At 72.8% G+C, this 115,343-nt stretch carries 87 protein-coding genes and 2 pseudogenes (2 of these 89 cut by a window edge); 60 read left to right on the top strand and 29 right to left on the bottom strand.

All coding sequences use genetic code 11. The annotated features are described in order from the left end of the window. Both ACH4ZX_RS01085 and ACH4ZX_RS01080 read right to left on the bottom strand, forming a co-directional pair. Positions 1 to 733: the 5' portion of a carbohydrate-binding module family 20 domain-containing protein gene (locus tag ACH4ZX_RS01085; protein WP_398265478.1), read on the bottom strand. The gene continues 968 nt to the left of window position 1, outside the view; the window shows 733 of its 1,701 coding nt (coding positions 1-733); the start codon lies at positions 731 to 733; the stop codon falls past the left edge of the window. Positions 734 to 1,460: 727 nt separating this feature from the next. Then, positions 1,461 to 2,129 (bottom strand): TetR/AcrR family transcriptional regulator, encoded by a 669-nt coding sequence (locus ACH4ZX_RS01080; protein WP_398265475.1) that lies wholly within the window; start codon positions 2,127 to 2,129, stop codon positions 1,461 to 1,463. A 203-nt stretch (positions 2,130 to 2,332) separates the two neighbouring features. Here ACH4ZX_RS01080 and ACH4ZX_RS01075 point away from each other — a divergent pair, with 203 nt between their 5' ends. From ACH4ZX_RS01075 to ACH4ZX_RS01065, 3 genes are all read left to right on the top strand, one after another. Continuing rightward, positions 2,333 to 5,203: an amino acid permease gene (locus ACH4ZX_RS01075; RefSeq protein ID WP_398266647.1), complete on the top strand. Its 2,871-nt coding sequence runs from the start codon at positions 2,333 to 2,335 to the stop codon at positions 5,201 to 5,203. Continuing rightward, complete coding sequence (locus ACH4ZX_RS01070) at positions 5,196 to 6,023, top strand: SDR family NAD(P)-dependent oxidoreductase (RefSeq protein WP_398265473.1); 828 nt, start codon at positions 5,196 to 5,198, stop codon at positions 6,021 to 6,023. Before ACH4ZX_RS01075 ends, ACH4ZX_RS01070 begins: the two co-directional genes overlap by 8 nt. 131 nt (positions 6,024 to 6,154) lie before the next feature. Further along, entirely contained in the window at positions 6,155 to 7,195 is a 1,041-nt protein-coding gene (locus ACH4ZX_RS01065) for a patatin family protein (protein WP_398265470.1), read from the top strand. Between the two features lie 43 nt (positions 7,196 to 7,238). Here the strand turns inward: ACH4ZX_RS01065 and ACH4ZX_RS01060 are convergent, their stop codons facing one another. Next, complete coding sequence (locus ACH4ZX_RS01060) at positions 7,239 to 9,128, bottom strand: propionyl-CoA synthetase (RefSeq protein WP_398265467.1); 1,890 nt, start codon at positions 9,126 to 9,128, stop codon at positions 7,239 to 7,241. Positions 9,129 to 9,223: 95 nt separating this feature from the next. After that, positions 9,224 to 9,646 (bottom strand): YjbQ family protein, encoded by a 423-nt coding sequence (locus ACH4ZX_RS01055; RefSeq protein ID WP_398265464.1) that lies wholly within the window; start codon positions 9,644 to 9,646, stop codon positions 9,224 to 9,226. Positions 9,647 to 9,744: 98 nt separating this feature from the next. On the opposite strand from ACH4ZX_RS01055, the gene ACH4ZX_RS01050 reads away from it, so the two are divergent. Then, the gene (locus ACH4ZX_RS01050) at positions 9,745 to 10,824 is read left to right on the top strand and encodes an NAD(P)-binding domain-containing protein (RefSeq protein ID WP_398265462.1); all 1,080 of its coding nucleotides are present in this window, start codon (positions 9,745 to 9,747) and stop codon (positions 10,822 to 10,824) included. A 39-nt stretch (positions 10,825 to 10,863) separates the two neighbouring features. Here the strand turns inward: ACH4ZX_RS01050 and mltG are convergent, their stop codons facing one another. Both mltG and ACH4ZX_RS01040 read right to left on the bottom strand, forming a co-directional pair. Next, complete coding sequence (mltG, locus tag ACH4ZX_RS01045) at positions 10,864 to 11,703, bottom strand: endolytic transglycosylase MltG (protein WP_398265459.1); 840 nt, start codon at positions 11,701 to 11,703, stop codon at positions 10,864 to 10,866. A 43-nt stretch (positions 11,704 to 11,746) separates the two neighbouring features. Then, on the bottom strand, positions 11,747 to 13,567 hold the full coding sequence (locus ACH4ZX_RS01040) for an ABC transporter ATP-binding protein (protein ID WP_398265456.1): 1,821 nt from the start codon (positions 13,565 to 13,567) through the stop codon (positions 11,747 to 11,749). A gap of 95 nt (positions 13,568 to 13,662) precedes the next feature. Between ACH4ZX_RS01040 and ACH4ZX_RS01035 the strand changes: the two genes are divergently transcribed. Continuing rightward, the gene (locus tag ACH4ZX_RS01035; RefSeq protein WP_398265453.1) at positions 13,663 to 14,118 is read left to right on the top strand and encodes a MarR family winged helix-turn-helix transcriptional regulator; all 456 of its coding nucleotides are present in this window, start codon (positions 13,663 to 13,665) and stop codon (positions 14,116 to 14,118) included. Between the two features lie 184 nt (positions 14,119 to 14,302). Here the strand turns inward: ACH4ZX_RS01035 and ACH4ZX_RS01030 are convergent, their stop codons facing one another. Further along, the gene (locus ACH4ZX_RS01030; RefSeq protein ID WP_398265450.1) at positions 14,303 to 15,043 is read right to left on the bottom strand and encodes a L,D-transpeptidase family protein; all 741 of its coding nucleotides are present in this window, start codon (positions 15,041 to 15,043) and stop codon (positions 14,303 to 14,305) included. Positions 15,044 to 15,325: 282 nt separating this feature from the next. Here ACH4ZX_RS01030 and ACH4ZX_RS01025 point away from each other — a divergent pair, with 282 nt between their 5' ends. The 3 genes from ACH4ZX_RS01025 (at position 15,326) to ACH4ZX_RS01015 (ending at position 19,779) form a co-directional block, all read left to right on the top strand. Further along, positions 15,326 to 17,263 carry an ABC transporter ATP-binding protein gene (locus tag ACH4ZX_RS01025; protein ID WP_398265447.1) on the top strand — a complete coding sequence of 646 codons (1,938 nt, stop codon included), beginning with the start codon at positions 15,326 to 15,328 and terminating at the stop codon, positions 17,261 to 17,263. Further along, positions 17,260 to 19,041, top strand: coding sequence for an ABC transporter ATP-binding protein (locus tag ACH4ZX_RS01020; RefSeq protein WP_398265444.1), 1,782 nt, complete (start codon positions 17,260 to 17,262; stop codon positions 19,039 to 19,041). Before ACH4ZX_RS01025 ends, ACH4ZX_RS01020 begins: the two co-directional genes overlap by 4 nt. Before the next feature lie 267 nt (positions 19,042 to 19,308). Further along, on the top strand, positions 19,309 to 19,779 hold the full coding sequence (locus tag ACH4ZX_RS01015; RefSeq protein ID WP_398265441.1) for a DUF5709 domain-containing protein: 471 nt from the start codon (positions 19,309 to 19,311) through the stop codon (positions 19,777 to 19,779). A gap of 218 nt (positions 19,780 to 19,997) precedes the next feature. Here ACH4ZX_RS01015 and ACH4ZX_RS01010 read toward each other — a convergent pair whose 3' ends face one another. Further along, complete coding sequence (locus tag ACH4ZX_RS01010; RefSeq protein ID WP_398265438.1) at positions 19,998 to 20,792, bottom strand: metal-dependent hydrolase; 795 nt, start codon at positions 20,790 to 20,792, stop codon at positions 19,998 to 20,000. A 145-nt stretch (positions 20,793 to 20,937) separates the two neighbouring features. On the opposite strand from ACH4ZX_RS01010, the gene ACH4ZX_RS01005 reads away from it, so the two are divergent. Both ACH4ZX_RS01005 and ACH4ZX_RS01000 read left to right on the top strand, forming a co-directional pair. Then, positions 20,938 to 23,451 (top strand): DUF3516 domain-containing protein, encoded by a 2,514-nt coding sequence (locus tag ACH4ZX_RS01005; protein ID WP_398265435.1) that lies wholly within the window; start codon positions 20,938 to 20,940, stop codon positions 23,449 to 23,451. A gap of 37 nt (positions 23,452 to 23,488) precedes the next feature. Further along, on the top strand, positions 23,489 to 24,355 hold the full coding sequence (locus ACH4ZX_RS01000) for an acyl-CoA thioesterase (RefSeq protein ID WP_398265432.1): 867 nt from the start codon (positions 23,489 to 23,491) through the stop codon (positions 24,353 to 24,355). On the opposite strand, the gene ACH4ZX_RS00995 is transcribed toward ACH4ZX_RS01000, so the two are convergent. Together ACH4ZX_RS00995 and ACH4ZX_RS00990 are read right to left on the bottom strand one after the other, a co-directional pair. Next, on the bottom strand, positions 24,292 to 25,260 hold the full coding sequence (locus ACH4ZX_RS00995; RefSeq protein ID WP_398265429.1) for a DUF6397 family protein: 969 nt from the start codon (positions 25,258 to 25,260) through the stop codon (positions 24,292 to 24,294). The two genes, ACH4ZX_RS01000 and ACH4ZX_RS00995, sit on opposite strands and share 64 nt — an antisense overlap. Before the next feature lie 128 nt (positions 25,261 to 25,388). Further along, on the bottom strand, positions 25,389 to 25,802 hold the full coding sequence (locus tag ACH4ZX_RS00990; RefSeq protein ID WP_398265426.1) for a roadblock/LC7 domain-containing protein: 414 nt from the start codon (positions 25,800 to 25,802) through the stop codon (positions 25,389 to 25,391). A 93-nt stretch (positions 25,803 to 25,895) separates the two neighbouring features. On the opposite strand from ACH4ZX_RS00990, the gene ACH4ZX_RS00985 reads away from it, so the two are divergent. Next, a complete protein-coding gene (locus ACH4ZX_RS00985; RefSeq protein WP_398265423.1) occupies positions 25,896 to 26,324 on the top strand; it encodes a PPOX class F420-dependent oxidoreductase in 429 nt (142 codons plus the stop codon). Between the two features lie 111 nt (positions 26,325 to 26,435). Then, on the top strand, positions 26,436 to 27,035 hold the full coding sequence (locus tag ACH4ZX_RS00980) for a class I SAM-dependent methyltransferase (RefSeq protein WP_398265420.1): 600 nt from the start codon (positions 26,436 to 26,438) through the stop codon (positions 27,033 to 27,035). A 249-nt stretch (positions 27,036 to 27,284) separates the two neighbouring features. Here the strand turns inward: ACH4ZX_RS00980 and ACH4ZX_RS00975 are convergent, their stop codons facing one another. Next, the gene (locus ACH4ZX_RS00975) at positions 27,285 to 28,181 is read right to left on the bottom strand and encodes an oxygenase MpaB family protein (RefSeq protein WP_398265417.1); all 897 of its coding nucleotides are present in this window, start codon (positions 28,179 to 28,181) and stop codon (positions 27,285 to 27,287) included. Positions 28,182 to 28,712: 531 nt separating this feature from the next. On the opposite strand from ACH4ZX_RS00975, the gene ACH4ZX_RS00970 reads away from it, so the two are divergent. Beyond that, the gene (locus ACH4ZX_RS00970) at positions 28,713 to 29,591 is read left to right on the top strand and encodes a hypothetical protein (RefSeq protein WP_398265414.1); all 879 of its coding nucleotides are present in this window, start codon (positions 28,713 to 28,715) and stop codon (positions 29,589 to 29,591) included. 189 nt (positions 29,592 to 29,780) lie between these two features. Further along, positions 29,781 to 31,175, top strand: a complete 1,395-nt coding sequence (locus ACH4ZX_RS00965) for a tannase/feruloyl esterase family alpha/beta hydrolase (protein ID WP_398265411.1) — start codon at positions 29,781 to 29,783, stop codon at positions 31,173 to 31,175. A 4-nt stretch (positions 31,176 to 31,179) separates the two neighbouring features. Here the strand turns inward: ACH4ZX_RS00965 and ACH4ZX_RS00960 are convergent, their stop codons facing one another. Further along, complete coding sequence (locus ACH4ZX_RS00960) at positions 31,180 to 31,362, bottom strand: hypothetical protein (protein ID WP_392193317.1); 183 nt, start codon at positions 31,360 to 31,362, stop codon at positions 31,180 to 31,182. A gap of 151 nt (positions 31,363 to 31,513) precedes the next feature. Here ACH4ZX_RS00960 and ACH4ZX_RS00955 point away from each other — a divergent pair. Continuing rightward, positions 31,514 to 31,711, top strand: a pseudogene (locus ACH4ZX_RS00955) (esterase-like activity of phytase family protein); the annotation flags it as partial. A gap of 55 nt (positions 31,712 to 31,766) precedes the next feature. Here ACH4ZX_RS00955 and ACH4ZX_RS00950 read toward each other — a convergent pair. After that, positions 31,767 to 32,075 (bottom strand): hypothetical protein, encoded by a 309-nt coding sequence (locus ACH4ZX_RS00950; RefSeq protein ID WP_398265407.1) that lies wholly within the window; start codon positions 32,073 to 32,075, stop codon positions 31,767 to 31,769. A 378-nt stretch (positions 32,076 to 32,453) separates the two neighbouring features. Further along, positions 32,454 to 33,620, bottom strand: a complete 1,167-nt coding sequence (xylA, locus tag ACH4ZX_RS00945; protein WP_360747186.1) for a xylose isomerase — start codon at positions 33,618 to 33,620, stop codon at positions 32,454 to 32,456. A gap of 176 nt (positions 33,621 to 33,796) precedes the next feature. Here xylA and xylB point away from each other — a divergent pair, with 176 nt between their 5' ends. The 5 genes from xylB (at position 33,797) to adh (ending at position 40,314) form a co-directional block, all read left to right on the top strand. Further along, on the top strand, positions 33,797 to 35,242 hold the full coding sequence (gene xylB / locus ACH4ZX_RS00940; RefSeq protein ID WP_398265404.1) for a xylulokinase: 1,446 nt from the start codon (positions 33,797 to 33,799) through the stop codon (positions 35,240 to 35,242). 12 nt (positions 35,243 to 35,254) lie between these two features. Further along, a complete protein-coding gene (locus ACH4ZX_RS00935) occupies positions 35,255 to 36,463 on the top strand; it encodes an ROK family protein (RefSeq protein ID WP_398265402.1) in 1,209 nt (402 codons plus the stop codon). Positions 36,464 to 36,692: 229 nt separating this feature from the next. Further along, positions 36,693 to 37,292, top strand: a complete 600-nt coding sequence (locus tag ACH4ZX_RS00930; protein WP_398265400.1) for an N-acetylmuramoyl-L-alanine amidase — start codon at positions 36,693 to 36,695, stop codon at positions 37,290 to 37,292. A gap of 107 nt (positions 37,293 to 37,399) precedes the next feature. Continuing rightward, positions 37,400 to 38,734, top strand: a complete 1,335-nt coding sequence (locus ACH4ZX_RS00925; RefSeq protein WP_398266644.1) for a GAF domain-containing protein — start codon at positions 37,400 to 37,402, stop codon at positions 38,732 to 38,734. Between the two features lie 56 nt (positions 38,735 to 38,790). After that, positions 38,791 to 40,314 (top strand): aldehyde dehydrogenase, encoded by a 1,524-nt coding sequence (gene adh / locus ACH4ZX_RS00920; protein ID WP_360747172.1) that lies wholly within the window; start codon positions 38,791 to 38,793, stop codon positions 40,312 to 40,314. A 107-nt stretch (positions 40,315 to 40,421) separates the two neighbouring features. Here adh and ACH4ZX_RS00915 read toward each other — a convergent pair whose 3' ends face one another. Together ACH4ZX_RS00915 and ACH4ZX_RS00910 are read right to left on the bottom strand one after the other, a co-directional pair. Then, complete coding sequence (locus ACH4ZX_RS00915; protein ID WP_398265397.1) at positions 40,422 to 41,843, bottom strand: ricin-type beta-trefoil lectin domain protein; 1,422 nt, start codon at positions 41,841 to 41,843, stop codon at positions 40,422 to 40,424. 151 nt (positions 41,844 to 41,994) lie between these two features. Further along, complete coding sequence (locus ACH4ZX_RS00910) at positions 41,995 to 42,621, bottom strand: LuxR C-terminal-related transcriptional regulator (protein WP_398265395.1); 627 nt, start codon at positions 42,619 to 42,621, stop codon at positions 41,995 to 41,997. A gap of 313 nt (positions 42,622 to 42,934) precedes the next feature. Between ACH4ZX_RS00910 and eccCa the strand changes: the two genes are divergently transcribed. From eccCa to ACH4ZX_RS00850, 12 genes are all read left to right on the top strand, one after another. Then, the gene (gene eccCa, locus ACH4ZX_RS00905; RefSeq protein WP_398265393.1) at positions 42,935 to 46,921 is read left to right on the top strand and encodes a type VII secretion protein EccCa; all 3,987 of its coding nucleotides are present in this window, start codon (positions 42,935 to 42,937) and stop codon (positions 46,919 to 46,921) included. Then, positions 46,918 to 48,315 carry a type VII secretion integral membrane protein EccD gene (gene eccD, locus ACH4ZX_RS00900; protein ID WP_398265391.1) on the top strand — a complete coding sequence of 466 codons (1,398 nt, stop codon included), beginning with the start codon at positions 46,918 to 46,920 and terminating at the stop codon, positions 48,313 to 48,315. Before eccCa ends, eccD begins: the two co-directional genes overlap by 4 nt. 11 nt (positions 48,316 to 48,326) lie before the next feature. Continuing rightward, positions 48,327 to 49,619, top strand: a complete 1,293-nt coding sequence (gene eccB, locus ACH4ZX_RS00895) for a type VII secretion protein EccB (RefSeq protein ID WP_398265389.1) — start codon at positions 48,327 to 48,329, stop codon at positions 49,617 to 49,619. 5 nt (positions 49,620 to 49,624) lie between these two features. Beyond that, on the top strand, positions 49,625 to 52,330 hold the full coding sequence (locus ACH4ZX_RS00890; RefSeq protein WP_398265387.1) for a hypothetical protein: 2,706 nt from the start codon (positions 49,625 to 49,627) through the stop codon (positions 52,328 to 52,330). After that, on the top strand, positions 52,327 to 55,650 hold the full coding sequence (locus tag ACH4ZX_RS00885) for a right-handed parallel beta-helix repeat-containing protein (protein ID WP_398265384.1): 3,324 nt from the start codon (positions 52,327 to 52,329) through the stop codon (positions 55,648 to 55,650). The genes ACH4ZX_RS00890 and ACH4ZX_RS00885 overlap by 4 nt, the downstream gene beginning before the upstream one ends. A 127-nt stretch (positions 55,651 to 55,777) precedes the next feature. Continuing rightward, positions 55,778 to 56,113: a WXG100 family type VII secretion target gene (locus ACH4ZX_RS00880; protein WP_398265381.1), complete on the top strand. Its 336-nt coding sequence runs from the start codon at positions 55,778 to 55,780 to the stop codon at positions 56,111 to 56,113. Between the two features lie 31 nt (positions 56,114 to 56,144). Continuing rightward, positions 56,145 to 56,435: a WXG100 family type VII secretion target gene (locus ACH4ZX_RS00875; protein ID WP_398265378.1), complete on the top strand. Its 291-nt coding sequence runs from the start codon at positions 56,145 to 56,147 to the stop codon at positions 56,433 to 56,435. Between the two features lies 1 nt (position 56,436). Beyond that, a complete protein-coding gene (locus ACH4ZX_RS00870; RefSeq protein ID WP_398265375.1) occupies positions 56,437 to 57,126 on the top strand; it encodes a hypothetical protein in 690 nt (229 codons plus the stop codon). Positions 57,127 to 57,173: 47 nt separating this feature from the next. Further along, complete coding sequence (locus tag ACH4ZX_RS00865) at positions 57,174 to 59,456, top strand: WXG100 family type VII secretion target (protein ID WP_398265372.1); 2,283 nt, start codon at positions 57,174 to 57,176, stop codon at positions 59,454 to 59,456. A gap of 47 nt (positions 59,457 to 59,503) precedes the next feature. Then, positions 59,504 to 59,935: a YbaB/EbfC family nucleoid-associated protein gene (locus tag ACH4ZX_RS00860; RefSeq protein ID WP_398265369.1), complete on the top strand. Its 432-nt coding sequence runs from the start codon at positions 59,504 to 59,506 to the stop codon at positions 59,933 to 59,935. After that, positions 59,928 to 60,299 carry a WXG100 family type VII secretion target gene (locus tag ACH4ZX_RS00855; protein ID WP_398265366.1) on the top strand — a complete coding sequence of 124 codons (372 nt, stop codon included), beginning with the start codon at positions 59,928 to 59,930 and terminating at the stop codon, positions 60,297 to 60,299. Before ACH4ZX_RS00860 ends, ACH4ZX_RS00855 begins: the two co-directional genes overlap by 8 nt. Before the next feature lie 52 nt (positions 60,300 to 60,351). Continuing rightward, entirely contained in the window at positions 60,352 to 71,289 is a 10,938-nt protein-coding gene (locus ACH4ZX_RS00850; RefSeq protein ID WP_398265363.1) for a hypothetical protein, read from the top strand. Here the strand turns inward: ACH4ZX_RS00850 and ACH4ZX_RS00845 are convergent. Next, positions 71,286 to 72,155 carry a BTAD domain-containing putative transcriptional regulator gene (locus ACH4ZX_RS00845; protein WP_398265360.1) on the bottom strand — a complete coding sequence of 290 codons (870 nt, stop codon included), beginning with the start codon at positions 72,153 to 72,155 and terminating at the stop codon, positions 71,286 to 71,288. The genes ACH4ZX_RS00850 and ACH4ZX_RS00845 overlap by 4 nt on opposite strands. A gap of 304 nt (positions 72,156 to 72,459) precedes the next feature. Here ACH4ZX_RS00845 and ACH4ZX_RS00840 point away from each other — a divergent pair, with 304 nt between their 5' ends. The 8 genes from ACH4ZX_RS00840 (at position 72,460) to ACH4ZX_RS00805 (ending at position 80,828) form a co-directional block, all read left to right on the top strand. Then, positions 72,460 to 73,212, top strand: coding sequence for a response regulator transcription factor (locus tag ACH4ZX_RS00840; protein WP_398265357.1), 753 nt, complete (start codon positions 72,460 to 72,462; stop codon positions 73,210 to 73,212). Beyond that, a complete protein-coding gene (locus ACH4ZX_RS00835; protein ID WP_398265354.1) occupies positions 73,202 to 75,022 on the top strand; it encodes an ATP-binding protein in 1,821 nt (606 codons plus the stop codon). Before ACH4ZX_RS00840 ends, ACH4ZX_RS00835 begins: the two co-directional genes overlap by 11 nt. A gap of 94 nt (positions 75,023 to 75,116) precedes the next feature. After that, positions 75,117 to 75,782 (top strand): nicotinamide riboside transporter PnuC, encoded by a 666-nt coding sequence (pnuC, locus tag ACH4ZX_RS00830; RefSeq protein WP_398265351.1) that lies wholly within the window; start codon positions 75,117 to 75,119, stop codon positions 75,780 to 75,782. After that, positions 75,779 to 76,897 carry an AAA family ATPase gene (locus ACH4ZX_RS00825; RefSeq protein ID WP_398265348.1) on the top strand — a complete coding sequence of 373 codons (1,119 nt, stop codon included), beginning with the start codon at positions 75,779 to 75,781 and terminating at the stop codon, positions 76,895 to 76,897. The genes pnuC and ACH4ZX_RS00825 overlap by 4 nt, the downstream gene beginning before the upstream one ends. A 275-nt stretch (positions 76,898 to 77,172) precedes the next feature. Beyond that, positions 77,173 to 77,772: a hypothetical protein gene (locus tag ACH4ZX_RS00820; RefSeq protein WP_398265345.1), complete on the top strand. Its 600-nt coding sequence runs from the start codon at positions 77,173 to 77,175 to the stop codon at positions 77,770 to 77,772. Next, positions 77,756 to 78,850, top strand: a complete 1,095-nt coding sequence (locus ACH4ZX_RS00815; protein ID WP_398265342.1) for a hypothetical protein — start codon at positions 77,756 to 77,758, stop codon at positions 78,848 to 78,850. Before ACH4ZX_RS00820 ends, ACH4ZX_RS00815 begins: the two co-directional genes overlap by 17 nt. Beyond that, positions 78,847 to 79,575, top strand: coding sequence for an ABC transporter ATP-binding protein (locus tag ACH4ZX_RS00810; protein WP_398265339.1), 729 nt, complete (start codon positions 78,847 to 78,849; stop codon positions 79,573 to 79,575). Before ACH4ZX_RS00815 ends, ACH4ZX_RS00810 begins: the two co-directional genes overlap by 4 nt. Continuing rightward, on the top strand, positions 79,572 to 80,828 hold the full coding sequence (locus ACH4ZX_RS00805) for an ABC transporter permease (RefSeq protein ID WP_398265336.1): 1,257 nt from the start codon (positions 79,572 to 79,574) through the stop codon (positions 80,826 to 80,828). The genes ACH4ZX_RS00810 and ACH4ZX_RS00805 overlap by 4 nt, the downstream gene beginning before the upstream one ends. Positions 80,829 to 80,878: 50 nt before the next feature. Here ACH4ZX_RS00805 and ACH4ZX_RS00800 read toward each other — a convergent pair whose 3' ends face one another. Then, on the bottom strand, positions 80,879 to 82,174 hold the full coding sequence (locus ACH4ZX_RS00800) for a hypothetical protein (RefSeq protein ID WP_398265333.1): 1,296 nt from the start codon (positions 82,172 to 82,174) through the stop codon (positions 80,879 to 80,881). A 728-nt stretch (positions 82,175 to 82,902) separates the two neighbouring features. Here ACH4ZX_RS00800 and ACH4ZX_RS00795 point away from each other — a divergent pair. The 6 genes from ACH4ZX_RS00795 to ACH4ZX_RS00770 all read left to right on the top strand — a co-directional run bounded on the left by ACH4ZX_RS00795 (position 82,903) and on the right by ACH4ZX_RS00770 (position 91,293). After that, on the top strand, positions 82,903 to 84,267 hold the full coding sequence (locus tag ACH4ZX_RS00795) for an ABC transporter substrate-binding protein (protein WP_398265330.1): 1,365 nt from the start codon (positions 82,903 to 82,905) through the stop codon (positions 84,265 to 84,267). A gap of 134 nt (positions 84,268 to 84,401) precedes the next feature. Continuing rightward, positions 84,402 to 85,349 (top strand): carbohydrate ABC transporter permease, encoded by a 948-nt coding sequence (locus ACH4ZX_RS00790; protein WP_398265327.1) that lies wholly within the window; start codon positions 84,402 to 84,404, stop codon positions 85,347 to 85,349. Beyond that, on the top strand, positions 85,346 to 86,257 hold the full coding sequence (locus tag ACH4ZX_RS00785) for a carbohydrate ABC transporter permease (RefSeq protein WP_398265324.1): 912 nt from the start codon (positions 85,346 to 85,348) through the stop codon (positions 86,255 to 86,257). The genes ACH4ZX_RS00790 and ACH4ZX_RS00785 overlap by 4 nt, the downstream gene beginning before the upstream one ends. Continuing rightward, a complete protein-coding gene (locus tag ACH4ZX_RS00780; RefSeq protein ID WP_398265320.1) occupies positions 86,254 to 88,293 on the top strand; it encodes a beta-galactosidase in 2,040 nt (679 codons plus the stop codon). Before ACH4ZX_RS00785 ends, ACH4ZX_RS00780 begins: the two co-directional genes overlap by 4 nt. Positions 88,294 to 88,297: 4 nt before the next feature. Then, on the top strand, positions 88,298 to 89,107 hold the full coding sequence (locus tag ACH4ZX_RS00775) for a DeoR/GlpR family DNA-binding transcription regulator (protein ID WP_398265317.1): 810 nt from the start codon (positions 88,298 to 88,300) through the stop codon (positions 89,105 to 89,107). Then, a complete protein-coding gene (locus ACH4ZX_RS00770) occupies positions 89,104 to 91,293 on the top strand; it encodes an alpha-galactosidase (RefSeq protein ID WP_398265314.1) in 2,190 nt (729 codons plus the stop codon). Before ACH4ZX_RS00775 ends, ACH4ZX_RS00770 begins: the two co-directional genes overlap by 4 nt. An 81-nt stretch (positions 91,294 to 91,374) precedes the next feature. On the opposite strand, the gene ACH4ZX_RS00765 is transcribed toward ACH4ZX_RS00770, so the two are convergent. The 4 genes from ACH4ZX_RS00765 to ACH4ZX_RS00750 all read right to left on the bottom strand — a co-directional run bounded on the left by ACH4ZX_RS00765 (position 91,375) and on the right by ACH4ZX_RS00750 (position 94,929). Then, complete coding sequence (locus ACH4ZX_RS00765) at positions 91,375 to 92,277, bottom strand: glycine betaine ABC transporter substrate-binding protein (RefSeq protein ID WP_398266641.1); 903 nt, start codon at positions 92,275 to 92,277, stop codon at positions 91,375 to 91,377. A gap of 198 nt (positions 92,278 to 92,475) precedes the next feature. Next, complete coding sequence (locus ACH4ZX_RS00760; RefSeq protein ID WP_398265311.1) at positions 92,476 to 93,252, bottom strand: ABC transporter permease; 777 nt, start codon at positions 93,250 to 93,252, stop codon at positions 92,476 to 92,478. Further along, positions 93,249 to 94,286, bottom strand: coding sequence for an ABC transporter ATP-binding protein (locus ACH4ZX_RS00755; protein ID WP_398265308.1), 1,038 nt, complete (start codon positions 94,284 to 94,286; stop codon positions 93,249 to 93,251). The genes ACH4ZX_RS00760 and ACH4ZX_RS00755 overlap by 4 nt, the downstream gene beginning before the upstream one ends. Beyond that, positions 94,279 to 94,929 carry an ABC transporter permease gene (locus ACH4ZX_RS00750; RefSeq protein WP_398265305.1) on the bottom strand — a complete coding sequence of 217 codons (651 nt, stop codon included), beginning with the start codon at positions 94,927 to 94,929 and terminating at the stop codon, positions 94,279 to 94,281. The genes ACH4ZX_RS00755 and ACH4ZX_RS00750 overlap by 8 nt, the downstream gene beginning before the upstream one ends. Before the next feature lie 117 nt (positions 94,930 to 95,046). On the opposite strand from ACH4ZX_RS00750, the gene ACH4ZX_RS00745 reads away from it, so the two are divergent. Next, the gene (locus tag ACH4ZX_RS00745) at positions 95,047 to 95,895 is read left to right on the top strand and encodes an IclR family transcriptional regulator (protein WP_398265302.1); all 849 of its coding nucleotides are present in this window, start codon (positions 95,047 to 95,049) and stop codon (positions 95,893 to 95,895) included. Between the two features lie 123 nt (positions 95,896 to 96,018). Here the strand turns inward: ACH4ZX_RS00745 and ACH4ZX_RS00740 are convergent, their stop codons facing one another. Next, a complete protein-coding gene (locus ACH4ZX_RS00740; protein ID WP_398265298.1) occupies positions 96,019 to 97,155 on the bottom strand; it encodes a glycoside hydrolase family 5 protein in 1,137 nt (378 codons plus the stop codon). A gap of 550 nt (positions 97,156 to 97,705) precedes the next feature. Between ACH4ZX_RS00740 and ACH4ZX_RS00735 the strand changes: the two genes are divergently transcribed. Beyond that, entirely contained in the window at positions 97,706 to 98,794 is a 1,089-nt protein-coding gene (locus ACH4ZX_RS00735; protein WP_398265295.1) for a MerR family transcriptional regulator, read from the top strand. Positions 98,795 to 98,802: 8 nt separating this feature from the next. Here the strand turns inward: ACH4ZX_RS00735 and ACH4ZX_RS00730 are convergent, their stop codons facing one another. The 4 genes from ACH4ZX_RS00730 to ACH4ZX_RS00715 all read right to left on the bottom strand — a co-directional run bounded on the left by ACH4ZX_RS00730 (position 98,803) and on the right by ACH4ZX_RS00715 (position 101,129). Then, positions 98,803 to 99,141 carry a deoxyxylulose-5-phosphate synthase gene (locus ACH4ZX_RS00730; RefSeq protein WP_398265292.1) on the bottom strand — a complete coding sequence of 113 codons (339 nt, stop codon included), beginning with the start codon at positions 99,139 to 99,141 and terminating at the stop codon, positions 98,803 to 98,805. Positions 99,142 to 99,239: 98 nt separating this feature from the next. Continuing rightward, entirely contained in the window at positions 99,240 to 99,749 is a 510-nt protein-coding gene (locus tag ACH4ZX_RS00725; protein WP_398265289.1) for a hypothetical protein, read from the bottom strand. Positions 99,750 to 99,790: 41 nt separating this feature from the next. Next, positions 99,791 to 100,318: an ATP-binding protein gene (locus ACH4ZX_RS00720; protein ID WP_398265286.1), complete on the bottom strand. Its 528-nt coding sequence runs from the start codon at positions 100,316 to 100,318 to the stop codon at positions 99,791 to 99,793. Positions 100,319 to 100,448: 130 nt separating this feature from the next. Further along, the gene (locus ACH4ZX_RS00715) at positions 100,449 to 101,129 is read right to left on the bottom strand and encodes a hypothetical protein (RefSeq protein WP_398265283.1); all 681 of its coding nucleotides are present in this window, start codon (positions 101,127 to 101,129) and stop codon (positions 100,449 to 100,451) included. Between the two features lie 172 nt (positions 101,130 to 101,301). On the opposite strand from ACH4ZX_RS00715, the gene ACH4ZX_RS00710 reads away from it, so the two are divergent. The 12 genes from ACH4ZX_RS00710 (at position 101,302) to ACH4ZX_RS00655 (ending at position 113,318) form a co-directional block, all read left to right on the top strand. Then, a complete protein-coding gene (locus ACH4ZX_RS00710) occupies positions 101,302 to 102,162 on the top strand; it encodes a helix-turn-helix transcriptional regulator (RefSeq protein ID WP_398265280.1) in 861 nt (286 codons plus the stop codon). After that, complete coding sequence (locus ACH4ZX_RS00705; protein WP_398265277.1) at positions 102,159 to 102,365, top strand: DUF397 domain-containing protein; 207 nt, start codon at positions 102,159 to 102,161, stop codon at positions 102,363 to 102,365. The genes ACH4ZX_RS00710 and ACH4ZX_RS00705 overlap by 4 nt, the downstream gene beginning before the upstream one ends. Before the next feature lie 106 nt (positions 102,366 to 102,471). Further along, positions 102,472 to 103,677 (top strand): glycoside hydrolase family 3 N-terminal domain-containing protein, encoded by a 1,206-nt coding sequence (locus ACH4ZX_RS00700; RefSeq protein ID WP_398265274.1) that lies wholly within the window; start codon positions 102,472 to 102,474, stop codon positions 103,675 to 103,677. 184 nt (positions 103,678 to 103,861) lie between these two features. Continuing rightward, the gene (locus ACH4ZX_RS00695; protein ID WP_398265271.1) at positions 103,862 to 104,944 is read left to right on the top strand and encodes a Gfo/Idh/MocA family protein; all 1,083 of its coding nucleotides are present in this window, start codon (positions 103,862 to 103,864) and stop codon (positions 104,942 to 104,944) included. After that, on the top strand, positions 104,938 to 105,849 hold the full coding sequence (locus tag ACH4ZX_RS00690; protein ID WP_398265268.1) for a redoxin domain-containing protein: 912 nt from the start codon (positions 104,938 to 104,940) through the stop codon (positions 105,847 to 105,849). Before ACH4ZX_RS00695 ends, ACH4ZX_RS00690 begins: the two co-directional genes overlap by 7 nt. Positions 105,850 to 105,877: 28 nt before the next feature. Then, a complete protein-coding gene (locus ACH4ZX_RS00685; protein ID WP_398265265.1) occupies positions 105,878 to 107,437 on the top strand; it encodes a GMC oxidoreductase in 1,560 nt (519 codons plus the stop codon). Positions 107,438 to 107,541: 104 nt separating this feature from the next. Beyond that, complete coding sequence (locus ACH4ZX_RS00680) at positions 107,542 to 109,083, top strand: GMC oxidoreductase (protein WP_398265262.1); 1,542 nt, start codon at positions 107,542 to 107,544, stop codon at positions 109,081 to 109,083. A gap of 2 nt (positions 109,084 to 109,085) precedes the next feature. Continuing rightward, positions 109,086 to 109,478: a DUF6379 domain-containing protein gene (locus ACH4ZX_RS00675; protein WP_398266638.1), complete on the top strand. Its 393-nt coding sequence runs from the start codon at positions 109,086 to 109,088 to the stop codon at positions 109,476 to 109,478. After that, positions 109,475 to 110,380, top strand: coding sequence for a sugar phosphate isomerase/epimerase family protein (locus ACH4ZX_RS00670; protein WP_398265259.1), 906 nt, complete (start codon positions 109,475 to 109,477; stop codon positions 110,378 to 110,380). The genes ACH4ZX_RS00675 and ACH4ZX_RS00670 overlap by 4 nt, the downstream gene beginning before the upstream one ends. Then, positions 110,380 to 111,390: a sugar phosphate isomerase/epimerase family protein gene (locus ACH4ZX_RS00665; RefSeq protein ID WP_398265256.1), complete on the top strand. Its 1,011-nt coding sequence runs from the start codon at positions 110,380 to 110,382 to the stop codon at positions 111,388 to 111,390. The genes ACH4ZX_RS00670 and ACH4ZX_RS00665 overlap by 1 nt, the downstream gene beginning before the upstream one ends. Before the next feature lie 9 nt (positions 111,391 to 111,399). After that, on the top strand, positions 111,400 to 112,350 hold the full coding sequence (locus tag ACH4ZX_RS00660) for a sugar phosphate isomerase/epimerase family protein (RefSeq protein WP_398265253.1): 951 nt from the start codon (positions 111,400 to 111,402) through the stop codon (positions 112,348 to 112,350). After that, a complete protein-coding gene (locus tag ACH4ZX_RS00655) occupies positions 112,347 to 113,318 on the top strand; it encodes a sugar phosphate isomerase/epimerase family protein (protein WP_398265250.1) in 972 nt (323 codons plus the stop codon). Before ACH4ZX_RS00660 ends, ACH4ZX_RS00655 begins: the two co-directional genes overlap by 4 nt. A 428-nt stretch (positions 113,319 to 113,746) precedes the next feature. Here the strand turns inward: ACH4ZX_RS00655 and ACH4ZX_RS00650 are convergent. Both ACH4ZX_RS00650 and ACH4ZX_RS00645 read right to left on the bottom strand, forming a co-directional pair. Further along, positions 113,747 to 114,373, bottom strand: a pseudogene (locus ACH4ZX_RS00650) (TIM barrel protein); the annotation flags it as partial. A 2-nt stretch (positions 114,374 to 114,375) separates the two neighbouring features. Further along, positions 114,376 to 115,343 carry the 3' portion of a sugar phosphate isomerase/epimerase family protein gene (locus ACH4ZX_RS00645; protein ID WP_398265247.1) on the bottom strand. The gene runs 58 nt beyond the window's last position, so only the last 968 of its 1,026 coding nucleotides appear in the window; its start codon lies beyond the right edge, outside the window — the gene reads right to left on this strand; its stop codon occupies positions 114,376 to 114,378.

Here is a 115,343-nt window from a genome sequence, read left to right as displayed (position 1 = left end):
CCGACGGCTGGACCGCCTCGCCGGAGGCGCCGATGGTCTCCTGCTTCCAGTACACGCCCGGGTTGCTCAGGCGGGACTTGATGTTGGCGAGGTCGTCCTCGGCGATGTGCTTGGCGGCGTCGATGCGGAAGCCGTCGACGCCGAGGGAGAGCAGGTCGTTCAGGTAGCCGGCGATGGTCTTGCGGACGTACTCCTCACCGGTGTCGAGGTCGGGCAGGCCCACCAGTTCGCAGTGCTGGACGTTCCAGCGGTCGGCGTAGTTGGTGATGTTGGCCGTGCAGTCGTCCATGTCGGCGGCGGAGTACGTGCCGGGGTAGTCGTACTTGGTGAAGGACGACCCGGCGGTGCCCGTGCCGGAGGCGTTCGCCATGTGGTTGATCACGCTGTCGACGACCACCTTGACGCCCGCCGCGTGGCAGGTGTCGACCATGCTCTTGAAGGCCGAGCGGTCGCCGAGCTTGGTGCCGATCTTGTAGCTGACCGGCTGGTAGGCCGTCCACCAGGTGCTGCCCTGGATGTGCTCGTTGGGCGGGGAGACCTGGACGTACCCGTACCCGTCGGGGCCCAGCTCGTCCGTGCAGGCCTTCGCGACGGACGCGAAGTTCCATTCGAACATCACCGCGGTGACGTCCTTGCCGCCGGGCGCGCTTGCCTGCGCCGGCGTCGGTGCCGTGACGGCCACAGCGGCTCCCGCCACCAGGGCGAGTGCAGCTGCCACGGTCTTTCTGGCCATGTTTTCTCCAGTTCCGGAGGGGGGTGATACCGGAGGCGGCCTCGTGTGACAACGCGCCGTGCCAGGGAAGGCCTCGTCGATGGTTCTTGCTGCAAGAAATTTCGTCGAGACCGTAAGTCGTGGGTTACCGAAGGTCAACCCTTCTCGCAGAAAACGGAGTTGACCAGGCAACAGTTGAACGCGGCACGTGAAAGCTCTTTCGCAAGGATTGCATCGGTGTTACTTTCAACCGACTCCGGCCCCGGCCGCGGGGTGCGCGCAGGCCGCGCCCCCGACGCGCCCGGCCGTCCGGGCCGGAGCTTCGACCGCGGACCATGAACCCGGCTCGCCGCTCCGGAACCGGGCGGGTCCTACCGGGGGTCCCCGGGCCGGACGAGGCCGACACGGTGTCCGAGGCCGGCGGCCGACGACAGCCGGGAACAGGCGCGGGCCCGGCCGACCGCCTGCGCGTGGCCGACCGCCTGTACGCGCGGGACCGCCTGCGCGTGGCCGTCCGCATGCGCGCGCCCGACCGGCAGCCGTCGGCGACGGCGTTCAGCCGACGGGCGGAGGTGCCCCGTGGCACACGCGGCGCGACGCGCCCGTTCGGCGGCGCACAGAGGCCGGGGGGGCACCAAGTTCCCTGTCCGGGGGCACGGCCCGGACCCGCCGCCGCGGCTCGCGGCCCGCGCCTTCCTAACCCGGCGCGGCGCCGCCGACGTGACTCGGCGACCGGCTGTTCCGGCCGTCAGGCGCCGGCGTCCGCCGCCTGCGCGGCGACGCCGCGGCCGGCTTCCTTCGCCTGGAGAACCGCGTCGGCGAGCAGGTCGAGGACCGGCTCGGGCTGTGTGCCCTCGGGATCGGCGAGCCAGGCCAGGGCGAGGCCGTCGAAGGTGACGGCCACGAGCTGGGCGAGCGCGGCGGCCCGCCCGGGTTCGACGTCCACGAGCAGGGACGCGAGGGTGTGCGCCGCCAGGTCCCGGTAGCTGCGGTACTGGCGCCTGGCCAGTTCGCGCATGGACGGGTTCCGCAGCGCGAGCGCGGTGAGTTCGTAGTACCCGAGCTGGGTGCCGGGGTCGTCGCCGGACACCTCGGCCCACGCGGCGCGCAGGCCCGCCCGCAGGTCCTCGGGCGTGACGACGCCGTCCAGCCGGTCACCCGCGGCGACCGACTTCCGCAGGCGCTCGACGATGGCGAGGACCACGTCCTGGAGCAGTTCGTTCTTGTCGGTGAACCAGTAGTGGACGGTGCCCTGCGGAACGCCGGCCTCTTCGGCGATCTTGCGGGTCGTGGCCGCGGCGACGCCCTCCCGGCCGATGACCCGGATGGCCGCCGTGACGAGCTCCTCGCTCGTGGCGCGCTGCGCGCGACGGCGCCTGCTCGGCGACTGCCCGGACTCGACGGGTTCGGCATCCATGGGCCTCAGTCTCGCACGGCGTCTCGATTTGGTCACGCTACCAAGATATTTGGTCAGCCGACCAACCGCCGCGTACGCTCACGCCCAACCTCGCCGAGGAGCAGCAGCAGCAGGAGGAGACACCGTGAGACGATCAGCAGGGCGAACGTTCCGCACCCACCACAGGCGCGCCCGAAGCGGGCAAGGGCCGAGCGCGCCGCGTACTGTCCACCCGCCGGGTGGTCTTCCTTGTCATCGCCGCCGCGGCCCCCATGGCCGCCATTTCCGGCAACGCACCCCTCGCACTCGTCCGCGGCAACGGCATATCGCTGCCCGCCGCGTACATCCTGGCGGCCGCGGTCCTGCTGTGCTTCGCCGTCGGATACTCGGCGATGAGCAGCCGTGTCGTGAACGACGGCGCGTTCTACGTCTTCGTCGCCCGCGGCCTCGGCAAGCAGGCCGGCGTCGCCACCGCGTACATCGCCGCCCTGGGCTACCTCTCGCTCGCGGTCGGGATGGCGGCGGTGTTCGGGTACTTCACCTCCCTGGTCTTCGCCCAGTCCGGGGTCGACGTCCCGTGGGGCGTGTTCACCGCGGCCGGGGTGGTGGTCGTGGCCGCGTTCGGGCACCGCAGCGCGGACGTCTCGGCACGCTTCCTCGGCATCCTCATGGCCCTGGAATTCGCGGTCCTGCTCGTCCTCGACGTCCTCGTCGTCGGGCACAAGGGCGGCGCCGCGTTCCCGGCCGAGTCGTTCTCGGCGGGCCAGTTGTTCGGCGGCTCGCTCGGCATCGCGCTGATGTTCGCCTTCACGAGCTTCGTGGGCTTCGAGTCGGCGGCCCTGTACGGGGAGGAGACCGGAGACCCGGTGCGCAGCATCCCGCGCGCACTGTACATCTCGGTGACCTCGATCGCCGTCTTCTACGTGCTCACCGCGTGGATCGTGATCGGCGGCGCCGGCGGCACCGCGGCGCCGGAGCGGGCCCGCAAGGATCTGGGGAACCTGGTCTTCACCCTCGCCCAGCAGTACGGCGGGACCGTGCTGCTCGACGCCTGCGCGGTGCTGCTGTGCATGAGCGTCCTCGCCTCCTGGATCGCGCTGCACAACGCCGCGAGCCGCTACCTGTTCGCGCTCGGCTGGGAGCAGGTCGCGCCGCGGGCCCTCGGCCGCTACCACCCGGTGCACCAGAGCCCGCACATCGGCAGCACCGTCGTCACCGCCGTCACGGTCGGCGTCGTCGGCGTGATGGGTCTGGCGGGCGCGGACCCCTACGAGACGATCGCCGCGGCGGTCGTCGGCCTGGGCACGCTGTCGATCGTCCTCGTCCAGGCCTGCACGGCGCTGGCGGTCGCGCTGTTCTTCCGCGGCCGCGGCGACCGGCGGCCGTTCTCCGGCGTCGTAGCGCCGGTGGTCGGCGCGCTCGGACTCGGGACGGCGTTCGTCCTGGCCTCCACGAACTACGAGACCCTGACCGGCTCGGACAACGTGATCGTCAACGCCGTTCCGCTGCTGATCGCCGTCACGGCCGCCGCCGGTGTCGCCGCCGCGCTGCGACTGCGCTCCCGGCGCCCGCTCGCCTACACCCAACTGGCCGGCACCAAGAACCGGCACCGCCCCGACCGGCGCACCCCGGACGAGCGGCCGGCGTACACCCGGCGCTACTGCGTCGTCGGCGCCGGACCGTCCGGGATGATCATGGCGCGCAACCTGCTGCGCGAAGGTGTGCCGTTCGACTGGTACGAGCGCAGTCCGGACTTCGGCGGGATCTGGGACCCCGACTTCGCCGGCAGCCCGATGTACGACAGCTGCCACTTCATCAGCTCCAAGTACACCAGCGGCTTCTACGGCGCGCCCATGCCCGCGCACTTCCCGGACTACCCGCGCTGGCGGGAGATCCGCGACTACATCAGGGACTTCGGCCGCCAGTACGACCTCCACCGGCACGTCCGCTTCAGCACCGAGGTCACGTCCGCCGAGCCGATCGCCGACGACCGGTGGCGGGTCACGCTCTCCGACGGCACGGTCCGCGAGTACGACGGGCTCGTCTGCTGCCCCGGCGTCACCTGGCACCCCAACGAGGTCACCCTGCCCGGACAGGAGGTCTTCCGCGGCACGATCAGGCACTCGGTCACCTTCCGGGACGGCCTGGAGTTCCGCGGCAAGCGGGTGCTCATCGTGGGCGCCGGCAACTCCGGCGTCGACATCGCCTGCGACGCCGCACGGCACGCGGAGACGGCGTACCTGTCGGTGCGGCGCGGCTACCGGTTCGTGCCCAAGCACGTCGCCGGTCTGCCGACCGACGCCCTGCTCACCGGGAAGCTCGACCCGCCGAAGGGTGTCGTGCTCTCCAGCGACGTCAACGCGATGCTCGACTCGCTCGTCGGCGACCTGACCCGCTTCGGACTCCCGGCGCCGGACCACGACGCGCTGAGCAGCCACCCCATCATGAACACCCAGGTGCTGCACCACCTCGCGCACGGCGACCTGGTCGCCAGGCCGGACATCGCGCGCCTGACCGAGACCGGCGTCGTGTTCGCCGACGGCAGCGAGGCCGAGGTCGACGAGATCCTCCTCGCGACCGGCTACGAGTACCGGATGCCGTTCCTCGACCAGGGACTGCTGGAGTGGAAGCACGGCCACCCGCAGCTGTACCTCAACGTCTTCTCGCGGGAGCTGGACTCCCTGTACGTGCTGGGCTTCGTCGAGTTCGCGGACGCCGCGTACAAGCGGTTCGACGAGATGGCCCAGCTCATCATGATCGACATTAACGCCCGGGAGACCGGCGTCCGCAAGGACGAGCTGGCCGGGCTCAAGCGCACCGACACCCCGGACCTGCGCGGTGGCGTCAAGTACGTCGACAGCCCGCGGCACACCAACTACGTCGAGCGCTCCACGTACATGGCCTACCTCGCGCAGTTCCGCGACCGGTTCGGCTGGCACGACGTCGACGACCACACCTACGACGGCCTGCGCGCCGACGCGCCGGCCGGCACCTCCCCGGCCTCCCCGGCCTCCCCGGCCTCCTCGGACTCCTCGACATCCCCGACCTCCTCGAACCGCACGTCCGAACCGCCGAAGGAGCCCACCCATGTCTGACCGTCCGTTCCTCGCGCTCGTCACCGGCGCGGCCGGCGGGATCGGCGAGGCCGTCTGCGCCCGGCTCGCCGCACGGGGCGGCACCCTGCTGTGCGTCGAGCGGGACGAGACACTCGCGCGGAAAGCGGCCCTGGCGGCCGGAGCGGACGCCGTCCCCGTCGCCTGCGACCTGTCCGACCGGGACGCGGTGGCGGCGCTGTGCGCACGGGTCGAGGAGGACTGGGCCGACCGGCTGGAACTGGTCTTCCTGAACGCCGGCGTGATCGTCCCCGGAGACGTCGTGGACTCCCCGGCCGCCCGGCTCCGCCTCCAGCTCGACGTCATGCTCGGGTCCGTCACAGAGCTCGCGGCGTCCGCGGCCCGCGTCATGAAGGCGCGTGGCCGGGGGCACATCGTCGCCACGGTGTCGACGGGCGGCATTCTCGCGCTCCCCGGTTCGGCGGCGTACTCGGCGGCCAAGGCGGGGCTGCGCGCCTACCTCGCGGCGCTGAGCGCCGAACTGCGCGGGAGCGGGGTCGCGGTCAGCGGCATCTACCCGAGCGCCGTCGACACCCCGATGCTGCTCCACGAGGCGACCCACGACGGCAGCCTGCTCAACTTCCTGGGCAAGGTGAGCACGGCCGACGACGTCGCGCGGGTCTTCGAGCGCGCGCTGCGCCGGCGCCGCCTCGAGCACTACCTTCCGTACAGCGACTCGGTCCTGTGCCGGATCCTCGAGTCGTTCCCGTGGGTGGTGCCGCACCTGCTGGGCCCGGCGGAGGCGATCGGCCGGCGGGGGCGCGCGAAGTACCTGGCGGGCAAGGGGATCCCACAAGGATGAGACCGTCGCCCGTGGAGGCCGGCCCACCCGGCCTCCACGGGCGACGGGCCCGTGTGAGCATGAGAACCGCCCGCCGTACGGAGAACACAGAAGAGCCGTACGGAGAACACAGAAGAGAAGAGAGAGGGCGCATGCGCCGAGACAGCCGCCGCGCAGCCGAGGACCGGCACGACGTGCTGAGGGTCGTCACCGGCCGGTCACGTGACGGCAGCAGGCCCGGCGAACGCCGCGACGGCCTGCGCCTGGCCCTGGTCATCGAGGGCGGCGGCATGCGCGGGACCATCTCCGCGGGAATGGCCCTCGCCCTGCACGAGGCGGGGTTGACGGACGTGTTCGACGCCGTCTACGGGGCCTCCGCGGGGGCCATCACGGGCGCCTGGCTGCTCAGCAGCACCCCGGAGAGCCTGACGGGATGGGCGGAACCCGCCTACGCGAGGGCGATGATCCGCCCGTCCAACCTGTGGCGCGGGCGTCCCGTGGTCGACGTGCGCAACCTGGTCGAGCACCTGTACCGCGAGGTGGCCCGCATGGACTTCGAGTCCATCCTGGCCAACCCGGTGGAGTACCACCCGCTCGCCACCGACGCGCACACCGGCGTCTCGACCGACCTGCGCCCGTTCCTGGCGGGCCCCGTCGAGTTGCGGCTGGCGCTGCGCGCCAGCGCGGCCCTGCCGTTCCTCGCGGGCCCGCCCGTCGAACTGGGCGGGCGGGTCTTCTACGACGCCGGGCTCGCCGAGTCGATCCCCTACCGCACCGCCCTGGCCCAGGGCGCGACGCATGTTCTCGTGCTGCGCTCCCGACCGGCGCCGCAGCCGCCCGCCGCGGGCCCCGGCGCCGCGGTGACCGTACGTCCCTCCTTCGGGGCGCGGGTGGTCACCGCGACCGCCCTGCGGGGCTACCCCAAGGCGCTCCACGACGTCTTCCACGCCCGCGACAGCCGGCTGGCCGAGGACGACGCCCTTCTCGCCGCCTACGACCGGTCGGGACTGCCCGCCGCGGCGCCGCCGGACGCGGCACCGCGGACGGAGCGGGCGGAGCGGGCGGATCCGGCCGTCCTCTCCGTCCGTCCGGCCCTGGACTCACCACGGGTCGGACGCCTCACCCGTGACGGACAGACGCTGAAGGCCGCCCTCGAAGCGGGACGCATGGCCGTCGCACGCCTTCTGGCGTGACAGGCGCGGCGTCCCGGTCTCCGCCCCGCGCGCGATGTCCCGCTCAGCCCGGCCGGCCGGTGCGGCGCAGGACCGGGCGGAGCGTCTCGATCACGCTCGGGTCGTCCACCGTGGAGGGGATGGGTTCCTCCTGCCCGTCGGCGATGCCTCGCATCGTCTTGCGCAGGATCTTGCCCGAGCGCGTCTTGGGCAGCGCGGGCACGACGGCGACGTCCTTGAGTGAGGCGACGGCGCCGATCCGCTCGCGCACCAGCTGGACGAGTTCGGCCTCGACCTCCGCCGGGTCGCGGTCGCTGCCCGCCTTCAGCACGACGAAGCCGCGCGGCACCTGTCCCTTGAGGGCGTCGGCGACGCCGATGACGCAGCACTCGGCGACGTCGGGGTGGGAGGCCAGAGCCTCCTCCATGCTGCCGGTGGACAGCCGGTGCCCGGCGACGTTGATGACGTCGTCGGTGCGGCCCATGACGAAGACGTAGCCGTCCTCGTCGATGTGGCCGCTGTCGCCGGTGAGGTAGTAGCCGTCGAAGGCGGAGAGGTAGGAGGCGACGTAGCGCGCGTCGTCGTTCCACAGGGTGGGCAGGGCGCCGGGCGGCAGCGGGAGCCTGACGACGATCGCGCCGTCGACGCCCGCCGGGAGCGGCTGCCCCGAGGGGCCGACGACGCGGACGTCCCAGCCCGGCAGCGGGACGGTGGGCGAGCCGGGTTTGACGGGGGCTGCCTCGATGCCGACCGGGTTGGCGACGATGGGCCAGCCGGTCTCCGTCTGCCACCAGTTGTCGATCACCCGGATGTCCAGCAGTTCGCTCGCCCAGCGGTAGGTCTCGGGGTCGAGGCGCTCACCGGCGAGGAACAGGTAGCGCAGGTGGGAGAGGTCGTACTGCGCGGCGAGGGCGCCCTCCGGGTCCTGCTTGCGGATGGCGCGGAAGGCGGTCGGCGCCGTGAACATGGACTTGACGCGGTACTCGGCGGCCACCCGCCAGAACTGGCCGGCGTCCGGCGTGCCGACCGGCTTGCCCTCGTACAGGATCGTGGTGGCGCCCGCCAGCAGCGGCCCGTAGACGATGTACGAGTGCCCGACCACCCAGCCCACGTCGGAGGCGGTGAACATGGTCTCGCCCGGGCCCACGTCGTACACGGCGTCCATCGACCAGCGCAGCGCGACGGCGTAGCCGCCGCAGTCGCGGACGACGCCCTTGGGCTTCCCGGTCGTTCCGGAGGTGTAGAGGATGTAGAGCGGGTCGGTCGCGGCCACGGGGACGCAGCCGGCCGGCTCGGCGCCGGCGACCGCCTCGTTCCAGTCGAGGTCGTCCGGCCCCAGTTCGGCCTCCGCCTGCGGACGTTGCAGGACGACGCACTTCTCCGGCTTGTGGGCGGCGAGTTCGATCGCCCGGTCCAGCAGCGGCTTGTAGGGAATGACGCGCTTGCCCTCGATGCCGCAGGAGGCGGAGACGACCACCTTGGGGGTGGCGTCGTCGATGCGGACCGCGAGCTCGGGCGGGGCGAAACCGCCGAAGACGACCGAGTGGACGGCGCCGATGCGGGCGCAGGCCAGCATCGCCACGGCCGCCTCGGGGACCATCGGCATGTAGATCACCACCCGGTCGCCGGGTCCCACGCCGAGCTGCGTGAGCGCTCCGGCGAAGGCCGCCACCTCGTCCCGGAGGCCGGCGTAGGTGTAGGTGCGGCGGGTGCCGGTGACCGGGGAGTCGTGGACGAGCGCGGGCTGCTCGCCCCGGCCGGCCTCGACGTGCCGGTCGAGCGCGTTGAAGCAGACGTTCAGCCGCCCGTCCGGGAACCAGCGGTGGAAGGGGGCGCCCGTGGAGTCCAGGGCCCGCGACGGCGCCACTTCCCAGTCGATGCCCTGCGCCGCCTTCAGCCAGAAGGTCTCCGGGGCTTCGAGGCTGGCGCGGAAGACATCCTCGTACGTTCCCATCGCGCTCTCCTTGACCGGACTCGTATGGGTCACTTACATGATCTCGCGGTCGGCCGGTGTTCGGGAGGCCAGGTCGCCGTCGGGGGCCGGATTCTTCACGCCAGGAAGCTCAAGCGCACCTTTCGATGGGGATTGTCCCGGTTCGTGTCGACCAGGCACACGGACTGCCAGGTGCCCAGTTCCAGCCGGCCGCCCAGCACCGGCAGCGTCGCGTGCGGCGGCACGAACGCCGGCAGGACGTGGTCGCGGCCGTGGCCGGGGCTGCCGTGCCGGTGCTGCCACCGGTCGTCGGCGGGCAGCAGGGTGTGCAGGGCGGCGAGGAGGTCGTCGTCGCTGCCGGCCCCGGTCTCGATGATCGCGATGCCGGCGGTCGCGTGGGGGACGAAGACGTTCAGCAGGCCGTCACGGCCGGCCGCCGCCTCCCGCAGGAAGGCTTCGCAGTCGCGCGTGAGGTCCACGACCCGCTCGTGGGAGCCGGAGGCCACGTTCAGGACTCGGGTGGTGAAGGCATCTGACATGCCCCCATCCTGACCCATGCTCCGGGTCTTCCACCTGTCCGGCCCCACGGGTGCCGGGTGGCGGGAAGACCCGTGACCTCGGCACGGTTGGTGGAAACGTGAACAACATGCGCGAGGTCGAGGTCGTCGTCACAGGCGCCGGTCAGGCCGGTCTGTCCGCCGCCTACCACCTGCGTCGTACCGGCTTCGAGCCGGCGCGCGACTTCCTGGTGCTGGACCACTCCCCCGGTCCGGGCGGCGCCTGGCAGTTCCGGTGGCCGTCGCTGACGTACGGCAAGGTGCACGGAATGCACTCGCTGCCGGGGATGGAGCTGACCGACGCCGACCCCGCGCGACCGTCCTCCGGGGTGATCGCCGAGTACTTCGCCGCGTACGAGCACGCCTTCGGCCTGCCCGTGCGGCGGCCGGTCGACGTGCGTGCCGTGCGGGAGGGCGCGGGCGGCCGGCTGCTCGTCGAGACCTCGGCCGGTGTCTGGTCGACGCGGGCGCTGATCAACGCGACCGGCACCTGGGAGCGGCCGTTCTGGCCGCGCTACCCCGGTCAGGAGACCTTCCTCGGACGGCAGTTGCACACGGCGCAGTACCCCGGGCCCGAGGAGTTCGCCGGGCTGCGGGTGGTCGTGGTGGGCGGCGGCGCGTCCGGCACCCAGCACCTGATGGAGATCGCCCCGTACGCGGCCGCCACCACCTGGGTGACCCGCCGGCCGCCGGTCTTCCGCGAGGGTCCCTTCACCGAGGACGTGGGCCGGGCGGCAGTCGCGCTGGTGGAGGAGCGGGTCCGGCGGGGGCTGCCGCCGCGGAGCGTGGTGTCGGTGACCGGGCTGGCCCTGAACGACGCGGTCCGGCAGGCGATCGCGGACGGGGTGCTCGACCGGCAGCCGATGTTCGACCGGATCACACCGGACGGGGTGGAGTGGCAGGACGGGCGGCACGTCGCCGCCGACGTCATCCTGTGGGCCACCGGGTTCCGGGCGGCGATCGACCATCTGGCGCCGCTGCGGCTGCGTGAGCCGGGCGGCGGTATCCGGATGGAGGGGACGCGGACGGTCGCCGACCCCCGCGTCCACCTGGTCGGCTACGGGCCGTCGGCCAGCACCGTCGGCGCCAACCGGGCCGGCCGGGCCGCCGTCCGTGACATCAGGCGCCTGCTCGCCGGGGAGCCGGCCGTCGCCGCGTGACGCCCCGCGGCGGCACTGCCGAGGCGAACGGCCTCCCGGTCATCGCGCCGGCTTTCCGCCGCGGTGGCGGGCGTCGGACTCGGCGACGTCGCGCCGGTGCTCGGCGAGGCTGGCGGTGAAGCGGGTGTCGCCGGGCTTGACGGTGACGAAGTACAGCCAGTCGCCCGGCGTCGGACTGATCGCCGCGCGCATGGCGTCCACCCCCGGGTTGTCGATGGGCGTGGGCGGCAGGCCCATGCGCTGGTAGGAGTTGTAGGGGCTGTCGATCCGGGTGTCGTTCTCGGTCGTCCGCCCCTTCGCGCGGTTGAGCGCGTAGTTGACGGTGGAGTCCATCTGCAGCGGCATGCCGCGCTCCAGCCGGTTGAAGATGACCCGCGCCACCTTGCCCATGTCGGCCTTGGTGGCGGCCTCGGCCTGGACGAGGCTGGCGATGGTGACCGCCTGGTAGACGTTCATCGCGTTGCGCTGCGCGCCGGCGGCGATCGGGGCGCCGTTGAACTTCCTCCCGGCGTTCTCGGTCATGGCCGACAGCAGGGACTCCGGAGTCGCCTTCTCGGGCAGCGGATACGTCGCCGGGAAGAGATATCCCTCGGGGTTGCCCCGGGCGTCGTCCGGCAGCTTCAGGTTCGCCTTCGGGAGCGACCTCCGCGTGCTGCCCGGGGGCAGGGCGAGGGCCTTGTCGACGGCCGCGTAGATCTGGCTCGCCCGCCAGCCCTCCGGGATCACCAGCGAGGTGGGCCGGGTGTCGCCGTTCCCCTCCCGGGTCAGCAGCGGCACCGCCACGGCGGTGCCGGCCACGACGGCTCCGGTCGCGATGAGGACGAGCCGGCCCCGGCGCGTCAGTCGGATCGTGTTCCGAGGCGGAGTGTTCGTCTGCATGCGGGCACGTTAACCCGCATATCACCACAAACCCGGCATATTTTCAGCTTGTCGGCTCCAGTTGGGCATCCCGGCGTACGAGGGCGGCGTACCGCCCGTCCCGCGCCAGCAGTTCCTCGTGCGTGCCCCGCTCGGCCACCTGCCCGGAGTCGAGGACCACGATCTGGTCCGCGCCGCGGACCGTGGACAGGCGGTGCGCGATGGTGATCGTGGTGCGGTCGGCCGACAGGGCGTCGATGGCTTCCTGGACGGCGCGCTCGGTACGGGTGTCCAGGGCGCTGGTGGCCTCGTCGAGGATCAGCACCGGCGGGTCGCGCAGGATGGTGCGGGCGATGGCCAGGCGCTGCTTCTCCCCGCCGGAGAAGCGGTGGCCGCGCTCGCCGACGACCGTGTCGTAGCCGTCGGGCAGCGACGCGATGTGCTCGTGGATCTGCGCCGCCTTGGCCGCCGCCCGCAGTTCCTCGTCGGTGGCGTCCGGCTTGGCGAAGCGGAGGTTGTCGGCCACCGAGGCGTGGAAGAGGTACGTCTCCTGCGAGACGACGCCGACCGCGCGGGCGAGGGTGTCGAAGTCGAGGTCGCGGACGTCGACCCCGTCGAGGGTGACCCGCCCGCCCGTCACGTCGTACAGGCGCGGCACCAGGTAGCCCAGCGTCGACTTGCCGGCCCCGGTCGGGCCGACGACCGCGAGGCCGCTGCCCGCGGGGACGGCGATGTCGATGCCGTCGAGGATCGGGGCGCTCCTGCCGTCGCGGCCTTCCTGCCCGTCGTAGCGGAACTCGACGCCCTCGAAGCGGACCTCGCCCTTGATCCGGTCGAGGCGGACGGGGTTGTCCCGCTCGGTGATGTCGATCGGCAGGTCGAGGTACTCGAAGATGCGCTGGAACAGCGCGAGGGAGGTCTGGATCTGCACGCCGGTCGACAGCAGGCCGACGGTCGGGCGGAACAGGCCCTGCTGGAGCGAGACGAAGGCGACGATCGTGCCGATCGAGACCTCGGGCCCGCCGAGTTGCAGGGCCATCCCCGCGGTCCAGTAGATGACGGCCGGCATCGCGGCCATGACGATGGTGATCACGGCCATGCGCCAGCGGCCGGCCATGTTCGCCCGCACCTCCAGGTCGACCAGGCGCTCGGACTCGTCGGAGAAGGTACGGGTGAGCGAGTCGGAGCGGCCCATGGTGCGGCCCAGCAGGATGCCGCTGACGGAGAGCGACTCGGTGACCGTGGCCGCCATCGCCGCCATCTGCTTCTGGCGCTGGGTGGTGATCCGCTTGCGTTCGTTGCCGACGCGGCGGCTGATCCACACGAAGACCGGCAGCAGCAGGAGGGAGACCACGGTCAGGCGCCAGTCGAGGGCGATCATCGCGACGATCGTGGCGACCACGCTGGTCAGGTTGGAGACCAGGGAGGTGGCGGTGGAGGTGACGGTGGCCTGCATGCCCCCGATGTCGTTGGCGATGCGGGACTGCACCTCGCCGGTACGCGTGCGTGTGAAGAACGCGAGCGACATACGCTGCAGACGGCCGTAGACGGCGGTGCGCAGGTCGTGCATGACGCGCTGGCCGACCGTCGTGGAGATCAGGGTCTGCAGCACGCCGAAGACGCTGGTGAGGACGGCGCTGACGATCATGCCGAGCGCGAGCAGGCTGAGCAGGCCGGTGCGGCCCTCGGGGATGGCGACGTCGAGGATCGCCTTCAGCAGGAACGGGGTCGCGACGGAGACCAGGGACGCGGCGCCGACCAGGAGGCCGACGACGGTGAGGCGCCCGCGGTAGGGGCGGAAGAGTCGCAGGATGCGGCGGACCTGCCGGGGCTGCTCCTTGGCGTCGGCCGGCGGTGTCCAGCGGGGTTCGTGGTCGGGATGCATGGGCTCCTACGGGGAGTGAGAGTGAAGAGAACGAGCGGAGCTTAGCTCATTGTTACCTATACTCACAATGAACCTGGTCCTGTTATTGTTCCCGTATGACGACCCCCGATCGGGACAGCCTGCTCGCCGAGCAGCTGCTGCGGTTCACGCGCCGCGTGCACCGCATCCAGAAGCGCCACATCGAGCAGTGCGGCCTGGGCGTCACCCCGGCCCAGTCCCGGCTGCTGCGCACCCTGGCGCACTTCGGCTCGCCGCCCCGCATGGCCGACCTCGCCGAGCGCCTGGAGGTGGTCCCGCGGGCGGTGACGACGCTGGTCGACGGGCTGGAGGCGAGCGGCAAGGTGCGCCGGGTGCCGGATCCGGCCAACCGCCGGGTGATCCGGATCGAGCTCACGGACGACGGACGCAAGGCCCTGCGGGAGCTGCGCGGCGCCCGCAGGGCGGCCGCCGAGGAGATCCTCGCGCCGCTCACCGGCGAGCAGCGCGAGGTGCTCGGCGACCTGCTGGACACGCTGGTGGAGGGAGCGCCCGAGCGGGGCAGCAGCTGCTGAGCGCGGGGCGCTGTATCGTTCCGCCGCCCGTCGTCGTGCCGCTCGTCTTCGTGCAGCCTGTCGTCGCGCCGCCAGTCTTCGCGTCGCCAGTCTTCGCGTCGCCCGTCGTCGTGCCACTCGTCGTCGTGCCACTCGTCTTCGTGCCGCTCGTCTTCGTGCCGTGGCGAGCCGGGCACGACGTCGCTCAGTCCTTCAGGTGGGCCCGGTCCCCCATCACCACCACCGGACGGCTGTCCGGGTCAAGGGTGCGCAGCAGGTACTCCATCGCCGGTTTCGACAGGCTGACGCAGGCCGACGTGCCGCTGCCGTGGTCCATGTGCAGCCAGATGCCGCCGCCCTTCTCCTGGCCCTGCGGTCGGGCCGGGTCGTTGGGCGGCCTGCCCGCGACGCGGTTGTAGTCGATGGCGATGACGTAGTCGAAGTCGTGCCAGTGCGACCTGGCCCACCAGCGGGGGGCCGCGAAGGCGGCGGAGCGCGTGTAGGGCAGCCTCGCTCCGGGGTCCGGGAGGACACCGCCCGCGTCGGTGAGCGTGAACACGCCCACGGGGCTGCGGTTGTCGTCCTCGTGATGGTCGGTGGTCCAGCCCTTCTTGCCGTTGTGCGCGGGCCAGCCGCGGACCCGCTGCCAGGAGGTGCCGTGCCTCGTGTACAGAACGGCGGTGGAGTCGGCGGAGTCCCGGCCCTCGCCGTAGACCGCCAGGACCTGGCGAGAGCCGGCAGGGATCCTGCGCAGCAGACGGTCGCCGATGCCCGGAACGCGGGTGTGGTCGGGGGCGGGGTGGCCGGCGGACCGGGAGTCCGCGCCGTCGCCTGCTCCGGCGTGGTGTGCGCCGTCGCATCCGGACAGGACGGTCAGGGAGGCCAGGAGGCCGACGAGGGCCGCTGTGGTGACGATCGCGTGCCGGACACCGCTGCCGCTGTGCATCGCCCCATGGTCGCACCACCGGCTGCGGCGAACCGGACACGACAGCCGGTTCTGAGCGGTGGCGTCGAAAACCGTTTGCCTCCGACCGCTTTCTGACGCGAGCCTTTCACGGTTTGCTGCCACACCGCGCGGTTCCACCTTGCTCCCCTTCCCGCCCCTTCCCGCCCTTTCTTGCCCCTTCCCGCCCCTTCTCGCAGCTCCCCGCTCCTTCTCGCTCCTTCTCGCCCCTTCACGACCCGAGCCTCCGGGTTGCTGACACGAGCTTCCGGGACGTCATCCGTCATGCAGATCCAAGACCTTCCTTACTCCGACCCCGGCCTGCCGGACGCGCGCTCCGGGCCGCGATTTCTGTGGTGGCTGACCCGGAATCAGCTCGGTGGACAGGTCACGTCGTTCGCCTGGGGACTGCTGCATTTCGCCTCGGTCTCCGCGTTGCCGTTCTGCGTGGGCATCGCCGTGCAGGCCGTCGTCGACCGCTCCGGTGGCCGACTCGCCCTCGCGGGCGGGCTGTTGGCACTCGTCTGCGCCGGCAATGCGGTCGGCGACACATTCCTGCACCGGGCCGCGGTCACCAACTGGATCACGGCGGCCGCCCGCGTGCAGCAACTGCTCGCCCGCAAGGCGGCCCGGCTGGGCTCGGCGCTGACCCGGCGCGTCGCGGCCGGTGAGGTGGTCGCCGTCTCCACGGGCGACGTCGAGAAGATCGGCTGGTTCGTCGAGGCCGTCTCCCGGTTCACCGCGGCGGCGGTCACCATCGTGCTGGTCTGCGTCGCCCTCGTCGTCTACCAGCCGGCGCTCGGTGCCGTCGTCGCCGTGGGTCTGCCGGTGCTGGCGGTGGCGGTGCTCCCGCTGCTGCCGCGGGCGACCCGGCGCGCCGACCTCCAGCGCGAGAAGGCGGGCCGGGCCACCGAACTGGCCTCGGACACCGTCGCCGGTCTGCGCGTGCTGCGCGGCATCGGCGGTGAGGAGCTGTTCCTCGACCGCTACCGCCGCGCCTCGCAGGAGGTGCGGCGGGCCGCGGTGCGCAGCGCCCGCATGTGGTCGCTGATATCGGCGATCCAGGTACTGCTGCCGGGGCTGCTGCTCATCGCGGTCGTCTGGTACGGCGTCCGGCTGGCCCGCGAGGGCCGGGTCACCGTGGGCGAACTGGTCACCGTCTACAGCTCGGTGATGGTCCTGACCTATCCGCTGCGCAACTTCGAGGAGATCGCGATGGCCTACTCCTTCTCGCGGCCCTCGGCCAGGCGGGCGGCGCGCGTGCTGTCGCTGGAGCGGGCCACGGACACCGCGGGCACGGGCGCCGACGGCCTCCCCTCCGGAGAGCTGTACGACCCGGAGACCGGTCTGCTCGCGCCCGCCGGTCTGCTGACCGCCGTGGTGTGCGGCGACCCGGACGCGGCGGGGCGGCTGGCCGAACGGCTGGGCGGGCACCCCGCACATCCCGCCGAGAAGGGCACGTCGGTGCTGCTGGGCGGGGTGCCGCTGGACGATCTGCCGCTCGACTCGGCCAGGGCGGCCGTCCTCGTCCAGGACAAGGACCCCGTCCTGCTGTCGGGCTCGCTGCGTGAGCTGTTCGACGTCCCCGCCTCCGGTGACGTGTCGGCGGCCGAGGCGCTGGCGGCCGCGCAGTGCGCGGACGTGCTGGCGGCGCTCACCCAGGGGTCGCTCGACGCGGCGGACCCGATGGACGCCCGCATCACCGAGCGCGGCCGGTCGCTCTCCGGCGGCCAGCGCCAACGACTCGCGCTGGCCCGGTCCCTGGTCACGGACCCGGAGGTGCTCGTCCTGGACGAGCCGACCTCCGCCGTCGACTCGCACACGGAGGCGCGGATCGCGCAGGGCGTACGGGATCTGCGGGCAGGCCGCACGACGGTGGTGTTCACCTCGTCGCCGCTGCTGCTGGATCGCGCGGACCGGGTCGTGCTGGTGCACGAAGGCGAGGTCGCGGCGGTCGGCCGGCACCGGGAACTCGTCCGCACCGAGCCCCGGTACGGAGCGGTGGTGTCCCGCGAGACGGCCGCCGGAACAGCCTCACGGGACGTGGACGCCCGCGCCGCCCCGCGCGGACGGGGCACAGAGGCTGACGCCCCGCGCGGACGAGACGCAGACGCTGACGCCCCGCACCGACGGGGCACAGGCACTGACGCCCCGCACGCACCGAACATGAACGACGACGGCGCCCTGCGGGTCGTCCTGGAAGAGATCGAGGAGTCGGCATGATCGGCGTGGCGCCACCGGCGTACGACCCGGCGGCCCCGACGACGGCGAACACCCTGCCGGTCGGCGCCGCCGCGACCGTGCGCGCCTACGTGGCCGAACTGTTCCGGCGCCATCGCCGGGCCTTCCTCCTGCTCGTCACCGTCAACACGGTGGCCGTCGGCGCCTCGATGGTCGGCCCCTGGCTGCTGGGCGGTCTCGTGCAGCGCGTGTCGGACGGAGCGCGGGAACTCCGTCTGGAACTCACCGTCGGGCTGTTCCTGCTCGCGCTGGTCGTGCAGGCCGTGTTCGTGCGGCAGGTGCGGCTGCGCGGGGCGATGCTCGGCGAGCGGATGCTGGCCGACCTGCGCGAGGACTTTCTGGTGCGGTCGGTCGCCCTGCCGCCGGGCGTCCTGGAACGAGCCGGGACGGGCGACCTGCTGTCCCGGATCACCACCGACATCGACCGGCTGGCCAACGCGATGCGCGAGGCCGTGCCCCAGCTGTCCATCAGCGTGGTGTGGGCCACGCTGCTGCTGGGCGGGCTGGTCGTCACCGCTCCGCCGCTGGCCCCGGTCGTTCTGCTGGCGCTGCCACTGCTGATCATCGGCTGCCGCTGGTACTTCCGGCGGGCGCCGGCCGCCTACCGGTCGGAGGCCGCCGGGTACACGGCCGTCGCCGCCGCGCTCGCCGAGACCGTGGACGCCGGGCGTACCGTCGAGGCCCACCGGCTCGGCCCGCGCCGCACCGCGCTGTCGGAACGGCGGATCAAGGAGTGGACGGCCTGGGAGCGCTACACGCTCTGGCTGCGGTCGGTGCTGTTCCCGATCGTCAGCGTCACCCACGTGACGGTCCTGTCCTCGATCCTGATCATCGGCGGTGTGTTCGTCCTGCGCGGCTGGATCGACGTCGGGCAGCTGACGACCGGCGCGCTGATCGCGCAGATGCTCATCGACCCCGTGGGACTGATCCTGCGCTGGTACGACGAACTGCAGGTGGCGCAGGTGTCCCTGGCCCGCCTGGTCGGCGTGCGGGACATCGAGCCGGCGGCCGGTGACGCCTCGGTGGTCCCCGACGGGCGGGACGTGCACGCCGACCGGGTCCGCTTCGGTTACCTGGAGGGCGTGGACGTCCTGCGCGAGGTGTCCCTGCAGGTCGCCCCCGGCACCAGGCTGGCGCTGGTCGGCCCGTCGGGCGCCGGCAAGTCCACCCTGGGCAGGCTGCTCGCCGGCGTCTACGCGCCCCGGGACGGCCGGGTCCTGCTCGGCGGCGCCGAACTGACCCGGATGCCCGCCGAGCGGGTGCGCTCGCACGTGGCCCTCGTCAACCAGGAGCACCACGTCTTCGTGGGTTCCCTGCGCGACAACCTGCTGCTGGCCCGCACCGACGCCACCGACGCGGAGCTGTGGGCGGCGCTCGGCGCGGTCGACGCCGACGGCTGGGCCCGCGCCTTCGACGAGGGACTGGACACCGAGGTCGGCTCGGGAGGGCTCGCGCTCACCCCCGCCCAGGCCCAGCAGATCGCGCTGGCCCGGCTGGTGCTCGCCGACCCGCACACACTGGTCCTGGACGAGGCGACCTCGCTCCTCGACCCGCGGGCGGCCCGGCACCTGGAACGGTCGCTGGCCCGGGTCCTCGACGGCCGCACCGTCGTCGCCATCGCCCACCGCCTGCACACCGCCCACGACGCCGACGTCATCGCCGTCGTCGAGGACGGCCGCATCAGTGAGCTGGGCAGCCACGACGAACTGGTCGCGGCGGACGGCGCCTACGCGGCGCTGTGGAGGTCGTGGCACGGGTGACCGCGCGCGGCTGCCGGGAGCGGTGACCGGGGGTGTCGTACGGCGCGGTGGGTGAGGACCGCCGGCCCGCCGGGCTCCCGATCGCCCCGGCACCCGCGCCGTGGCGTTGCGCAGCCCCGAACCGGGGTGGAAGGCTGGACATCGGCACCGGCTCGGGGAGCGCCCGGGGAGCGTCGGTTCCTCCGCGTGCGCGGTCTGTGCCCCGCGTCCCGGCGGCCCGCCGCCGACCGCGGCGAGAAGGGCCCGTCCCCAGCACCTGGAGGTACCGTGACCAGCGCCGAAGGATGGGGAGACGACGTCTACCAGCCAGACGCGTCCGAGATCCGGGAGGACTCGGGTGTGCTGGATGCGGAGGACACCCTGGACTACGACGGGGTCGACGACCCCCTCGACCGGGGCTGGTCCCCTCCGGAAAGGCCCTGGGCCGTGGACCACGTCGGGGTGACGGCGGCGGAACGCCAGCAGGGGGAGACGCTGGACCAGCGGCTCGCCGAGGAACTGCCCGACCTCGCGCCGCCCGACGGCGACGGAATCGGCGACTGCGACGGCACCGACGGGGAACCCCTGGACAACGAGGTCGGCGCCGTCCGCTCCGGCCGGCTGGTGGCCCCCGACGAAGGGGCGCACGAGGATGAGGAGAGCGCGTTGGTCGCCACCGACGTGGGCATCGACGGCGCGGCGGCGTCCGCCGAGGAGGCCGCCATGCACATCGTCGACGAGGAGGGCCTGTCCGGTTGACCGCGACGCTCCGCGTCGTGCGCCCGAAGCCATCCCTTCCGCACGGGCAAGGCCGGGACCCGCACGGGCAAGGCCGGGACCGTGGACCCGGAGGGCCGCATCGCCCGGTTCGAGCGGCGGTACGGCGCCGGTGCGGGGCAGGACGGATGACGCCCGGCGCCGGACGTTGAACCTCGCGCGGCCCGGCCCGCCGGGGACGGCCCGCGCGGGCGCCCGGCTCAGATGAAGTTCAGCGCCGCCGCGCAGCCCACCCCGCCGAGCAGCATGAACGCCGGCATCAGCACCTTCAGCTCGACCCAGCTGCCCGCCCGGAACCGCATGGCCTTCGGCGGGCCGATCGGATACCAGCGCTTGCGGCCCACCGGGATCGGCCACAGGATCGGGCAGCCGGACACCGTCAGCGCGTCCCCGATGTCGTGGACGAGCGCCCCCAGCACGATCGGCAGCCCCAGCCACAGATACGCCTGGCCGGGCTCGGTGAACAGCCAGCTCGAACCGTTCCCCGGCTTGTCCAGGATCCCGGCGAGGATCCACGCGGTGGCCGCGGCCAGCAGCCAGACCAGGACGTCGCTGCTGGAGCCGCGGGCGGCCCGCCACAGCAGGCCCTCGATCGCCAGCACCATGTGGACGAAGAGGAGGGCCAGCACCGCCCAGCGGCCGCCGGTGATCGCGATGCCCGAGGCGCCCGCACCGGTCAGGACGGCCCACAGCCAGGTGTGCGTGAGCGTGCGGTGGCCGCCGGAGCGGCGCGGGTCGCCCTGCTTCCTCGTCGCCTTGTAGACGGCGTAGGAGAGCTTGTCGACTATCTCGCACAGCCACCGCGACAGCGGCCCGAAGGCGCGCGAGATGGTGGCCGCCTTGTGGTCGAGGTCCGGAGCGAGCGCGGCTCCGGCGCAGATCAGGGCGCCGGTCAGCAGGACGGGCCAGGGCATCGCGTGCCCGGCCGCGGCGGCGGCCGCACCGACGCCGAGCCAGGCGGCGGCCCCCGACAGTGAGTGTGCTGGTCCCATCATCGCCGCTGCCCGCCCCATTCGTCCTGTGCCGCTGTCCGGTTGACCCGGTGCGCTGACGCGCCGTCGGCGACACAGCGTAGCGGCCGTGATCTTCCTCAGGACATCCGATTCCCCTACCGGGCGGAAGGCCAGGCAAGATGGGTGCGTGACCCTCATCGACCAGCTGCCGCCGACCGCCGACCCCGACGCCCTGTACGAAGCCTTCGAGTCGTGGGCCCAGGAGCGCGGTCTCACGCTCTACCCCCACCAGGAGGAGGCGCTGATCGAGGCGGTCTCCGGCGCCAACGTGATCGTGTCGACGCCCACCGGCTCCGGCAAGAGCATGATCGCGGCGGGGGCGCACTTCGCCGCGCTGGCCCGGGACGAGGTCACCTTCTACACGGCTCCGATCAAGGCGCTCGTGTCGGAGAAGTTCTTCGAGCTGTGCAAGCTGTTCGGCACCGAGAACGTCGGCATGCTGACCGGTGACGCGTCCGTCAACGCCGACGCACCCGTGATCTGCTGCACCGCGGAGGTGCTCGCGTCGATCGCGCTGCGCGACGGCAAGCACGCGGATGTCGGCCAGGTCGTCATGGACGAGTTCCATTTCTACGCCGAGCCCGACCGCGGCTGGGCCTGGCAGATCCCCCTGCTGGAACTTCCCCAGGCGCAGTTCATCCTGATGTCCGCCACGCTCGGCGACGTCTCGATGTTCGAGAAGGACCTCACCCGGCGCACCGGCCGGCCGACCTCGGTGGTCCGCTCGGCGACCCGGCCCGTGCCGTTGTCGTACGCGTACCGGTTCACCCCGCTCACCGAGACGCTGACCGAATTGCTGGAGACCAGGCAGGCGCCGGTCTACATCGTCCACTTCACCCAGGCGCAGGCCGTCGAGCGGGCGCAGGCGCTGATGAGCATCAACATGTGCTCGCGCGAGGAGAAGGAGCAGATCGCCGATCTGATCGGCAACTTCCGCTTCACCACCAAGTTCGGCCGCAACCTCTCCCGCTACGTCCGGCACGGCATCGGCGTCCACCACGCCGGCATGCTGCCCAAGTACCGCCGTCTGGTGGAGAAGCTCGCGCAGGCCGGGCTGCTGAAGGTGATCTGCGGCACGGACACCCTCGGCGTGGGCGTCAACGTGCCCATCCGCACCGTGCTGTTCACCGCGCTCACCAAGTACGACGGCAACCGCGTCCGCACCCTGCGGGCCCGCGAGTTCCACCAGATCGCGGGCCGCGCCGGACGGGCGGGCTTCGACACGGCGGGCTTCGTCGTCGCGCAGGCGCCCGAGCACGTCATCGAGAACGAGAAGGCGCTCGCCAAGGCCGGCGACGATCCGAAGAAGCGCCGCAAGGTCGTCCGCAAGAAGGCGCCCGAGGGTTTCGTCGGGTGGACGGAGAACACCTTCGACAAGCTCATCGAGTCCGAGCCGGAGCCGCTGACGTCCCGGTTCCGGGTCACGCACACGATGCTGCTGTCGGTGATCGCCCGCCCGGGCAACGCCTTCGAGGCGATGCGGCATCTGCTGGAGGACAACCACGAGCCGCGCAAGCAGCAGCTGCGGCACATCCGGCGCGCGATCGCGATCTACCGCTCGCTGCTCGACGGCGGCATCGTGGAGAAGCTCGACGAGCCGGACGCCGAGGGCCGCATCGTGCGCCTCACCGTCGACCTGCAGCAGGACTTCGCGCTCAACCAGCCGCTGTCCACCTTCGCGCTCGCCGCGTTCGAGCTGCTGGACCCGGAGTCGCCGTCCTACGCCCTGGACATGGTCTCGGTCGTCGAGTCGACGCTGGACGACCCCCGGCAGATCCTGGCCGCCCAGCAGAACAAGGCGCGCGGCGAGGCGGTGGCCGCGATGAAGGCCGACGGCGTCGAGTACGAGGAGCGCATGGAGCGCCTCCAGGACATCACCTACCCGAAGCCCCTGGAGGAGCTGCTCTTCCACGCCTACAACACCTACCGCAAGAGCCACCCCTGGGTGGGCGATCACCCGCTGTCGCCGAAGTCGGTCGTCCGCGACATGTACGAACGGGCGCTCTCCTTCACCGAGTTGGTGTCCCTCTACGAGCTGGCCCGCACCGAGGGCATCGTGCTGCGCTACCTCGCCGGCGCCTACAAGACCCTGGACCACACCATCCCGGACGACCTGAAGTCCGAGGACCTTCAGGACCTGATCGAGTGGCTCGGCGAGACGGTCCGCCAGGTCGACTCCAGCCTGCTGGACGAGTGGGAGCAGCTCGCCAACCCGGAGGAGATGACGGCCGAGGAGGCCCAGGAGAAGGCCGACGAGGTCAAGCCGGTCACCACCAACGCGCGTGCCTTCCGCGTGCTGGTCCGCAACGCCCTGTTCCGCCGCGTCGAGCTCGCCGCCCTGGACCAGGTCGAGGAACTGGGCGAGATGGACGCCGAGGCCGGCTGGGACGCCGAGGCCTGGGGCGAGGCGATGGACAAGTACTGGGACGAGTACGACGAACTCGGCACCGGCCCCGACGCCCGGGGTCCCAAGCTGCTGGTCATCCAGGAGGAACCGGACAACCGCCTGTGGCGCGTCCGGCAGATCTTCGACGACCCGAACGGCGACCACGACTGGGGCATCAGCGCGGAGATCGACCTCACGGCCTCCGACGCGGAGGGCCGCGCGGTGGTCCGCGTCACCGACGTCGGTCAGCTGTGAACCGTCGGTCAGCTGTGAACCAAGGAGACTCCCCCGCATGACGAACCCGGCCGACAGACTGGTCGACCTCCTCGACCTGGAGCAGATCGAGGTCGACATCTTCCGTGGCCGCAGCCCCCAGGAGTCCCTGCAGCGGGTCTTCGGCGGCCAGGTGGCGGGCCAGGCGCTGGTCGCCGCGGGCCGCACCACGGACAGCGACCGTCCGGTGCACTCGCTGCACGCGTACTTCCTGCGCCCGGGCCGGCCGGGGGTACCGATCGTGTACCAGGTCGAGCGGATCAGGGACGGCAGGTCGTTCACGACCCGCCGGGTCACCGCCGTGCAGCAGGGCCGCACGATCTTCATTCTCACCGCCTCCTTTCACCGGCCTGAGGACGGTCCTTTCGAGCACCAGCTGCCGCCGGCCCGGAAGGTCCCCGATCCGGAGTCCCTGCCGACCGTCATGGAAGAGGTCCGGGCGCATCTGGGCGCGCTGCCGGAGCAGTTGGAGCGGATGGCGCGCCGGCAGCCCTTCGACATCCGCTATGCCGACCGACTGCGCTGGAGCGCCGAGGAGGTCAAGGGGGCGGAGCCGCGCAGTGCCGTGTGGATGCGCGCGGTCGGGCCGCTGGGCGACGACCCGCTCGTACACACCTGCGCGCTGACCTACGCCAGCGACATGACCCTGCTGGACGCCGTCCGCCTCCCGGTCGAACCCCTGTGGGGTCCGCGCAACTTCGACATGGCGTCGCTGGACCACGCCATGTGGTTCCACCGGCCGTTCCGCGCGGACGAGTGGTTCCTGTACGACCAGGAGTCACCGATCGCGACGGGCGGACGCGGCCTGGCCCGCGGGCGCATCTACGACGTGAAGGGGCGGCTGCTGGTGTCCGTGGTGCAGGAAGGGCTCTTCAGGGCCTTGTAGCCCTCGCATCTCCTGCCCTTCCTGCCGAGCAGCCGGACCAGCAGGCCACCGCGGGAGCGTTCCGGCCGCGTCGGCGGGGGCGCGCCGTGCGACCGCGCCGACCGGGCGATCACCGGCGCCGGCAGCGGGCGCGGGACCGGACGGTGCTCGCGCGCCGCTGCCAGGGCTCGGGTGAGATCGCCCCTGAGCCGGCCGACCTCGTCCGGATCGTCCGCCGTCATGATCCGTTCGGCAAGGAGCGCGGCCGGTGAGCCCGGCGCCCCGTGGACAGGCGGCCCGGGCCGGAACCGGAGCAAGTGGGTGCGCTCGTACGGATCCTCGGCGATCTCCGCGATCTGCGTGAGTTCGAGAAGGGCGGCCACGGCTCCGGCGCGCTCCCAGGGACCGTCGGCCCGTCGCAGCAGGAATCCGAGGTGCCGTCCCCGCCAGTCCCGGGCCCGCAGGGCCAGGCCCGCCTCCAGCCGACTGCGCAGCTCTCCGGGCGTTCGTCCGCTCAGCAGGTGGGCGTTGTCCTTCCCGGCGGCGAACTGCCTCAGTTCGGCGGCACGGTACAGCCAGACCACGGCGCGGTACCGGTTGAGGTAGAACCTCACCGGAGTCACGAGGCCGAGACGCGCGAGCCGGGTGAACCGGGTCGCCGGGACCTCCATGACGGCCGCGCCCTCCCTGGTGCCCACGACGCGGACGCTGTCGCGGAGCGACTCGGGAAAGCCCTGTTCCGAACACAGCAGGTCGATCTCGGCCCTGGTGACGCGGCAGCCGCCGCCTCCCTCGTCGGGCACGGTCCGGATGCGCCCGAGGTCCACCGCGAGGTCGAACTCACCCCGTGTGAGCCCCAGGTCCCTGGCCGCGCGGCTCAGCGTGCGGGATGCGGGGTGTGGTGCCGTGATGGTGTCGCCTGCCATGGTCGGTCTCCCCCCGTGGAGTACGTGGTCCCGCGCTGTCCGCGCGGCCTCGGGAAAAACCGTAGCCGCTTCCGCGGATCTCGTGGCGGGCCTGTGGATAACTCCACGGGAGAGGAGGAACCTGCAGGTCAGGGGTCTTCCGGCGAGTTCCGCTCCGGCTGCCGGGCCTCCACGCCGAGATGCTCGCCGACCCGGTTGACGAGGAGGGTCATCTCGTAGGCTATCTGGCCGATGTCGGCGTCCGCGGCGCTGAGCACGCACAGGCAGCTGCCGGTGCCGGCCGCGGTGACGAACAGCACCGCGTCGTCGAACTCGACCATCGTCTGGCGGACCCTGCCCGCGCCGAAGTGCCGTCCCGAACCCTTGGCCAGGCTGTGCAGTCCGGAAGAGACGGCCGCGAGATGCTCGGCGTCCTCACGTCGCAGCCCGGCGCTCGCTCCCGCCACCAGCCCGTCGTTGGACAGGACCAAGGCGTGCCGTACGTGGTCGACGCGCTCGGTCAGATCGTCCAGGAGCCAGCCAAGTCCCTGGTTCTGCACCATGTTTCGGTCTCCCCGTGTGACGACTCCCCCCGGCCGGAGGATCTGCTCGCCAGCCTTCCCCACGTCCGGTCGCCGGGCAAGGAGGATGGGGGCATGGCACAGAAGATGACCGATGAGGAATGGCGGGCGTTCGTCTCGGAGGGCACCCGCACCGGCAAGCTCTCGACCGTACGGGCCGATGGGAGCCCGCATGTGGCGCCGGTCTGGTTCCTGCTGGACGGCGACGAACTGGTCTTCAACACCGGCAAGGAGACCGTGAAGGGGCGCAATCTGGCCCGTGACGGGCGAGTCGCCCTGTGCGTGGACGACGACCGGCCGCCCTTCCACTTCGTCGTGCTGAACGGCCGCGCCCGGCTGTCGGAGGACCTCGACGAGGTGCGGCTGTGGGCCACCCGCATCGCGGCCCGGTACATGGGCGAGGAACGGGCCGAGGAGTACGGCGCCCGCAACGGCGTTCCCGGCGAACTCCTCGTCCGCGTCACCGTCGACAAGGTGGTGGCGGTGCGGGATCTCGCCGACTGAGGTTCGGGCCCGGCCGACGGCCACCGGTGAGCAGCCGGGCGGACGGTTGCCGCCCGGCTGCCGAGCGTGTGCGCGGCGGCGCCGGGCCGTGGGTGCGGGATCATGCGCGGCATGAGCGACGATCACACGCACGTACAGGAGTTCTTCACCGCCCGCGCCGCCGACTGGGACAGCCGCTTCCCGGACGACGGCCCGGCCTACGCGGCCGCGGTGGCCACCCTCGGGTTGCCCGAGGGGGGCCGCGTGCTGGACGCGGGCTGCGGCACGGGGCGTGCCCTGCCACCGCTGCGGGCGGCCGTGGGCCCGTCCGGGGTGGTGGTGGGGGCCGACCTGACCCCGGCCATGCTGCAGGCCGCCGTACGGGCCGGACGGGACCGGGACGGGCGGTTGCTGCTCGCCGACGTCACCGCGCTGCCGTTGCGGTCCGAGTCGCTGGACGCGGTGTTCGCGGCCGGCCTGATCGCGCACCTGCCCGACCCGGCGCGGAATCTGCGGGAGCTGTTCCGGGTGCTGCGGCCCGGCGGCACGCTGGCGCTGTTCCACCCGATCGGCAGAGCGGCGCTCGCCGCGCGCCAGGGCCGCCGGCTCACCCCGGACGACTTGCGCGCGGAGGACAATCTCCGTCCCCTGCTGGCCGGTTCCGGCTTCCGCCTGACCTCGTACGTCGACGAGGACGCCCGCTTCCTGGCGCTGGCGGTACGCGAAGGCTGACGCCGGTGCTCAGCGGCGGCCGGCGAACGCCGCCGCGAAGGCACCGGGGTTGTCGGACATGACGTGTGCCCCGCGCCCGGCACCGTCACCACGCGCACGCCCGCCGCTTCCAGGGCGTCGACGAACTCGTCCTCGCCGTAAGAGGCGATTTCGCCGCTCCCCGCCGTGGGCGGCGGGAACGCGTCGAGCTCGGCCTCCGTGAGCACCGGCCGGGCGACGAGTGCCGGCCTGCGGTGCGCGAGCACGGAGTCACTCGGCGGCTGATGGGTCCAGGTGCCGGACGGGGCAGCCGCGCACGCCGGGGACCGGGCGGGTGCCCAGTTCGTCCAGACGGTAGCCGTTCGGGTAGCCCTTGACCTCCCAGTTCTGGCGCGCGTGGTGCGGTGCCCGGCGCGGCGGCAGCAGGCGCACGAGGCGGCCACGCGCGCGCACCGCGCGCCGCACCAGCGCGCGGGTGGCCGGATGCGGGGCCGGGTAGCGGAAGGCGCGCAGCAGCGACTCGTCGAGCAGAGCCAGCGTCGAGGCGCGCAGCACGGGCGCCAGCGGGCGCGGGTACCAGGAGGCCATCAGGTCGAGCGTGGCGTCGGAGACCCGCCGCGCGCCCTCGTCCCAGGCGAAGTGCGCCTCCTCGTAGGCGTCCAGGCAGGCCTCGAACTCCTCGTAGGACCCCGGAATGTCCTTGATGCCCATATGGCGGCCCAGGGTGTTGTAGTGGACGCTCGCCGCGACGGTCTCGTGGCGCGAGAACCTGCGCCAGCCGTAGGCGTCGATCCACCGCTTGGGCATGACGACGAACGTGCACAGCACGTACCGCATGTCGTCGTTGCTGATGTCGTAGCTGCGGTGCATCTGGTTGATGCGGCGGATCGCGGTGCGGCCCTCCGGGCTGCCGAATCCGTGCTCGACGACGGCGTCGAGGAGCAGGCTGGTGTCGTCGTAGCGCTTCTGCGCCCGCTCCGTGAGCTCGGCCGTCTCGGCGAGGAGCCGGCCGATGCCGGGGACCGCGTAGGTGCGGTAGAGGGCCAGTTCGAGGGAGCGGGTGAAGTCCCACGGGAACTCGTACGCCGAACTGAGCCGGTAGATCTCGGACGCGTCCTCGTACGGGTCCATCCGCCGGATCTGCTCCAGCCGCTCGAACCGCTTCACCGCGCGCTCCTTCTTCCGCCGCCGGGGCTCCAACTCTACGGTGCGTCACGGAATGTGGACGATCAGCGAGGGCGGCGGCGCGAGGGAAGAACGGTCGGATTGCTCGACGGGTGCGCAGCTCCGGTGCCGGGTTCCTCGGCCTGGTCCGCGCGGGGACGGACGCCGGCCGGGCCAAACGTACACACAATCTTTTCGAAGCCGCCGCCGGGTATGTCGCGGCCCGCGCGGAGGACGACCGGGCCCGCGTGGCGGAGGCGGCCGGCCGGCTGTCGGCGGAAGCGCTGTCCTTCGGGGTCAGCGAGCCGGCGGGCCGGGCCGTCGCCGCGCTCGCGCGGGAGCGCGGGGAGTCGCCGGGCGCCGTCGCCCGGGCGCCCCTGGGGGTTCCGGTGGCCCGTCGCGCGGGTCGACGAGCGGTCGATTCGCCCCCGTCCAGCCGGAAAACTGCAGCTCCGCGTGGCCGGGGAGTCGTGACAAGCGCCTTCCGCTCGGATTAGGGTGCGCGCCGTTGGACGAACCGATGGGGAGGCTGGGATGGCCGGGACGGACGAGGACGCCGTCGCCGCCGCGGACGACGCGCTCTATGTGCTCACGGCGGTGCTGCTGACGCCGGCGAAGTTCCCGAGCGTGCTGGGCGACGACTACCCGGAGGCCTGCGCGGCGCTCGGCCTTGCGCCGCTGGCCGACGGCTACGGTCTGGTGCTCGGCCAGGACGGCGAGGGGGCCCGGTGGACCGTCGTCGTCGACGACGTCTCCCTGGTCGCCGTCGCCATCGCGTCCTGGGACTGCGGCATGGAGTACGACCTGTCGCCCGACGAGCGCTCGGTCGTCGCCGCCCTGCCCGGCTGGCCGCTCGCGGTCGCCGTCGCGGCTCCCGGCGTGCCCGACCCGCACGATCCGGACCCGGAGGTCGCCGAGCGGCCTCCGCTGTCGCCGCCGGACACCTCCACGTGGGGGCCGGCCCAGCGCCGGCTCGGGGCCGACGAGATCGCGCTGCAGTGGGCGCTGTGGCGGGAGCAGATCGACGACTCCGAGTTCCCGTCGGCGCCGGACGCCTCCGAACCCTCCGAGGGCGCGGAGTCCTCCGAGGGCGCCGGCGGGGCGGCGAGTGCCGCGCGGGTGAGGAAGGCGGACGGGAGCGCGGGTTCCAGCAGGATCCGGCGGGTCCTGGCGGAGGCACGCGCGTACGTGGACACGCCCCCGCCGCTGGGCCGCGTCCGGTCGTCCTTCGCCCCGGGCGACGCGCGGACCCTGCGCGCCGACGGTCCCGGCTGGTCGCTCGTCGCCAGGACCGACGACATCGCGTTCGTGCTGCTCGACGAGGAGCCGGGTGAGGTGCTGCCGGTGGGCAGGGGGCCGGAACTGCCGGGTCTGCTGGAGGCACTCGACAAGATGGCCGTCCGTCCCAGCTGAAACCCCGCGCCGGTCCGCTGACGCACCCTCATCCATCACTTCCATCCCTGTCTTCGATCCCTATGTGACGAGGTCGTTCCATGTGGCCCCAGCCCATGGATGCGGCATACGCCTGACAGCACCATGAGGCAGCCCCCGGCGCCCTGTTCCCACCGGTCGCCGTTTCCTTCCGCCTGCCTGGAGGCTGCCATGCGTCCGTCCCGTCTTGTCCCGCCCGTCGTCGCCGCGCTCGCCGCGGCGACCCTCACCTGGCCGGTCTCCGCCTCGGCCGTGGGAGCCGACGACGTGGGGCACTGCGCCCGGCAGACACGGGTCCACGTGCCGGGTGCGGCCTTCCAGCAGAGCGCCTGTCTGCCCGACCTGACGACGGCCGGGCTCGCCGGCACGCAGTACACCGACATGGCCGACCAGGCCGGGCTGACGGCCAAGGCGACCCCCAGACCCTCCGGAGTGCCCGGAGCGCAGATCGACGGCTACTTCCCGGACTCCTCGCACTTCAACGCCACGCACGGCTGGAGCCACGACGCCCAGTTCGTCATCAGGCTGCCGGACCACTGGAACGGCGGTCTGGTGGTCACCGGCGCACCCGGCACGCGCAAGCAGTACGCGACCGACACGGCCATCTCCGACCAGGTCCTCGCCCGGGGGTACGCGTACGCGGCGACCGACAAGGGCAACAACGGGGTCGACTTCTACCGCGACGGCACCCGGCCCGGTGACGCGGTCGCCGAGTGGAACGCGCGCACCACCCAGCTCACCCGGGCCGCCAAGCGCGCCGTGGCCCAGCGGTACGGCCACGCTCCGCGTCGTACGTACATGACCGGCATCTCCAACGGTGGCTACCTCACCCGCTGGCAGCTGGAGAACCACCCGGAGCTGTACGACGGCGGCGTGGACTGGGAGGGCGCCCTGTGGACCGAGGACGGTCCCAGCCTGCTCACCTCACTGCCGGCCGCCGTGGCGCGCACGCTGGGAGCGGCACGGGACGAGGACCTCTACGCGGTGGGATTCGCGCGCGGCTCCGAGTTCCTGTGGCCGTACCACGAGAAGGCCTACTGGGGGCTCACGCAGAAGATCTACCGTGCGGAGTTCGACCCGGGCTACGACCCCGCCTGCCCCGGTCCCTCGGCCGGGACCACCACGGAGCAGATCCTGGCGCCGTGCGCCTCCGACGCGGCGTACGACTTCGCGTCGCGGCCCGCGTCCGTCCATCGTGCCGTGGCACGGGTGTCGCTGACCGGGCGCATCGGCAAGCCGCTGATCACGCTGCACGGCGACCTGGACGCGCTGCTGCCCGCGGCGGCCGACTCCGACGTGTACGCGCGCATGGTCGACGGGAGCGGACGCGGCCTCCTGCACCGCTATTACACGATCCAGGGCGGCACGCACGTCGACGGCCTGTACGACACCTATCCGGACCGGTTGCGGCCGATCCTGCCCTGCTACCGGTCGGCCTTCGACGCGCTGGTGTCATGGGTGGAACGAGGCGCGCAGCCGCCCGCGGACCATGCCGTGGCCAGGCCCGCGGACGGCGACGTGGTCGGCTCCTGCGCCCTGTCCGACCGGGCCGCTTCCGCGCGTTAGCGCCTCAGCGGCCGAGCTCCTTGCGGCTGACGCGGCGCAGTCGCCGCCGCTGCGAGGGGTCCAGGGCGAGGTAGGCGGCGGCCGGGACTCCCAGGACTATCAGAAGCGCGGCCCACCAGGGCAGCCAGATCAGCAGGATCAGTCCGGCCGCCACGCCTCCTGCGGCGATCTTCGCGTTCTTCGACATGTGCGTCGCCTCCTTCGCGGCCACTGCCGCTCTCTGTCGTGAAAACGGGTCCGCGCTTCCCGCGGTTCCGCATCGCGACCCTGATACGTCCCTGAGCCACGACCCCGACGCACCCCTGAGACCCGGAAGACGCGCGCTCCGCGGACTTCTCCTCAGGAGGCCTGATGTCCCCGCCGCCGCGGGCGTCCCGGTGCTCGGCAAGAGGCTCGTCGTCGACCTCGGCGCCGTCGCCGGCGTGCCCGGGAAGATCGAGGGTGCCGCGCGCGTGGACCATGACACGCTCGCCCTCGTCAACGACAACGACTTCGACTTCGGGATGACGGACGGCGCGGGCGCGTTCGACGCCCGCGTGTGAGCCGCGACGGGCGACGCGCCTCACACGCGCGCGGCCCGCTCACGGACGGCTACGGCAGTTCGCCGCCCGTCAGGGAGGGGATCAGCGACTCCAGATCGCTCGGGATGCCGCTCGGCAGCCCGCTGGGCAGCCGGGACGGCAGTGCTGTGGGTAGCTCGCTGGGCAGCCGGGACGGCAGCGCGGTGGGCAGCTCGCTCGGCAGTCCCGACGGGACGTTCAGGGACGGCGAGGGCGTGCGGCCGCCGCTCGCGCCGTCCCCGGCGGGCTTCCCGCCGGGTGAGTCGCCGCTGCCCGAGGAGACCGACAGCAGCACGACCACCACGACGGCCGCCGCCGCCACGAGTACGACGAGCAGCACGAAGACCGGCCTTCGGCGCCCTCCCGGCCCGGAGGGCGAGGGCGGGCCGAAGGGCGCGGGTGGACCGGGCGGCGCGGGCGGGCCGGGCGGCGCGGGCGGGCCGGGCGGCGCGGGCGGGCCGGGCGGCTGAGGCGGTACGGGCGGGATGGCCATGCCGACCAGCGTCGCCCGCGTCCGACGACGGGACGGCCTCCGCGCGGAAGTCGGTACGGCACCATGCCATGGACGGCACGATTCCGGAGCATTGTCCGCGCGGAGGGCGTGCACGACGTGTACCCGTGCGCATCGTGATCCCAGGTGCGCGCCTGGGTCCGTGCCCATCGGTGATCAAGCACGCGCGTGTGCCCGCTGGAGGCGCGCACACACGCGTGCGTGTGCTCAGCCGCGCGCCCCCAGCAGGTGGTCCATCGCCAGCTGGTCGAGCTGCTCGAAGGCCATGCCGCGCGCGGCTGCCGCCTCCACGTCGAACTCCTCGAAGGCGCCGCGGTCCGCGAGCAGCGCCTGGAGCCCGTCCGCCGCGGTCGGCTGCGCGAGCTGGTCCAGGCGCGACGCGCGCAGCGCCTCCTGCACCTCCGGGTCGGCCCGGAAGGCGGCCGAACGCTCCTTGAGGATCAGGTAGTTGCGCATGCAGCCCGCGGCCGACGCCCACACGCCGTCGAAGTCCTCGGTCCGCGGCGGCTTGAAGTCGAAGTGGCGGGGACCGTCGTAACCGGCGCTCTCCAGGAGGTCGACGAGCCAGAAGGCGGCGCGCAGGTCGCCGGCGCCGAAGCGGAGGTCCTGGTCGTACTTGATGCCGGACTGGCCGTTGAGGTCGATGTGGAAGAGCTTTCCGGCCCACAGCGCCTGGGCGATGCCGTGCGGGAAGTTCAGGCCGGCCATCTGCTCGTGGCCGACCTCCGGGTTGACGCCGTACAGCTCCGGCCGCTCCAGGCGCTCGATGAACGCGAGGGCGTGGCCGACGGTGGGCAGCAGGATGTCGCCGCGCGGCTCGTTGGGCTTGGGCTCGATGGCGAAGCGCAGGTCGTAGCCCTGGGAGGTGACGTACTCGCCGAGGAGGTCGAAGGCCTCCTTCATGCGGTCGAGGGCGACGCGCACGTCCTTGGCGCCACCGGACTCGGCGCCCTCGCGACCGCCCCAGGCGACGTACGTCTTCGCGCCCAGCTCGACCGCGAGGTCGATGTTGCGGATGGTCTTGCGCAGCGCGTAGCGGCGCACGTCGCGGTCGTTGGCGGTGAACGCGCCGTCCTTGAAGACGGGGTGCGTGAAGAGGTTCGTGGTGGCCATCGGCACGGTCATGCCGGTCGTGTCGAGAGCCTGGCGGAAGCGCTTGATGTGCGACTCGCGCTCGCTGTCGGAGGACCCGAAGGGGATCAGGTCGTCGTCGTGGAAGGTGACGCCGTAGGCGCCGAGCTCGGCCAGGCGCTGCACCGTCTCGACGGGGTCGAGGGCACGCCGTGTGGCGTCGCCGAACGGGTCCCTTCCCTGCCAGCCGACGGTCCACAGGCCGAAGGTGAACCTGTCCTCGGGGGTGGGCTGGTAGTTCATGCCGCGGCTCCTTGCTCGCTTGCGACTATTTCGTCATGGCGGTTTACAAATTAGTATGCGGACGCATCCCTGGGAAGGGACACGATGTCCCCGAAGAGGTGATGTCCGGGTGATCGCGACCCGGACGCCCTCGAACCAGCAGGTCAGAGCCGCAGAGCCGCGGAAAGAGGGAGAGCATGTCAGCAGCCGAAGGTCCGCTCGTCGTCGGCGTGGACACGTCCACCCAGTCCACCAAGGCGCTCGTCGTCGACGCGGCCACCGGGCAGGTCGTCGCGAGCGGCCAGGCGCCGCACACCGTGTCCTCGGGCGCCGGCCGCGAGAGCGACCCGCGTCAGTGGTGGGACGCGCTGTGCGAGGCCCTGCGCCAGTGCGGCGACGCGGCGCACGAGGCCGCCGCGGTGTCGATCGGCGGGCAGCAGCACGGCCTGGTCACGCTGGACGACCGGGGCGAGCCGGTCCGCCCGGCCCTGCTGTGGAACGACGTGCGCTCCGCGCCGCAGGCCCGCCGGCTCGTCGAGGAGCTGGGCGGGCCGAAGGCCTGGGCCGAGCGCACGGGGAGCGTGCCCGGCGCCTCCTTCACCGTCACGAAGTGGGCCTGGCTCGCCGAGCACGAGCCGGAGGCGGTCCGCGCGACCAGGGCGGTCCGCCTGCCGCACGACTACCTGACCGAACGCCTCACCGGGCAGGGCACGACCGACCGCGGTGACGCGTCCGGGACCGGCTGGTGGGCTTCGGGGACGGAGTCGTACGACGAGGAGACCCTCGCCCACGTGGGGCTCGATCCCGCGCTGCTGCCCCGTGTGGTGCGGCCCGGCGAGGTGGCGGGCACCGTGCGCGACAGCCACGACCTGCCGTTCTCCAAGGGCACCCTGGTCGCCCCCGGCACCGGCGACAACGCCGCCGCCGCGCTCGGCCTCGGACTGCGTCCCGGTACGCCGGTCATGAGTCTCGGCACCTCCGGCACGGTGTACGCGGTGTCGGCGAACCGGCCCGCCGATCCGACGGGCACCGTGGCGGGCTTCGCCGACGCCCGGGGCGACTGGCTGCCGCTGGCCTGCACGCTGAACTGCACGCTCGCCGTCGACCGGATCGCGTCGCTGCTGGGCCTGGACCGCGAGGCCGTGGAGCCCACCGCCGGCGTCACCCTCCTGCCCTACCTGGACGGCGAGCGCACCCCGAACCTGCCGAACGCCTCGGGCCTGCTGCACGGGCTGCGCCACGACACGACCGCCGGCCAGCTCCTGCAGGCCGCCTACGACGGCGCGGTGCACGCGCTGCTCGGGGCGCTCGACCTGGTCCTCGACGAGGACGCGGACCGCTCGGCCCCGCTGCTGCTGATCGGCGGCGGCGCCCGGGGTACGGCCTGGCAGCAGACGGTACGCCGTCTGTCGGGACGCCCGGTCCAGGTCCCCGAGGCCAGGGAACTGGTGGCGCTGGGCGCCGCAGCCCAGGCGGCGGGCCTGCTGACCGGTGAGGACCCGGCCGCGGTCGCCCGGCGCTGGAACACGGCCGCGGGCCCGGTGCTCGAGGCCGTGGAACGGGACGAGGCGACCCTGGCCAGGATCTCCGGGGTACTCTCCGACACGGCCCCGCTGCTGGAGCGGGGCACCGGCGCTCACTGAGGACGCGGAGGCATGACCGCACCCCTGCACGAGGCCCGCCCGGCCGGACCGGGGCGGGCGCTGCCCGACACCCAGCAGGGCATGCGCCGCCGCAACCTCGCCCGGGTGATGCACACCGTCAGCGCCGAGGGCCCGCTCTCCCGTGCCGCCGTCGCCTCGCGCATCGGGCTGACCCGGGCGGCCGTGTCCACCCTCGTCGACGAGCTGATACGCACGGGGCTGCTGGAGGAACTGGGCCCCGAGCGGCCCGGCCGGGTGGGCCGGCCCGGTTCGGCACTGGCCGTCAGCGGACGCGGCCCCGCCGGGATCGGCGCCGAGGTCGGCGTCGATCACCTGGCGGTCTGCGCGGTCGACCTGCGCGGTCGGGTACGGTCCCGGGCCGTGCGCCACGGCGCGAACCGCGGCCGCGCGCCCGAGCCGGTGATCGCGGAACTCACCGGTCTGGTGCGCCGGGTGACCGCCGAGGCGGAGCGGGAGGGACTGTGGCCGGCGGGGCTCGCGGTGGCCGTGCCGGGTCTGGTGGCCCGCGACGCCCGAACCGTCGTCCGCGCCCCGAACCTCGAGTGGCACGACACCGACCTCGGGGCCCTGTTGCCGGCCGGTCTCCCGCTGACCGTCGACAACGAGGCCAACTTCGGCGCCCTGGCGGAACTCTGGCTGGGCGAGGGCACTCCGCGCGATTTCCTGCACGTGTCGGCGGAGATCGGCATCGGCGCCGCGGTCGTCGTGGCCGGGGGGCTGCTGCGCGGAACCCGCGGCTTCGCGGGTGAGCTGGGGCATGTACCGGTGCGTCCGGAGGGGCCCGCGTGCCCGTGCGGCGGTCGCGGGTGCCTGGAGCAGTACGCCGGCGAGGAGGCGGTGCTGCGCGCGGCCGGGCTGGAGCCGGGCGAGGACCGGGTGGGGCTGCTGGCGCACCGGGCCGCGGAGGGCGACGAGGCCGTACGGCGCGCGCTGCGCGACGCCGGCACAGCACTCGGCATAGCCCTGACCGGCGCGGTCAACCTGCTCGACCCCGAGAGCGTGGTCCTGGGCGGCGCGCTGGCCGCGCTCGCCCCCTGGCTGCTGCCGTCCCTGGAGGCGGAGCTGGCCCGCCGGACCGCGGGACCGGCCTGCCCGGTGTCGGTGTCACGGCTGGGCCCCGAGGGACCCCTGCTCGGCGCCGCGCACTCGGTGGTACGGGCGGTACTGGACGACCCGGCGTCCGTGGCCGCGCGGGCCTGATTCCCCGCGCACTCCGCCTTTTGACGCACCGTCGGCCACCCCTGCGGGTGACCGAGTTATCCACAATTGGCCCGTTGTCCACCGAACCACGCATCATCCTTCTGCCCAACCCGTGTGCGCCGTACCGTGATGCACGCGAGCCGCACCCGCCAGGCGCACCGCGTTCATCTCAACCGGCTCACGACAGAGGACGACAAGGGACGGCAAGGGGACCGAGAGGCAGGACTTCATGGATCGCACCAGACCGCACGGCACCAGGCGGCGGTTCCTCAAGGGCGCCGCGCTGGCCGCCGTCCCGTACGCGTTACTCCCCAGCACGCGGGCCGGGGCCGACGCCCAGGCCGTCGACTACCCGACCGGCGAGTGGCAGCCGGCGAGCACCTCCAACTACACGGTGTCGAACCGGCCGGCCGCCTATCCCCTCGACTACGTCGTCATCCACGTCACACAGGAGACCTACGCCGGCACCCTGTCCATCTTCCAGGACCCGAAGAAGAAGGTGTCCGCCCACTACGTGGTGCGCTCGGCCGACGGGCACGTGGCGCAGTGCGTCCGCGAGGCCGACATCGCCTGGCACGCCGGGAACTGGGACTACAACACGCGCAGCATCGGCATCGAGCACGAGGGCTGGGTCGACCAGCCCGCCTGGTTCACCGACGCCCTGTACGAGCGGTCGGCCGCACTCACGGCGGCCATCTGCACCGAGTACGGCATCCCCAAGGACCGGGCACACATCATCGGGCACTACGAGGTGCCGGGGACGGACCACACCGACCCGGGCCCCAACTGGGACTGGACGCGGTACATAAGGCTCGTCAATTTCGCCTGAAGTCCAGGGGCGGGACCACGTTCGGGTGACGGCGGTCGAAAAGGTTGTCCGCGCGCAGGCCGGGAGTGACGATGTCCCCAGCCGCATCGCACTTCGGGGAGGCCGAGTTGACCGAGCCGTGGGTGGCCCTGGAGCCGGGGGCCGACCCCGCCGAGCGTGCACGGATACTGCGTCGCGCGCATGAGACGTTCACCGAGGCGGGCACCGTGCCGGGACCGGTGCGGCCGGTGGTGGCCGCGTCGTGGCGGCGTTCCGCGCGCGCCGGGGTGGGGCCCGACGGCACGGCGAGCGTGGAGCTCGTGGACGGGGACCTCGGCGCCTACCGGGCCGAGCATCCGCTGGCACGGGTGATGCCGCTGTTCAGGGAGCTGATGGGGACGTTCGCCGCGGACGGCGAGCATCTGCTCGCCGTGTGCGACGCGCACGGCAGGCTGCTGTGGGTGGAGGGCCACCCGACGACGCGGCGGCAGGCGGGGCGGATGAACTTCGTGCCGGGCGCCCGGTGGTCGGAGACGGCGATGGGGACGAACGCGCCGGGCACGGCGGTCGCGGTGGACCGGCCCGTCCAGGTCTTCGCGGCCGAGCACTTCATCCGGCGGGTGCAGCCCTGGACGTGCGCCGCAGCTCCGGTGCACGACCCGCGTACCGGCCGGGTGCTCGGCGCGGTGGACGTCACCGGCGGGGACGGGCTCGCGCATCCGCACAGCCTGGCGTTCGTGCAGGCGGTCGCGCGAGCCGCCGAGTCGCAGCTGGCGCTGCTCGATCCGCCGCGGCCGGCCGCCGGCCCGCCCGAGCTGACCGCGCTGGGCCGGGACGAGGCGCGGTTGCTCATGGACGGGCGCCGGATCAGGCTGAGCCGTCGGCACAGCGAGATACTGGTCCTGCTCTCCCGCCACCCGGAGGGACTGACCGGTGACGAGCTGCTGTGCGCGCTGTACGAGGACGAGTCGGTGACGCCGGTGACGCTGCGCGCCGAGCTGGCGCGGCTGCGCAGGCTCCTCGGCCCGGGCCTGCTGGCCTCGCGGCCGTACCGGCTCACCGTTCCCGTCGAGTCCGACGTCGGCGTCGTCGAGCGGCGGCTGCGGACCGGCGCGGTCACATCGGCCGCGGCGGCTTACACCGGGCCGTTGCTGCCCGGCTCCCGGGCACCGGCGGTCGTACGCCTCAGGCATCGCGTGGCGGACGGGCTGCGGGCGGCGTTGATCGTCCGCCGCGATCCCGATCTGCTCGCCGACTGGGCGCACGCGCCGTGGGGCGAGGACGACCTGGACGTCTGGCGGGCGCTCGCCGCGGTACGGCCGGCACCGGCGGTCCGTTCGCGCCTCGCGGCACTGGAGGCAGAGCTGGCACCGGAGGCGGAGCTCGCGCTGGAGGCGGGCGGGCGCCGGACGGCGGTCCGCCGGCCGGACGCGGCAACGTGGTTGCAACGTGCGCGTCCCTAGCCTCCGGACGGACGCTGCCCAACGGCGGGCAGCGCTGTCGAAGGAGGCACTCCGGCATGACCCGTTACGCGGCGCCCGGGACCGAGGGCGCGATCGTCTCCTACCAGGCGCGTTACGACCACTTCATCGGGGGCGAGTACGTGCCGCCGGTTCGCGGGCAGTACTTCGAGAACCCGTCACCGGTGAACGGGCAGCCGTTCACCGAGATAGCGCGCGGTACGGCGGAGGACGTGGAGCGGGCGCTCGACGCGGCGCACGCGGCCGCCCCGGGCTGGGGCCGCACGTCGGTCACCGAACGCTCGGACATCCTGCTGAAGATCGCCGACCGGATGGAGGCCTACCTCGAACCGCTGGCGGTCGCCGAGAGCTGGGAGAACGGCAAGCCGGTGCGGGAGACGCTGGCGGCCGACATTCCGCTGGCCATCGACCACTTCCGCTACTTCGCGGGGGCGCTCCGCGCGCAGGAGGGCTCGCTCGGCGAGGTCGACGACGACACCGTGGCGTACCACTTCCACGAGCCGCTCGGGGTCGTCGCGCAGATCATCCCGTGGAACTTCCCGATCCTGATGGCCACGTGGAAGCTCGCCCCGGCGCTGGCCGCGGGCAACGCGGTGGTGCTGAAGCCGGCCGAGCAGACCCCGGCGTCGATCCACTACTGGCTCAGCCTGGTGTCCGACCTGCTGCCGCCGGGTGTCGTCAACATCGTCAACGGCTTCGGCGTGGAGGCGGGCAAGCCGCTGGCGTCCAGTCCCCGGGTGGCCAAGGTGGCGTTCACCGGCGAGACCACCACCGGCCGGCTGATCATGCAGTACGCCTCGGAGAACATCACCCCGGTCACCCTGGAACTCGGCGGCAAGTCCCCGAACATCTTCTTCGAGGACGTCTGGTCGGCGGACGACGACTTCCGCGACAAGGCTCTTGAGGGCTTCACGATGTTCGCCCTCAACCAGGGCGAGGTGTGCACCTGCCCGTCGCGCGCCCTGGTGCAGCGGGGCCACTACGGCGAGTTCATGGAGGCGGCGGTCGCGCGGACCCGGCAGATCAAGACCGGCCACCCCCTCGACACGGACACGATGATCGGCGCGCAGGCGTCCAACGACCAGCTGGAGAAGATCCTCTCCTACCTGGACATCGGACGCCAGGAAGGCGCCAAGGTCCTCACCGGCGGTGAACGCATCGAGCACGAGGGCGAGTTGAAGGGCGGCTTCTACGTCCAGCCGACCATCTTCGAGGGCGACAACCGCATGCGGATCTTCCAGGAGGAGATCTTCGGCCCGGTCGTCTCGGTCACCTCCTTCGACGACTTCGACGACGCCATCAAGATCGCCAACGACACGCTGTACGGCCTCGGCGCGGGCGTGTGGACGCGGGACATCAACACCGCCTACCGTGCGGGCCGCGCGATCCAGGCGGGCCGCGTCTGGACGAACTGCTACCACGCCTACCCGGCGCACGCGGCGTTCGGCGGCTACAAGGGATCGGGCATCGGCCGCGAGACGCACAAGATGATGCTGGAGCACTACCAGCAGACGAAGAACCTGCTGGTGTCGTACTCGCCGAAGAAGCTGGGCTTCTTCTAGGTCCCGGAAAGGGCGCCTGAACAGGGCGGATGCCCGTCAGGCGCCCTTCTGGGCGCATGTGTGAGCAGCGAGTACGCCCTCGCCCGGGAGGTGCCGCGGCGGCCGGCTCAGCCCAGGCGCCACTTCTGGTTGGACGTGCCGGCGCAGTCCCACAACTGGAGCCGGGTGCCGTTGGCGGTGCCGCCGTCCTTGGCGTCGACACACTTGCCGATCTGGGTGTTGACCAGGTCGTGGGCACTGTTGAGGCGGAAGCGCTGGGCCCAGCCGCCGTTGCAGGTGGCCAGCTGGATGACCGCGCCGTCGGCCTGCGAGGCGTTGGCGATGTCCAGACACCGTCCCATGGATCGCACGCTGCCGTCGGACTTGAAGAGCCACTTCTGCCAGGCATGGCCGTCGCATCCCCACAGCCGCAGCGGGGAGCCGTCCACGCCCGCGTGGGCGCTCACCTCGATGCACTTCGAGGACCCGTAGCCGACGATCGCGTCACCGGCCACGGCGGTCGTGGTGGTCTGCTCCGAGTTCCCGCTCGTCGACTTCTCGCCCGTCGACGTGCCGCCGCTCTCGGCGGCTGCGGCCCCGGTGGCCGGGGCGCCGGCCGCCGGGTGCTGGTGGCCCGGGTCCGCCTTGGGGGTCGGACTTCCGGCGGCGTGGGCGTCCTCGGCGCGGTGGGTTCCCGTCCCCTTCTCGTCGTGCCCCCGGCGGCCCTTGGCCGAGGCCGACGGGGACCCGGTCGGTCCCGGCGCTCCGTCCGTGGCGAGACGGGGGACGGCGCCGTCACCGACGGACGCGGCGCGCGGCTCGGAGTCGCTGTCGCCGGGCACGGCAAGGAACGCGACGGCGCCGAGGCCGAGGCCCAGCAGAACGCAGGCGGCGACGGTGGCCCCGACGATCCGCGCGCCACGCTCCGGCTCGGCCTCCCGGGAGCCCGCTCCGTCCCTCGGACCGGGCGCCTGCGCTCCGGTCGCCGACGGCCGGAACAGCCCTCCGGGCGGGCCGCCCGCCGTTCCGGACCCGTCAGCGCTGTCCGGCGTGCGGGCGGACGGGCCCTCGGGCGCGGGCGGGGATGTGAGCGCGGGTGTGGTGTCGGGTGCGAGTGTGGTGTCGGGTGCGGGTGTGGTGTCGGGTGCGAGTGCGGGTGCGGTGTCGGGCGCGGGTGACGGGGCGGGCGCCTCATTGTCGTGCGACGCCGACGCCCGTTCCCCTTCCCGTTCCCATTCCGGATCCGATTCCGGTTCCGGTTCCGGTTCCGGTTCCGGCGTCCGTGGCGATTCCGGGCCGGTCTCGCTCACGCCGTCGGGTGCCTGCCCGCCCTCGCTGTCAGGCGTGGCCCCCGCGAGCGGCGCGAGTTCGGGGTCCGGCCCCTCGGGAGCGGGGCCCGGTTCCGTTCGTACGCCGGGCACGGCGTCGGCGTCGGCCGCCGGGCTGGTCGCGGCCCCGGCCTGGGTGCCGGTCTCCTCCAGCCACGGCAGCGGCCGTTCCCAGACGGCTGACTCCCCGGGGGACTCCGGAAGCCCCGTTGCGCGCTCCATGTCTGCCTGCCCGTCTCCGCGTGATGGTCCGTCGGCGAGCGACCCTAGAGCCCGGGGCGGCTGCGGGGCGGTCGGTGCCGGTCGTTCTGCCCGGCAGGGCGGACATTCCTTCCCCTGGGTGCCGGGTTCACCGGGGCGCGCCCTGGGGGGACTACAGCGTTCCGGAGCGCAGGGCGAAGGCGACCGCGTGGGTGCGGTTGCGCAGGCCGAGCCGGGTCATCATGACGCTGACGATGCTCTTGATGGTGCGCTCGGAATAGTTCAGCTTCTGGGCGATCTCTCTGGTCTCGAAGCCCTCGGCGAGCAGCCGCAGCACGTCGACCTCGCGGGCCTCCAGACCGGACGCGGTCAGTCCCAGCGGGCCCAGTACGTCACGCTGGACCGCGCGGATGTGGTCGACGAGGCGCCCCTGCACGGGGAACGGCATAGCGGCACCGCCGTCGGCCACGGCCCGCACGGCCTCGACGATCTTGTCGTAGGTGCTCTCCTGACGCCACATCACCCCGCGCAGGCCGAGGTGCACGGCCCGGATCAGGTGGGCCTCCCCGATGTGCCCGGTGACCAGGACCACCCCCATGCCGGGGTTGGCCGAGTGGGCGGACACGGACTCCATGAGCAGCATGGTCTCCTCGACGACGTCCGGCGTGATCATGAGCACGACGTCCGCGTGGCGATGCTCCTCCTTGGGCAGTACGTGCAGCCCCGGGTACCTGCGCAGGCACCAGACGGCTCCCTCTCCGGTGATCGGGTCACCGGCGAGCACGGCGATCGAGATCATCCCCAACGTCCTGGCTTTCCTTCCGAATGCGGGCCGTCGCCCCCGTGGGCCGGGCGTGGGCGCCACCCGGCGGAGGAGACGGTGGACGAGGATCTTCACCGGGCCGTCTTGGTGCCGACTTGGCGTGCACTTGCAACGACGCCCGTCCGGCCAGGTTTCGTTGTCCGCCGGGACAGACATCCGCCGTACGGCCCGGGCTCCGGGCGGCCGGCTGCCTAGGCTCGCCGCGCAGTTCCAGCCTCCGGAGAGCAGGGAAGAGAGCACGTTGAGCACCGTCATCGCGAAGCGCCCACCGCGTACCGACGGTCCCCCGATGCCCGAGGGACAGGTCGAGCTGGCCGAGCCCCCGGTCCTCGGCGAACCGGCCACCGCCGACTTCGGATCCGTGCTGACGTATCTGCCGATGGGCCTGGGCGCCGGGGCCATGGTGCTGATGTACTCGGTCGGCAGCGGCGGCGCGGCCATGTACATGATGACCGGGATGATGGGCGTCGCCATGATCAGCATGACGCTGACCCAGATCGGCCGGCCCGGCGCCGAACGGCGGCGCCGGATGCGCGCCGAACGCCGCGACTACCTGCGCTACCTCGGCCAGAAGCGCGCACAGGCCCGGCAGGCCGCCGACGCGCAGCGGGCCGCGCTGCTGTGGGACAACCCGGCCCCCGCCGACCTGTGGGCGCTCGCGACCGGCCCCCGGCTGTGGGAACGCAGGCCCGGGCACGACGACTTCGCCCACGTCCGCTTCGGCCTGGCGACCCGTCGCTCCGCGCTGGAGTTCCTCCCGCCGCAGACCAAACCGGTGGAGGACCTGGAACCGCTGTGCGCGGTGTCGCTGCGCCGGTTCACCAAGGCCCACCAGACGGTGCCCCTGCTGCCCGTGCCGGTGGCGCTGCGGCGCTTCACCAGCGTCGAGTTCACCGGCGAGACCGAGGACGCGCTGGCCCTGGCGCGGGCGGTGCTCGGGCAGCTGGCGGTCTTCCACTCACCGGACGAACTGCGCGTCGCGGTGCTCGGCGACGAGGCCGCGCGCCTCGAGTGGGACTGGCTCAAGTGGCTGCCGCACAACGCCCATCCCACGCAGGAGGACCCCGCCGGTCCCGTCCGCCTCGCCGCCGGCGACCACGACGAGCTGCTCGACCTGCTGGGGCCCGACGTCCGCGACCGCCCCGACCACGACGCCGCCTCCTCGCCCAGCGTGGCCGAGCCGTTCACGGTGATCGTCGCCCAGGGCGTACGGCTGCCGGAGACCTCGCGGCTGCTGGGGGCCGGAATACGCGGCGTGGTGCTCCTCGACCTCACCGGCACGGTGCCCGGCGGCCCCAAGGTGCTGCGGCTCGTCGTCCGCGGCGGCGCGGTCGACTTCCCCAACGGTGACGAGATCGTCAGCGGCCACGCCGACGCACTCGACCGCGTCGAGGCCGAGACGCTGGCCCGCGTCCTCGCCCCGATGCGCACCGGCGGCGGCGTCGACCTGGTGGACCGCCCGCTGGAATCCGACTTCGACCTGGCCACCATGCTCGGCATCCGCGACGTGCGTGCCTTCGAGGTACCGGCCAAGTGGCGCCCGCGCCAGGCCCTGGAGGCCCGGCTGAAGGTGCCCGTCGGCGTCACCGAGGACGGCGACATCGTCGAACTCGACCTCAAGGAGTCCGCCCAGGGCGGCATGGGCCCGCACGGTCTGCTGATCGGCGCCACCGGCTCCGGCAAGAGCGAACTGCTGCGCACCCTCGTGACGGGCCTGGCCGCAACCCATTCCTCCGAGATCCTGAACCTGGTCCTGGTCGACTTCAAGGGCGGCGCCACCTTCCTCAACATGGAGCGGCTGCCGCACACCTCGGCCGTCATCACCAACCTCGCCGACGAGCTGCACCTCGTCGACCGGATGCGGGACTCCATCAACGGCGAGATGATCCGCCGTCAGGAACTGCTGCGCGAGGCCGGTCACGCCTCGCTGTACGAGTACGAGAAGGCCCGCGCGGCCGGGGCGGACGGCCTGGCCCCGCTGCCCTCGCTCCTGATCATCGTGGATGAGTTCTCCGAACTGCTGGCCAGCAAACCGGAGTTCGTGGAGCTGTTCGTCTCCATCGGCCGGCTCGGGCGCAGCCTGGGCATCCATCTGCTGCTGGCCTCCCAGCGGCTGGACGAGTCCCGCATCCACCGGGTCGAGGGCCATCTGTCGTACCGCATCGCGCTGCGCACCTTCTCCTCGATGGAGTCGCGCAGCGTGATCGGCACCTCCAGCGCCTACGAGCTGCCCCCCGCCCCCGGCAACGGCTACCTCAAGGTCGACACCACCAACCTGGTCCGGTTCAAGGCCGCGTACGTCTCCGGCCCCGCGCCCGCCGCGCCGGGCCCGGAGGAGACCGGGCACGGCGCGGGCACGGTGCGTGAGGTGACCGCCTTCGGCCTGGCACGGCAGGGCCCGCCGGTTCCGGCCGCGGCGGAGGAAGCGGCCGCCCGCCTGGTCTCGTCGGCCGAGGAGGCTCTGCGCGACCAGGGCGCCGGCGCCGGGCGGCCCGAGGAGGACGGCGGCGAGAGCGCCGAGGACAGCCTGCTGGAGGTCTTCGTCGGACGGCTGGAGGACAGCGGGCCGCCCGCCCGGCAGGTCTGGCTGTCCCCGTTGTCCGAGTCGCCGGGCCTGGACCAGTTGCTGCCCGCCATCGTGCCGGACCCGGACCGCGGCATGGGCGCCGCCGACCCCCAGGTCCAGGGCGCGCTGCGCGTCCCGCTGGGTCTGGTGGACCGCCCGTTCGAGCAGCTGCGGGAACTGCTGGTCGCCGACCTGTCGGGGGCGGACGGCCACATCGGCCTGGTGGGCGCGCCGCAGACCGGCAAGTCGACCCTGCTGCGCACCCTGCTGCTGTCGCTGGCGCTGACCCACACGCCCCGCGAGGTGCAGTTCTACTGCCTCGACTTCGGCGGCGGCGGTCTGGTGTCCACCGCGGGGCTGCCGCACGTCGGTTCGGTGGCCACCCGGCTGGAACGCGACCGGGTGCAGCGCACCGTCGAGGAACTGAGCCAGCTCCTGGAACAGCGGGAGCAGGTGTTCACGTCCAGGGGACTGGAGTCGATGGCCGCCTACCGGGCGCTGCGTGCGGACGGCACGATCGACGACCCGTTCGGCGATGTCTTCCTGGTCGTCGACGGCTGGGCGACGCTCCGCCAGGACTTCGACGACCTGGAGCAGCGGATCATGGAACTCGCCGCCCGGGGGCTGTCGTTCGGTCTGCACGTGGTCGCCTCCGCGGTCCGCTGGTCGGAAGTGCGGCCCAGGCTGCGGGACATGCTCGGCACCAAGCTGGAACTCCGGCTCGGCGACTCGATGGAGTCCGAGGTCGGCTCCCGCGCGGCGGCCGGTGTCCCGCACCGGCCGGGCCGCGGTCTGACCGGGTCCGGTCACCACTTCCTGTCCGCGCTGCCCCGGCTCGACAGTTCCTCGCGCACCGACGACCTGACGGCCGCCACCAAGGCGGCGGTCGCCGAGATCGACTCGTTCTGGACCGGCCCCCGGGCACCCGGCGTGCGCCTGTTGCCCGCCCGGCTGGACGCGCGCAGGCTGCCTGCCCCGGCGGACACCCGCGACCTGCGGTTCTGCCTCGGCTGGGACGAGCAGCGGCTCTCCCCCGTCTGGCACGACTTCGGCGCCACCCCGCACCTGCTGGTCTTCGGTGACGGCGAGACGGGCAAGACCAACGCCCTGCGGCTGGCGATCCGCGCCATCACCGCCCGCTACCGTCCGCAGGAGGCGAAGATCCTGCTGGCCGACCCCGGCCGCGGACTGCTCAAGGACGTGCCGGAGGAGTACCGGGTCGGTTACGTGGTCGACAACGACGCGCTCGGCAGACTCGCCGACAGCGCGGCGGTCTCCGTGGCCAAGCGGCAGCCCGGGCCGGACGTCACACCTGAGCTCCTGGAGAAGCGGGACTGGTGGACCGGTCCGCTGCTGTTCGTCCTCGTCGACGACTACGACCTCTTCACCGGCGCGCCCGGCACGCCGTCCCCGATGACGCCGCTGGTGCCGCTGCTCGCGCAGGGCGCCCACATCGGACTGCACCTGGTGGTCGCCCGTTCCACGTCCGGCGCCATGCGCTCCGTCATGGACCCGCTGATCCGCCGCATGTGGGAACTGGGCAACCCGGCGCTGCTCTTCTCCTACCCCAAGGAGGAGGGCAAGTTCATCGGCGAGGCCAAGCCCCGCACCCTGCCGGCCGGCCGGGCCCAGCTGGTGACCCGGCGCACCGTCACGCTCGTCCAGACCGGCCTGGTGCCGGCGGCTTCCACCCCCACAGGAACACGATGACCAACACCGCACCCCCGCCCCTCCGCGCCACCGAGGTCTGCCGCTTCACCGTCGAGGCACCCGACGGCCGCGCCGACCTGGCCGCCCCGGTCACCACGACGGTCTCCGGCCTGCTGCCGGTCCTGCTGCGCCACGTCACCGCCCGCCCCGGCACACAGGACGGCCCCTGGGTGCTGCAACGGCTCGGCGAGGAACCCCTCGATCCCGGGGCGACCGTCGAGAGCGCCGGGCTCCGCGACGGCGACGTCCTGCAGCTGCGGCCGGCCGACGCGGCGCTGCCCGCCCTGCACTTCGACGACATCGCCGACGGGGTCGCGCACGCCGCCGCCGGCGCGCCCGCCCGGTGGCGCCCCCGGCTCACCCGCAACCTCGCCCTCGCCCTGTCCTGCCTGGCCCTGGCCGCGCTCGCCGCCGCGACGCTCGGCGCGGGCCCCGGGCCCCGCACGGCGGCCGCCTGCGCGGCGATCGCCCTGCTGCTGGCCGTCGGCTGCGCCGCGGCGGCCCGCACGGGCGTGGACCCGGGCAGCGGCCTGGTGGCCGGGACCGGCGCGTTCGCGTTCGCCGCGCTGGCCGGGGCGACCCTGCGCGAGAGCCCGTCCGGTGGCTTCGCCCCCGGTCTGACCGGGGTGTTCATGGGCGCCGCGCTCGTGGTCGCGCTGGCCGGCGTACTGCTCGCGCTGAACGCGCTTCCCCTCGTGGTGCCCGGCACCGTCCTGCTCACGGCGGTCGCCGCCGCGGCGGGCGCCGGACTCGCCGAGGGGGTCGGACTTGGCGCCGTCCAGGCCGCCTCGGTGGTCGCGGTGGCCCTGTTCGTGCTCGGGCACCTCGCCCCCCGGCTGGCCCTGCGCACGGCCCGGCTCCGGGTGCCCCGGCTGCCGCACGACGCCGAGGAACTCCAGTCGGACATCGAACCCGAGCCCGGCGAGACGGTGAACCGCCGGGTCACCGTCGCCACCGCCTGCCTCGACGTGATCGGCGTCTCCTCCGCGCTGGTCTGGGCGGTCGCCCTCTGGCTGCTCGTCGACCGTGAGCGCGGCTGGACCGGGTGGCTGCTGCCGCTCTCGCTCAGCCTGGCCGTCCTGCTCCGCGCGCGCGGCGCCAACGGCACCCTGCACCGGGTCCCCGCCGTGCTGGCGGGCGCCTGGGGCCTGGCGCTCGTGCTCGTCGTCCGGGTCGCGTCCGCCGGCCCCGCGGGCCGGGCCGCCGCGCTCGCGGTGCTCCTGGCGACCGTCGCGGCACTCCTCGTCGGCTCCTGGCGACTGCCGCGCGCCCGGCTGCTGCCGGTGTGGGGGCACCTCGGCGACCTGCTGGAGATCGTCACGGCGATCGCCCTGCTGCCGCTGCTGCTCCAGGTGCTGCACGCGTACGCGTACTTCCGCGGCCTGGCGGGCTAGGAGCGCCGGGCATGCAGACACGACGTGATCATGTGCAGGCGTACCAGTTCGCCATGGGCCGCCTCGCCTCGGCCCTGGTCAGCGGGGATCCCGGCCGGGGCGACAGCCCGACCAGGCGGTCCACTCTCGGCACGGTCTTCGGGGCGGGCCTGGTGCTGCTGCTGTGCGCCGGGTTCGCGGTGTACGGGCTGATCTCGCCCGCCGCCCGGGACGACTGGCGCAAGGACGGGACCGTGGTCCTGGAGGAGGACACCGGCAACCGCTACGTCTATGCGAACGGCGTGCTCCGCCCCGTCCGCAACTACGCCTCCGCGCTGCTCATCGCGGGCGGGCGGACCGCCCCCGAGACGGTCTCCGCCAAGTCTCTCGCCGGGGTCCGGCACGGCGGCCCCGTCGGCATCGAGGACGCTCCGGACACCGTCCCCGAGGCGTCCGCGCTGGCCTCCGGCGCCTGGGCGCGCTGCCTGCCGGGACAGGGGGCGGCCCACCAGGGGCAGACCCTGGTCTTCGGCGGCTCCGCGGCCGCGCTCACCGCACTGCCCGACGACCGGCAGGTGCTGCTCGGCGGACCGAAGGGCGCCCGGTACGTGCTCCTGCGGGGGGTGAAGTACCCGGTCCCCAGCGACTCCTCGCTGGTCGCCCTCGGACTGGACGACCAGCCGGCGCTGCCCGCCACCGCCGACTGGCTGGCCTCCGTCCCCACCGGCGCGGCGCTCGCCCCCGCCGTACCAGCCGGTGCCGGAAAGGCGGCCGGGAAGGTCGCCGGACAGACCGCCGAGGTCGGCGACGTCTTCCGCGCCGGCACCGGCGCCGTTCAGCACTACTACCTGATGCGCTCCGACGGGCTGGAACTCGTCGACGCCACCGAGTTCGCCCTGCTCGCCGCGCGCCCCGGCGCGCACGCGCCGCGGCAGGTCGGGCAGGCGGACATCGCGGCCGTCCCGGTCTCGGCGGTCCATGGCACGGCCGGCCGGGTGCCCGACCTGTCGGGTGTCCGCGCCCTGGACGGCGGCACCGTCTGCCTCACGCCGCTGCCGGGCGGCCGGGCCCGGATCACCGTGGGCACGGTCGACGACAGGGGGATCGTCCTGCCGCCGGGGGGCGGGGTGCTGGCCGTGCCGGAGGGCGGCGGGAGCCAGTACCTGGTCACCGAACAGGGCCTGAAGTACCGGATCGCCGACGACGACGCAGTGCGGGCCCTCGGGTTCGGCGACCGCGGGCGTCGGCTCACCCTGCCCGCCGGCGTCCTCGCCCTGATCCCGGACGGTCCGGTGCTCAGCCGTGCCGCCGCGGCGAAGGGCTGAGCCCGGTGAGCAGACTCCGGCTGCGCTCGACGCCCGTGGGCGACGCCCTGCTGATCCACCCCAGGGGCCGGTTCGACGACCGGGCCGCCGCCTTCGCCGGGGGAATCGCCGAGGACCCGTACCACACCCTCGTCGTGGTGGACCTCCCCGCCGACGCCCTCGCCACCGAGTGGGAGTCGGTGGCCCGGCTGCTGTCGTCCTCCCGGTACGGCAGCCCGCGGCTGGTCTTCGGCCGGGGCTCCGGCGACGAGATCCGCACGGCCGGCCGGCTCATCGCCGGCCGGCTCGGACGGGAGGTGCTCGCCCCGGACGGCGACCTCGTCCCGACCCGCACCGGCGGGCTGTTCGTGCCCGGCGACGACGGCGGTGCCTGGCTGCGGTTCCGCCCGGGTCACGACCCCGAACCCGTGGCACAGCGCTTCCCGAAACCGCACTGGGAGTTCTCCGTACCGACCCGGGCCCGCCCGGTCGGCGCCCGCACCGTCGTGCAGCCGGTGCCCGCCGGCGTGTGGTTGCGCCGCGCAGACGGGGACCCTCCGGCCGACCGCCACCGGCGCGCCGTCGAGACCACGCCGACCGACCCGCACCTCTTCCTGGTCGTCCTCGGCAGCCCCGGCACCCCTCCGCTGCCTCTCGACGACGTGGCCCGCTTCTGGGACACGGTGCTCTCCGGCGCCCGCCCCGCGGCACGGTTCGTCCTGTACGGCGCCCTGGACGCCGTCGGCGACCACGCGCCCGGCCAGGCACTCGCCGACGCCCTGGGCCACCGCGCCGTCCTGTACGACGGACCGGTCCTCGACGAACCCGTACCGCCGGGGGAGGCGGCCGAGCGGGTCTACGTCCCTTCATCGGCTCCCCTGACGGTCCCGGTATCCGCGCCCGCGCCCGCGGTCGCGCCTGCGCCTGCGCCTGCGCCTGCAACGGGAGCGGTCGTGTCCGGCGCGACGGCCGCGGCTCCGGCTCCGGGTTCCGGACCGGCCGACGTCCGGACGCAGTCCCGGGGCGGTGCCCCCGCGCACCCCACGGACCCGCCCCCCGGCCGGAGTCCGGCCGTGGCGCGGGACGCCATGGCATCGGCCGTCCCGACGCGGAACGCCGTGGCCCCGGCTGCCGTGCCGACCATCGCTTCGACGGTCGCGGCGCCCGAGGTTCACGACCCCGTCCCGTGGCGCGCGGAGACCGGCTCGGCGGATCCCTCGCCCGCGCCCGACGCGCGCGACGGAGTCCCCGCGACGAACCCGTCGGAGTCACCCGCGGTGGGCCAGGGGGGTCGCACGGCGGACCTGACGGAGACGCCGGCCGTGCCTCATGACGGTGGCGCGGCGGACCTGACGGAGGCACCGACCGTGCGCGACGGTGGCGGCACGGCGGACCTTCCGGAGACGCCGGACCAGATCGACGGTGACGGCACGGCCGATCCGGACGAGACGCCCACCGTACGGAACAGACCCCGGTCCGCACGGGACGAGACTGCGGGCGGGACCCGGGAACAGGAACCGGAACCGGAGCCGGCAGGCGTCCCGGAACCCCCGGCCGAGGCGGCGCGGATCCCGGTTCCGGCGCCGTCCGCGGTCCCGGAGACGCCGGAACCGGAGCCGGCACCACCGCCCCTTCCGAAAGCGCCGAGCGCCCCCGCACAGCGACTCGCGCCGGCCGCCGCCCCCCGGTTCCGGCTGGAGTCGGCCGTACCCGAACCGGAAGCCGACGGCACCGACCTGCCCGCGCCGATGCCGGACCCGCCCGCGCCGATGCCGGACCCGCCCGCGCCGATGCCGGACCCGGACGGCGGCCCGTCCGTGCCGTCGCCGTCCATCGCCGTCGCGCCGTCGCCGTCCGTCCCCGTCGTGCCGTCGGCGTCGGCGTCGGCGGGTGCGGCGCCGGAGGTACGGGTGCAGCCCGTGCCGCGGGCCTCGGCCTGCGCGCTGCCGCCCGAGCGGGGCATCGCGCAGGAACGGGACTGGGTGCGCCGGACCCTCAGGGAGCAGTACAACGCGCTGGCCGGCTCCGTCTCGCGCGTGATGTCCGAGTCACCGGGGCTGCGCGGCAGGTCCAGGACGGAGGCGGCGGAGGCGCTGACCGAGCTGGTCGCCGTCCGGCTGTACCTGTCCGGCGACACCCGCCGGGCCGACGCGGCCGTGCGCGAGGCCGCGGCCGGACCGCACGTACCCCTGGCGCGCTGCGTCACGGCCGGACTGCGGCGGCTGCCCTCCTACCGGGGCCCGGCCCTGCTGCGCACCCGGCTCGGCGAGGCCGAACGCGCCTGGTACCGCGAGGACCGGCCGGTCACCGAGTGGGCCTTCTGCCACGCCCGCACGTCCCTGCACCCGGGCCCGCGCGGCAGTGGCGCCACCGATGTCCTGATCTGGTCGATGACCGCCCGCCGCACCACCGCACTGGACCCGGCCGTCCCCGACCGGGTGCTGTTCCTGCCCGGCACCGTCTTCAGGGTGCTGCGCTCGGAGGGCTCCACCGTGCTGATGCGGGAGGTGTCACCGTCGGAGACCGCCGGGAACGGCGGGAACGGCGGGGATGCCGAGAAGGCCGGGGACGGCGGGCAGCGGGCGAAGCTCGACCGGATCGCCCTCAAGGGGCTGGAGAACATCCTCGACGCGCTGGAGAGGGCCGGCACCGCCGCCGGGGCCGAGAGCGCCGACCCACCCGGACTGATCGTGAGCTCCCACGCGGTCCGCGGAGAAGGAGCCGAGCAGTGAGCAGGCAGGTCCTGTTGGTCTCCCCCGACCGCCCGGGCGCCCACCGGACGATCGCCCACGCCCTGGCCGAGGCCGCGGAGGGCGCGCTGATCACGGTCGCCCCCGGCCGGTACGAGGAGGCGCTGGACATCGTCCGGCCGGTGACCCTGGCCGCCGAGGGCGGCGCCGGGACCGTACGGGTGCACGCGTCCTCGGGGAGCACGGTCGTGGTGGACGCGGAGGCAGTGCAGCTCTCCGGGCTCGTCCTGTCGGGCGCGGACCGGGACGCGCCGGTCCTCGACCTGCGGCGCGGGCAGTCGGCGCTGGACGGCTGCCGGATCGAGGGCGAGGCCTGGACGGCCGTGCTGGCCTGGAACGAGGGCACCCTGGCCGTCCGCGGCTGCCGGGTGACCAACCCGCACGGCGCGGGTGTGGTCGTCACCTCGCGCGGCGCCAACGTGCTGGCGGACACCGAGGTCGCCGAGACGGGATCGTCGGCGGTCGTGGTCGCCGAGCACGGCCGACTCGCCGTACAGGACTGCCGCCTGGACCGTCCGCGGGGCAACGGCGTCTGTGTCAACGGCCATGCCTCGGCGACCGTCGAGGCCACCACGATCACCGGCAGCGGCAAACCCGCCGTCGCCGTGGAGCAGGAGGCGAGTGCCGCCCTGCTGAGGGTCACCGTGACCGGCAGCACCGTCCTGGACGCCTATCTCGCCGGCCGGGGCGAGACCACTCTCACCGAGTGCGCCTTCTCCGGTTCGGCCGGTCACTCCGTGCACATCGCCGACGGCGCGGCGCCGCGGCTGCGCGGCTGCGCCGTCACCGGCGTGGCCCGCAGCGGCGTCCACGTCACCGCGGGTGCCCGCCCCCGCCTGGAGGACTGCCGGATCACCGGTACCCCGGTCGGGCTGCACGTCACCGGGGCGGCGACCGCCGTGACGGCGACTGGGCTCGTCGTCCGGGATGCCACGACGGCGGCCGTGCAGGCCGCCGACGGCGGTGCCGCCGAGCTGGAACGGCTCACCGTCACCGGCACCGCGGGCGCCGGGGTCCGGGCGCAGGGCGGTGCCCGGCTCACCCTGCTGGGCGCCGAGATCGCGGTGAGCGGAGGCGGCCAGGGGGTGGGAGTGACCGCGTCGGCGAGCGCGTACGTGACCGGCTCGGTACTGCGCGAGTGCGGTGCCGTGGTCGGCGAGGACGCGGAACTGACCGCTCACGACACCGAGTTCACCGGTTCGGGAGGAGACGCCGTACAGGTTCTGGCGGGTGGTTCGTTCACCGCCGTCGGGTGCCGGATGACCGGTGCGCGTGGCCATGGCGTCAACGCGCACGCCGCCGCCCGCACCGACCTCAGCAACTGCGTCGTCCAGGACAACGCCCGTGACGCTCCGGCCGGCGCGGTCCGCGACGGTTCCGGCCGGGGCGCCGACGCGCGTCCCGGCGGGGGCGCGGGCATCCGGGGCGCCGACGGCCTCGCGGGCGCGGCGGCCGACGCGGACGTCTCCCGGCCGGACAACGGGCCGCTGGCCGAACTGGAGGCACTGGTCGGCCTGGAGAGCGTCAAGCTGGAGGTCGCCGGGCTGATCAACCTCAACAAGATGGCCAGGCGGCGCACCGAGATGGGCCTGCCCATGCCGCCCGTGAGCCGCCATCTGGTGTTCGCCGGGCCTCCGGGCACCGGCAAGACGACCGTGGCCCGGCTGTACGGAGCGGTCCTCGCGGAGCTGGGCGTCCTCGAGCAGGGCCACATCGTCGAGGTGGCCCGTGCCGACCTGGTCGCCCAGATCATCGGCGGGACCGCCATCAAGACCACGGAGGTCTTCACCCGGGCGCTGGGCGGGGTGCTCTTCATCGACGAGGCGTACACCCTGACCAACCAGTCGCGGGGCAGCGGCCCGGACTTCGGTCAGGAGGCCGTGGAGACCCTGATGAAGCTGATGGAGGACCACCGCGACGAGATCGTCGTCATCGCGGCCGGCTACTCCGGGCACATGGACCGGTTCCTGGCCTCCAACCCCGGTATGGCCTCCCGTTTCGCCCGCACGATCGAGTTCCCGAACTACGCTCCGGAGGAACTGGTCACCATCGTGCGGGGTCTGTGCGCCAAGCACTGCTACGAGTTGTCCGACGACGCCCTCGACGCGCTGAGCCGCTACTTCGAGGAGGTCCCCAAGGGCCCCACCTTCGGCAACGGCCGGGTCGCCCGCCAGGTCTTCGAGTCGATGATCAGCACCCAGGCGTCCCGGCTGGCCGCCCGGCCGCCCGGGCACGACAGCGAACTGAGCCTGCTGACCGCCGCCGACATCACGCCGGCGCCCCAGCCTCCGGCGCCCGGGGGACCCACCGGGACGCCGGGGGCGCCGGGTGGCCCCGCCCGAGCCGGCTCCCCCGCACCGGCTCCCGCACCCGCTCCCGGACCCGGACCCGGACCAATTCCCGGATCCCCGCCGCTTCCCGACCCCTCACCGGATCCCGCGATCGGCAACGCTCCGGCTCTCACCCCCGGCCCGGGCGCCGCCGCCGGCACCACGCCCGCGAGGCCGCCGGTGCCAGGTTCCCCCGCACCGCCGACGCCCGCCCCGGCCGCGCCCGTCCCCGCCGCCACCCGTCACCTGACCGCCCTCACCGGTCTCGGCCCGGTGACCGACGCACTGGCGGCACGCCTGGACACCCTCGTCGAACTCGGCCGGGGCACAGCCGGTCTCGCGGACGTCGTCCTGGATGGCGCGCCCGGCAGCGGGCGCCGGGCCGTGGCCGCCGCCTACGGCAGGGCCCTGGCGGAGCTCGGCATCGTCCCGTCCGGCGCGTTCACCCACGTCCCGCTCTCCACCGTCCCGGCCCGCTGGGCGGCGCAGCCGCGCACGTTCCTCGCCGACGTGTTCCGCCGTGCGGCCGGCGGCCTGCTGGCCGTGCAGGCCGACCCGGCTTTCCACGACCGCCCGGACGCCGAACGGCACGCCGTGCTCGACGCGTTGACCACCGAGACCACGGCGCGCGATCCGTACGGTCCGGTGCTCGTGCTGTCGGGCAGCGCCCCGCACCTGATGGAACTGCTGCGTACCCGCACCGACCTGGCGGGGGCCTTCGCCGACTACCTGAGGCTGCCGCCCTGCACCGGCGCCGTTCTCGCCGAGCTGACCCGGCGGCGGCTCACGGCCCTGGGCTTCGACGTGCCCGACGACGTGCTCGCGGCGCTCGCCGCGCAGGACCCGGTCCACGGCGCGCACGGCGCACACCGGCTCGCGGACCGGATCGCCGCCCGCGCGGGCGGCCCGACGCTGGTGCTCGGCGATCTCTCCGGCGAAGTCCCGCTGCCGGACGCGCTGCTGGTCTCCTGACCGGCCGCACGGGCAGGGAATCACGGCCGCGGGGGCAGCGAGCCCCCGGTCCGGCCCACGGCAGGCGCCACCCCGTACCACCATCACGAACGACGACCACGACGCCCCCGCGACGAGAGGAACGGCCATGGCCGCCAATACGAACACCTCGGTGGACACCTCGGGCATGAGGAGCGCCCAGGGCAGCTTCCAGACCGCCCTGGAGGACGCCAACAGCACATACACCCAGATGCAGAGCCAGATCGAGGCGCTGCGGGCCAGCTGGACCGGTGACGCCGCCGGCACCTTCCAGACCGCCATGGACACCTGGCTCTCCGACTTCAGCACCGTCAAGCAGCAGTTGGAACTGATGCTGCACAAGCTTCAGGCCAGCACCGGGACCTACGACACCACGCACCGGGCCACCAACGACATGGCCACCCAGCTCCACAAGAACATGACCACCCCGCTGCCCGGCTTCTAGACCCCTTCCCCACCCACACGAGGAGCGACCCGTGCCCACCTACACCGTCAACATGAACCAGGTCGAGTACGTGATCGGCGAGATGACCGCGATCAGCGGGAAGATCAAGGCGGCTCTCGCCGAACTCGACGACAGCGCCAAGATCCACCTGAGCGAGTGGACCAGCGACGCCCGCACCACCTACGACGTCGCCAAGGCCAAGTGGGACGCGGCCGCCGCCGACATGGTGACCCAGGCCCAGAACGCCACCAACGCCCTCGGCCACATCAACGAGTCCTACTACGCGGGTGAGCGGCACGGCGTGAGCCTCTGGGAGCAGTGACGTGGGGACCACGGACGAAGAGCTCAGCAACCGGGACCCCAACAACAACGGCAGCGACCAGAACTACAACTGGTACGAATCCCCCGACAACAACGCCGGCGACAACACCACCGGTTCCGGGGACGACCACCACTACCACGGCGGCACCGATGTCCTGCACAGCCCGGGGATCCTCACCGACCTGCATCCCTTCGTGCCGCCGCCGGTGCCCGGCGGGGACGGGCACAACGGGACCTCGGTCAGTACGCCGTCCATGGACCTGTTCGCCACCAACATCGACCTGCTGATCCAGCCGGTGCGCGACGTCGCCACCGGCCTGAGCGGCATCGCCGTCGCGCCGGGCGCCTTCTACCACGCCAACGTCATGCGGACGACGGTCAACGGCCCCAACGCCGACGGCGGGCTGAAGAAGAGCTACGGCGACGCGCTCTCGGCCCTGGTCAAGGGGCTGACGGACCTTCGGGACGGGGTGCGGGCACTGAGCCGGAAGTACAGCACCGCCGAGGAGGCCAACCGCATGACGGCCGGCGACCTCGCCGAGGCCTTCGCGGCCACCACCGCCGACTTCAACACGATGATGACGTCCAACGGCGGCAACGGCATGGCCACCACCACGGGCACCGGCACGGGCACGGGCACGGGCACGGGCACGGGCAACACCAGCAGCAACACGAACACCACGACCGCCTAGGCGCGGGCTCACCGGGCGACGGTCGGCGGCTCCGCGGGAGGGCGAAAATGCCGGACTACAACAGCGGCGGTTTCCACCAGGGCGACGACGGGACGATCTTCGGCAACCCCGACGGCTCGTCCAACGGAAGCGTCACGGACTACGACAACTGGGACTGGAAGCAGATCAAGGCAGCCATCTACGGCATGTCCTCCGGAGTCGAGACCCACGACAACGTGGCCCACGCCCGGTCCGTCGCCAACCCGCAGTCGCTCCTGGACGCGGCCAACGCCTTCTACCACGTCCAGCGGACCCTGGAGGGAGTCACGAAGAGCCTGGTCGCCCAGGCCAAGGCGCTCGCGGGCGACAACGGGCCGTGGAGCGGCAGCGCGGCGGACGCCTTCCTCGACATGATGACCAACTTCTCCCGCCAGGTGAAGGCCAACGCGGACGTGCTGTCCGGAGGCTCGACCGGCGACCACTCCGTCCCGCACCAGCTCGCCAACAACGCGATCTCCTTCCAGAGCGCGCAGAACAAGCTCGCGGAGATCGACATCTGGTATGCCAAGCAGGCCGTCGCGATGGGGGTCACCCCGATGGCGAACGGGCTGATCCCGATCAGCCGGAAGCCCGAACTCGTCGCGATGATGAACTCCGACATGCGCGCGGTACTCAAGAGCCTGGCGCACTCCTACCAGGTCACCACCGACGCGATCGTGAACCCCACTCCGGTGACCTCGCCCACGAACAACCCGGACGGCCCGGGGAACGAAGACGGTTTTCCGGGCCCGGACCCCGGCGGGTTCGACGGGGGGACCGGCGGCATCGGCGACGGCATCGGGGACGGCCTCGGCGGCGACGGAAGCCTGTCGGGCCTGTCCGGCTTTCCCGGCGGCGGTCTCGACGGCGGGCCCGGCACGGGCGACGGCATCGGCGGCCTGGAGGGTGCGGGGGATCTCGCCGCCTCGGACCTGTCCGGCGGCGTGAGCCCCTTCCCCGGGGACCTGTCCGGGCTGGACGACAGCGGCCTGGGCACGTCCGGCCTCGACGACCTCGGTCTGGACGGCCTCGACCCGTCGGCCCTCGACCCGTCGGCCCTCGACAACACGCTGAACCCCGTTCCCTTCCCGGGGCTCGGCAGCCTGGCCGGTCTGGGCGGCCGCGGTGCGGGGGCCTCGGAGGGCAGCTCCCTCGGCGGTCTGTCCACGGCCGACCCGGCCGCCTTCGGCGACACCGCTCTCGACGACGGTCTCGGCGCCGGCCTGACCGGCGGTCTGGACGGCGGCCTCACCGACGGCCTGTCCACCGGGTCGGCCTCGCCCGCGCAGTTGGCGACGTCCTCCGGGATGCCGTACCTGCCCGGAATGGGCGGCACCGGGTCCGGCGGTGCCGGTCTGTCCGCCGAGCCGACCGATGCCTCGGGGCTGCTCGACGCGAGCGCGGACCCCTGGGAGGGCGAGGAGACCCCCGGCGGGGACGAAGTCGGCTCCGCGGAGGGCGCCGCGGCCGGCGGCGAGGGCCTGGGCACGGCCGGGATGCCGTACCTGCCGGGCGTGGGCGGTACGGGCGCGGCAGGTGCGGGACGGGACGGCACGAACGAACGGACCGACGCCTCCGGGCTGTTGGACCCGAGCGCCGAGCCCTGGGCCGCCGACGAGGAGGCCGGTGACGACGAGGTGGGTTCGCTCACGGGCGCCCTGCCCGGTGTGCCGTACCTGCCCGGGTTCGGCGTCACCGGGCCGACGGCCCGCGCCGCCGCCGACCGCGCCGCCCCGGACCGCGCGTCCGAGCCGTCCGGGGAACGCGCCGGGGAACGCGTCGGGGAGCCGGCGGCGGAGGAGGGCGCGAGCGCCGCCAGGACCGGACCGGAGACCACCACCGCCGGCTCCGCGACCGCTCCGGGCGCGGCCGGGACCGACGGGCCGCCCCCGCGCCCGGCCGAAGAGGGCGCCATGGCCGGGCAGCCGCCGGCCGACGACGGCGAGGAGGACTTCTCCGCGTGGGAGACCGGAGCCGGCGCGTTCGTACCCCTGTTGTGGGCGCTGCCCGGTGAAGGCGGCGATCGGGCGAGCGACCCGGAGGCGGTCGGGCACGACGAGCGGACCGAGCCGCGTACCACGTGGCAGCCGGACCGCACCGGCACCGGATCGCCGTCCGGGACCGTCGTCGCTGCCTCCGGGGAGCCGTTCTGCGGCGACGGGGGGCCCGAACCGGAGGAGCCCGAGGGGCCCGAGGAATCCGAGGAGACCCAGGAGACCGAAAAGGAGCCGGCCGCCCGGGGCATCGCCGACCTGCTCGTCCAGGAAGAGAGCGCCTGGGGCGCCGTTCCCGGCGGGTCCGCCGCCTTCTGACCGGGCCGCCCGGTCCGCCACCACTGCCCGGAAGGAGTCGACTTCACATGCCCAGCCCGTACGACCAGCAGATCGAGGACCTGCTGGACCAGTACCGCCGCCAGCGCGACGAGGCCGCCGAGACCCGGCGCCGGATCAACGAGACGACGGCGACCGTGACGGCCCCGCGGCAGACGGTGAAGATCACCGTCGGGGCCCAGGGAGAGGTCACCGCGATCGAGTTCCCCACCGGCGCCTACCGCCGTATGGCGCCCCGGGAACTGGCCGACGTCCTGCTCACCACCCTGCGGCAGGCCAGGTCCGAGGCCCTGGAGAGCGTCGCCGGAGTGCTGGCCGACCGGCTGCCGCCCGGCGTGACCGTACCCGACCTGCTCCAGGGCCGGGTCGATCCCGGCGCCGTCCTGCCCGAGGACCCGGCCATGCCGCGGTCCGTCCGCGACTACGTCGACCACGGCTTCCAGGGGGACTCCCATGAGTGACGGCACCTTCTCCGTCGACACCGAGCGGCTCGAGCAGGCCGCCCCGCAGATGCAGGAGCTGGCCGCGCGGATCAGGTCCATCGCCACGAAGCTGGACGGCCGCCTGGAGTCCCTCGGCGCGTGCTGGGGCGACGACGAGAGCGGACGACAGTTCAGGGAGCAGTACGCCGAGCCCAAGCGGCAGCTGAGCGCCGGCATCACCGCCGCCGGGGCGGTACTGGACAGCACCGTGGACGGCATCAGGACCATGGCCAAGGGATTCGCGCGGACCGAGGAACACAACGTGGAGGCCCTGCGCGCCGTCACGCCCGCCGCCGGCTCCGCGGCCGCGGGCGGCTCTTCGCGGCACCCCGGCCGGCGATGAGATCAGGCGCCGCGACGGAACCCGGCACGACCACAGAGGAACACGGCACCGCATGAGCGTCGACATGCCCCCCGAGCTGGCCTGGGTCGCCCGGCTGGCGGTCGGGCAGTCCTGGCCCAAGGGCGACGAGGACGGCCTGCAGGCCCTCGGCCAGGCGTGGCACGAGGCCGCGCAGGAGCTCAAGGGCATCAGCGGGCAGATCGGCGCGTCCGGCAACGGGGTCCTGGCGAGCGTGGGCGGGCAGGTCGCGGACGAGTTCCGTGGCTTCGTCACCCAACTGGAGGCGAGCCTGCCGGAGATGGCGGAGTCGGCGAACCAGCTGGGCAGGCTCGGCAAGCACACCGCCGTCCAGGTCGAGTACTCCAAGTACATGATCCTCGGCCAGCTCGTCCTGCTGGCCGGGCAGATCGCCCAGTGGGCCTTCTTCGCGCCCGAGGTCATCCCGGTGGCCGTGACCGGCGCGCGCCTCGCGGTGAAGATGATCCTGCGCCGCCTGCTCATCTCGGTCGCGACCGGTGTCGCCCTGAACGTCGGCCTCGACGTCGCCGTCCAGACCATCCAGTTCCTCAAGGGCGACCGCACCCAGTGGTCCAGGGACAACACCGTATCCGCGGTGGTGTCGGGCGCCATCGGCGGAGCCATGGGCGGCGTCTTCTTCGGCGTGGGCAGCGTCCTCGCCCCGAAGTTCGCGCACTCGCTGCTCGGCAAGGGCGTCCTCGGCGCGGCCACCGGCCTGAGCACCGCCGGGATCATGTACGGCGTCTACCACAGCGGGGAGAACGAGTTCGGCTCGTCCATCAGCGCGGGTGCCCTCGGGGCACTGGGCGGCGGCGGGAAACGGCGGTTCGGCGGCACGGGTGACACGGCCAAGATCGACCCGGTCCACGTGAACGTGCCCGGCGCGCTGAAGATCGACCTGCCGGGGCTCACGTCGGCCGAGAAGCCGGAGCTGTCCCAGACGGGCACGTTCCCGGGCACGTTCCCGGGCACGTCGAAGAACACCGCGACCACGGCGGGCACGAACGACGGCGGAGGCGGCGGCGGGACGGGGAACGGCGCCTTCCGGGGCGGGAACTCCGCCGTCGTACGGGAGACGGGCGGGGCCACGTCCACCCCCTTCACCGCACACCACGACGGTGGCCTGCCCGGATTCGCGACCACCCTCACCGCCGCGCAGGGCGATCCGGCGTCCACCGCGGCGGGTGGTGCCGCGACCCGATCCGGGACCGCGGTCCCCGCGCCGGCCCGCGGCACCACCGGCACCACCGGCACCGGCAGCGGTGCGGGGGCCGGCGCCACGGCCGCGAACGTGGGCCGCCCCGCGACCACCGGCGGTTCCGGCAGCACCGCACCGGGGTCGGGACGTCCCGCCACGGAGAGCACGGGCGCGCCCCGCCAGTCCGCCACCGGCCCCGGCACCACCGCCGGCACCCCTGGCACGACCGAGCCGACGGCACCGGTCCGTACGGAGAGCCGGCCGGAAGCCACCGGGACGACGGAGCCCGGCGTCGGCACCGCCGCACAGACCGCGACCGCGACCACCGCCGCCGCCGGCACCACCACGGAATCCACCGCCACCCCCGGACGCGACGCCACCACGGCGCACGCCGCGACAGACACCGGACCGCACGCTGCGACGGCCACCGGCCCGCACGCCACAGCGAACGCCGGACCCCACGCCACGACGGCCACCGGGCCCCACGCCACGACAGCCCCCCGGGAGACCGCATCCGTCCCCGCGCCCCGGGGAGAGACGGCCGTCCCCGGCCCCGGTCCCACTCCGCCCCCGGGCGGGCCGGACCAGGCGCCCCGGGCGACGCTGGACCGCACGCCGCGCTTCGTCGTCCGGTCGGCCTTCGAGGCCCGGCGGTTCACCTACCGCAGCGAGCGGGTCACCGACCTGACCGTCCGGGTGGCGTTCCGCCACGGCAGCGACGGACACGACACCGACGGGGTCTGGAACCGGATGTCCGACGGTGTCCGGGAGTTCCTCAACGCACCCGGTTACCGCCTCCCCAACGGCGACCGCCTGCACGTCACCGTGTTGCGCGCCCGCCCCGGCGAGGAGCCGCACCTGACGGTCGAACTGGTCGGCCGGGACCGGGCCATGGACCAGCGGTCGTGGTGGCCGGACGCGCAACCCGTCGACTTCGCCCACGAGATCGGCCACCAGATCGGCCTGCGCGACGAGTACCGCGACCGGAGCACCCCGCACCGCCCCGCCGTCGAGGGCAGCCTCCAGGGCGACTACCGTGCCGCCGCACCCGAGGGCCTGCGGCAGGCGGGTCTGCGCGAACGGCACCTGCATCTGATCGGCACCCTGGTCGGCGACCTCGGCGAAGGCGCCGGGCCCAGGCATGCCGGAGAACGGGCGGGCAGGGCGCCGGAGACGGCGTCCACCGCCCGCCAGCACGACGAGGTACTCGCACACGACGAAGTACTCGCACACGACGCGGAATGGGCACGGGCCTGGCACGGCGCCGAGAGCCACGACCGCCGCCACGTGTGGGTGGACCCGGTCTCCGATCCCCTGGGCGCCGGGCGTGCCGCCCGTCCCCGCGCGGACGGCGGGCGGGCGGCACCGGCGGTGCCTCCGCGGATGCACCAGCCGGAGCGACAGCCGGTCTACTCGCCCGACAACCAGCTGATCATGCAGCCCGGTTACGCCTCCGGCGACCGGTTCGCCATCCTCGCGACGCTGCTCGACAAGCCCAACATGCATGTCCTCATCGCGCGCGGTCCCGACCCCGGCCATCCGGGGCACGACCCAGTCCTGGACAAATCCCGGGACATCGCGGAGTTCTACCGGGACAGCGGCATCGACCCCGACCGCATCTGGACGGTGGATGTCCCGAACCTGGAGAAGCGCAGCACCTGGCGCGCGCTGAACGAGGAGGCGACCCGTATCGCCCAGCACCAGTGGGGGATCAACAAATACTTCGAGGAGATGCACCAGAATCAGGAGCTGTGGGGCGTCACGCATGGCACCGACCACGTCGCCGCACACTTCTCCGAAGCGCTGCGGTCGAAGATCCGCCGGGCGTGGCACCTGGAGGACCATCGCGACGCGGAGATCACCGACTGGCTGGCCGGCCGGGGTGTACGGATCCCGGAGGGCGACGGGAAGGTCCTGGTGCTGTGGTCCCGCTTCACCGGCAAGGCCACGGAGTGGGCGCACCTGGACGGCAGGATGGAGCACGACACCAGCTTCGAGGGCATGCGCCAGCTCCTGCGGAACCTGGCCGGGGACTACAAGGCGGTGATCATCACCGGTGACCCTCATCCCCACCCGGCCAAGGCGGGAAAGTGGGACGAGCTGGTCCGGGAGATGCGTGCCGAGCTGGGCAACGAGCACATCCACCAGATCACCGGCTTCTGGCGGGGGCGGGGGCGCGACCCGCGGCTGAGCGCCTGGGACGGCGACACACGCACCGGCCAGTTCCGTCTGTACGACCACCTGAACCGGCACCACGGCGTGCAGCACCTCGGTTTCCGCTCCGGGAACCTGGAGGCCGTCGCGCTGATCGGACACCCGGTCCGCTACCTGGAGGAGGGGGATGCGACATCCGGTGCCCGGCGTATGGAGGCATGGCACGCGGCGCTCAACGAACGGACCCGCAAGGGCGGCCTGCCTCCCGGGTACGAGCGGACCGTCGTCATCGACGCGGCCACCGCCTCGGGCCGGTACTCCAAGGACTTCTACAAGCCCGAGCTGAAGGGGACGTACCAGCCGCCCGACCCGGACTCCCCGTACCGCAAGCCCGTGGCGGTGTACGGCAGGGAACGCGGCTTCGCCCACGCGGACCTGGAGAACATCCGCACCGATCTGGGGCTCGACGGAAACCGCCAGGAACGGGAGGAGTTCGACACGTTCCGCCTGCACGCGGTCCGGCGCAGGTATCTCAAGACGGCGACGGAGATACGACGGCTCTCGGCGTACCACGACCGCTTGGGGTTCGACGTGGAGCCGTACCTGGCGTACTACGAAGGCCTTCTCAGCCATATGCCGACGGTGGATCAGGGCGGCGCCGTCGCCATGTACCAGTACGTCGCCGACCAGATCCTGCCGCAGTTCCCGAGCCTGTGGGGGGTCCGCCGCACGCTCGAACACGCCGAGCGCCAGTACGGTCAGTGGCAGGGTGCCCAGGGCGCTGACGAGGTGCTGCCGCGCGCTCCCCAGTCGGACGGCGTCGTCGCGCAGTCCGACGGCACCGCCATGATGACGCGCCCCGCGCGGTCCTCGGCGGACGGCGTCCCGTCGGCCGCGGAGGACGGGGCCCCCGCCGTGGCGGCAACCCGGGCGGAACTGTCCCCCGACCACCCCTCGCTCTCCGCCGTCCCGAACACCGACGGCTTCGCCGAACTGCGGCATCTGTCGTCCGTCGGCGTGTCGGAGGACCAGGCCCGGCCGTCGTCCACCGGCGCATCGGAGGACCAGGCCCGGTCGTCGTCCACCGGCGTGTCGGAGGACGAGGCCCGGTCGCGTTACGGCATGCCGACGGCCAACTTCCGCAAGTTCCGGCAGATCGCGGCCGGTCACCACCTCACGATCGACGTGCGGCCGACCAATCCGACGGCCGTGCGGTGGCTCGAGGAGGGAAAGCTGCCGAAGCCCAAGGACATCAAGGCGAAGTCGATCAACGACCTCGACGTCCTGCTCGGTGCCAAGGCCGAACACCGGGGCCTGATCGGGTACTTCCAGCCGGTCAGGCCCGAGCGCGGGACTCTCGACGACACGACCTGGAACCGGCTCCAGCAGCGGTTCGCGCAGCGGGACGAGGAGTTCAGGACGCTGGCTCCGGTCATGGCCCGGCTCCAGGCCGAGGACCGGTTCAAGGTCCAGGACGGCCTGGTGTTCGGCAGGGACGGTCAGGGGAACTGGCGGGAGATCACCGGCGACCACGACGTGTTCGACATCAGCACACCCGGCGGTACCCGGCTGAAGGGGAACCGGTACGAGGAGGTGGTCGGGGCGATGATGGCCAACGACATGGCCGTCATGCACGGAGCCCACATGGACTGGGAGCCGTCCACTCCCTTCAGCAAGAGCATCTTCACCAAGATCGTCGAGTCGCACCGGGAGGGCGGCGAGCCGCTGCTCCGCTTCCGGTCCGACGTGAACGACGTCGAACTCGTCCACGTGCCGCGGGAGTTCCGCTTCACCGGACCGGCACCGGAGGAGAAACCGGCCGAGTCGGCGCCGACACCCCTCGCGCACCCGGAGTCCAGCGCCGACCGAGGCGAACCGTCCCCCACCCCCGCGCCGCCGGCCACCGCTCTGCCCGAACGACAGGAGTCGCCGGCCGTACCGCCGCCCGGAACGGCCGAGGTCACGGCCCCGGAGCCGACGACCGCCCCGGCGGACGCGGTCAGGAGCGCGACCCGCGAACCCGAGCCCGAGCCCGAGCCGATGACCGTGGAGCCCGACGGCGACCCCGAGACACCGCGCCCGCCCGGCGGCTCCCCCGGCCGGGACGGTGATGCGGCGCCGCCCGAGCCCGTGCCCCACGCGGCACCGTCCCCCGAACCGCCCGCCGGACCGGCCGGGAAGCTGGGCGGCCGGTACCAGAGATCGCTGGCCGGGATCAGGATCACCCAGGCTCCCGGCCCCGAGGAGCTGCGCGCCCGGGTACTTCAGACCCTGCCCGCCGAACATCGCGAGGACCGCCGGGTCGTCCAGAAGGTCGACGTCGAGTTCGCCCCGGCCAACTTCCGGGCCGGGCACGAGCAGATGGTCAACGGCGGCTGGCGCTTCCGGCTCTGGGCCGGCGGTGCACCGCACGACGTGGTGCTCACGGCCAGGCCGGGAGAGTGGGCTCCGCGGGAGGAGCGGACGCCGGACGGGAAGAACGACGGGAAGGGGTTCGAGCGGAGCTTCGGGGCCAAGGGCCGGGCGGAGCCGGAGAAGATCTCCCTCACCACGTCCAAGGCGCCCGGCGAACTGGCCCCGACCGTGATGCTCTCGGTCGCGGGTCGCGACGACATCATGCCCGTTCTGATCCCCTCGGTCAGGGCGTCCGGTGCCACGTACGCGACCGACACCTCGGTGAAGGCGGACGCGGAGACGGGTGCGAAGACCGCGCTCACCGGCCCCACCCACACCTACGTCTCCCGCTTCCGCTACGAGACGGCCGTCATCGGCCCCGACGGCCGGCCGCTGCCGCAGCCGGGCAGCGGTCCGGTGCACGGCCGGGTGACGGCGGAGATCGCCCACCCCGAGACGGGCCCGGCAGCCTCACGGGCCGGCACGTGGGAGGGCTGGCAGAGCGACCGTCCCGGGCCGGCGCGAGGCCGTCCGCTCGACGTCACGGGCCTGAGCGCGCTGCACGCCGACGTCTTCCGCCGTCTCCCGCTCGAGGGACGCCCCGACGGCACCGCCCACCTCGACATCCTCGAGTTCCTGTCCCCGAAGAACGTCCTCGACGGCTTCGAGCACGCCGCCGGCTGGGGCCTGACCTCCAAGCGCCTCGACCTCTCCGACGGCGGTCACGCCTGGCTGCGTCTCACCCTGGAGCCCGAGACGTCCGTCCGCGAGGGGACGGTCTCCGCCAAGGACACCTTCACCGGCAAGGAGACCGGCGAGCACGCGGTCGGCAGGACCGGCACCTCGACCTGGGGCCTCGGACTGAACGGGGGCGCGGCACGGCGCGTGTGGCACAGCGGTACGACCAGCGAGTCGGCCTGGCTGACGGTCACCGGCGGCTACGCCTACGCGCACAGCCACGCGCACCAGCACAAGGGCAAGCAGACCTTCGCGCTGGAGCACAGCCTGGAGCACACGGGCACGGGCGATCTGGTCACGACCAGGGTGCGCCTCCGGGTCGAGGTGCTGCGCGAGCACCTGTCACCGCGCATGGACGGCCTGCTCGCCGTCCGCCCCGAGCCCGGGCCGGATTCCCGGTCGGCGCGGCCCGATCCGGAGGCCGCTCCGCTCGTCCACACCGGCGAGGTGGTCCGGCTCCGCCACCACCCGGACCCGGCCTCGCCGGCGGGGAGTCCGGCTCCCCACGACGCCCAGGGCCCGGGCACGCGCGCCGCCCCCGCGGACCTGCGCGCGCCGCTGACCGCGCAGCGCACCGCGTTCGTGGAGGTACCCGGCTCGGCGGAGCTGGAACGGCACATCACCGAACGGCTGCGCGAGCTGGCCCCCGGCATCCTTCCGCCGCCGGCCGGCGCGGAGGGCCGCGTGACGCCCCGGGCGATGGAGAACCAGCGACTGCTGCGCGAACGCCTGTCGCCCTCCGCCCTGCGCGCGGGCGGCGGGCGGCTCCTCGACGGCGCCTTCCGCATCACCCTGGACGCCTCCCACTCACCCGTACTGTCCGGCCGCGGGTACGAGGTGGTGATCCGGGCCGACCTCGGGGCGGGCCGCCACGAGGGAGCTCCGGCGGCGACGGCGAAGAGCACGGTGACCCGGGGGCACGTGTCCGAGAAGGCCGTGACCCGCGGCGGCAAGCACACCCTCAGTGCGAACGGGACCTTCCGCAGGACGCTGAACCCGGTGGACACCGTCCGGGTCTTCGGAGGGGGCGGCGCCGACGGCTCCTACTCCCCGTCCCGGCAGACCGTCGCCTCCGCCGAGACCCAGGTCCAGCGCGCGTTCCAGCACAAGGGCCGGGCCGACGCCTTCAGTTACCCGGTGACGTACCGCGTCGAGGTCGGCCCGCACCGGCCGGGGGACACACCGGGCGCGCGGCCCGCCGGCTCCGGCGCGCGCACCGCGACCGAGGTCGTGCCCGCCGGCGGCGACCGGCTGCGCGTCGAGGTGCGGCGGTCGCAGGACGACCCGTCGGCGCCCCGCTACCTGCGGCCCGGCCGTCTTCCGCAGCTGCACTCCGTCGCGCACGTCACCGACGAGGCGCTGTTCAGGGACCAGGCACACGCCGCTCTGCGCAGCGCCTACGAGTCCCGCGACCCCGGCAGCGAGCCGCCGCGCGTCCCGGACCTGGACGAGGCCGTGGACGCGCTGGCCGGCCGGGCCCAGCTGCACGGGCTGGTCTCCGCGTCGCACTCCGGCTGGGCCAACACGCTCGACCGGCACGTCGGCGACGGAGGCGAGCGCGACACCGTCGGCCTGTCGGTGCGCACCCGGCTGGGCGGCCTCACCTACCAGGAGACCCTGGCCGGTGACGGCACGCTCGACCTGGAGCTGAAGGCGAGCGGCGCCACCACCCTGGCCGACCAGACGTCGTGGTCCGCCAAGGGCAACCTCAACGCGGACCTCGGCCGGTTCCCCGAGACCGTGACCGGCGCGCTGACCACGAGCTACCAGGTGCGCGGCGGCCCCAAGGTCAAGGTCGGCGGCCAGCGGGACGACACCGACACGTTCAAGGGACAGACCGGCACCGCCCGCAAGGTCGGCCACACCGGCACCTGGCACGTGTACCGGGCCACCGCCGAGATCAGCGTCGCCGGACGGATCACCCGGCCGGACGGGGAGCCGCACACCGGCCGCCCGCTCCGGCGCGACCACGAGGTGTTCGTCGTGCTGTCCGACGAGGACGTGAAACGACTGCGCACCGCGTCCGGCGGGCCGACGGGCGCCGCGCCGCCGAAGCTCCGGGCCACCATGCTGGACCAGGGGATCTCGGGCGGCGTCCTGGTGGACATCCCCGACTCGGATCTCGTCCTGCGGGCGATCGACCGGCAGTTGGGCGGGACCGGCCGGGAGACCGTGCCCGTCGCCGCGCTGCCGTTCGCCGACACGTACTCGCCCGACGCCCTGGCCGCCCGCTACGACGAACTCGTCGGCCCCGGCATCCTCGACCGGCATTTCAGGACGACCCGCTCCGGGCACGTGGTCACCGAGGTGCTGGTGCGCGGAATCGCGGCCGGCTGGCAGGACGACGGCGCCCGTTCGGACCGTGCGCTGACCCGTGAGGTGACCGCCTCCGACACGGTCAAGGGCAAAGCCGCCGGCAAGTGGTCGGCGGGGGGCGAGGGAAACCTGCGTGCCTCGGTACGGCCCCCGACGGAGCGCTTGGACGCGGCCTCCTGGACTCCCTCCGCCGCCTTCGAAGGCGGCCGGGGCAGCGGCGCCGAGTCGGGGGTGACCACCACCGTCGGGCACAGGACGTCCGGGTTCGGCGACACGAACGCCCGGTTCAGCACGACCATGCGGTTCCGGGTGACGGTCAGCCGGCGCGCGGAGACCGGCCGCTTCGTCAGTCTGCCGAAACCTCCGCAGGAGGTCGGTCCGCTCGCGGTGACCGCCTGGGTGCCCGAGTCGCTCACCGAGCGTGCCACCGCCCCGGACCACCCGGGCATGCCGCAGGACCCCGGCCTCACCGCCCCCCTGGCCGTCGGCCCGTTCGGCATCGAGCTCGGCCGGACGGACACCCAGGGGCACACCGCCCGCGCCGCATGGCAGGACGCTCTGCGCGAGGCGCACGACCTCGTCGGCTTCGACAACACCAGGGCCCTGCACGACGTCGCCATCGAGGTCCAGGCGGCCCCGCGCCCCTGGGGGGACGGACTGCTCGGGCAGGCCGGCGCCTATTCGTCGTGGGCGCTCAACCGGGGCGCCGGACTGGCCCGGTGGGCGGTGCGGTCGGCCCTGCCCGAGCACCTGAACGGCACGGTCTCCCGCTTCCTCGACTCCTTCGCGGCCGATCCCCGGCTGCGCACCGGCCAGCACCTGGAACGGGAGGACGACCCGGGCCGGGCGCCCGACCCGAAGCTGAAGCACGACCTGCGCGAGGAGCAGCGCCTGACTCCGGAGCAACGGTTCGCGATCCGCCAGGCGTTCTCCGGGCAGTCGCTGCCCGCCCTGTTCCACCACTTCGCCACGCGGCAGAGCAGGTACCGCGTGCCGGGCACCTCGGTCGCCCTGTCGATCGAGGCCATCGGCCCCGCCCAGGAAGTGGGCCGCCGGGGCGCGGCCGAGGACGAACTCACCGTCACGGTCAAGGACGAGGCCGGAACGACCCTCAGCGATGGCTACAACTGGAACGTCTCCCCGCTCGACTTCTCGCTCCTCGTCGACAACCCGGTTCTCAACTTCCCACTGAACACCGTCCGCTGGGGCCGCGAGCAGTCGTACGAGCCCGCGCGCCCGGTCACCCGGGCACCCGGCACACCCGGCCGGGACACCCCCGACACGGCCCTGCCGCACCGCATGAAGGCCACGGAACCCGGCAAGGCGGAGGTCGGCGGTCCGGCCGTGCTGAGACGGCAGCCGGTCAGGATCGCCGTCCACGGGCACGACGAGCAGGGCGCCTACGCCGTCCACCGCACCGTCACCGGCCACGTCTTCCACTGGTCCCGCCCGTCCGTGACCGCCCCGCCGTCGGTCCACGGTTCGGCCCACGGCCCGGTCGGGGAACCCGCGGCCGCTCCCGCCCCACCCCCCTCCGGCTCGGCTGCCTCCGGCTCGGCCCCGTCCAGCTCCGGCCCGTCCGGCTCGGCTGCCTCCAGCTCCGGCCCGGCTTCCTCCGCCGCGGGTTCGTCCCGCTCGCACGCCGGTGAAGTCGCCGCCCACGCTCCCCGGACCGGCCCGCTTCCGGCGCAGGCCCCCGCCCCGCTGTTCACCCGCAGCGTGGCGTTCGCCGCCGAGGACGCCACCACGCCCGGCCCCGAGGAGTCCGCCCGCATCGACGCGCTGGCCGCGGAGGTGGCACGCGAGGCGGTGCGGCGCTCCGGCGCCGGGCTCGCTCTGCCGGAGGTACTGGTCACCGGGCACGCCACCGCGTCCGTGGCGGGCCGGCCGCACTTCGGCAGGGCGGTCCAGGCCGGCGCGGAGCGCGCCGCCGCCGTCCGCGAGGTCTTCGCCCGTCGCCTCGACGTCCACCTGCGCGGCCTGGGCTCCCCGCTGACGTCCGGCACGTTCACGATCAGGGCGGAGTCCCGCGGTTCGGATCTGCCGCACGGCACGGACCCCGCCCAGGACACCCCGGAGGCCCGTAACCAGGCGTTCATCACCGTCACCCGGCCACCGGAGACGGGCCACGAACCGGCACACCGGCCCGGTCGGCCCCCGACGGCTTCCTAGGCCCACGCCTGCAGGGCTGGGATCCGACGATGCGGCGGTGGGGCGTCGGCCCTCGTCCCGACGCGGCGCCGGGGGCCGTCGCCGTCGCGGCCCGGCAGGGGCACCGCGTGGTGGAGCACCTCGCGCTCGCCCCGGAGTATCGACCGTTCCAGCTCCACGAGTTCCGGTCCGGGAGCGACGCCGACGGTCTCCATCAGGACGGCCCTCGCCCGCCGCAGGGCTCCCAGTGCGTCCGACTGGCGGCCGCCCGCCCACAGGGCCAGCGCCAGCATGAACCAGGCGTGCTCCCGCAACGGCGCGTCGCGTACGAGGGTTTCGGCGCTGAGCACGACTTCCGCGGCCCGGCCCGCTTCGAGGCCCGCCCGCAGCAGCAGTTCGTGCGCCATCAGCCGCATCTCGTCCAGGCGGGCCACCTCGGCCACGGCCCAGTCGTGGTCGGCCCATTCGCAGTAGGCCGGCCCCTGCCACCAGGACAGGGCGTCCCGCAGACGGTGCCACGCCCTGTCGGGTTCGTCGGAGCGGGCTCGCCGGACGGCGGCCTCGAACCGCCAGGCGTCGACGGAGTCCTCCGGCAGGCGCACGGCATAGCCGGGCGGGGTGCTCGGGAGCACCTTCGACGGCGCCCTGGGCGGACGTTCCGGTTCCAGAGCACGCCGCAGGTGGGAGATCAGCGGCTGCAGCGCGGTCCGTGCCCGGTGATGCGGGGTGCGACGCCACAGACGGTCGGTGATGCGCTCGGCCGGAACCACACTGCCGCGAGCGGTGAGCAGCATGGCGAGCACCGCGCGTTGCTGCGGCCCTCCCAGCGCCACGCGTTCTCCGCCCGCGTGGGCCTCCATCGAGCCGAGGACCTGGAGGCGGAGCATGGATGAGCCATCTGTCGGACTGGTGTCCTTCTGCAGGGACATGTACGGCTCCGAGGCATGTTCGTCGATCCGGTGGCTGGTGGCATCGCCCTCCCGGCAGGGGCCGGACGTGCCGACGTTACCCCGTGCCAAGTCGGCTCCAAGTGCGGTCCAAGTGGCAGCGGGACACTGCCGGGGATGCCGGTGCTCAGATTCCCGGCCGAATGTCAGGAAGTTGTTGTGTTCCTGTCGTGGTCTGGTGTGCGGTGACGACTTCCTTGGCATCCAAGGGAGTTGGGCCTTCGCTCTTTCTACGATGGCCACCATGTGTGCGTATGTTGTGCTCGCCGACGACGACCCCAAACAGGCCGACCTCATCCGCCGTTACCTGGAGAGGGAAGGCCATTCGGTAGGTGTCGTCCACGACGGGCGGGCCGCCCTCGACGAGATCCGGCGGCGGATGCCCGATCTCGTGGTGCTGGACTGGATGATGCCGCGCGTGGACGGCCTGGACGTGTGCCGGGTGCTGCGCAGGGAGTCCGAGGTTCCCGTCCTGATGCTCACCGCGCGCGCGGAGGAGGACGACCTGCTGCTCGCCCTCGACCTGGGCGCCGACGACTACATGACCAAGCCCTGCAGCCCGCGGGAACTGGTGGCCCGCGTCCGTACCCTGCTGCGGCGGGCCGGCCACGCGGCCGCCCCCGGCGCCGGAACCGTCCAGAAGGCCGGACCGGCGTATGTCGTGGGTGGCCTGGTGGTCGACCCCGACCGGTTCGAGGTGCGGGTGGAGGGACGGCTGGTCGACTGCACTCCCGGCGAGTTCCGCGTGCTGGAGGTGCTGGCGTCGGCTCCGGGCCGGGTGTTCACCAGGAAGCAGGTGCTGGAGCACCTGCACGGCATCGACCGCTATGTCACGACCCGCACGGTCGACGGGCACGTCATGAACCTGCGCCGCAAGATCGAGCGTGATCCGACCCGGCCCGAGCGGCTGCTCACGGTCTACGGCGTCGGCTACAAGGTCGCCGACGCCCCTTCCCCGGAGGCGTCCGACGGCGGGACCGGTCCCCGTGCGAGGTGACATACCGCTGCGCAGAAGTCTGCGGTCACGGCTGCTGCTGCTGTCCGCCCTGGTCTCCCTCTGCTCGATCGTCGCGACCGCCTGGCTCGTCGTCAGCCTCACCGCCGTCGCCATCGGAGGTCAGCGCGGCCAGGTTCTCGCCGACGACGCACGGATCTACGACGCGCTCGTCGGTTTCGCGGCCACGCACCCGGACTGGGGGGACGTCGGACCGGTGATCCGCGAGCTGTCGCGGCGGACCGGCCGCCACATCACCCTGACCGACGAGAACCGTCACCTGCTCGCGGATTCCGAGAAAGGAGGCCGAAGGCCGGCGCGGTCGCTGCCGTCGACGGCGTCGGCGACCGTCGACGCGTTCGCCGTCGACACCGCGCTCGCGCCCCGCTACGACGGCGCCCCCGCCGACCGCATCGATCCCCGCGCGGTCGGCCCCTTCCGGTTGACCGCCCGGGAGAAGGCCGCTCAGCAGGCCACGGCGTCCCGGGTGGCGAACTGTATGCGCGGGGCCGGAGTGCTGCAGGACGTCAGCGTCGTGCAGCTGCCCAACGGCCGGGAGCAGGTCATGATCGACGGCCGTGCTCTGGACACCGGCGACCGGTGCCGGGTGGACGAACTCCTGCGGCGCACCGACACGGAGCGGAAGGCGCTCGCCCAGCTGGGCCGGCTCGTCAACGGTTGCCTCACCGCCCGTCACGCCCCGCCGGTACAGCTCGCCGACGACCTGACCTGGATCCCGTCGACCGCCCGTGGCACTCCGGACTCCCGCGCGGTGACGACCTGCCTCTCCACCGCCCGGCGGGAACAGCTCGACCCCTACGTGGCGCCGGCCGCCCTGCTCTTCACCAGCGGACCCGACCAGAAGATCGCCACCTTCTTCGACCTCTCCGACACCAACCGCACGCGGATCGCCGGAGTCACCGTCGCCGTGCTGCTGACCACCATGACGGTCACGTTCGTCGCCGGCACGCGCATGGTCAGGCCGCTGCGTGCCCTGACCGGCGCGGCCCGGCGGATGGCGGAGGGCGACGAGAGCGCACACGTCGAGGTGACCGGCGACGACGAGTTCGGCAAACTCGCCGAGGCGTTCAACCTGATGGCGAGCCGGCGCCGCCAGCTGGAGGAGCTGCGACGGGCCCTGGTCAGCGACGTCGCCCACGAACTGCGCACCCCGCTCAGCAACGTACGCGGCTGGCTGGAGGCCGTCGAGGACGGTGTCGTACCCGCGGACAAGAACCTCATCTCCTCGCTGCTGGAGGAGGCGCTGCTCCTGCAGCACATCATCGACGACCTGCGCGACCTCGCGGCGGCCGACGCCGGCGCGCTCAGGCTGCACCCGGAGGGCGTCGACGCGGCCGCCCTGCTCGCCCAGGTCGCCCGCGCCCACCAGGGCAGCGCCGGTTCCGCGGGAGTGCGGCTGCGTGTACGGTCCGGCGACGAGGGGCCCCACCTGTACGCCGATCCCGTGCGGCTGCGCCAGGCGATCGGGAACCTCGTGTCCAACGCCATCCGGCACACGCCCGCCGGCGGCACGGTCACCCTCTGCACCCGGACGGAGGGCGACGAGGTGGTGTTCAGCGTCGAGGACACCGGATCCGGCATCAGCGGCGAGGACCTGCCCAGGGTCTTCGACCGTTTCTGGCGGGCGGAGAAGTCACGGAGCCGGCAGGGCGGCGGAAGCGGGCTGGGCCTGTCCATCGTCCGCAAGCTCGCCGAGGCGCACGGGGGCACCGTGCACGTGTCGAGCGTGCCCAGGGAGGGCTCGGTCTTCTCGCTCAGGCTGCCCGGTCAGCACTCCGGTCCGGTTCCGTGACCCGTCCGGCCGGTTCGCGTCGCCGGAGGGGCTTGGCACAGGACGGCTCCACCCCTTATCGTCATGCTGACATTTACCGGCCGAGGAGCTCTGAATGGCTGTCAGCGACGTCCTGGGCGATATCGTCGCGCCCCTGAACACCGTGCTGTTCGACTTCGGCCGCGACGCGGTGACCTGGGCGGAGCTGCTCGGCTTCGCCACGGGTGCGGCCTGCGTCTGGCTGACCGTCAGAGCCAGGGTCGCCAACTTCCCCGTCGGCATCGCCAACAACCTGTTCTTCCTGGTTCTGTTCTGGAGCGCCCAGCTGTACGCCGACGCCGTGCTGCAGGTCGTGTACCTGCTGCTGGCCGCCGTCGGCTGGTGGACCTGGCTGCGCGGCGGCGAGCGCCGCTCCGCCCGCCCGATGGGCCATGCCTCCGCGCGCACCGTCGTCGTCCTGCTGCTGCTCGCCGTACCCGCGACCTGGGGCCTGACGGTGGTGCTGACCCGAGCCCAGGACGTCGCACCGTTCTGGGACGCCCTCACCACCGTGCTGTCGCTGGCCGCCCAGTGGCTGCTCAACACCAAGTCCTATGAGAACTGGTACTTCTGGATCGCCGCGGACGTGGTCTACATCCCGCTGTACTTCGCCAAGATGCTCTACCTGACCGGCATCGTCTACGTGCTCTTCCTGACGATGTGCCTGCTCGGACTGCGCGGCTGGCGCCGGGAGCTGGCCGCGGGCCGGCCGGCCGCCGCAGCGGACCCGGTGCGCGCATGACGGCCCCCTTCGGCCACGGACTGGTCATCGGCAAGTTCTACCCCCCGCACGCCGGTCACCACTTCCTGGTGCGCACCGCGGCGGACAGCTGCGGTCGCGTCACGGTCGTGGTGATGGCGGCCGACGTGGAGTCGATACCGCTGGCCGACCGGGTCGGCTGGCTGCGCGAAGCGTACGCGGACCGGCCCCGGGTGGCCGTCGCCGGCGTCGTCGACAACATCCCGGTGGACTACGACAGCGACCGCGTCTGGACCGGGCACGTGGCCCTGATGCGTGCGGCGGTCGCCGCCGCGGCACATGCCGCCGTCCCGGTGGACGCGGTGTTCACCTCGGAGCCGTACGGCGCCGAACTGGCCCGCCGGTTCGGCGCGGCGGACGTCCGCCTGGACGTCGCACGTGAGACTTTCGCGGTCTCCGCCACCGCGGTCCGCGGCGACCCGGTGGGCCACTGGGACGCGCTGGAGCCGCCGGTGCGGGCCTGGTTCGCCCGTCGGGTGGTGGTGCTCGGCGCCGAGTCCACCGGCACCACCACGCTCTCCCGCGACCTGGCGGAGGCACTGCGCGCCCGTGGCGGTCCGCATGCGCTCACCCGGTGGGTTCCCGAGTACGGGCGCGAACTGACCGTCGCCAAGCTCGCGGTGGCCCGCGCGCTGGCCGCCCGCCGCGGCGCTGCGGAACCCACTGTCTTCGACCTGGAATGGAGCGACGCCGACTTCGAGGCGGTCGCCGCCCGCCAGTCGGCCGAGGAGGAACACGCGGCCCGGACCGGCGGGCCCGTGCTGGTCTGCGACACCGACGCACTGGCCACCACCGTCTGGCAGGAGCGCTACGTCGGCCGGACCACCGAGGCGGTGCGCCTCCTCGCCGACGCCATGCCGCCCAGGGCGCTGTATCTGCTCACCGGCCACGAGGACGTGCCGTTCCACGACGACGGCCTGCGCGACGGCGAGGAGTTGCGGCCCTGGATGACCGAGCGGTTCCGCAAGGTGCTGTCCGGTCGCGGCGTGCCCTGGCAGGAGGTGCGCGGCGACCGCCCGACGCGGCTGCGACTCGCCCTGGAGGCGGTCGACCGGCTGCTCGACGAAGGCTGGCGGCTGGCCGCCCCGCTCGGCTGAGCACGGCGGCCCTCTGCGGTCGACGACGGCGGTGCACGAGCGGAAGACGCCTGCCCCGACGGCGACGGCGACGGCGCAGCCTGAGCCGTACGGCCGGCCGGGCACCGTCGGCGACGGGGCCTGCCCCGCGCGGGCCGGCCGCCCGGGGCAGGCCCGCCGGACACAGGCAGCGGGAGGGCGGGACCCGGGTCCGGTCGCCGGATGCCCACCGGAGCCGGAACGCCCCCGCAACGGTTCCCGACCGTTTCCCGACACGCGGCGCGGACCATGCACCCATGACCCACTTCGACATCGCGGGCCGCAGCCGCGTACCGGGCGCTGCCGCCTTCCTCGCGGGTGCCGTCCTGCTCACCGGCTGCGGCGGTTCGGGCGCCTCCGAGGGCGACGGCCCGACGCGGCAGGACGTGGCCTCCCTGCGGAGCGGCGCCCCGGACGGCGAAGCGACCGCGAAGGCCGCGCCGTCCCCCGACGCCGGGCGCCCCCAGCTGCGTCTCGACAGCTCGGACGCGGAACGGAACCGCTACTGGCACCTCTACGCCATGTGCCTGAAGGAGCACGGGCACAAGATGCTCCCGGCACGCGGCCCGGATTCCGTCGACGACACGGACCACAGCGCCACGGCCAGGGCCGCCGTCAAGGCCTGCGCGAACAGACTGCCCCTGCAGCCACCGGAGATGGACCGCGCGTCGAATCCGCACTACGACGACGACTTCCGGGCCTACGTGAAATGCCTGAACCGCGAAGGGCTCGAGGTCACCGCGCTGCCCGACGACTCCGGCTGGACGTACGACGGCAACTCCACGATGAGCGCCGCCCAGCAGAGCCAGGTCGACCGGAGCTGCACCCTGGAGGCGTTCGGTGGCAGGGCGAAGTAGGGTCGCCGTCGCGGTGAGCGTCCTGCTGGTCGCCGGCGCCACGGGCGGCGGCGCCTGGGTGTGGCGCGACACGCACCCGGGGCGGGACACCGGGGCCGCGGCCCCCGTCCGGGTGCGGACCGTCGCGGTCACCAGGACCGACCTCTCCGACAGCCGCACCCTGCCGGGCACCCTCGGCTTCGGCAGACCACACGTCCTGAAGGGCACGGGCCAGGGCGTCGTGACCCGGCTGCCCGAGCCCGGCGCCCGGGCGGCCAGGGGCAAGCCGCTGTACCGGGTCGACGACCGGCCCGTCCCCGTCCTCTTCGGTGACACACCGTTCTTCCGCACCCTGGCGAAGACGGGGGTGCGCGGCCACGACGTGAGCGTGCTCGCGGACAACCTGCGGGCGCTCGGCTACGACACCGGTCCCGCCGTCGCCCCCGCGAGCCGCGGTGACGGCGGCGAGGGGGAGGAGTTCACCCCCGCCCTCGCCGCGGCGCTCAAGAGGTGGCAGCAGGACACCGGCCAGGCCGCCACGGGCACCCTGGTCCCCGGCCGTGCCGTGGTCCTGCCCGGACCGGTGCGCGTGGAGACGGTCGAGGCGCAGCCCGGCGACCCGGCCGACGCCGCGCTGCTCACCTACACCTCCGCCGCCAAGTCCGTCACCGTGCCGGTGGCGGCCACCGACGTGGGAACCGTCAAGGCGGGCGACCGGGCGAAGATCACGCTGCCGGACGGCACGACGATCCGTGGCACCGTCAGGACGCTCGGCCGCACCGTCCAGGGCGGCGCCGGCCAGGAATCCGCGGGGCAGACCGGACCGGCCACCGTCGACGTGACCGTCGTCCCGGACCGGGCGGCGGACGTGTCGGGCCTGGACGCGGCGGCGGTGCAGGTCCGGTTCGACACCGCCACGCGCAAGGGCGTGCTCGCGGTGCCCGTGAGCGCGCTGGTCGCCCTGCGGGAGGGCGGCTACGCCCTGCAACGCCCGGACGGCACTCTGGTCGCGGTGACGACGGGCATGTTCGCGGGCGGCATGGTCGAGGTGAGCGGCAAGGGACTGGCCGCCGGCACCGAGGTGGTGACGGCCTCGTGACCACCCCTCCCGTGCCCCCGGCCGCCGCCACCGGCACCACGGCCCCGGTCCTCCTCGTCGAGGACGTCACCAAACGCCACCCCGGCGGGGTCACCGCCCTGGACCGTGTCTCGCTCCGCGTCGACGAGGGCGAACTCCTCGCCATCGTGGGGCCGTCCGGGTCGGGCAAGTCGACGCTGCTGCACATCATGGGCACCCTGGACCGGCCGACGACCGGCACGGTCCGCGTCGCGGGGCACGACGTCCAGGCGCTGGGCGACCGTCGCCTCTCCGCGCTGCGGGCGGGTCTGCTGGGTTTCGTCTTCCAGCACTTCCACCTCACCGACGGACTGGACGCCACCGAGAACGTCGCCACCGGCCTGCTGTACGCGGGCGTCCCCCGCCGCAGGCGACGTCCGCTGGCGCGGGAGGCGCTGGCCAGGGTGGGGCTGGAACACCGTCACTCGCATCTTCCCCAGCAGCTCTCCGGGGGCGAGCGCCAGCGGGTCGCCATCGCGCGTGCCCTGGTCAACCGCCCCGCACTGGTGCTGGCCGACGAGCCGACGGGCGCGCTGGACGCGGCCAACGGGAAGGCCGTACTGGAGTTGCTCGTCGAACTGAACGCACAGGGCACGACCATCGCCGTCATCACCCACGACCGGGACATCGCGGCGCGTCTGCCCCGCCGGGTGGAACTGCGGGACGGCCGCGTCGCCGCCGACGCGCGGGAGGTGGGCGCCGTATGACCCGCCCGGTGCCGGACCCCGGGCCGCGCCCGGTCCGGCTCGCGTTCACGGACGTCCTCCGGCTCGGCCTGCTCGGCATCCGGACCCGCGGCCCGCGGGCCGCGCTGTCCGCGCTCGGCATCTCCCTCGGCGTCGCGACCCTCGTCGTGGTGACCGCCATCCCCGCCTCCAGCCAGCGGGCCCTGATGGACCGGCTGTCCGCGCTCGGTACGAACATGCTGCGCGTCGCCCCGCAGGCGGACAGCGATCCCCCGGTGGTCCTGCCCGCCACCGCGGACGCCATGGCCGCCCGCATCGGCCCGGTGACCACCGCGAGTGCCGTGGCCAACACCCACAGGACCGTCCTGCGCTCCGACCTCGCCGACCCGTCCGACGCGGCCGGCGTCAGCGTCCTCGCCGCGCGGACCAACCTCCTCCGGGCGGTCCACGGGACGGTCCGCTCGGGGTCGTTCCTCTCCGCCGCCACGGCACGGTTCCCGACCGCGGTCCTGGGTTCCCGCGCCGCCTCCCGGCTGGGCTTCGACCGGGTCCGCCCCGCGCGGGAGACGGGGCACGGGCCGTGGCACAAATCGGAGCAGGAATCGGGGCAGGTCTACATCGACGGCCACTGGTTCACCGTCATCGGCATCCTCGACCCCCTGCCGCTCACCCCCGACCTCGACGCCTCCGTCCTGATCGGCTGGGACGCGGCCCGTGACCAGCTCCGCTTCGACGGCCACCCCACCGTGGTCTACGTCACGGCCCGCGAATCGCGGATCGAGGCGGTGCGCGACGTGCTGCCCGCCACGGTCCACCCGCAGCTGCCGGGCCTGGTCCAGGTCAGCCGTCCTTCGGACGCCCTGGCCGCCAAGCGCGCCACCCAGCAGACGCTGTCCGTCCTCCTGCTCGGACTCGCGGGCGTCGCCCTCCTCGTCGGGGGCGTGGGGGTGGCCAACACCATGGTCGTCTCGGTGCTGGAACGGCGCCGCGAGATCGGTCTGCGCCGGGCGCTGGGTGCCGGTCGGGGCCAGATCAGGGGGCAGTTCGTGGCGGAGTCGGCGGCCCTGTCCGCGCTGGGCGGCTGCGCCGGTACGGCCCTCGGAGCAGCGGTGAGCGCGGGGTACGCCGTGTCCCGGTCCTGGCCGGTGGTGTTGCCGCCCCTCGCCCTCGTCGCCGGCGTCCTGGGGGCGGTCGCCGTCGGCGTGGCGGCGGGCCTGTACCCCGCTGTACGCGCCTCCCGGCTGCCCCCGACGGAGGCGCTGGCCGCCGTCTGAGGCAGGAGGGCAGCCGGGAGTTCCGGCCCGTCGCGACGGGCCGTGGCGCCCTAGGCTCCGGGCGTCTCCGCCCGGGCCCTGCCGGCGTGCCAGCCGCGGACGACACCCGCGTGGGCGTCGAGCTGGAGGAGTTCCCCGGTCCGGGGGTCCTGATGGGTGGGCCGGAAGCCGGGGACCGAACCGGTGCGGGCTCCCTCGACGGGGTCCCAGACGTCCAGTCCGGACTCGCCCGTCGAGAACAGCAGCCCGTCCGCGGCGAAGAACCGGCCGTACGGCCCCGGGAACGCTCCCGTCGCGACGCGGCGCGCGTCGCCCGCGCCGGTGAACTCGTAGACGGTCGCGCCGTTCACCAGCGTCTGCTCGTCGTCCCCGAGGCCGCCGATCGCCAGCCGGTTCTCATCGAGCCAGGCGAGGGGCCGGTCCCAGTAGTAGTCGCAGAGGGCGAGCTGGGACCAGCCGGCCGGTCCCGGCCGCGCGTCCTCGCCCCCGGCCGGCCACGCGGGCAGGTCCCACACCAGCACGGAGCCGACGGGATGCCACTGCCAGGCGTCCGAGGCGATGCGCGTGCCCTTCGGGCTGGGAAGCAGCGCCCCGTGGAAGCAGCTGTTCCACGGGGCGTCCTCAGCCCCCGTCGGTGTCGTCGTCAGGGTCTCGCCCGTCGCCGGATCGCAGACCACGATCCGGTTCCACCGCTCCCGGTACAGGACGGCCTGGCGCTCGCCGAGGGTGGTGAAGGCCAGCGAGAAGGGCACGGTGTCGCTGTGGTAGCCGTCGTTCTCCAGGCTGCGGGTGACCGCCCCCCGGGTCAGATCGATCACCTCGCCGTGCCGCCCGTAGTCGATCACCACGGCGGCGAAACGGCCGTCGGACGAGGCGTGCAGACGTCGGGTCTGCGAGCGCCCGCACCAGGGTTCCGCGGCGGCGTCCGGGGCGACGGAGCTGCGGCCCACCTCCGCGCAGTCGTCGCCCGGGGCGTCCCAGAGCAGGAGGCGTCCGTCCGCGCAGAGCAGCAGCAGACCCCGCTCCGTGGGGGCCATGTCCACGACCTTGCCGGCGTGCCCGGGGAGGGGCGTGCTGTCCACCGTCGGGTCCAGCGGCCTGGGCGCCTCGACGGTCTCCGGTGCTCCGGCCACTCCCAGCACGCTGCCGAGCGCGTCGTCGAAGCACTCCTCGCACACCCTCTCGGTGGCGGCGGAACCGCCGTCCCGGCAGGCCTCGCAGACGTGCTCGGTGCTCAGGCCGGCGCCCGTGTAGCGCAGGAAGTAGTCCGTCGCGGCAGCAGCACGGAGATGTGCGCACAGGGGCGGGCCGTAGGGATGCGCGTCGTGCCCGCAGACAAGGGTCATGGGAGGGAACTCCTGAGAAGAGGTCGTGGTGACGGGGCCGGCCGGACCGGAGACGCCCGAGTCCAGCAAACCGCCCCGTGCCGTGCCGCGTCGGCGCCTCGGCCGCACACGGCCCCGCCGGACAGAACATCACGCTCGAATGTGCACGGAACCGCGCCGGCCGGCCCGGTGCCCGGGGCGGTGTTGTGGGCGTCACAGGGAACGGTCCGAGTCCGCGGCCCCCGGCCGCCGCTCGCGGGCGTGTCGAGCCCGCCGGCCCGCGTCCGGCGGCCGAGGGCGCGTATGCGCCCGCATAGGCCGTATCCGGCTCGGGACCGCGGCTGAGACCCGTCCGGTCCGCCGCCCCGAGAGGCCCGCCCGACCCCTCGTTCAGCCCGTCGAACAGCACCGTTCGGGGTATCGCCTGGGCCGCGGGCCATCGGGTACCGGAGGTTCCGGAGGTTCCGGAGCAGCCGGGCAGGTACCGCCCACCACACCCCTCATTCACATCTGCACATTCCCTGAATCGTTTCCGGACGGCGTTCGGCAATCCCGTCCCGCGATCGGCAAAGCCAATCCCCCCAGGCAGGGAGCAACGCCCGAGCCGCCCTCTCGCCCGATAACGGTTCATGTTTGATTCCGTTATCCAGCGATCGAGTGTGTTGACTTTACGAGGAGGTAACAGTCAATGTGTCCGCACCCCGCCACTCCGGGAACGTAGCGGAGCGGCACGCACTCGAGGAGACGCCATGTCACTGCGGACCCATCGCCCTGCGCTTCGCCGCGCCCTGGTGGCCCTTACCGCACTCCCCCTGCTCGCCACCGCGGCGTGCGGCGGCTCCGGCAGCAAGGACAGCGCGTCGGGCGAGCAGGCCAAGTGTGAGAAGAGCGACGGCAAGGTCAATCTCACGTACTGGTCCTGGATCCCCGGCGTGGACAAGGCGGTGGCCGAGTGGAACCGCCAGAACCCCGACATCCAGGTGACCGTCAAGTCGGTCCCGAACGGCAACGCCGGCACGTACCAGAACATGTCGAACGCCCTGAAGGCCGGCAAGGCCCCCGACCTCGGGCAGATCGAGTACGACTCGCTGGCGAGCTTCCGCCTCCAGGACGGCCTCACCGACATCGCCTCGTGCGCGGGCGTCAAGGACGCCAAGAGCGACTTCGTCGACTGGACCTGGTCCCAGGTGACCTTCGGCGCCGACGGCAAGGACGGCGTCTGGGCCGTGCCGCAGGACACCGGCCCGATGGCCCTCTTCTACCGCAAGGACCTGTTCAAGAAGTACGGCATATCGGTCCCGAAGACCTGGCAGGAGTACTACGAGGCGGCCAAGAAGCTGAAGAAGGCCGACCCGAAGGCGTACATGACGCACTTCTCGCAGACGGACCCGAACTGGTTCAGCGGCCTGCTGTGGCAGAAGGGCGCGAACATGTTCGGCCAGGACGGCGACACGTGGAAGGTCGACGTCGACAACGCGGCCGCCGGCGAGGTGGCGGACTACTGGCAGAAGATGATCGACGAGAAGCTGGTCGCGACCGACCTGCAGGGCTTCTCCCCGGCGCTCTACAAGGCGTGGAACAACGGCGAGGTGGCGACCTGGGTCAGCGCCGCCTGGGGCTACAGCACCATCCGTGACAACGCCAAGGCGACCGCCGGCAAGTGGGGCGTGGCTCCGATGCCGCAGTGGTCCGCGGGCGAGAACAAGGCCGGCAACTGGGGCGGCTCGACGACGGCGGTCCTCGGCAAGAGCAAGCACCCCTACGAGGCGGCGAAGTTCGCGCTGTGGCTGAACACCGACCCGAAGGCGCTGGAGATCCTCAACCGTGAGGGCGGTCTCTACCCCGCGGCCACCGCGGGCCTCGACCTGGCGGCGCTGAAGCAGCCGGTGGACTTCTACGGCGGCCAGAAGATCTTCGACGTCTTCGCGGACGCCGCCAAGAACGTCACCACGGACTGGACCTTCGGCCCGACGATGACCGACACCTACCGCTTCATGGGCGACGGCATCGCCGGAGCGCTGGGCGGCCAGGGCACGCTCAAGGACGCGCTGAAGACGACGGAGACCAAGACGGTGGACTCCCTGGAGAAGCAGTCCCTCAAGGTCGCCAAGTAGGTGGCACCGGGCCGGGGGGGGGGGGGGGCCCCGCCCCCCCCCCCCCCCGCCCCCCGCCCCCCCCCCCCCCCCCCCCCCCCCCCCCCCGCCGGCCCGTTCCCGCTCGCCAGCACAGTCCAGGAAGAGACCACGCCATGACCGCCGACCCCATAGCGGCGACAGCACCGCCGCCGGCGCAGACCGCCCCCGCCACCGTCCCCGCCCGCCGCAGACGGAACTGGGCGCCCGTCTTCTTTCTCGTGCCGTTCTTCGTGCCGTTCGTCCTGTTCACCCTGGTGCCGGTCGGCTACGCCTTCTACCAGAGCCTGCTCAAGACCGAGCGGACCGGCGGCACCTTCGGCCACAAGACGACCGTGTTCGCCGGCCTCGACCAGTACAAGGAAGTGCTCGGCGACTCCGAGTTCCTCGGCAGCGTCGTCCGGGTGCTGGTCTTCGGGCTGGTGCAGATCCCGGTGATGCTGCTGCTGGCGCTGGTGCTCGCGCTGCTGCTGGACTCGACGGTGGCCCGCCTCAAGCGCTTCTTCCGGATCACCTACTTCGTGCCGTACGGCATCCCCGGCGTGGTGGCGGCGCTCATGTGGGCCTTCCTCTACGACCCGCGGCTGTCGCCCATCGTGGACCTGCTCGACAAGGCGGGCTCCGCGCCGGACTTCCTCGGCTCGTCGATGATGCTGTGGTCCATCGGCAACATCGTGACCTGGACGTACACCGGGTACAACATGCTGATCATCTACGCCGCCCTGCAGGCCATCCCCTCCGACATCTACGAGGCGGCCCGTATGGACGGCGCGAGCGAGGCGACGATCGCCTGGCGGATCAAGGTGCCGATCCTGCGTCCGGCGCTCATCCTGACGGGCGTCTTCTCCATCATCGGGACGCTGCAGCTGTTCACCGAACCGCAGGTGCTGCGTTCCATCTCCACCAGCGTCACCAGCACCTACACACCCAACCTGGCGGCCTACTCGCTCGCCTCCTCGAACAACTACAGCGAGGCCGCGGCCATGTCGGTCACGCTGGCGCTGGCCACGTTCGTCCTGTCGTTCGGATTCCTCAAGCTCACGGGGCGAAAGGCCGAGTCATGAGCCTCCTCACCGACACCGCGGGCGCCCACGCGCCCCGTCAGACCTCCGACACCGCGCCGCGCGGCCCCCGGGAGAGCCGCCTCTCGGTGATCGCGGCCACCGGCTTCCTGGCCGTCATCGCCGTCTACATGCTGCTGCCGGTGTTCTGGCTGATCGTCTCCGCGACCAAGAGCCAGGGCGACCTGGTCGACTCGTTCGGGCTGTGGTTCTCCGACTTCCACCTGATCGACAACCTGCGGGCGCTGTTCGCCAAGCAGGACGGGGTGTACCTGCCCTGGCTGCTCAACAGCCTCCTCTACGCGGGGGCCGGCGCGGCCGTCGGCACCCTGCTGTCCGCGATGGCCGGCTACGCCCTGGCCAAGTACCGCTTCCGGGGACGGGAGCTGCTGTTCAACGTCGTGCTCGGCGGTGTCCTGGTCCCCGCCACGGCGCTGGCGCTGCCGCTGTTCCTGCTGTTCGCCGAGGTGGACGCCACCGACACCTTCTGGTCGGTGTTCCTGCCCAGCATCGTCAGCCCGTTCGGCGTCTACCTCTCGCGCATCTTCGCGGCGGCGTCCGTGCCCGACGAACTGCTGGAGGCGGCCCGGATCGACGGGGCGGGCGAGCTGCGGACCTTCTTCACCATGTCCCTGCGGCTGATGTCACCCGCCATGGTCACGATCTTCCTGTTCCAGTTCGTGGTCATCTGGAACAACTTCCTGCTGCCGCTGGTGATGCTCCAGGACGACCGTCTCTACCCGGTCACCCTCGGACTGTTCACCTGGCAGTCCCAGGTCAGCCGCGACCCCTCGCTGCAGATCCTCAGCCTCACCGGGTCGCTCGTCTCGGTCGTCCCGATCGTCATCGCCTTCCTGGTGCTCCAGCGGTACTGGAAGGCGGGCCTCGCGGCGGGAGCGGTGAAGTCGTGACCGACGCGCTCAAGCAACTGTCCGACCGGCTCGGCGGCATCGCCTACGGCGGTGACTACAACCCGGAGCAGTGGCCGCGCGAGGTGTGGGACGAGGACGTGCGTCTCATGCGGGAGGCCGGCGTCAACCTCGTCACCGTCGGCGTCTTCTCCTGGGCGTTCCTGGAACCGCGCCCCGGGCAGTACGAGTTCGGCCTGCTCGACGAGGTCCTGGACCTGCTGCACGCGAACGGCATCGCCGCCGACCTGGCGACGGCCACCGCGTCCCCGCCGCCGTGGTTCTCGCTGCGGCACCCCGAGGCGCTGCCGGTGACCGCGGACGGCGTCCGGCTCACGCACGGCTCGCGGCAGACGTTCTGCCCGAGCAGTCCCGCGTACGCGGAGGCGGCCGGCCGGCTCGTCGAGCGGCTGGTGGAGCGGTACCGCGACCATCCCGCGCTCGCGCTGTGGCACCTGCACAACGAGTGGGGCAACCACAACGCGCACTGCTACTGCGACAGCAGCGCCGAGGCGTTCCGGGACTGGCTGCGGGAGCGGTACGGGGACCTCGACGGCCTGAACGAGGCCTGGGGGACGGCGTTCTGGAGCCAGCGCTACGGCGACTGGGCGGAGATCATGCCGCCGCGCGCCACCGCCGCGGTGCCGAATCCGACCCAGCAGCTCGACTTCTGGCGGTTCTCCTCGGACGCGCTGCTGAGGCTGCACCGGCGCGAGGCGGAGATCGTGCGCCGCCTCTCCCCCGGTGTGCCGCTCACCACCAACCTCCTGGTCACGCTGGAGAAGAAGGTCGACGGCTTCTCCTTCGCCGGTGAGTGCGACTTCGTCTCCGTGGACCAGTACCTCACCGCCGCGGACCCCGAAGCGCACGTCGGGCTGTCGCTCGACGCCGACCTCGCGCGCGGCATGGGCGGCGGCGCTCCGTGGCTGCTGATGGAGCACTCCACCTCCGCGGTGAACTGGCAGCCGCGCAACGTGGCGAAGACCCCGGGTCAGATGCGGCGCAACAGTCTCGCGCACGTGGCGCGCGGCGCGGACGGCGTCCTGTACTTCCAGTGGCGCCAGTCGCGGGCCGGCGCCGAGAAGTGGCACTCGGCGATGCTTCCGCACGGCGGCACCGACACCAAGGTCTGGCGCGAGGTCACCGCTCTCGGGCGGGACCTGCGGGCCCTCGCCGAGGTGCGCGGCAGCCGCGTCGTGTCGGACGTGGCCCTGCTCTTCGACTGGAACGCCTGGTGGGCGCTGGAGATGGACGCCACTCCCTCGCGTGACGTGCGCTACCTCGACCTGGTGCGCGCCTGGTACGAGGCGCTGTGGTCGCTGGGTGTCACGTGCGACCTGGTGCATCCCGCGAGCGACCTGAGCGGCCACCGCCTGGTGCTGGTGCCCAGCCTCTCCCTGACGTCCGACGCGGACGCGTCGTCGCTGGACGCCTTCGTACAGGGCGGCGGGCACGCGGCCGTCGGCTTCTTCAGCGGTGTGGTGGACGAGAACGACCACGTGCGGCTCGGCGGCCACCCGGGGGCGTACCGGGACATGCTGGGTGTCCGCGTCGACGAGTTCTTCCCGCTGCGCGAGGCGGAGACCGTCCGGCTCTCCGACGGCTCGGGGGCCACGGTGTGGAGTGAGCTCGTGGAGCCGCGCGGCGCCGAGACGGTCGTGTCCTTCGCGACGGACCCGTCGTGCGGCGGCCCGGTCGCGGGACACCCCGCGGTCACCCGCAACGCCCACGGCGCGGGCGTGTCCTGGTACGTGGCGACGCGGCCGGACGCGGACGCGCTGCGCGGGCTGCTGGCCCGGGTCTGCCGGGAGGCCGGTGTCACGGCCGCGGCCGAGGTTCCGGCCGGGGTGGAGGCGGTCCGCAGGCGCGGGCCGGACGCCGCCTACCTCTTCCTGATCAACCACACCTCCCGTGACGTGCCCGTCCCGGCGAGCGGCGTCGACCTGCTGACCGGCACCGTCGCCGACGGCAAGACCGTCGTCCGCGCGGGCGACGTCGTGGTGATCCGGGAAGACGGCACGCCCCCGTCGGAGCGGTGAGGGGATGCTCGCGAGGCAACGGCAGGAGAGGATCGCCGAACTCGTCCGGCAGCACGGCTCGATCCGGGTCGGCGCACTGACCGAGCGGTTCGGCGTGTCCCACATGACGATCCGGCGCGATCTGGAGTCCCTCGCGCGCCGGGGCCATCTCGACAAGGTCCACGGAGGCGCGGTCACCCCGGAGCACGGCAGTGCCGCGGAACCCGCGTTCGGGGAGAAGCGGTCCCGCGAGGTCACCGCCAAGGAGGCCATCGCGGCCGAGGCCGCCCGGCTGGTGGCTCCGGGCTCCGCGGTCGCGCTGACCGCGGGAACCACCACGTGGACCCTGGCCCGGCACCTGCTCGACATCCCGGACATCACGGTGGTCACCAACAGCCTCCGGGCGGCGCAGACCCTGGAGGCCCACCGGCGGCAGCGGCAGACGGTCGTCCTCACCGGTGGCATGCGCACCCCCTCCGACGCCCTGGTGGGGCCGGTCGCGGTCGCCGCACTGGCCTCGCTGCGGGTCGACGTGCTGTTCATGGGGGTCCACGGCATGGACGCCCGGACCGGCTTCAGCACGCCCAATCCCGAGGAGGCGGAGACGAACCGGGCGATGTGCCGCTCGGCGCGCCGGGTCGTGGTGCTCGCCGACCACACCAAGTGGGACACGCCCGGCCTGGCGGCCATCGCCGCGCTGGAGGCGGCCGACCTGCTCATCACCGACTCGGGCATCGACGCGCATGCCCGAGAATCACTGGAGGCCGGCGTGGGTGAGCTGACCGTCGTCGAGCCCACCGCTCCCAATCGACCGATCGAAAGCGTGCGCACGTGAGCACCGAGCACCTCATCCACTTCCGGGCCGGCGGCACGAGCCTCGTGCTCGACTGTTCGGGCCCCCGGCTGCCCCGGGTCCTGCACTGGGGGGCCGACCTGGGCGACCTGGACGCCTCGGGCGACCCGGGCGACGGTGCGCCCGGCGGCTCGGGCGTCCCCGCCTCGCTCGCCTCGCTCGCCGTGGCGAGCCGCGCCGAGCTGGGCACCAGCGTTCCCGACGTGCCGGTCCCCGTGAGCGTGCTGCCCGAGCAGTCGGCCGGCTGGCTGGGCACTCCAGGGCTGTCCGGCCACCGTGAGGGCTCCGACTTCTCCAGCTGCTTCACCGTCCGGGAGATACGCGTCCCGGCCCCTCGCTCGCTGACGGTCGAAGCCGTGGACGACCAGGCCCGGCTCGCCCTGCGGTGGGAGCTGGAGCTGACCGGGTCCGGGCTCGTGCGCCAGCGCGCGCAGCTCACCAACGAGGGCGGCGGCCCCTACACGGTGGACGCGCTGCACCTCACGCTGCCGATACCGGCGCACGCCACCGAGGTCCTCGACCTGACCGGCCGTCACCTGCGGGAACGTTCGCCGCAGCGGCACGAGTTCACGCTCGGCACGCACCTGCGGGAGAACCGCCGCGGGCGCACCGGCGTCGACGCCACGCTCCTGCACGCGGCGGGTGAGCGGGGCTTCGGCTTCCGCGGTGGTGAGGTGTGGGCTCTGCACGTCGCGTGGAGCGGCAACCACCGCACCTTCGCCGAGCGCACGAACTCCGGGGTCTCGCTGCTCGGCGGCGGTGAGCTGCTGCTGCCGGGCGAGATGCGCCTCCAGCCCGGTGCCACGTACGCGACGCCGTGGCTGCTGGGGTCGTACGGCCGCGGCCTGGACGACATGGCGGCGCGCTTCCACGCCCACCTGCGGCAGCGCCCCCACCACCCGGCCACCCCGCGGCCGGTCACGCTCAACACCTGGGAGGCCGTCTACTTCCGGCAGGACCTGGCCACCCTCACCGCCCTGGCGGACGCGGCGGCCGAGGTCGGAGCCGAGCGGTTCGTGCTGGACGACGGCTGGTTCCGCGGGCGCCGCGACGACCGGGCCGGGCTCGGCGACTGGTACGTGGACCCCGAGGTCTGGCCGCACGGGCTGCACCCGCTCGTCGAGCACGTCCGCTCCCGCGGGCTCCAGTTCGGCCTCTGGGTCGAGCCGGAGATGATCAACCCCGACTCGGACCTGGCCAGGGCGCACCCGGAGTGGATCCTGTCCGCGGCCGGGCGCATGCCGCCCGAGGCCCGGCACCAGCAGGTGCTGGACCTGGGCCGGCCGGAGGCCTACGCGTATGTGCTCGAACGCCTGGACGCCCTGGTCGGCGAGTACGCCGTCGACTATCTCAAGTGGGACCACAACCGCGACCTCGTCGACGCGGGCAGCGGCCCGTACGGCGTCGGCGGGGTGCACGCCCAGACCACCGCGGTGTACGCGCTGATGGACGAGCTGCGCCGACGGCACCCCGGGCTGGAGATCGAGTCCTGCTCGTCGGGCGGCGCCCGGGTGGACCTCGGCATCCTGGAACGCAGCGACCGGGTGTGGACGAGCGACTGCATCGACGCCCTGGAGCGGCAGCAGATCCAGCTCTGGACGGGGATGCTGCTGCCGCCCGAGCTGATGGGCGCGCATGTCGGCGCCCCCGCTTCGCACACCACGGGCCGTACGCACGGTCTCGACTTCCGCGCCGGCACCGCGCTCTTCGGCCACATGGGCATCGAGTGGGACCTGACCGGGGCGACGGCCGAGGAACGCCGCCGGCTGGCCGAGTGGATCGAGACCCACAAGCGGCTCCGGCCGCTGCTGCACGGCGGCACGGTCGTCCACGGCGACCACCACGACCCCGCCGTGCTCGTGCACGGCGTCGTGGCCCCCGACCGGTCCCACGCCGTGTACGCGGTGGTGCAGAAGGCCACCAGCGTGCAGGTGCCGACCGGCCGCGTGCGCCTGCCCGGCCTGGCGGAGGACGCGCTCTACGCCGTCGCCCCGCTGCCGCCCGGGGACGTGGTCCGGGGCCCGGTCACCACCCCGCTTCCCTGGTGGACGCCGGAGGGCGTCGAACTGCCTGGCCGGGTCCTGTCCGTGCTCGGCGTCCAGGCGCCGACCCTCCACCCGGAGAGCCTCGCGCTGATCGAGGTCCGGCGGATCACGCCCCGGGCCTGACGCGCCCGCGCGGGGGAGGCGGAGGCCGGGACGCCCCAGCGCCTCCCCCGCTCGGGGCCGGTCGCGGCTACTTGCTGCTTGCTACTTGACGAAGCCGTTGTCCACCAGCCAGTCGTGGGCGATGTCCTCCGGGTCCTCGCCCTCCACGTCCGCGAGTGCGTTGAGCTTCTGCATCTCGGTCGTGGTGAGCTTCTCGGCCAGCGGCGCGAAGATCTTCTTCAGGGCCGGGTACTTCTTCAGCGTCTCCTGCTTGAGCGTGAGCGCGGGCTGGTAGACGGGGAAGAAGTGCTTGTCGTCCTCCAGGACCACCAGCTTGTTGGCCGGGATACGGCCGTCGGTGGCGAAGACCTCGCCGAAGTTGCAGGTGTCGCCCTTGGCGGTCTCGGTGTAGATCAGCCCGGTGTCGAGCATCTTGACGTTGTCCCCGGGGGCCTTGATGCCGTAGGCCTTCACCAGTCCGGGGAAGCCGTCGTCGCGGGTGGAGAACTCGCTCTCGATGCAGAACGTGGCCTCGTTCGGCTTGCTCCTGCTCAGCTCGGCGAGGTCGGACAGGGTCTTCACCCCGAGCTTCTCCGCCTTGTCCTTGCGGACGGCGAACGCGTAGGTGTTGTTCAGCGGGGCCGGCGGGTCGATCCAGGCGATGTTGTTCTTCGCCAGGTCGTCGGCGGCGACCTTCACGAACTGCTCGCGCTGGTCCGCGATCGGCTTGGTGTTCTGCAGGTAGGTGATCCAGCCGGTGCCGGTGTACTCCCAGTACATCGAGATGTCACCGGACTCCAGCGCCTTTCTGGTGCTGGCCGAGCCCTTGATGTTGGTCTTGTCGGTGACCTCGGCGCCGTTCGCCCCCAGGAGCTCGACGGTCATCCGGCCGAGGATGATCTGCTCGGAGAAGTCCTTGGAGCCGACGGTGAAGGAGGCGCCCTTCAGCGCCGTGCCCGACCCCGAGACGGGCTTGACGTCCTTGTCCCCGCCGCAGGCGGTCAGCAGGAGCGAGGCGGAGGCGAGGGACGCGGCGAGGCCAGTGAGGTACGGCGGGAAGGCATGGCGGTACTCCTGAGTGGTGCGGATGACGGGGAGATGCGGGGACGGTTCGGGGTGGGTGGGCAGGGGATGCCCCGACAGAGACGGAGAGGGAGACGGAGAGGGAGACGCAGGGGCCGGACGGACGCCGTCGGACGGCGGTCAGACGCCCTTCGGCTTGAGGACCTTCTCGGCCAGGCCGCCGGTCCAGTCGACGAGCAGCGCGATGGAGGCGGTGACGACGCTTCCGGTGATCAGGACGGGGTCGCGGTCCAGCTTGATCCCGTTGACGATGATGTCCCCGAGTCCGCCGGCGTTGACGAAGGTGGCGAGAGTGGCGACGCCCACGCAGAACACCAGCGCGGTGCGCAGGCCCGCCAGCACCACCGGGACGGCGAGCGGGAGTTCGATGCGCAGCAGGATCTGTACCGGCTTCATGCCCATGCCGCGGGCCGCCTCGATCAGCGAGCGGTCCACCTGCTGGATGCCGATCAGCGTGTTGCGCAGTACGGGCAGTGCCGAGTAGGCGACCAGGCTGGTCATGGCGATGCCGAAACCGGGCCCGTACACGATGGTCAGCAGGACCAGCACGCCGATGGCCGGAGTGGCCTGCCCGATGTTGGCCAGGCCCAGCACCAGGGGCGGGATCCACCGGGCGCGGACCCGGCTGATCAGGATGCCCAGCGGTACGGCGATCACCATGATCAGCACGGTGGCGACGACGGTGAGCGTGAGGTGCTCGGTGGTCTTGCTGACCAGGTAGTCGCTGTTGAGGGTGCGTCGTTCGATGCTGTCGAGCTGGAGCGAGCGCACCCAGAGGTAGTCGGCCAGCAGGGCCACCGCGACGACGGCCGGGGTGGCGATGCCGCTCCGCAGGCCGCGCACCAGTCCCGCTCCCGCCCGGGAGGAGGCACGGGCGCCGGTCGTGACCGCGGTCACCGCGCACCTCCGGTCTCCGCCGCCGCCGCGAGCGTGTCGAGGTCCAGCTCGCCGCGGACGGAACCGTCGGCGTCGAGCACGGCGATCCGGTGCGCGCGGTGCGCCACGATCGCGTCGAGGGCGTCGCGCAGGGTGGCGTCGGCGGCGACGGAGGGCAGCGCGCCGGAGCCCGCGGGCAGCAGGTCCAGGTCACCGGCCCGGATCAGGCCCAGCCGCTTGATCGCGGCCTGTCCGCCGATGAAGGAGCGGACGTAGTCGTCGGCGGGCGCGGCGAGGATGCGTTCGGGCGTGTCGTACTGCACGATCCGGGACCGCTCCCCCAGCACGGCGATCCGGTCGCCGAGGCGGAGTGCCTCCTCGAAGTCATGGGTGACGAAGATGATCGTCTTGCGCATCCGCCGCTGCAGTGCCAGGAACTCGTTCTGCAGCCGCTCCCGGGTGATCGGGTCGGTGGCGCCGAACGGCTCGTCCATCAGCATCACCGGGGGATCGGCGGCGAGCGCGCGGGCGACGCCGACGCGCTGCTGCTGACCGCCGGAGAGCTGGCGCGGGTAGCGGGAGCGGAAGCGGCCCGGTTCGAGCCCGACGACGTTCAGCAGCTCGTCGACACGGTCGGCGGTCCGGCGCTTGTTCCATCCGAGCATCCGGGGGACCAGGCCCACGTTGTCCGCGATGCTCATGTGCGGGAAGAGACCGATCTGCTGGATCACGTAGCCGACGCGGCGGCGCAGGTCGTGCGGGTCGAGGGAGAGCAGGTCCTCGCCGTCCATGGTGATGCGGCCGCCGCTCGGCTCGATCAGCCGGTTGACCATCTTCATGGTGGTCGTCTTGCCGCACCCGGAGGGCCCGACGAAGCAGACCAGTTCGCCGGCCGGGATCACCATGGAGAAGGACTCCACGGCAGGTTCCTCCTGGCCCGGGTAGATCTTGGTGACATCGGTGAGTTCGATCCGCGCACCGTGTCGTGCGGCGGTGTCCTCGCCGGAGCCGGCCGTCGCCGCGATGGTCGCGGTCGGCGAGACGTGGTCAGACACGGAGCCCCCTCGGGGTGGTCAGTCGCCGGACGGCGAAGAAGAACAGGTCGAACAGCAGCGCCAGGACGACGACGCCGAGGGTGCCGGCGAGCGCCTGGTTGATGGCGTTCCTGGAGCCGAGGCGCGAGAGACCGTCGAAGATCTCGTTGCCCAGGCCGGGGCCCGCGACATAGGCGGCGATGGCCGCGATACCGACGGTGAGCTGGGTGGAGATCCGCACACCGGTGAGGATCACCGGCCAGGCCAGCGGCAGCTGCACGCCCAGCAGCCTGCGCGCGGGGCCCATCCCGGTGCCCCGCGCCGCTTCCAGGATCGCCGGGCTGACCTCCCGCAGGCCCACGATGGTGTTGCGTGTGATGGGCAGCAGCGCGTACACGACCAGGGCCACCACGGTCGGCGTCCAGCCCAGTCCGAGCAGCGGGATGAGCAGGCCGAGCAGCGCGAAGCTGGGGATGGTGAGGAAGGTTCCCGTCGTCGCCACAGCGGCGGTACGGGCCGCGGGCCGGTCCCAGGTGGCGACCCCCAGTGCGACACCGATCACCGTGGCGACGGCGATCGCCGTGCCGACCACGACGGCATGCTCCAGCCCCTGCTGCCACAGGTCGTCGGCGTGCCTTCCGACGTACTCGACAAACCGATCCATTTTCCCTCCGGACCCGGGCGCCTCGGGGGCGGGCGCCGATCGGTGGCCTGAACGGTAGGGGCGCGTAACATGCTGGACAACTAGAGTTGCCGAGCACGCAACAGAAAGGGGTTTACCGTGGCACGTCCGACGTCAGGGCTGCGCCGGGACACCGATCTCCTCGAAGTCCTCGCAGGCCAGGAAGCCCACACCCACGGCGGTCTGGGGGTGACCCGGATCGCGGAGCTCGCCGGGCGTGAGAAGAGCCAGGTCTCCCGCGCTCTGGCCAACCTCGCGGAGGAAGGCCTCGTGGACCGGGATCCCGACACCCAGGCGTACCGGATCGGCTGGCGGTTCTACGCCCTGGCCGCCCGCACCGGCGAGGCCAGGCTGGCGTACGTCGCCAAGCCCTTCCTGCGCCGGCTCGTCGCACAGATCTACGAGACCGTCCACCTCTGCGTGCTGCGCGGCAACGGCGTCCTGACCCTGGTCAGCGAGTCGTCCACGCACGCCTTCCGCAGCCTGGGGTGGGAGGGCGTCATGGTGCCCGCGCTGCAGACCTCGGCCGGCCGGGTCCTGGTGTCCGACTGGGAAGAGCCGGTGCTGCGCGCGTGGTTCCCCGAGGATCAGTTCACCGGCCTGCCCGCCAGCCAGCGCATCCGTACCATCGACGACCTGCTGGAGGAGATCCAGGCCATCCGCTCCCGCGGCTACGCCATGGCGGACGAGGAATTCGAAGCCGGACTCGTCGGCGTCTCCGCACCGGTCCGTGACCACCACGGACGCGTGATCGCGGCGATCAACATGGGCGCCCCCAAAGGCCGGATGGGGCAGCGGCTCGACGCGGCCGGACGGACCACCGCCCGCTGCGCCCTGGAACTCTCCCGCGCCCTGGGCTACGAGAACACCCCCGGCCACGCGGGAACGCCCCACACACCGCCCCTCCCCTCCCTCCGCCCGAACATGCAGCCGCCCAGGCATGGATGACGGAACGTCAGAGGGCCACGGCCCCGTCGTCGTCGACGCGGAGCCGTGGCCCTCTCGCACCCTCTCGCCGGGCGCCGGGGCCGCGCCGGTGATCCGGCACGGCCCCCCCAACTCGCGCTCCGGTCAGCCGGAGGCGAGGCGGTTCTTCAGTCCCTGCCCGTAGGCGGTCGGGGTGCCGCTGTAGTCGCTGATGAGCGACGGGCCGGAACTGCAGTCCCAGGTGTTCCAGGTCCAGCCCAGGTAGCTGAGGCTGCGGGCGTCCAGCCAGTTCATCAGGGTGTCGATGTAGCCGTGGGCGCAGTCGTTCTCGCCGATCTCACCGACCACCAGCGGGTACTTGGCGGCGACCGGCGCGATCTGGGAGTCCCAGCAGCTCTGTGAGTTGCAGTAGTTGAAGTTGTACGAGTGCCAGGACGCCGCGAGCTTCCCGGCGGAGTCCGAGGGCGCGTAGGTCAGCCACTGCGACAGGTCGTTGGAGAAGCTGATGCCGCCGACCATCACGTAGTTGGTGGCCCCGGTGGACCGCACGGCGTTCACGAGGCTCTGCATGCCCGCGACCGTGTAGCTGAAGCCGGTGCACGCCGAGCCGCCGTCGCGCCAGCACTTCCACGACGCGTTGTAGTCGGACATCACCATGTTCGGGAAGGGCTCGTTGAACAGGTCGAAGAGCACCCCCTGGTCGCTCTTGAAGGTGCCGGCCACCGACTTCCAGAAGGCCGGGGCGTGGTCGTTGTCGGGCATGGGCTTCTGGCACTGCGAGGCGTACGTCGAGCAGTTGGAGCCGGAGCCGGTGTAGACGCCGCTGCTCCAGTGCAGTTCGAGGATGACGTACAGGCCGGCCGCGCGGAGCCGGGAGACGAAGCCGGAGATGGCGGTGCGGTAATTAGTCCCGCTGTAGGCGGAGTTGACGCCGTTGATGCCGAGCCAGCAGTCCTCGTTGAGCGGCACCCGGACGGTGTTGGCCCGCCAGCTCGCGATGGCCTGGATCGAGGCGGCGTCGGAGGGGCCGTCGAAGATGCCCCTGTTCTGCACGCACATGAACTCGGTACCGGAGCGGTTGACTCCGCGCAGCCGGGCGGGCAGCGCGGCTGCGGCCGCGGCGGTCTGCGCGGAGACGGACGTCCCCTGCGCGGCCGACTGCGGGGTCAGCTGCGCGGCCGACACCGCGCCCGGCACGAGCAGGGCGCCGACCAGGCCCAGCAGTAGGGCGAGAACACCCGCGGCCCAGCGGCTCCTCGCGGTCGAGCGACGATCTCTCATCGTGTCTCCCGATGGTGTGTGGGGAGCGTGGGGCGGGTCCCGTTGAACACCCCACGCGTGGACGATCGGGGGCGGGCCGCCTCAGCGGGACGCGACGGCCGTGTGCGCCGCGTGATCCCGTGGGAGGCCCGCTGTGCAACGGACGGAGTGGGCGGGAGAGTTGATCCCGGTACTGCGGACTCCGCCGCGGTCCGCGCCACGGCTCACACGGCCATCGCCGCTCCCGGGAGGTGCCGCCGTCGTCCGGCACACCGGCCTGACAACGTTGTCCGAGCTTCTGGGGGGCAGAGCCACGGATACCTCCGGATGTCCTGTGGGAGCAGCGCCCGGACCGCCGGCTCACAGCCGTGAGTGCGGCCCGTCCATGACGCGGACGCGGAGCCGATGGAAGCACTGATCCGGTTCAGAGGTCAACAGCTCTGACGCCACTACTGACTTATCAGAAAGGGATTTTGCACAGCTAAACCGTTTTAGCTCACTCGCTCGCGACGGTCCGTCAGTTTGACCCTCGACCTTGTCGAGGGCTCAGGGTTCGAGTGTGGAGAGCGAGATGCGCAGCATCGGGGAGATGGCCCGGGACAGTGGACTGAGCGTGAGCGCGCTGCGGTTCTACGACCGGGCCGGTGTGCTGGTCCCCGCACGGGTGGACCCGGTCAGCGGCTACCGCTGGTACGCGCCCGGGCAACTGGAGGAAGCCCGGCTGCTGGCCCGACTGCGCCGGGCCGGCATGCCCCTGGCGGACATCCGGCTGGTGCTGGCGGGCTGGTCCAGCGCGGACGCGGACCTGGTGCGCGGGCTCCTGCAAGCGCACCTGCGCCGACTGGAACAGGGCCTGGCCGACGCCCGCGGTGAGTTCTCCACACTCCGAGCCCTACTCGACCACAGGGAGAACCCCATGACCTCGTCGCCCGGCGCCACCGCCGTCCACCTGACCGTCCCCGCGCCGGAACTGGCCGCCGCACTGGACTCGGTCCGCTTCGCGGCCGGTTCGGACCCTGAGTTGCCGATGCTCGCCGGTGTTCTGTTCGACATCGAGGGCGAGGCACTGAGCCTGGTGGCGACCGACCGCTACCGGATGGCCGTGGCGCGCGCCGCCGCCACCGGGTACGACGGCTCCCGCGTGCAGACCGTCGTTCCCCTGCCCCTCGTCGACGCGATGCGGGCGCTGCTCCAGGGTGAGGCAGCGGTGCGGCTGGCCGTGGACGGTGGCCGGGTGTCGCTGGAGTCGAGCGACGGTCAGACCGCCGGCCAGTGCCTCGACCACGACTTCCCCGACTACCGTCGCCTGGTGCGGCTGCCGGAAGGCCGCCGGGCCCTCGTCGGCACGGCGGCCTTCCGGGAGGCCCTGCGCACCGGCCCGGTCCGCCCGAGCGAGTCGCGCGAGCGGGACGGCGGGCCGTCGTACGACGTCAGCGTGGTCAGGGTGGCGGACGACGGCACGGTGACGGTGTGCGAGGACGGCGACGACAGCGAGGACAACGTCGGCGTCAACCGGGAGTTCCTGCTGGACGCCCTCGCCTCCGGAGCCCGCGACAAGCTCCTCCTGGAGCTCAGCGCCCCCACGGCCCCGATCGCCGTCCGCCGCCCCGACGACGCACACACCTTCTCGATCCTGATGCCGGTCCGGCTGGAGGGCTGACGTCCGGGTCAGGGCACCTCGTACCGTACGAGCGCGGTCGCGAAGGGCTCGCCGCTGCGGCGGGCGTACGTCATCCGCTCGCGGACCTCGGACAAGGTGCGGGGACGGTAACCGGGGCCGCCGCAGCAGCTCTTGTGGAAGCGGATGCCCGCGTGCAGCAGCACCGACAGCGTCCGCCAGGCCGCGGTGTCCCGGCGGCGGGGCGGTGCGAAGGCGGAGCCCACGTGGATCAGCGGCTGCGCGCAGCGGGGGCAGACCCGCTGCCTGTCCCTGCCGTCGGGGTCGTAGGGCTGCTTGTACGCGGCCCGGCAGGGCAGGCAGACGTAAGAGGTTTTCCCGTGGGCCATGCCGGAAGGGTAGACGCGGCCCGGGCGGAACTCGACGGGATTTCGGGGCCGCGCGCCGGTGGCGGGACCGTGGTGTCAGATCCCGCCACCGGCCACCGTCAGCGGGTGCCTCGGTAGTAGGTGACGTCCCAGTGCGAGCCCTCGCGGGCGTAGACGTTCCCCGACGACGACTTGTACTGCTTGGCACCGTCACCGCGGGTGCCGACGTAGCGGAACTTGTGCGTGATGTACGAGTTCACGCACGAGGTCAGCTTGATGTCGACCTTGTAGCCGTTCCAGTGGCTGTACGTCCCGGAGGCGTGGCCCCTCTCGGTGCCGGCGGTAAGTGTCACCGCGCACCGACTCGCCTTCTTGAAGTCGATGACGCCGGCGACGGTGCTCTTGTTGATCTTCTCGAAGGAGGTGCACCTGCTGTTGTTCCGGTTGCTGCACCCGCCCGAGGAGACCCAGGTGACTCCCGCCCGCTTCAACTGCCGCTCGGCGGCGGCCTGCGAGTACTTCGCGGGTGCGGCGGCGGTGGCCGCGGGCGTAGCCGCTGCCAGCAGGCCGCCGGTCAGCAGTGCGGCGGATGCGGCGAGGGCGGCGGGGCGGGTCATGAGGCGGCTCATGCGCAGTGGTTCCTCTCGTGAGGTGTCGAGTTACGCCTGAGTCACTGCCCGCCGGGCATGTGCGACATACCGCCACATGGAGGCGCATAGTGGTGCACGGGTGCACTGTGATCCTCGTCGCGCGCGGTCGGCGGCCGGAGAGCCACCGTGGCCCAGACGGTTTTCGTGTACGCGTCCCGGCGCTCCCAGCCCCAGCGTTCGGCGTACGCCTCCACCAGCAGCAGTCCGCGTCCCGAGGGCGCGTCGGGCGACACGGGGTCGCCGGTGGTGCGGCCGGGGCAGCGCTCCGGGCGGGTGTCGGTCACCTCGATCCGGAAGCTCTGGGGCAGTTGGAGCAGCGTCAGCCGGAAGTCGCGGCCGGGGAGGCTGCCGTGGCGGATCGCGTTCGCCGCGAGTTCGGCGGTGACGAGGGCGACGGTTCGGGCGGGGTCGGAGTCGTACGGGAGGCCCGTCCACTCGGTGAACTGCTGCACGGCGAGTTGGCGGGCGAGGCGCGCTCGGCGCCTCGTGCTGCTGAAACGCAGGGTCAGGTGGGTCCGTGTCCCGCCGGTGAGCTGATGTTGTGTCACGAGGTCAGTTGAGCGGGCGAGCACTCCGCTGACCAGGTACGACGACCGTACGGCCGCCCTGACGTACGGGGCGGGCGGCAGGCAATGGTGTTGGTTGTACGGCTGCTTGTACGGCCCCGGGAGATGAAGCTCAGATCGCGTTTCGGGCCGGCTGCGGGTAACCGATCTCGGCGATGTCCTCGGCCAGGTCTGCGAGGGTGACCTCCGAGTTCAGCGATGACACGAGCTTCTGGCTCAGCGGCCGCAAGGCATACACCTCGCACACCGCCTCCAGGTCCACGGGAACCTCGTAGTAGTCCTCGGCGAAGCGCTGGAACGCTTCCGGCGAACGGTCGACCAGGAGCGCGAACAGACGCGTTGCCCCGTCGGGGTCGGAACACCCGGCGGGGAAGTCGATCACGCCGTGCCGCCACCGATCGTCCGTCGCCCCGCGCCACAGGCAGGCCGTCACGACGGGAACGTCGTCCTCGTCGGTGAACGCCGGCTCTTCGACGAAGGGCCTGAAGACCTCCGGGACATCGTCGATCACGCCCGGCCAGGGCTCGCCATCGTTGCCGTACGGGCTCATCGGTGCTTCGTGATCGAAGCCGCGGACATAGGCCCCGGCCGCCGAGAACACGATGGAATACTCATCCCCCGACCCGTTGCGCATCGAGGCCATCTCCTCGCCGTCGGCCCAGCCGGCATGGAACGAGTAGTACCGGCCCTCCCAGTCCGGGCTCAGGATCGCATCGAGCATCGCCAGTGAGCGGCACAGGTTCCGCAGATCCGCGATGGAGGGGAGCTGACGAGCTACGTCATGGACGGTCACGTGCTCATCCAACCGGATGCCCCTGGCGACAGTCGAATACGCAAGCCCACCAGTACCGAGGTCGCTGTACGGGTGTTGTACGGGTTCCGCTCGTGTCCCTTTTGTTCCCGGCCCGGTTGAGCATGGCCCGGTGGCCTGCGGGGTGCGGTTCGGGGCGGAAGGGCGTGAGCGTGTGAAGGCGGTACGGGACGGGCGGAGCGGCCGGGCGCCGAAGGCCGGGGAGGAAGCGCCGGACCTGCCGGGGGTGTGGTCGGCGTACGGCGTGCTCCTGCAGTATCTGCGCAAGCGGGCCGGGTTGAACCAGCAGCAGCTCGGGGATGCCATCGGCTACTCGCTGGAGCAGGTCGCCTCGGTGGAGCAGGGACGACGACCGGCGAAGGCCACGTTCACCGCGGCGGCGGAACGGGCGCTGGGGGCGGGCGGGGTTCTGTTCGCCCTTCAGGACGAGGTGGATCGGGCAAAGTTGCCACGCTTCTTCCGCAGCGTCGCACTACTGGAGGCGGAGGCGCTCAGCAGGTTCTCGTACGACCCCTTGCTTGTGCCTGGGCTCTTGCAGACGGAGGCTTACGCGCAGGCGCTGCTCGAAGCGCACTTCCCGCCGCTGGACGAGGAGGTCATCGAACAGCGCGTGGCCGCCCGTCTGGCCCGGCAGGCTCTGCTGGTCCGCAAGAACCCGCCTGCGGTCTTCGTGTTCATCGTGGAGGAAGACGCCTTCCGACGAGTGGTGGGCGGTAAGGCAGTCATGCGTGCGCAGTGGGAAGCCGTGCTGGCATGCTCACGGATGCGCAACGTCGAGCTTCAGGTCATGCCGACCTCCCGGGGGGCCCACAGCGGGCTCAACGGGCCCATGGTGTTGCTCGAGTCGAAAGACCGGAGGCGGTACGTCTACGTCGAGGCTCAGGACGTAGTGACCGTCAGGTCCGGTGAGAATGAGGTCAGCGAGTTCTGGTTGCGGTATGGGATGCTGCGCACGCAGGCCCTCAACACCGAGGAGTCCTCTCGTCTCATCGAGCGCATGGCAGGGGAGCTATGAGCACCGACCAGCACACTGCTGAGACCGCTGGACTGGACTGGTTCAAGAGCAGCTACAGCGGGACGAGCGGCGGCGACTGCGTGGAGGTGGCCGTCGGGCCCGGCGCGGTGTACGTACGGGACTCGAAGGCCACCGGTGTTAAGCCGGTTCTGCGGATCGCCCGTGCGGAGTGGGCGGCGTTCGTCAGGCTCGCGGTGCGGTAGAACGCCTGTCACCAGGGCCCGGGCCGGGTGGGCTCGACAGCCGGACGGTGCGGCGTACCGTGAGAAGGGCAGCGGACCGCGTCCTCGCGAGACAGGAGCGCCCTTCATGAGTCGTCTTCGCCTCCCCGGAGCGGGCCGTTCGGCGGCCCTGCGTGCGGGGGTCCCGCTCGTGAGCATGATGCTGGCCGCGACCGTCTGCGGCGTACCCGGCGCCCGGGCGCAGGCCCTGCACCCGGCGGCCGATCCCGCCGTCGCCGCGGCCTCCTGCGCCGACAGCGTGTACAACGACATGACCCAGGCGCAGCGCATGGGCCAGTTGTTCATGGGCGGGGTGTCCGCGAGCAGCCCCAGCGCCACCGACCTGCGTACGCTCCGTGACCAGCACGTGGGCTCGGTCATGCTGACCGGGCGCAGCAGCGCCGGCGTCACGGCCACGCGCAACGTGGTGGACGGCATCCGCGGCCAGGCGGACACGGTCTCCGGCAAGCGGGTGGGTCTCCTGGTCGCCACCGACCAGGAGGGCGGCCAGGTGCAGGTGCTGAGCGGTCCCGGATTCTCCACCATGCCGGACGCGCTGACCCAGGGCGGCTGGTCGACCTCCACGCTGCGCAGCCGGGCCGCGGGCTGGGCGGGCCAGCTGAAGTCGGCCGGGGTGGACCTCAATCTCGCGCCTGTCGCGGACGTGGTGCCGGCCAGTCTCGGCACGCGCAACCAACCCATCGGGCGCTACTACCGCGAGTACGGCCACACACCCGATGTCGTCGCCTCGCACAGCAAGGCGTTCGCGGTCGGGTCCAAGCAGGCCGGCGTGATGACCACGCTCAAGCACTTCCCCGGACTGGGCCGGGTCATCGGCAACACCGACACCACCGCGAACGTCGTCGACTCGGTGACGACCACCACCAGTTCCTACCTCACGCCGTTCAAGTCCGGGATCCAGGCCGGCTCGCCGCTCGTGATGATCTCCCTGGCCACCTACACCAAGATCGACCCGAATCACATCGCGGCGTTCTCCCCCACCGTCGTCCGCAAGCTGCTGCGCACCCAGCTCGGCTTCAAGGGCGTCGTCATCTCGGACGACCTCGGGCAGGCCGTCGCCGTCCGGTCCTACACGCCGGCCCAGCGCGCGACCGGCTTCCTCGCGGCGGGCGGCGACCTGGTCCTCACCGTGAAGCCGTCCACCGTTCCCGCGATGGCCCAGGCGGTCAGCTCCCGCATGCAGACCGACGCCGCGTTCCGCTCCGGCGTCGCCGACAGCGTGCACCGCGTCCTCGCCGCGAAGGCTGCCGCCGGGCTGCTGAACTGCGGCTGAGCAGCCCGCACAGCGCTCACACCACCTTCCTTCCGCCGACAGCGGACGGAAGTCGACGTCATCACTCCCACCTATGTACAACATCAGCTTTCTTAGGCATGAGCCGCGTTGATTTCCTCCGATTTTCTACAGAAGTATGAGCCTGCGTGGCTGGAAGCCACGGCTACTCCTGTGGAGGTCTCTGGTGGTCGATCGCGTCCGTGCCGGCATCGTCGGTGTCGGATTCATGGGTAAGGTGCACGCACGTGCCATCCGTCGGACGGGCGGTGTCGTCGTGCGCGCCGTCGGTTCCGGGCCGGAATCCTCCCGAAGAGCCGCCGAAGATCTGCGTCCGGAGATCGTCGCGGGAACCGTCGAGGAACTCCTGGCCGACGACGGCATCGACGTGGTGCACATCTGCACACCGAACGCCACGCACGCCCCGCTGGCCCGGGCGGCCATCGCCGCCGGCAAGCACGTCGTGTGCGAGAAGCCGCTGGCCGTGAATCCGGCCGAGGCGGAGGAACTCGTGGTTCTCGCCGCCGAGGCCGGTGTCACGGCGACCGTGCCGTTCGTCTACCGCTTCTACCCCACGGTCCGGGAGGCCCGCGCCCGGGTCGCGGCGGGTGCCACCGGGCCGGTGCGTCTGCTGCACGGTTCGTACCTCCAGGACTGGCTCGCCGCCGACACCGACGACAACTGGCGGGTGGACGCCGCCGCCGGCGGCCCGTCCCGTGCCTTCGCGGACATCGGCGTGCACTGGTGCGACATGGTGGAGTTCGTGAGCGGGCACCGCATCGTCCGGGTCGCCGCGCAGACGATGACCGCCGTGCCCGAACGCGGCGGCCGCGGCGTCGAGACCGAGGACGCCGCCGTCGTGATGTTCGAGACCGACCTGGGGGCGGTCGGCAACGTCACCGTCAGCCAGATCTCGCAGGGCCGCAAGAACCGCCTGTGGTTCTCGGTGGACGGCGCGACGGAGAGCCTGACGTTCGACCAGGAGAACCCCGACACGCTGTGGATCGGCGGCCGGGACGTCAACCGGCAGCTCATGCGCGGCAGCAGCGAATCACCGGCGGCCGCCCGGTACGTCACCGTCCCCGCCGGGCATCCGCAGGGCTACCAGGACTGCTTCGACGCGTTCGTCGCCGACACCTACGCCGCCCTGTCCGGCGCCGCGCCCGACGGCCTGCCCACCTTCGCCGACGGACTGCGTGCCGCCCACGTGACCTCCGCCGTGCTGGAGGCCGCCGAGAAGCACACCTGGGTCGAGGTCACCCCGTGCTGAACGAAGGGCTGAACGGGCGGCTGAACGAGCGGCTGACCGTCGGCGACGCCGCGCCGCTGTTCGAGCTTCCGGACAGCGAAGGGGTCCTGGTGCGGCTGACGCCGCGGGACTCGGCGGCGACCGTGGTGGTCTTCACCGCGAACGGCTGCCCCTTCGCCCTCGCCTGGCACGACCGCGTGCAGCAGGTCGCGCGCGACTACGCGGCACGGGGCGTCACGGTGCTCCAGGTGGTGAGCAACGACGAGACCGGCCACCCGCAGGACTCCGCGGTCGCGATGCGGGCGCGGGTCGCCGCCGGGGAGCTCGCCGGTCCCTTCCTGCGCGACGCCGAGCAGTCGGCCGCCCGGGCGTTCGGGGCGACGGCGACTCCCGAGGTCTTCGTGCTCGACCCCGCGGGCGTGGTCCGCTACCACGGCGCTCCCGACGGCGACCACGACGACCCGGCCCAGAACGCCCGGTGGCTGCGCGACGCGCTCGACGACGTCCTGGCGGGCCGCGAGGTGGCCCGGCCGCTGACCTCTCCGGCGGGCTGTTCCGTCAAATGGCGCGTGGAGCTGCTGTGGTGGGAGGGCTGCCCGACGCACGCGCGCGCCGCCGGCCTGCTCCGCGAGACGCTCGCCGAGCTCGGCCGGGGCGAGGTCCATGTCGCCGAACGCCAGGTGACCTCCCCCGAGGAGGCGGCGCGGCTGGGGTTCCCGGGCTCGCCGACGTTCCAGGTCGGCCGCCGGGACCTCTTCCCGTCCGGCGCCCCGCCCGCCCTCACCTGCCGTGTGTACCGGCGCGCCGACGGACGGCCCGCGCCGCTGCCCGAGGCCGCCGACCTGGCGCAGCGGCTCCGTGACGCGCTCGCCCGCCCGTGGGACCTGCCGCACTGGGTCGACCCGCGCAAGCCGCGACGACCGTAGAACCGGAACGAACGCCGAGGAGGCGTGCATGACCACCCATCCGAGCGTCCTGATCATCGGCAGCGGGCCGACAGGCGCCACCTACGCGCGGCTGCTGCTGGAGCAGGTCCCCGGCGTCTCCGTCCTCATGGTCGACGCCGGTCCCGTGGTGACCTCGCCGCCGGGGATGAACGTGAAGAACCTCCCGTCGGCCGAGGAGCAGACGACCGCGCGGCTCGCGTCGCAGGGCCGGGCCGGCGCGGACGGCGTGTCCGGCATCCCGGCCGGGGTCGTCGTCGAGGGAACGATCACCGCCCGCCAGGGCACGCACCTCATCGGCCGTGCCGCCGAGGGCTCGCCGGGCATGCCCGCGGCGGCCGTCGCCACCTGCGTGGGCGGTCAGGGCGCGCACTGGACCTGCGCCACACCCCGGCCGCGGGGCGGTGAACGCATCCCGTTCATCGACGAGGCCGAGTGGGAGGAGCACGTCACAGCCGCCGAAGAGCTGCTGCACGTCACCAAGGCCGCCTTCGGCGACTCACCGCAGGCCGCGGCGATCCTGGACCGGGTCGGCGAGACGTTCGCCCCGGACGGGATCGAGGTCGGCCCGCTGCCGGTGGCGGCCGACCCCCGCCCGGACGGCACCCTGCGCTGGGGCGGCCCCGACGTCGTCCTCGCGCCCCTCTTCGACGACCCCCGCTTCACGCTGCGGGCGGACACGCTGTGCGTGCGCCTGGTCCGTGACGGCGACCGTGTGGTCGGAGCCGTACTCCGCGATCTGCTCAGCGGCGCGGAGGAGCAGGTCGGCGCCGACGCGGTCGTGGTGGCGGCCGACGCGATCCGCAGCCCCCGGCTGCTGTGGGCGTCGGGGGTCCGGCCGCCGGCCCTCGGCCGCTATCTGACCGAACATCCGCTGATCTTCGGTGTGGTGGCGCTCCGCGACGGCGTGCTGCCACCCTCCGAGGAGGCCGCCACGCCGACGGACCCGATCCGCGGCGTGGTCTCGGTCCGGTACGACGAGGAGCGGCACCCGTACCACGCGCAGATCATGTACTCGCCCGTCTGCCCGGTGCCGCTGCCGGAGGACAGCCCCTATCGCGACAACCCCGCGGGCTACGTGGGCATGGGCTGGGGCGTGCGCAAGTGGCCGCGGCCCGAGGACCGGCTCCTGTTCGACGACGAGCGGTCCGACGAGGACGGCCTGCCGAGCGTCCGCATCGCCTACGAGCTCACCGAGCGGGAACACGCGGAGCTCGACCGGGCCCGCGTCCAGCAGGCGCGCGCCGCGGCCGCGCTGGGCGAGTTCGTGCCGGGTACGCCCGTGCTGATGCCGTCCGGCAGTTCGCTGCACTACATGGGCACGGTGCGGATGGGTCCGGCGGACGACGGCACGTCCGTGTGCGACCCCTGGTCGCGGGTGTGGGGCGTGCCGGGTCTGGTGCTCGCCGGCAACGGCCTCATCCCGACGGCGAACGCCTGCAATCCGACGCTCACCAGCGTCGCCCTGGCGGTGCGCGGCGCCGGAGCGCTCGCGGCCGAACTCGCGACCGCACTCGGCACCGCGCTCGGCACCGCGCTCGGGGCCGACGAGGCCGCGGAGATCAACTGACGACAGGCACCGGCGCGGCGGCACACGCCACCGGGCGGTCCTCCCGGCCGGCCGGTCACGTGTCCCGCACGCCGTCGACGAATGCCGTCGATGAATGGAGTGGAATGTCCAGAGTCTTCCCGGACGCCGTCGACGTGGCGATCGTCGGCAGCGGCCCCACGGGCGCGGCGTACGCCCGCATCCTGAGCGAGACGGCGCCACACGCCGTGGTCGCCCTCTTCGAGGCGGGTCCCGTGCTCACCGACCCGCCCGGCCTGCACGTGAAGAACATCGCCGACCCCGCGGCGCGGCTCACCGCCCAGCGCCGCTCCGAGGGGGCGAACCCGCACACCCAGGACGCCTCCGGCAGCTACCCCAACCCCGACCGCCGGGTGGTCCGCGCCGGTACGCACCTGCTGCCCGACGGCTACCGGCAGCCCGGCGAGGACGGCCTGCCCGCGCTGGCCATGTCGACCAACGTCGGCGGCATGGGCGCGCACTGGACCGCCGCCTGCCCGCGGCCCGGCGACGCCGAGCGCATCTCCTTCCTGCCGGACCTGGACGCCCTGCTCGACGACGCGGAGCGGATCCTCGGCGTCGACCGCCACCCGTTCGACGACGCCCCCTTCGCCGATGAGGTGCGCACCCGGCTGAGCGCCGAGTTCGACGCCGGCCGGAAGGAGGAACGGCGGATCCGGCCAATGCCGCTCGCCGTCCGCCGCCGCGCCGACGGGGCCCTCGCCTGGAGCGGGTCCGACGTCGTCTTCGGCGACGTGACCAGGAACAACCCGAACTTCCGGCTGTTCGCCGACGCTCAGGTGCGCCGCGTGCTCGTCGAGGACGGCCGGGCCGTCGGCGTGCTCGTACGGGACCGGACCGACGGCGGCGAGCACGAGGTGCGCGCCCGTCACGTCGTCGTCGCGGCCGACGCGCTGCGCACTCCGCAGGTGCTGTACGCCTCCGGGGTACGCCCGCCCGCCCTGGGCCGCTACCTCAACGACCAGCCGCAGACGATCTTCGCCGTGCGGCTGCGCGACGTCGACGCCGCGCGGGCCTCCCGGCCCGACGGCGGCGCGATCGCGGAGGAGTCGGGCGTCTCGTGGGTGCCGTACACCGACGACGAGCCCTTCCACGGTCAGGTCATGCAGCTCGACGCCTCGCCCATTCCGCTGGTCGGCGAGGACGAGCCCGCGCCGGGCACGATCGTGGGACTCGGCTGGTTCTGCGGCAAGGATTTGCAGGCGTCGGACCGCGTCGAGTTCGACGACACCGAGACCGACGACTACGGCATGCCGAAGCCGCGCATCCACTACACGCTCACCCCGCGCGACCAGGAGACCCTGGTCCGGGCCCGCGAGTCCGTCCTGCGCGCGGCACGGGCGCTCGGCGACTTCATCGGCGACGAACCCCTGACCCTCTCGCCCGGCGCGTCACTGCACTACCAGGGCACGACCCGGATGGGCCCCGCCGACGACGGCACCTCCGTGTGCGGCCCCAACAGCGAGGTGTGGGGGGTGTCCGGCCTGTACGTGGCCGGAAACAACGTCATCCCGACCCCGATCGCCTGCAACCCGACCCTCACGTCGGTGGCCCTGGCGATCGGCGGGGCCCGCGACATCGCCGCCCGGCTGAACGCCGGGACGGCGGCGACCACAGAAAGGCGGTGACCATGCTGGAGGTCCCGATGATCCAGACCCGGGGGTTCCGCAACCGTCCGGCCGGCGACGGCTTCGAGGTGCGGCTGCGCAACCCGTACTACCGGGGGCTGTGGACCAGCCTGATCGAAGGAGCCGCCGTCACCGTGGACGGTGAGCGCTTCGCGCCGGAGGACATCGGCTGGAGCATCGGCGGTGTCACCTGCTCAGCCGCCGAGCTGAGCTCCTCCGACACCGCCCGGTGGCCCGTCGACGTCCCCGCGGTCCTCGTGGTGCCGCGTCCGGAGCCGCTGTCGACCGGCTTCCACACCGTGGCCGCGGAACTGCGGCTGCGCATGTCGTACATCCCCGAAGAACTCCAGCCGACGGTCTGGACCGAGGAGCGCGGACTGGTGATCACGCGATGACGGAACCCCTGCTGCGGTACGGCGTCTCGCTGTACAGCTACACGAGCGAGTACGGCGTGACCATGACCCTCGACGACTGCGTCGAGGACGTCGCCGACCTCGGCGCGACCGGCCTGGAGATCCTCGGCGAGGCCCACGTCCAGGACTATCCGAACCCGCCCTCCGCCTGGCTCGACGCCTGGTTCGCCCGGCTCGACCGGCTCGGGCTCACGCCCACGTGCTACGGCTCGTGGGTGGACACCCGGCGTTTCAAGGGCCGCACCCTGACCGTGGACGAGGCCACCGAGCAGTTGGAGACCGACATCCGGCTGGCGGCGACGCTCGGTTTCCGGTTCGTCCGGCCCAAGCTGGGCGTCGTCACCTCGGACCTGGAACCGGACCCGGTGTGGGAGCCCGCGACCGAGCGGGTGCTGGACCTGGCGGCGGAGAAGGACATCGTGCTCTGCCCGGAGATCCACTGGCCGTCGGTCATCAAGTCGAAGGTGGTCGACGACTACCTCGCCTTCATCGAGCGCACCGGCACCGAACACTTCGGGCTGCTGATGGACACGGGCGTGTTCCACAAGCGGATGCACCACCGCCGTGGCGGCACCGCGAGCCGGCTGGGCGACGGAAGCGCCCAGCCGCCCGAGGTGCCGGTCGTGCCGGTCTCCGACCTGGAGGACGTCCTGGACCACGTGGTCCACGTACAGGCGAAGTTCTACGAGATCGACGACGACCTCCAGGACCACTACATCCCCTGGGCGGAGATCCTGGAGATCCTCGTGCGCCGCGGCTGGTCCGGCTACCTGTCCAGCGAATACGAGGGCGACTACGGCGTCGGACGCACCTCCGACCAGCTCCGGCGCCAGCACGCCCTCATCCGGCGTCTCCTCTCGGACCTCTCGGACAAGGACCAGTGATGTCGCGCCCGATCACCCTGTTCACCGGCCAGTGGGCCGACCTGCCGTTCGAGGAGGTGGCCCGGATCGCCGCCTCCTGGGGGTACGACGGCCTGGAGATCGCCTGCTGGGGCGACCACCTCGACCCGAACCGCGGCGCCGTGGACGACGCCTACCTCGACGAGAAGCGCGCCGTGCTCGACAGGTACGGACTGAAGGTCTACGCGATCTCCAACCACCTCAAGGGGCAGGCCGTCTGCGACGACCCGATCGACCAGCGGCACCGGGCCATGCTCCCGGACTCCGTCTGGGGCGACGGCGACCCCGAGGGCGTGCGGCAGCGGGCGGCCGAGGAGATGAAGAACACCGCCCGCACCGCCGCCCGCCTCGGGGTGGACACGGTCGTCGGCTTCACCGGCTCGGCGATCTGGAAGTACGTGGCGATGTTCCCGCCCGTCCCCCAGGAGCTGATCGACGCCGGCTACCAGGACTTCGCCGACCGCTGGAACCCGATCCTCGACGTCTTCGACGAGGTCGGCGTGCGTTTCGCGCACGAGGTCCACCCGTCGGAGATCGCCTACGACTACTGGACGACGAAGCGGACGCTGGAGGCCGTCGGCCACCGCCCCGCGTTCGGCCTGAACTGGGACCCCAGCCACATGATGTGGCAGGACCTGGACCCGGTCGCCTTCATCCTGGACTTCGCCGACCGGATCTACCACGTCGACTGCAAGGACGTGAAGCTCAACACCGGCGGCGGCCGCAACGGCCGCCTCGGCTCCCACCTGGCCTGGGCCGACCTGCGCCGCGGCTGGGACTTCGTCTCCACCGGCCACGGCGACGTGCCGTGGGAGCAGTGCTTCCGCGCCCTGAACAGCATCGGCTACGCCGGCCCGGTCTCCGTCGAGTGGGAGGACGCCGGCATGGACCGCCTCGTCGGCGCCCCCGACGCGCTGCGCTTCGTCCGCGGCAAGCTGTTCGCCGCCCCCGAGGCCGCGTTCGACGCCGCCTTCGCACAGAAGAGGGACTGACAGAGAACCATGACCTGGGAACGCTGGTCCTACATGGACCACTGGGTGACCGAGACGCCGCAGGGGCCGCAGCCCCCGTCGTTCAACCGCGCCCACATGGACCGCTATGTGAAGCAGTTGTCGGCCCTCGGATTCCGCGGGTTCGACACCTTCTTCTTCTACCTGCCGATGCTCGCGGGGATGTACGGCTCGGTGAAGAAGTTCGAGGAATTCCTCCAGGACAACGGCTTCGACAAGATCACCGGGATCTTCTCGGCCTACCCGTACGCGACGAAGTACACGGCCCCGCACGTGCCCGAGACGCACGACCGGATCTTCGCCGACTGCGAGGCGACCGTACGGGCCGTGGAGGGCCTGTCGGTGGAGAACTTCATCGTCATGCCGACGACGACGTACTTCCAGGTCGAGCCGGTCACCGACGACAAGATCAAGATCATGGCCGACCTGTGGAACCGGGTCGGGCGGATGACCCTCGAGCACGGGATGAAGACCACCTGCCACTTCGAGTTCTGGGGGGCGATCCGCACCCGCCCGCAGCTCGACCTGTTCTTCGAGTACACCGACCCGGAGTACGTGTACTTCTTCTGCGACACCGCCCAGCACACGATCGCCGGCGTCGACCCCCTGCAGATGTTCCGCGACTACCGCGACCGCTGCACCGGGTTCCACTTCAAGGACACCCACACCGTGGACACCGAGGAGGCGTACCGGACGCCGCCCGACCCGGAGCTGATGGCCCCGGACGTGACGCGCTGGTTCTACGAGATGGGCACCGAGGGCGGTCTCGTCGACTTCCCGGCGCTGATGCGGGAGATCGTGGCCTCCGGGTACGACGGCTGGCTGACGGTCGAGCACGACAAGGCCGAGCTGGGCGGCAACACCTACGCCGAGGCCACCTGCGTCGCCAAGTGGTACATCGACAACGTGCTCGCCGAGGCACAGGCGGAGGTGCGGGGATGAGGGACACGCTGCGCTGGGCCTACGCCCTGAACCAGTGGAACCACCGCATGGACGTCTTCGTCCGGCACGAGGACCAGCGCCGGGCGCTGAAGACGCTGTCCGTGCTCGGCTTCGACCACGTGGAGCTGGCCGCGGGCTCCGGCCGGTGGGACAACCTCGGGCGGCCCGAGATCATCGAGCTCAACCACGGCGGCCCCGCCGGATTCCTCGACTTCCTGCGCGGCTGCTCGGTGCACGGCGTGACCGGCATGTACTGGGATCCCGGGCAGCCGGTCGAGGAGGAGGGCTGGGCGTTCCGCTCCACCAGGAACCCCGCCGACCATGCCGCGATCGTCGAGTCGGCACGGCCGTTCGTCGACTTCCTGGCCGCCGTCGGCGCCGAGCAGCTCGTCGTGCGCCCCGTCGGACCGGCGTGGATGCAGCCCCCGCTCGCTTACGACGACATCGCGGTCATCGGGGACGTCTGGAACGAGGTCGGCAAGGTGGCCGCCGCCGCGGGCGTCGGGCTGGCCCTGCACTACGACTGCCTGAGCGCCGTGCACACGGCCGACGAGCTGGGACGGCTGCTCGACGCGACCGACCCGGAGCTGGTCGGCCTCGCGCTCGACACCGCCGAGCTGACCATCGGCGGCGTCGACCCGGTGGCGTTCTACGAGGAGCGGCACGCACGGGTCACCCACGTGCACCTCAAGGACACCCGCTACACCGACCTCGGCGACGAGTACCGCATGCCGGGCGCCGAGACCACGATGCTGCGCGGCGGCGGCGGGCGCCGGATCGAGCGCTGGTTCTTCGAACTCGGCACCGAGGGCGGCCTCGTCGACGTCAAGGCGTTCGTCGCGGCGCTGCGCCGACGGGAGTACCCGGGCTGGGTCGTGGTCGAGAGCGACCACGGCGGCAACCCGGCCGAACTCGCCATGCTCAACAGCTGGTACCTCCAGCACGAGCTGAACGTCGCCCGCGTCTGACGGCAGCGACACGCGGAAGCCGCCGGCGGTGAACCATCCTGGTTCGCCGCCGGCGGCTTCCGCGTTGCCGCGACGGATGTCCGGTCGAGGACCGCACCGGCCGGACGACTCCTCTTCGCCGCCGGCGGCCTCCCTGCCGCCGACGGCGCCGGCGGAGCCCGCTGCGCCGCCTCGCACCACCTCGCCGACCGCGAGCAGCCGGGGCGCCGCACGCCGCTGCCGGCCGGAAGGGCTCCGGCCCCCGTCCCGGTCCGGATGTCCCGCGGCGAGCTGTCCCCCGCCCGAGAGCGCTGGTGCGGGACAGGCAAGAGGCCGGGCACGCCGCGGCTGTCAGGGACCACGCGTGCCCGGCCGGTCCTTCGCGGGCCGTGCTGTTCCCGCCGGCTCCGCAGCGGGTGGCGCGGGACGTGCGCACAGGTGCCCGGCTCGCCGCGTCCGGGGGCGTCGGCTATCTGCACGTAGTCGACGAGGCCGGCCGCGTTCGCCAGCTCCGCCGCGGGGTCCTCCCCCTCGGTGATCGAGTGGTAGAGGTCGTAGAGGAGGCCGAAGGAGTCGGAGCCGACCTCGCGCGCGACCAGGACGGCGTCGGCCGTGCGGTCCAGCAGCGCGCCCGGGTGGTCGAAGCGCGTGTTGACCGGTTCGAGCACGAGCTTCACGCCCGAGCCGCGCGTCCGCTCGACGGCCTCGGTGAACACCTCGACGAGCCGGGCCAGGTTCTGGGGGCGCTTCGCGCCGGGGAAGCCGATGCCCGAGCCGAGGACGACGCGCGGGCAGCCGAGCAGCCCGGCGTTCTCGACGGCCCGGTCCAGGCCGGTGAAGAAGGGCCCGAGGTCGGTTCCCGGCAGCGTGAAGTTGGTCCGCGGCTCGGCGAGGAGGGAGGTCAGGCCGACCCCGGTCTCCTTGAGGACGGCGGCGAGCGAGGCCACGTCCTTGTCGGAGGTGCCCCACATCTCCACCGCGTCGAAGCCGGCGGCGGCTGCGGCCCGCACCCGGTCGGCGGCGTCCGGGCCCGCCTCGGTGAAGAGGAGTTCGATGTTGGGTGCCAGCTGGTACATGATCAGGCTCGGTTTTCGGTGAGGACGTTGGCGACGGAGCGGCGGATGAGGTCGTGCTGCTTGCGCACGAGATCGACGGGGTCGGCCTCGTCCAGGTCGGCGAAGGCGTGGCCCTCCCACTCGCTGGAGAAGAAGCCCGTGTAGCCGCCGGCCACGAACTCGCGGACGATGGCCGGGTAGTCGATGGCGGGCTCGTCGCCGGCCTCGTCGATGTCGTAGAACTTGGCGTGGACGTGCACGATCTGCGGCATGATGTCGGACCACTCGCGCGGGTCGACGTGTCCGTGCATGTTGAACGCGAGCCGGGCGAACGAGCCGAGGCTCTCCGGCGCGATGCCGCGCGAGTGCAGGTAATCGACGAACTCGGCGTGCCGTTCGTCGATGCCGGAGTCCTTGGCCCAGATCTCCTGAAGCCGCGTCAGGTCCTCCGGGGCGAGGCCCTTCTTCGTGAGCGCGCGCAGCAGCGTCGGGGACATCGAGTGCATCGTCGAGCTGAAGTCGGCGACGAAGCCCAGGCGCGGCGAGCCGATCTCGTCGTACAGCTCGCGGATCCGCATGACCTGCGGCGAGTTGGGGCCGAGCGGGGCGTGGATCTCCCAGCCGAGCGTCAGGTCGAGTTCCTCGGCCAGCGGCATCAGCCGGCGGATGAGCTCCGGCTTGGCGCTCTGGATGCGCACCAGCGGGAAGCCCAGCGCCCGCGCGCTGCGGAACTGGGCGGCCGTGAACTCGTACTCCTCGTCGAGCGTCATGTCGCGGTCGCGGCGGCGGCCCATGTCGAGGTTGGCGCCGAACGAGCTGGGGGTGAACCCGTGCCGGTCGAAGGCGTCGTGCCATTCGCGGACGAACTCATCGGTGACGTGCGGGTAGGTGCGGATCGTCTGCGAGGCGACGATCTCGATGCCGGGCCCGATGCCGGCTTCGGCGACCACGTCGAGCAGGCCGCGCAGGTCGTAGCGGCCCGCGGCCCACT

Origin of the sequence: Streptomyces sp. NPDC020490 (genome assembly GCF_044335305.1) — a bacterium.
Lineage (GTDB): Bacteria > Actinomycetota > Actinomycetes > Streptomycetales > Streptomycetaceae > Streptomyces.
This window is presented reverse-complemented; position numbering and strand designations above follow the sequence as displayed.

Coding starts and splice junctions, on each gene's coding strand:
- ACH4ZX_RS01080 (WP_398265475.1), bottom strand. CDS start 2,129: ATGGATGCCGAACCCGTCGAGTCCGGGCAGTCGCCGAGCAGGCGCCGT.
- ACH4ZX_RS01070 (WP_398265473.1), top strand. CDS start 5,196: ATGTCTGACCGTCCGTTCCTCGCGCTCGTCACCGGCGCGGCCGGCGGG.
- ACH4ZX_RS01065 (WP_398265470.1), top strand. CDS start 6,155: ATGCGCCGAGACAGCCGCCGCGCAGCCGAGGACCGGCACGACGTGCTG.
- ACH4ZX_RS01060 (WP_398265467.1), bottom strand. CDS start 9,128: ATGGGAACGTACGAGGATGTCTTCCGCGCCAGCCTCGAAGCCCCGGAG.
- ACH4ZX_RS01055 (WP_398265464.1), bottom strand. CDS start 9,646: ATGTCAGATGCCTTCACCACCCGAGTCCTGAACGTGGCCTCCGGCTCC.
- mltG (WP_398265459.1), bottom strand. CDS start 11,703: ATGCAGACGAACACTCCGCCTCGGAACACGATCCGACTGACGCGCCGG.
- ACH4ZX_RS01040 (WP_398265456.1), bottom strand. CDS start 13,567: ATGCATCCCGACCACGAACCCCGCTGGACACCGCCGGCCGACGCCAAG.
- ACH4ZX_RS01035 (WP_398265453.1), top strand. CDS start 13,663: ATGACGACCCCCGATCGGGACAGCCTGCTCGCCGAGCAGCTGCTGCGG.
- ACH4ZX_RS01030 (WP_398265450.1), bottom strand. CDS start 15,043: ATGCACAGCGGCAGCGGTGTCCGGCACGCGATCGTCACCACAGCGGCC.
- ACH4ZX_RS01025 (WP_398265447.1), top strand. CDS start 15,326: ATGCAGATCCAAGACCTTCCTTACTCCGACCCCGGCCTGCCGGACGCG.
- ACH4ZX_RS01020 (WP_398265444.1), top strand. CDS start 17,260: ATGATCGGCGTGGCGCCACCGGCGTACGACCCGGCGGCCCCGACGACG.
- ACH4ZX_RS01010 (WP_398265438.1), bottom strand. CDS start 20,792: ATGATGGGACCAGCACACTCACTGTCGGGGGCCGCCGCCTGGCTCGGC.
- ACH4ZX_RS01000 (WP_398265432.1), top strand. CDS start 23,489: ATGACGAACCCGGCCGACAGACTGGTCGACCTCCTCGACCTGGAGCAG.
- ACH4ZX_RS00995 (WP_398265429.1), bottom strand. CDS start 25,260: ATGGCAGGCGACACCATCACGGCACCACACCCCGCATCCCGCACGCTG.
- ACH4ZX_RS00990 (WP_398265426.1), bottom strand. CDS start 25,802: ATGGTGCAGAACCAGGGACTTGGCTGGCTCCTGGACGATCTGACCGAG.
- ACH4ZX_RS00985 (WP_398265423.1), top strand. CDS start 25,896: ATGGCACAGAAGATGACCGATGAGGAATGGCGGGCGTTCGTCTCGGAG.
- ACH4ZX_RS00980 (WP_398265420.1), top strand. CDS start 26,436: ATGAGCGACGATCACACGCACGTACAGGAGTTCTTCACCGCCCGCGCC.
- ACH4ZX_RS00970 (WP_398265414.1), top strand. CDS start 28,713: ATGGCCGGGACGGACGAGGACGCCGTCGCCGCCGCGGACGACGCGCTC.
- ACH4ZX_RS00965 (WP_398265411.1), top strand. CDS start 29,781: ATGCGTCCGTCCCGTCTTGTCCCGCCCGTCGTCGCCGCGCTCGCCGCG.
- ACH4ZX_RS00960 (WP_392193317.1), bottom strand. CDS start 31,362: ATGTCGAAGAACGCGAAGATCGCCGCAGGAGGCGTGGCGGCCGGACTG.
- xylA (WP_360747186.1), bottom strand. CDS start 33,620: ATGAACTACCAGCCCACCCCCGAGGACAGGTTCACCTTCGGCCTGTGG.
- xylB (WP_398265404.1), top strand. CDS start 33,797: ATGTCAGCAGCCGAAGGTCCGCTCGTCGTCGGCGTGGACACGTCCACC.
- ACH4ZX_RS00935 (WP_398265402.1), top strand. CDS start 35,255: ATGACCGCACCCCTGCACGAGGCCCGCCCGGCCGGACCGGGGCGGGCG.
- ACH4ZX_RS00930 (WP_398265400.1), top strand. CDS start 36,693: ATGGATCGCACCAGACCGCACGGCACCAGGCGGCGGTTCCTCAAGGGC.
- adh (WP_360747172.1), top strand. CDS start 38,791: ATGACCCGTTACGCGGCGCCCGGGACCGAGGGCGCGATCGTCTCCTAC.
- ACH4ZX_RS00915 (WP_398265397.1), bottom strand. CDS start 41,843: ATGGAGCGCGCAACGGGGCTTCCGGAGTCCCCCGGGGAGTCAGCCGTC.
- ACH4ZX_RS00910 (WP_398265395.1), bottom strand. CDS start 42,621: ATGATCTCGATCGCCGTGCTCGCCGGTGACCCGATCACCGGAGAGGGA.
- eccCa (WP_398265393.1), top strand. CDS start 42,935: ATGCCCGAGGGACAGGTCGAGCTGGCCGAGCCCCCGGTCCTCGGCGAA.
- eccD (WP_398265391.1), top strand. CDS start 46,918: ATGACCAACACCGCACCCCCGCCCCTCCGCGCCACCGAGGTCTGCCGC.
- eccB (WP_398265389.1), top strand. CDS start 48,327: ATGCAGACACGACGTGATCATGTGCAGGCGTACCAGTTCGCCATGGGC.
- ACH4ZX_RS00880 (WP_398265381.1), top strand. CDS start 55,778: ATGGCCGCCAATACGAACACCTCGGTGGACACCTCGGGCATGAGGAGC.
- ACH4ZX_RS00865 (WP_398265372.1), top strand. CDS start 57,174: ATGCCGGACTACAACAGCGGCGGTTTCCACCAGGGCGACGACGGGACG.
- ACH4ZX_RS00860 (WP_398265369.1), top strand. CDS start 59,504: ATGCCCAGCCCGTACGACCAGCAGATCGAGGACCTGCTGGACCAGTAC.
- ACH4ZX_RS00855 (WP_398265366.1), top strand. CDS start 59,928: ATGAGTGACGGCACCTTCTCCGTCGACACCGAGCGGCTCGAGCAGGCC.
- ACH4ZX_RS00850 (WP_398265363.1), top strand. CDS start 60,352: ATGAGCGTCGACATGCCCCCCGAGCTGGCCTGGGTCGCCCGGCTGGCG.
- ACH4ZX_RS00845 (WP_398265360.1), bottom strand. CDS start 72,155: ATGCTCCGCCTCCAGGTCCTCGGCTCGATGGAGGCCCACGCGGGCGGA.
- ACH4ZX_RS00840 (WP_398265357.1), top strand. CDS start 72,460: ATGTGTGCGTATGTTGTGCTCGCCGACGACGACCCCAAACAGGCCGAC.
- pnuC (WP_398265351.1), top strand. CDS start 75,117: ATGGCTGTCAGCGACGTCCTGGGCGATATCGTCGCGCCCCTGAACACC.
- ACH4ZX_RS00825 (WP_398265348.1), top strand. CDS start 75,779: ATGACGGCCCCCTTCGGCCACGGACTGGTCATCGGCAAGTTCTACCCC.
- ACH4ZX_RS00820 (WP_398265345.1), top strand. CDS start 77,173: ATGACCCACTTCGACATCGCGGGCCGCAGCCGCGTACCGGGCGCTGCC.
- ACH4ZX_RS00805 (WP_398265336.1), top strand. CDS start 79,572: ATGACCCGCCCGGTGCCGGACCCCGGGCCGCGCCCGGTCCGGCTCGCG.
- ACH4ZX_RS00800 (WP_398265333.1), bottom strand. CDS start 82,174: ATGACCCTTGTCTGCGGGCACGACGCGCATCCCTACGGCCCGCCCCTG.
- ACH4ZX_RS00795 (WP_398265330.1), top strand. CDS start 82,903: ATGTCACTGCGGACCCATCGCCCTGCGCTTCGCCGCGCCCTGGTGGCC.
- ACH4ZX_RS00790 (WP_398265327.1), top strand. CDS start 84,402: ATGACCGCCGACCCCATAGCGGCGACAGCACCGCCGCCGGCGCAGACC.
- ACH4ZX_RS00785 (WP_398265324.1), top strand. CDS start 85,346: ATGAGCCTCCTCACCGACACCGCGGGCGCCCACGCGCCCCGTCAGACC.
- ACH4ZX_RS00775 (WP_398265317.1), top strand. CDS start 88,298: ATGCTCGCGAGGCAACGGCAGGAGAGGATCGCCGAACTCGTCCGGCAG.
- ACH4ZX_RS00750 (WP_398265305.1), bottom strand. CDS start 94,929: ATGGATCGGTTTGTCGAGTACGTCGGAAGGCACGCCGACGACCTGTGG.
- ACH4ZX_RS00740 (WP_398265298.1), bottom strand. CDS start 97,155: ATGAGAGATCGTCGCTCGACCGCGAGGAGCCGCTGGGCCGCGGGTGTT.
- ACH4ZX_RS00735 (WP_398265295.1), top strand. CDS start 97,706: ATGCGCAGCATCGGGGAGATGGCCCGGGACAGTGGACTGAGCGTGAGC.
- ACH4ZX_RS00730 (WP_398265292.1), bottom strand. CDS start 99,141: ATGGCCCACGGGAAAACCTCTTACGTCTGCCTGCCCTGCCGGGCCGCG.
- ACH4ZX_RS00725 (WP_398265289.1), bottom strand. CDS start 99,749: ATGAGCCGCCTCATGACCCGCCCCGCCGCCCTCGCCGCATCCGCCGCA.
- ACH4ZX_RS00705 (WP_398265277.1), top strand. CDS start 102,159: ATGAGCACCGACCAGCACACTGCTGAGACCGCTGGACTGGACTGGTTC.
- ACH4ZX_RS00700 (WP_398265274.1), top strand. CDS start 102,472: ATGAGTCGTCTTCGCCTCCCCGGAGCGGGCCGTTCGGCGGCCCTGCGT.
- ACH4ZX_RS00685 (WP_398265265.1), top strand. CDS start 105,878: ATGACCACCCATCCGAGCGTCCTGATCATCGGCAGCGGGCCGACAGGC.
- ACH4ZX_RS00680 (WP_398265262.1), top strand. CDS start 107,542: ATGTCCAGAGTCTTCCCGGACGCCGTCGACGTGGCGATCGTCGGCAGC.
- ACH4ZX_RS00675 (WP_398266638.1), top strand. CDS start 109,086: ATGCTGGAGGTCCCGATGATCCAGACCCGGGGGTTCCGCAACCGTCCG.
- ACH4ZX_RS00670 (WP_398265259.1), top strand. CDS start 109,475: ATGACGGAACCCCTGCTGCGGTACGGCGTCTCGCTGTACAGCTACACG.
- ACH4ZX_RS00665 (WP_398265256.1), top strand. CDS start 110,380: ATGTCGCGCCCGATCACCCTGTTCACCGGCCAGTGGGCCGACCTGCCG.
- ACH4ZX_RS00660 (WP_398265253.1), top strand. CDS start 111,400: ATGACCTGGGAACGCTGGTCCTACATGGACCACTGGGTGACCGAGACG.
- ACH4ZX_RS00655 (WP_398265250.1), top strand. CDS start 112,347: ATGAGGGACACGCTGCGCTGGGCCTACGCCCTGAACCAGTGGAACCAC.